Below are 115343 nucleotides of genomic sequence, written 5' to 3' on the forward strand. Positions count from 1 at the left end.
GACCCGCGTGCAGAACGGCCGCCGCAACTATCTCGAGAACGCCGACCTGCTGCGGCGGATCGAGCAGCGCTTCCGCGTGTCCCCCAGCATTATCGTCGCGATCTGGGGCGTCGAGACGAACTTCGGCGGCAACACCGGCGGCTTCAAGGTGGTCGAGGCGCTGGCGACCCTCGCGTGGGAAGGGCGCCGCGCGGCCTATTTCCGCACCGAGTTGTTCGCCGCGCTGAAGATCCTCGAGGACGGCCACATCCGCACCGACCGGATGACGGGCTCCTGGGCCGGCGCGATGGGGCAGCCGCAGTTCATGCCGACCAATTTCGAGCGCCTCGCGGTCGACTTCGACGGCGACGGGCGGCGCGACATCTGGGACAGCAAGGCGGATGCGCTCGCCTCCATCGCCAATTACTTCGCCCGCAACGGCTGGCGGGATGGGGAGCCCTGGGGCCTCGCCGTCACCCCGCCGCCGGGCTTCAGTGCCGCCGGGGCCGACACCTCCATGCGGCCCATGCGCGATTTCGCCCGCATGGGCTTCCGGACCGAGGCCGGCCGTCCGCTGCCCGACGGGCCGGATGCGCAGGTGGTGTTGCCCAACCGGGGCAACGGCCAGGTCTTCCTCGGCCATCACAACCTGCGGGTCATCCGCCGCTACAACTCGCCGGTGAATTACGGCCTCGCGGTCGGGCTGCTGTCGGACCGGGTGGGGTGAGGGCGCTCCTCCTCGCCGGCCTTCTGCTGGCCGGCTGCAGCGGACCCGCCCCGCGCTACGTTGTCGGCGAGCCCTACCGGATGGGCGGGGTATGGTCCTACCCGCGGGAGGATTTCTCCCTGACCGAGACCGGCCTGGCGACCCGCCAGGCAGGGCCTGGGTGGAACGCGACCACGGCGAATGGCGAGGCGTGGAGTGGATCCCGCGCTCTGGCCGCGCACCGGACATTGCAGTTGCCGGCGGTCGTGACCGTGACGAACCTCGAGAACGGGCGGTCGCTGACCCTGCGCGTCAATGACCGCGGACCGGTGAACCCCGGCCGGGTCATCGGGCTGTCCGACCGCGCGGCCGACCTGCTGGGCGTGCCAGCGGGCGCGGCGACCCAGGTCCGCCTGGCAGTGGACGGCGACCGGAGCCGGGCGCTGTCCGATGCGGTGCCGGGGCGCGAGGTGCCCCGCGTGGCGATCGAGACGGCGCCGCGCGCGGCGGTCGCGGCCGAAAGCCTCGAACCCCCGCCCGGTGCCCGGTCGTCGGGATCCGTGGCCCCCGTCGCAACGCGCGTCGCCGCCGAGGAGGCCCCGGCGGCCCGCCCACGCGATGTCGCTCTGCCGGAGACGGTCTCGCAGGGATCGCCCCAGCCGGGCAGGCTCTATGTCGAGCTCGGTACCCTCTCGCGGCCGGACTCGGCGCAGCGACTCGCGGCCCGCGTGCCGGGCGCGCGCATCGAGACCATCGGCACACGGCGCGATCGCCAGTACCGCGTCCGGCTCGGCCCGTATCCAGATGTAACGGGGGCCGACGCGGCGCTTGAGCGGAGCCTGTCCGCAGGCGTATCCGGAGCGCGCATCCTGGTGGACTGACATGGCCGCCGATTCGATGGGGGTTGCGGACATGACCGATCGCCGAACGATCCTGCTGGGCACGCTCGGTGCGACGCTCGCGACGCCGGCGCTCGCGCAGCGCGGCGCACAGCCGCAAGGCCGGCGTCAGGCCGCGGCCGCACGGCCGCCCGGCGCCCCCGCCGACACGCCGCTCGGGCCGCTCGACGTGCAGGCGCGCCAGGCGATCATGGTCGACTTCTCGACAGGGGCGACGCTGCTCGAGAAGAATGCGGACGAGCGCATGGCGCCGTCCTCCATGTCCAAGCTGATGACGATGTATGTCGTCTTCGAGAAGCTGAAGGCCGGGCAGCTGCAGCTCGACCAGATGCTGCCGGTCAGCGAGCGCGCCTGGCGCATGGGCGGGTCCAAGATGTTCGTGGACCTCGGCGCCCAGGTGAGGGTCGACGACCTGATCCGCGGCGTCATCGTTCAATCAGGCAACGATGCGTGCATCGTGCTGGCCGAGGCGATCAGTGGCAGCGAGCAGCAATTCGCCGAACTGCTGAACGAAACGGGCCGCCGCATCGGCCTGCAGAACAGCACCTTCCGCAATGCCACCGGCTGGCCCGATCCGGAACACCGTACGACATGCCGGGATCTCTCGATCCTGGCCCGGCGGATCATCTCCGACTTCCCGGAATACTTCCCGTACTACAACGAAAGGTCCTTCCGGTTTAACAATATTTCCCAGGACAACCGGAACCCGCTCCTGTCGCGGGTCGCAGGAGCGGATGGACTCAAAACCGGGCACACCGAGGAAGCGGGCTACGGCCTGACCGGAACCGTGAAGCGCGGCGACCGCCGCGTGATCATGGTGGTGAACGGCCTGCCCTCGATGCGTGCCCGCGCCGAGGAAAGCGAGCGGCTGATGGAATGGGCTTTCCGCGAGTTCGAGGCAGTTGTCCTGTTCCGGGCCCAGGACACGATCGAGGAAGTACCGGTCTACCTCGGCGAGCGGTCCAAGGTGCCGATGGTGGGCGGACGCGACCTGGTGCTGACCCTGCCGCGGCAGTGGCGGTCCCGCCTGCAGGTGCGCCTGCGCTACGACGCCCCGCTGACGGCGCCGATCGCGCGGGGGCAGCAGATCGGCGAGATGATGGTCGGCGGGCAAGGCGTGCCGGAACTGCGGGTGCCGCTGATGGCCGGGGCGGATGTGGAACGGCTCGGGCTCGTCTCACGCATCCCCGCGGTGGTGAGCCGGATGGTCTTCGGCGCCCGCACCTGAAGGCGGGTTTCCCAGCGGCGCGGAGTGCGGCATTCCTGCGGGCATGATTGCGCGCGGACGGTTCATCACGCTCGAGGGCGGAGAGGGCGCGGGGAAGTCCACCCAATCCCGTCGGCTGGCCTCGGCGCTCGCCGCGGCCGGGCTGCCCGTGTTGCGCACCCGCGAACCCGGCGGCACGCCCGGGGCGGAACGGATCCGCGACCTTCTGCTCAGCCACGGTCCCTGGGAGACGGTCGCCGAGGCCATGCTGCATTTCGCCGCGCGCCGGGAGCACGTCGCGCGCGTCATCCGCCCGTTCGTCGAGGCCGGGGGCTGGGTGGTCTGCGACCGCTTCGCCGATTCGACCCTGGCCTACCAGGGCGCGCAGGGCCTGCCACGCGAGGTCTGGGCGCGGCTTGCGGATGTGGCGCTGGAAGGGTTCGGGCCGGACCTGACGCTGGTGCTGGACCTGCCGGTCGAGGCGGGCATCGCGCGCGCGGCGGCGCGCAGCAGTGCCGACCGCTACGAGCGGATGGGCGCGGCTTTCCACCGGCGGGTGCGGGAGGGGTTCCTCGCGATCGCGGCCGCTGAGCCGCAACGCTGCGCTGTGATCGATGCAGGTGCGGGGGCGGAGGCGGTGTTCGCGGCGGTCGCGGGGACTGTGCGCGAACGGCTTGGGGCAGCGCTGTGACCGGAGGGGCGCCGCCCCTCCGGGCCTCCCCGCCAAAGGCCCGGAGGCCTTTGGAAACCGATACTTACGGGCCCCAAATCACGGTTCCCGAAGGCCCTTCGGCCTTTGGCGGGGTGGGTCCGGGAGGGGCGGCGCCCCTCCCGCTGCGCCCATGACCGATCCGCGCTCCACGCCCGACTTGGCAGGCCACGACGAGGCCGCGCGCGCCCTCGAAGCCGCTGCCCGTTCCGGCCGCCTGCACCATGCCTGGCTGCTGTGCGGCCCGCCCGGCATCGGCAAGGCGACGCTCGCCTGGCGCTTCGCGCGGTGGTTGCTGGCGGGCATGCCCGAGGGGCCGTCGCCGCTCTATGTGGACCCCGCCAGTTCCGTCTTCCGTCGCGTCGCCGCCGACACCCATGCCGACTGCTTCACCCTGGAGCCGAACACCGGCGACCGGGGCACCAAGCGCGTGCTGCGCGTCGAGGACGCCCGCGAGGCTGTCCGCTTCCTGACCCAGACGGCGGCCGAGGGCGGCTGGCGCGTCGTGGTGATGGACGAGGCTGAGCGCGCCGACCAGGCCGCTGTGCAGAACACGCTGCTCAAGACACTCGAGGAGCCGCCGCCGCGGACGGTGCTGCTGCTCGTCTGCTCGGCGCCGCAGCGGCTGCTGCCGACGATCCGCAGCCGCTGCCGTCGGCTCGACCTCAATCCGCTCGCCCCGGGCGAGATGGAGGCCCTGCTCGCCCGCCTGCTGCCGGAGACGGGCAAGGCGGAGCGCGCGCGGCTCGCGGTGCTGGCGCAGGGCTCGCCGGGCCGCGCGCTGGCGCTGGCCGAGGCGGGCGGGCTCGAACTGCAGGCGATGGTGGACAAGACGCTCGGGGCGCTCGCGAAGGGCGACCCGCCGCGGGACCAAGCGCTGGCGGATCGGCTCGCGATGGACCGCACGGGCGGCGCCTTCGGGATCTTCATGGGGCTGCTGCGCGGGACGATCGCCGGTGCGCTGCGCGACGCCGCGCGGGGGCAGGCCGCACCGGCCTGGCTCGCCCGCCATCCGCTTGCCGTCTGGGCGTCGCTGTGGGATAGGCTCGGCACCCTCGCGGACGATACCGAGCGGTTGAACCTCGACCGCAAGCAGGCCGTGCTCACGGGCCTTTCCTGGCTCGCGCGCCCCTGAACGGAGCGGCCGGACCTCTCACCGGACAGCCCATGGCGAAGCCACCGATCTACTACACCACGCCGATCTATTACGTGAACGACAAGCCCCATATCGGGCACGCGTACACCTCGCTCGCGACCGACGTGCTAGCGCGCTTCAAGCGGCTGGACGGGCACGAGGTCTTCTTCCTGACCGGCACCGACGAGCACGGCCAGAAGGTCGAGAAGGCGGCGAAGGACGCCGGCGAGGACCCGCAGGCCTTCACGGATCGCGTCAGCCAGGCCTTCCGCGACCTGACGGTCACGATGGGCTTTTCCAACGACGACTTCATCCGCACCACCGAACCGCGCCACAAGGCGGCCTGCGTCGCGCTGTGGAAGGTGCTGGCGGAGCGCGGCGAGATCTACCTCGGTGACTACGAGGGCTGGTACGCCGTTCGCGATGAAGCATTTTACGGCCCGGACGAGCTGACCGAACGCGACGGCGTGAAGTACGCGCCATCGGGCGCGCCGGTGGAGTGGGTGAGGGAGCCGTCCTACTTCTTCCGCCTGTCGAAGTGGCTCCCGGAACTGCTGCGCCGCTTCGACCTGTCGGACGGCGACCCCGAGCGTATCGACATCCAGCCCGAGAGCCGGCGGAACGAGGTGCGCGCCTTCGTCGCCCAGGGGCTGAAGGACTTCGCCGGCAAGCCGGAGAAGCTTGATCTTTCGGTCTCCCGCACCTCCTTCACCTGGGGCGTGAAGGTGCCGGGGGACGAGGCGCATGTGATGTATGTCTGGGTCGATGCCCTGACGAACTACATCACCGCCGCTGGCTACCCCGACACGACGAATCCGCGCTGGAAGTTCTGGCCGGCCGACGTGCATTTCGTCGGCAAGGACATCGTGCGGTTCCACACCATCTACTGGCCGGCGATGCTGCTCGCCGCCGGGCTGGCGCCACCGAAGCGAGTCTTCGCGCATGGCTGGTGGACCAACGAGGGCCAGAAGATCAGCAAGTCGCTGGGCAACGTGATCGACCCGGTGTCGCTGGTGGAGGAATACGGGCTCGATCCGGTGCGCTACTTCCTGCTGCGGGAAGTGCCCTTCGGCCAGGATGGAGATTTTGCGCGCAAGGCGCTGATCAACCGGCTGAACGGCGAACTGGCGGACGCGCTGGGCAACCTCGCGAACCGGACGCTGTCGCTGATCCAGCGGAACTGCGAGGGAAAGCTGCCGGCGGCCGCCGCACGGACCGAGGAGGACGGGGAGCTGTTCGCCTCGGTCGACGCTCTCGCCGAGACGGTGCGCAAGCAACTGGACCAGCAGCATTTCCACATCGCGCTCGAGACCATCTTCGCGAGCGTGCGCGAGGCCAACGGCTACATCACCAAGATGGCGCCCTGGGCGCTGAAGAAGACCGATGTGGTGCGGATGGCGGCGGTGCTGCGGCACCTGCACACGGCGCTGCGGACCTACGCAACGCTGCTGCAGCCCTTCATGCCGACGACCATGGCCGCGCTGCTCGACCAGCTCGCCGTGCCGGCGGGGGCGCGGGACATCGCCGCCCTCGGCAAGCCGATGGCCGATGGCGTCGCCCTGCCGCCGCCCACGCCGCTGTTCCGCAAGATCGAGCTGCCGGCCTGATGCTCGTCGATAGCCACTGCCACCTCGACTACTATGTCGAGGCCGAGATCGAGCAGGTGATCGCCCGCGCCCGGGAAGCCGGGGTCGGCCGCATGGTCACGATCGGCGTCCGCATGTCCCAGGCCGCCAAGGTCAAGGAACTGGCGGAACGCTTCCCCGATGTCTGGGGCACGGTCGGCATCCACCCCCACAATGCCGGGGAGGGCCCGCTGCCGACCGCCGAGGAGATCGCCGCCGCGGCCGACCATCCGCGCATCGTCGGCATCGGCGAAAGCGGCCTCGACTACTTCTACGACAAGGCCCCGCGCGACGCGCAGGCGGAGAACTTCCGCCGCCACATCCGGGCCGCGCGCCTGGCCGGGCTGCCGCTCGCGATCCATGCCCGCCAGGCGGATGACGACATCCTCGCCATCCTGCGCGAGGAGCGGGAGGCGGGCGGGCCTTTCGACTTCCTGCTGCACTGCTTCAGCAGCGGGCGCGAGCTGGCAGAAAAATCGGTGGAAATGGGTGGGTATGTGTCTTTCTCGGGCATCCTGACCTTCCCCAAGAGCCAGGATATCCGCGACGTCGCCCGCGACCTGCCGGCCGACCGCCTGCTGGTGGAGACCGACGCGCCCTACCTTGCCCCGGTGCCCTTCCGCGGCAAGCGGTGCGAACCGGCGATGGTCGCCCACACGGCCAAGGTGCTGGCGGAGGTGCGGGGGCTCGACATCCGGGCGATCGAGGACCTGACTACGTCGAATTTCCTTCGCCTGTTCAAAAAGGCCGCCTAAGCCCTTGCTGAAGGTCACGATCCTCGGCTGCGGCGGGTCCGGCGGCGTGCCCCAGATCGGGGGCGAGGACGGTGCCGGCTGGTGGGGGGCGTGCGACCCAACCAACCCCCTGAACCAGCGTACGCGGTCATCCATCCTGATCGAGGGCGGTGCGGGCGGTCGGCTGCTGGTGGACACGGGGCCGGACCTGCGGACGCAGCTGCTCGCCTGCCGCGTGCCGTCGGTCGACGCGATCCTCTACACCCATGATCACGCCGACCACATCATGGGCATGGACGAGGTCCGGATCCTGAACCGGCTGGTCGGGCGCCCGCTCGAGGCCTTCGGGATGGAGCGGACGCTCGCCATCCTGAAGCAGCGCTTCGACTACGCCTTCCTGCCGGCGACCGGCCCGGTCTTCTACCGCCCGGCAGTCGATCCGGTGCCGTTACAGGCAGGGGATGTCGTCACCATGGCGGGGCATCGGGTCCAGACCTTCCTGCAGGACCATGCGGTGATGGACACGCTCGGGGTCAGGGTCGGGGACTTCGCCTATTCGACCGACCTGGTGCATCTGCCCGAGGAAAGCCTCGCCCTCCTTCACGGGCTGGATACCTGGGTGGTGGGATGTTTCCAGCGGCGGCCCCACAAGGTGCATGCCAACCTGGACCAGGTGCTGGATTGGGTCGCCCGGCTCCGGCCTCGGCGCACCGTCCTGACCCATATGAGTCCGGACATGGATCATGGCTGGATGCTGGCAAACCTGCCCCCGGGGGTCGAGCCGGCCCATGATGGGATGGTGCTGACATCGGCTTGATCCAGCCGGGACCGGAAGGATCGGCGGGCAGGGCTTTCGCAGGTGCGGGCCATGCCCCACATTCCCGTGTGATGACGGCGGGCTGATTCGGCGCCGCCGCGACGAAAGGATGCGTCATGGCTTGGGATCGCGACCCGGTCGAAGTCTACAACAACACCCTGGTGCCGATGGTCATCGAGCAGACAGCTCGGGGCGAGCGGGCCTTCGACATCTATTCGCGCCTTCTGAAGGAGCGGATCATCTTCCTGACGGGGCCGGTTTTCGACCAGGTTTCTTCGCTGATCTGCGCCCAGCTGCTGTTCCTTGAGAGCGAGAACCCGACCAAGGACATCGCCTTCTACATCAATTCTCCGGGCGGCGTGGTTTCGGCCGGCCTCGCGATGTACGACACCATGCAGTACATCCGCGCGCCGGTCTCCACGGTCTGCATCGGGCAGGCGGCCTCGATGGGCTCGCTGCTGCTCTGCGCGGGGGCCAAGGGCAAGCGCTACGCCTTGCCGAACAGCCGGATCATGGTCCACCAGCCGTCCGGCGGCGCCCAGGGCCAGGCGGCGGACATCGAGATCCAGGCTCGCGAGATCCTCAAGCTGCGCCAGCGGCTGAACGAGATCTACGTGAAGCATACCGATCAGCCGATCGAGGCGATCGAGAAGAAGCTCGACCGCGACAGCTACATGTCGGCCGAGGAGGCCCGCGATTTCGGCCTGGTCGACCACGTGGTCGAGGAGCGGCCGGTGCCCGTTTCGGACCCGGCCAAGGCGTGACGCCGAAGCCGCACCCGGGGCCTCCCGCGGCGGCCCGGGCCGGCTTTCGCTTTTCCCTCGGGCGCCCGGGGGCTACATTCTTGTTGCAGTTCCCCGAACGTCCGGGGAACACGGAGACCGCATGAGCAAGTCCGGCGATTCCAAGAACACCCTTTACTGCTCGTTCTGCGGGAAGTCGCAGCACGAGGTGCGGAAGCTCATCGCCGGGCCGACGGTGTTCATCTGCGACGAATGCGTCGAGCTCTGCATGGACATCATCCGCGAGGAGCACAAGACGCACCTCGTGAAGTCGCGCGACGGCGTGCCGACGCCCAAGGAGATCTGCAAGGTCCTCGACGACTACGTCATCGGGCAGGACCACGCGAAGAAGGTCCTCTCGGTCGCGGTCCACAACCACTACAAGCGCCTCGCCCACGGGGGGAAGAACCCCGACATCGAGATCGCGAAGTCGAACATCATGCTGGTGGGCCCGACGGGCTCGGGCAAGACGCTGCTGGCGCAGACGCTCGCCCGCATCCTCGACGTGCCCTTCACCATGGCGGATGCGACCACGCTGACCGAGGCCGGCTATGTCGGCGAGGATGTCGAGAACATCATCCTCAAGCTGCTGCAGGCCGCGGACTACAACGTGGAGCGCGCGCAGCGCGGCATCGTCTACATTGACGAGGTCGACAAGATCAGCCGCAAGTCGGACAACCCCTCGATCACGCGCGACGTGTCGGGTGAGGGCGTCCAGCAGGCGCTGCTCAAGATCATGGAAGGCACCGTCGCCTCGGTGCCCCCGCAGGGCGGGCGGAAGCATCCCCAGCAGGAATTCCTGCAGGTGGACACGTCCAACATCCTGTTCATCTGCGGCGGTGCCTTCGCGGGGCTCGAGAAGATCATCGGCGCACGCGGCAAGGGCTCGGGCATCGGCTTCGGCGCCGAGGTGCGGGACCCGGATGAGCGCCGCACCGGCCAGATCCTGCGCGAGGTCGAGCCAGAGGACCTGCTGAAGTTCGGCCTCATCCCGGAATTCATCGGCCGCCTGCCGGTCGTCGCCACGCTCGACGACCTGGACGAGAAGGCGCTGATCGAGATCCTGACCAAGCCGAAGAATGCCCTGGTCAAGCAGTATGGCCGGCTGTTCGAGATGGAGGGGGCGAAGCTCACCTTCACCGAGGACGCGCTGAAGGCGGTCGCGACGCGCGCCATCCAGCGCAAGACCGGCGCCCGCGGGCTGCGCTCCATCATGGAAGCCATCCTGCTGAGCACCATGTTCGACCTTCCCGGCCTCGAATCGGTCGAGGAGGTGGTGGTGAACCGGGAGGTCGCGGAAGGCCGCGCCCAGCCCCTGTTCATCTATGGCGAACGTCCGGCCGAGCAGACCTCGGCCTGATTGTACGGGGCGTGCGACGGCGCCCCGTCAAGATCTTGAGCGGGCGTCGCCCGGGTCCCACATCGGGGACATGCCGTGGCGCCCCGCCCGTGCCGCCTTTGGGCGGGCCGGGCGCCGACTGTCCCAGTGAGGTCACATGACGGATACCATCCGCGGCGAATTGCTTCCGGTGCTCCCCCTGAGGGACATCGTGGTGTTCCCGCACATGATTGTCCCCCTCTTCGTCGGGCGCGAGAAATCGGTCCGTGCGCTCGAGGCGGTGATGAAGGACGACAAGCAGATCCTGCTCGTCGCGCAGAAGAATGCCGCCCAGGACGATCCGGGCACCGACGACCTGTACCAGGTCGGCACCGTCTCGACGGTGCTGCAGCTGCTGAAGCTGCCCGACGGCACGGTGAAGGTGCTGGTCGAGGGCGGCCGCCGTGCGAAGATCGCCGCCTTCAAGGAGACCGCGAACTACTTCGAGGCCTTCGCCGAGCCGGTCGAGGAGACCACCGCCGAGCCGCGCGAGGCCGAGGCGCTGGCGCGCACCGTCGTCACGCAGTTCGAGCAGTACATCAAGCTCAACAAGAAGATCGCCCCCGAGGTGCTGGTCTCGATCAACCAGATCGAGGAGCCGGCGAAGCTCGCGGACACGGTCGCCTCGCATCTCGGCCTCAAGATCCCCGAGAAGCAGGAGTTGCTGGAGACGCCGTCCGTGACGGCGCGGCTCGAGCGCGTCTTCGCCCACATGGAGGGCGAGATCGGCGTGCTGCAGGTGGAGAAGCGCATCCGGAACCGCGTGAAGCGGCAGATGGAGAAGACGCAGCGTGAGTACTACCTGAACGAGCAGCTCAAGGCGATCCAGAAGGAGCTGGGCGAGGGCGAGGACGGCAAGGACGAGACCGCCGAGCTCGAGGCCAAGATCAAGGCCACCAAGCTGTCGAAGGAAGCGCGCGAGAAGGCGATGGCGGAGCTGAAGAAGCTGCGCACCATGTCGCCGATGAGCGCCGAAGCGACGGTGGTGCGCAACTACCTCGACTGGATGCTCTCCATCCCCTGGAAGAAGCGCTCCAAGGTCCGCAACGACATCGTCGCAGCCGAGAAGGTGCTCGACGCCGACCACTTCGGCCTGGAGAAGGTGAAGGAGCGGATCATCGAGTATCTGGCGGTGCAGTCGCGCTCGCCCAAGATCCGCGGGCCGATCCTTTGCCTGGTGGGCCCGCCCGGCGTCGGCAAGACCTCGCTCGGCAAGTCCATTGCCAAGGCGACGGGGCGCAACTTCGTGCGCATGTCGCTCGGCGGCGTGCGGGACGAGGCCGAGGTGCGCGGCCATCGCCGGACCTATATCGGTTCCATGCCCGGCAAGGTGATCCAGGGCATGAAGAAGGCGAAGACCTCGAATCCGCTCTTCCTGCTGGACGAGATCGACAAGCTCGGCGCCGATTGGCGCGGGGACCCGTCGAGCGCGCTGCTGGAGGTGCTGGACCCCGAGCAGAACTCGACCTTCGCCGACCACTACCTCGAGGTCGACTACGACCTGTCCGACGTGATGTTCGTGACGACCGCCAACAGCCTGCGCATGCCGCAGCCGCTGCTGGACCGCATGGAGATCATCCGCATCCCCGGCTACACCGAGGATGAGAAGGTCGAGATCGCTAAGCGTCACCTGATGAAGAAGGTGGCCGAGGCGAACGGCCTGAAGGATGGCGAGTGGTCGGTGTCCGACAGCGCGATCCGCGACCTGATCCGCTACTACACGCGCGAGGCGGGCGTCCGCAGCCTCGAGCGCGAGATCGCGGGCCTGGCGCGCAAGGCGGTGAAGGAGATCGTCTCCAAGCAGTCGAAGAAGGTCGCGATCACCCACAAGAACCTCGAGAAGTTCGCCGGCGTGCGGAAGTTCCGCTACGGCGAGGCCGAGGCCGAGGACATGGTCGGCGTCGTGACCGGCCTCGCCTGGACCGAGGTGGGTGGCGAGATCCTGACGATCGAATCCGTCATGGTCCCGGGCAAGGGCGTGGTGAAGACCACGGGCAAGCTCGGCGACGTGATGCAGGAGAGCGTCTCGGCCGCGATGTCCTACGTCCGTTCCCGCTCGACCTCCTTCGGCATCAAGCCGACGGTGTTCGAGAAGCGCGACATCCATGTGCACGTGCCGGAAGGTGCGACGCCCAAGGATGGTCCGTCGGCGGGCATCGCGATGGCGACCTCGATCGTCTCGGTGCTCACCGGCATCCCGGTGCGGCGCGACATCGCCATGACCGGCGAGATCACGCTGCGCGGCCGGGTGCTGCCGATCGGCGGGCTGAAGGAGAAGCTGCTCGCCGCGCTGCGGACGGGCATGAAGACTGTGTTCATCCCGAAGGACAACGAGAAGGACCTGGCCGAGATCCCGGACAATGTGAAGAAGGGGCTCGAGATCGTCCCTGTCTCTCACGTGGACGAGGTGATCGGGCGGGCCCTGGTGAAGAAGCCCGAGGCGATCACCTGGGCGGAACCGGAGGAGACTCCGGCGCCGCGGGCGCCCGAGGCCGGGAAGTCCGAGTCGGCGCTGCCGCACTGACCTTCCGGACCCCGACGGACCACTGAAAAGCCCCGGCGGAGCATGGCTTCGCCGGGGTTTTCTGTGGAAAACCCAGGATAGCGTTGCGCTTTTGCCGCATCGCCTGCCGGAAACGGCGGTTTTCCGCCGCGAATCGGATGCTCTCTCGTTGACGCTGTGGAATCCGCGCTCCTACTCTCCGCCCCGACCCGGTCGGTCGACTCGCCGGCCTGTCATCCGCACCAACGGAGGGGATACCCAGTGAACAAGCAGGACCTCATCACCGCCGTCGCCGAGGCGGCCGATCTCCCGAAGGCGAAGGCTGGCGACGTCGTCGACGCCGTGTTCGAGGCGATCCAGAAGTCGCTGAAGAAGAAGCAGGAAGTTCGCCTGGTCGGCTTCGGCACCTTCTCGACCTCCAAGCGCAAGGCCGGCAAGGGCCGCAACCCGCGCACGGGCGAGGAGATCAAGATCCCGGCGAGCACGACCGTGCGCTTCAAGGCCGGCAAGGGCCTGAAGGACGCCGTGAACTGATTTCGTCCACCAGGACGGAAGACCGGGGGGCTGGCCTGCAAAGGCCGGCCCTTCGTGTTATTGGGGGCGGCACGGGCACTTAGCTCAGCGGTAGAGCGCCTGTCTTACACACAGGATGTCGGCGGTTCGAACCCGTCAGTGCCCATTCCTTTCCGGCCCCGCGGGGGCTGGAAGAGAATCCCTCGGAGGGAGAGCGCAGCGACCCGCGACGCACCGCGTCGCGGCGCGGACCACCGCAAGCGACACCCGGTTCGTGCGTCGTCTCCACGCCACTTTCACCACGATCTCCATCCTGTTGCGGAATCTCTGCTGACCCCCGCTTGACTAACCCCGCGAGCGGCCGTATCCCCCGCCACCTGTCGCGGTGAGCGGGTGTAGCTCAGTTGGTTAGAGCGCCGGCCTGTCACGCCGGAGGTCGCGGGTTCGAGCCCCGTCACTCGCGCCACGCGACGGACTACGAAGCCAAAGCGGCGCTTCAGGAGCCATCCTGGAGCGCCGCTTTCGTTTTCAAGGCGTCACGCCTGATTCAGGTTGAAAACACCCCTTCACGGCCTATGGCGAAGCGCCGCGACCGGGGGTAATGTCCGGCCACGCTGCGCTGCGGCATCACGCCGGGCGCCGCGCTGTCATGCCCGGAACAGGGCAGGGGAGAACCGAGGCGCACATGACCCAGCCCTTGCTGGCCGATTATTTCCCGATCCTCGTCTTCCTGGGCATCGCCGGCGGCATCGCCATCGCCATGGTCGGCGGGGCGTATCTCGCAGCGCGGCAGAAGCCCTATGCGGAGAAGCTGTCCACCTACGAATGCGGCTTCGCGCCCTTCGAGGACACGCGGCATCGCTTCGATGTTCGATTCTACCTGGTCGCCATCCTCTTCATCATCTTCGACCTCGAGGTGGCGTTCCTGTTTCCCTGGGCGATCGCGCTCGGGGACATCGGCTGGCTCGGCTTCGGTTCGATGATGGGCTTCCTCTTCGTGCTGACGGTCGGCTTCGTCTACGAGTGGCGCAAGGGCGCCCTGGACTGGGAGTGACCGCAGCATGAGCGGCGCCAACAACGAGATCGCCTGGAACAGCCAGGCCCTGCCGCCGGGTGCGGCGCAGGACACGGTTATCAACGCCGTGACCGACGAGATCCAGGACAAGGGCTTTGTCGTCGCCAACATCGACAAGGTCGTGAACTGGGCGCGGACCGGTTCGCTGTGGCCGATGACCTTCGGCCTGGCGTGCTGCGCGGTGCCGATGATCCACTCCTACATGGCGCGCTACGACCTCGACCGCTTCGGCGTGATCCCGCGCGGGTCGCCGCGGCAGTCCGACGTGATGATCGTGGCCGGCACGCTGACCAACAAGATGGCTCCCGCGCTGCGCAAGGTCTACGACCAGATGAGCGAGCCGCGCTGGGTGATCTCGATGGGGTCCTGCGCGAACGGCGGCGGCTACTACCACTACTCCTACAGCGTGGTGCGCGGCTGCGACCGCATCGTGCCGGTGGACGTCTACGTGCCGGGCTGCCCGCCGACGGCCGAGGCGCTCGTCTACGGCATCCTGCAGCTGCAGAAGAAGATCCGGCGGACGGGGACCATCCTTCGTGGCTGAGAACGAGATCGCGACGGCCGAGCCGGCCGCGCCCGAGAACCCGCTGCGTGTGCTGGGCACGGCGATCGCCGCCGCCGCCGGCGGCGCGGTGACCGAGGTCCAGCTCGCCCGCGGCGGCGCCGAGCTGGTGCTGCGCGCGCAGCGCGACTCGTTGATTCCGCTGATGCTCCTGCTGCGCGACGACCCGCGCTTCGCCTTCGAGCAGTGCATGGAGCTCTGCGGCGTCGACTGGCCCGAGAGGGCCGAGCGCTTCGAGGTCGTCTACAACCTGCTCAGCCTGTCCCATAACCACCGCGTCCGCGTGATCGTGACGACGGATGGCGTGGCGAGCGTGCCTTCGGTCGTCGGCATCTGGCCGAGCGCGACCTGGTTCGAGCGCGAGACCTGGGACATGTACGGCGTGGTCTTCGAAGGCCAGCCGGACCTGCGCCGCATCCTGACCGACTACGGGTTCGAGGGGCATCCGCTGCGCAAGGATTTCCCGCTGACCGGCTTCGTCGAGCTCCGCTACGACGAGGAGCTGAAGCGCGTGGCCTATGGCCCGGTGAAGCTCACGCAGGAATTCCGCAGCTTCGACTACCTCAGCCCCTGGGAAGCGATGACCACGCTGCCCGGTGACGAGAAGGTCCACCTGAACCGTCTGGAGGGGCCGAAGGAATGAACAGCCAGGCGATCATCCCCGCCGGCGAGGCCGCCGAGACCGTGACGCGCAGCGTCGAGGTCGACAGCCACACCATCAATTTCGGCCCCCAGCATCCGGCCGCGCATGGCGTGCTGCGCCTCGTGCTCGAGATGAAGGGCGAGGTGGTGGAGCGCGCGGATCCGCATGTCGGACTGCTGCACCGCGGCACCGAGAAGCTGATCGAGTACAAGACCTATATCCAGGCGCTGCCGTATTTCGACCGGCTGGATTACGTCGCGCCGATGAGCATGGAGCATTCCTTCGCCATCGCGACGGAACGGCTCCTCGGCATCGAGGTGCCGGAGCGCGGGCAGTACATCCGCGTGCTGTTCGCCGAGCTGTCGCGGCTGCTGAACCACCTGCTCAACATCACCACCTACGCGATGGATTGCGGTGCCATCACGCCGGCGTTGTGGGGCTTCGAGCAGCGCGAGACGCTGCTGGAGTTCTACGAGAACGTCTCGGGCAGCCACTACCATGCGAACTACTTTCGTCCGGGTGGCGTGGCGAAGGACTTGCCGGCCGGACTCGAGCAGAAGATCGCCGACTGGGCCGCGAAATTCCCGGCCTTCATGGACGATCTCGAGCGGCTGCTGAGCGAGAACCGCATCTTCAAGCAGCGCACCGTCGACATCGGCGTGATGAGCGCGGAGCAGGCGATCGAGTGGGGCTTCTCGGGGCCCTGCCTGCGCGCCTCCGGCTGCGCGTGGGATCTGCGCAAGGCGCAGCCCTACGATGTCTACGACCGCATGGAATTCGACGTGCCGGTCGGCACGCGCGGGGACTGCTACGATCGCTATCTCGTGCGCATGCTCGAGATGAAGGAGAGCCTGAAGATCGTGAAGCAGTGCCTGGCGCAGATGAAACCGGGCCCGGTCAAGATCCAGGACAACAAGATCACGCCGCCGAAGCGTGGCGAGATGAAGCGCTCGATGGAAGCGCTCATCCACCACTTCAAGCTCTACACCGAGGGGTATCACGTGCCCGAAGGCGCGACCTACACGGTGACGGAAGCGCCGAAGGGCGAGTTCGGTGTCTACCTGGTGGCGGACGGCACCAACCGGCCGTACCGCTGCAAGATCCGCTCGCCCGGCTATGCGCATCTCCAGGCGATGGAGGTGCTTTCCAAGGGCCACATGCTCGCCGACGCCGTGGCGATCATCGGCTCGCTCGACGTCGTCTTCGGGGAGATCGACCGGTGACCGCCCCCCACCACGAGGAACCCGCTTCCTTCGCCTTCGATGCGGAGAGCGAGGCCAAGATCGCGACCATCATCAGGCGGTATCCGGAGGGCAAGCAGGCCTCCGCCGTGATCCCGCTGCTGTACGTCGTGCAGAAGCAGATGGGCCGGCTGACCGGCAGCGCCTGGGTGCCGCGCGTGGCGATGGATGTCGTGGCCGAACGGCTCGGCATGCCGCCGATCCGCGTCTACGAGGTCGCGACCTTCTACTTCATGTTCAACACCAAGCCGATTGGGAAGTTCCACCTGCAGGTCTGCGGCACGACGCCGTGCTGGCTGCGGGGCTCGGATGAGGTGCTGCGCGCCTGCAAGGATGCCGGCGGGCTGAAGGGCTACGGCGACACCAGCGCCGACGGCAACTTCACGCTGACCGAGATGGAATGCATGGGTGCCTGCGTGAACGCGCCGATGATCGCGGTCGATGACGACTACTACGAGGACCTCGACTACGAGAGCACCGTGAAGCTGATCGAAGCGCTGAAGCGCGGCGAGCGGCCGGCGCCGGGCAGCGTGACCGGCCGGCGTTCCAGCGAGGCGGCCGGCGGTGCCACGGCGCTGACCGGCGCGGAGAGCGAGTGACATGGCCCTTTCGGACAAGGACCGCATCTTCCAGAACCTGTACGGGTTCCAGCCCTGGAACCTGTCGGCGGCGCGCAAGCGCGGCTGCTGGGACGGCACGGCGGCGATCCTCGCCAAGGGTCGCGACGCGATCATCGAGGAGATGAAGAATTCCGGCCTGCGTGGCCGCGGCGGGGCGGGCTTCCCGACCGGCATGAAGTGGTCCTTCATGCCCAAGCAGTCGGATGGCCGTCCGTCCTACCTGGTGGTGAACGCGGACGAGTCCGAGCCCGGCACCTGCAAGGACCGCGACATCATCCGCCACGATCCGCAGACGCTGATCGAGGGTTGCCTGATCGCCGGTTTCGCGATGGGCGCGGTCGCCGGCTACATCTACATCCGGGGCGAGTACTACAACGAGAGCGTGGTTCTCGAGGCCGCGATCCAGGAAGCCTATGACGCGGGGCTGCTGGGGAAGAACGCCTGCGGGTCGGGTTACGATTTCGACCTGTATGTCCATCGCGGGGCAGGGGCCTACATCTGCGGCGAAGAGACGGCGCTGATCGAGAGCCTCGAGGGCAAGAAGGGCATGCCGCGGCTGAAGCCGCCGTTCCCGGCGGCCGTGGGCCTCTATGGCTGCCCGACCACGGTGAACAACGTCGAGACCATCGCGGTCGTGCCGACCATCATGCGGCGTGGGGCGAGCTGGTTCTCCTCCTTCGGGCGCCCCAAGAATTCGGGGACGAAGATCTTCTGCATCCAGGGGCACGTGAACAACCCGTGCAACGTGGAAGCGGAGATGAGCATCCCGATGCGCGAGCTCATCGAGCGCTATGCCGGCGGCGTGCGGGGCGGATGGGACAACCTGCTCTGCGTGATTCCCGGCGGGTCGTCGACGCCGCTGCTGCCGAAGCACATCTGCGACGACGTGCTGATGGATTTCGATGCGCTGCGCGAGCATCGCTCGGGTCTCGGCACCGCGGGCGTGATCGTGATGGACAAGTCGACCGACGTGATCAAGGCGATCGCGCGGCTCGCGGCCTTCTACAAGCATGAGAGCTGCGGCCAGTGCACGCCCTGCCGCGAAGGCATGGGCTGGCAGATGCGCCTGATGAACCGCATGGTCGAAGGCAATGCCGAGATCGAGGAGATCGATCTCCTCGAGAACGTCACGCGCCGGATCGAGGGACATACCATCTGCGCGCTCGCGGATGGCGGCGTCTGGCCGGTGCAGGGGCTGATCCGGCATTTCCGGCCGCTGATGGAAGAACGCATCATGGCCTACAAGGCGCGCCACCAGCGCCTGGCGGCGGAGTAAGGCGGCATGGCGAAGGTCACCGTCGACGGTATCGAGGTCGAGGTCCCGAACGGGTCCTCGGTGCTGCAGGCCTGCGAGGCCGCCGGCAAGGAAATCCCGCGCTTCTGCTACCATGAGCGCCTGAGCGTCGCTGGCAATTGCCGGATGTGCCTGGTGGAGGTCGAGAAGGCGCCGAAGCCGGTCGCCTCCTGCGCCTTCCCGGTCAATGACGGCATGAAGGTGTTCACCGACACGCCCGTCGTGCGCAATGCGCGCCGCGGCGTGATGGAATTCCTGCTGATCAATCACCCGCTCGACTGCCCGATCTGCGATCAGGGCGGCGAATGCGACCTGCAGGACCAGGCCTACGCCTACGGCGCCGATGCTTCCCGCTACGGTGAAGCGAAGCGCGCCGTGAAGGACAAGGACATCGGGCCGCTCATCAAGACGGTCATGACGCGGTGCATCCAGTGCACGCGCTGCGTCCGGTTCGCCGCCGAGGTTGCGGGCACGCCGGAGCTCGGCGGCACGAACCGCGGCGAGAACATGGAGATCGGCACCTATGTCGAGAAGGCGCTGACCTCGGAGCTCAGCGGCAACCTGATCGACATCTGCCCGGTCGGCGCGCTGACCTCCCGGCCATACGCCTATGTCTCGCGGCCGTGGGAACTGAAGAAGACCGAGAGCATCGACGTCCTCGACGCGGTCGGCGCGAACATCCGTGTCGATGCGCGCGGACCCGAGGTGCTGCGCATCATCCCCCGCATCAACGATGCGGTGAACGAGGAATGGATGGCCGATCGTGGCCGCTTTTCCTTCGACGGGCTGAAGCGGCGGCGGCTTGATCGCCCCTGGGTGCGCAAGGACGGCAAGCTGGTCGCGGCGACATGGCCGGAGGCCTTCGCGGCGATCGCGACCAGGTTCGCCTCGCTGCCGGGCGAGCGGATCGGGGCGGTCGCCGGTGCGCTGGCGGATGCCGAGAGCACGCTCGCGCTGAAGGACCTCATGGCGGCCTACGGGTCGGCCAATCTCGATTGCCGCGACGACGGGTCGGCGATCGATGCCTCACGGCCGGAATTCTATCGCTTCAACACGACCATTGCCGGCATCGATGAGGCCGATGCGCTGCTGATCATCGGCAGCGATCCGCGCAAGGAAGCGCCGGTGCTGAACGCGCGCATCCGCAAGCGCTGGACGCAGGGCAAGTTCCCGGTCGGCTATGTCGGGCCGCGCGGGCTCGACCTGACCTATCCGGCGCAGCATCTGGGCGAGACGCTCGCCGCGCTGGAAGGGTCCGCCTTCCTCGAGACGCTGAAGGCCGCGCAGAAGCCGATGCTGATCCTCGGCCGCGGCGCGCTGCAGCGGCCGGACGGGGCGGCGGTGCTGGCGGCGGCGTGGAAGATCGCCGCCGAGACCGGGATGCTGACGGCCGAGTGGAACGGCTTCAACCTGCTGCACCTGTTCGGCGGTCAGGTGGGCGGGTTGGAACTGGGTTTCCTGCCCGGCTCCGGCGGCAAGGATCTCAACGCCATGCTGGCGGGCGGGGTCGACGCCCTGTGGCTGCTCAACGCCGACGGCTTCGATCCGGCGCGCATCCCCGCGAGCACCTTCGTCGTTTACCAGGGGCACCACGGTGACGCGATGGCGGCGCGGGCCGACGTGATCCTGCCCGGCGCAGCCTATACCGAGAAGGATGCGACCTGGGTCAATACCGAGGGTCGTGCGCAGCGCGGGCTGCTCGCCATCTTCCCGCCCGGCGAGGCGAAGGAGGATTGGCGCATCATCCGCGCCTTCAGCGAGGGCGTCGGCAAGACGCTGCCCTACACCGACGCGGCCGCGATCCGCATGCGACTGGCCCAGGCCAGCCCGGTCTTCGCGCGGGTGGGGGAGGTGGTCCGGGCCGGCATCGCCGACACGACGGGCCCTGCCGGCGATGCGGGGGCGGTGAACACCATGCCCTTCGTGCTGCCGATCCCGGTCTATCACCAGGCGGATGTGGTCAGCCGCGCCTCGGATGTGATGGCGCAATGCGCCGCGATCTACGGGCCGGCGCCGGCCCTGGCGGCGGAGTGACGCCATGATGGACTTCCTGTTCAACCACCCGATCGGGATCCTGATCCTGACCGTGGTGAAGGCGCTGGCCCTGCTGGTGCCGCTGCTGGTGGGCGTTGCCTACCTCACCTATGCGGAACGCAAGGTGTTGGCGGCGATGCAACTGCGCAAAGGGCCGAACGTGGTCGGGCCCTTCGGCCTGCTGCAGCCCTTCGCAGACGCCATCAAGATGCTGATGAAGGAAACGATCGTGCCCACGGGCGCGAACCGGGTCCTGTTCCTGCTGGCGCCGATGCTGACCTTCGCACTGGCGATGATCGCCTGGGCGGTCATCCCGGTGAACGACGGCTGGGCGATCGCCGACATCAATGTCGGCATCCTGTATCTGTTCGCGATCAGCTCGCTCGGCGTCTACGGCGTCATCATCGCGGGGTGGGCGTCGAACTCGAAATACGCCTTCCTCGGCGCGATGCGCTCGGCGGCGCAGATGGTCTCCTACGAAGTCTCCATGGGCTTCGTCATCGTGACCGTGCTGCTCTGCGTCGGCTCGCTGAACCTGACGGAGATCGTGCGCGCGCAGCAGACGGTGTGGTTCGCCATCCCGCTGTTCCCGATGTTCGTGATCTTCTTCATCTCGACCCTCGCCGAAACCAACCGCGCGCCCTTCGACCTGCCGGAAGGCGAGTCCGAGCTCGTGGCGGGCTTCTTCGTCGAATACAGCTCGATGTCCTTCGCGCTGTTCTTCCTCGGCGAGTACGCGAACATGATCCTGATGTCGTCGCTGACGACGATCCTGTTCCTGGGCGGCTGGCTGCCGCCGATCGACATCGCGCCCTTCAACTGGATCCCGGGGCCGATCTGGTTCGTGCTGAAGATCTGCCTCTGCCTGTTCACGTTCATCTGGGTCCGCGCGACCTTCCCGCGCTACCGCTACGACCAGCTCATGCGCCTCGGCTGGAAGGTGTTCCTGCCGTTCTCGCTCGTGTGGCTGGTGCTGACGGCGGCGGTGCTGAAGCTGACCGGCTGGCTGCCGGCTTGATGGGGCTCTGAGAATGGCAACCCTCGATCGCGCCGCACGCAGCCTGCTCCTGTCCGAGCTCGTGTCGGGCATGGCGCTGACGCTGAAGTACTTCTTCAAGAAGAAGGCGACCATCAACTACCCCTTCGAGCGCGGGCCCCTCGGTCCCCGCTTCAAGGGCGAACACGCGCTGCGCCGCTATCCCAACGGGGAAGAACGCTGCATCGCCTGCAAGCTGTGCGAAGCCGTCTGCCCCGCCCAGGCCATCACCATCGAGGCCGAACCGCGCGAGGACGGATCCCGCCGGACCACGCGCTACGACATCGACATGACGAAGTGCATCTACTGCGGCCTCTGCGAGGAGGCCTGCCCGGTCGATGCCATCGTCGAGGGGCCCAACATGGAATTCGCCGCCGAGACGCGCGAGGAGCTGATCTACACCAAGGAGAAGCTGCTCGATAACGGCGACCGCTGGGAGCCCATGCTCGCCGAGCGGTTGCGCCTCGACGCGCCCTACCGGTGACCGTGCGATGATCGCAGCGCTTTCCTTCTACGCCTTCGCCGCCATCCTGATCGCCTCCGCGGTCATGGTGGTGACCAGCCGCAACCCGGTCCACTCGGTCCTGTTCCTGATCCTGGCCTTCTTCAACGCGGCCGGGCTGTTCCTGATCGCGGGCGCCGAGTTCCTCGCGATGATCCTGGTCATCGTCTATGTCGGCGCAGTCGCGGTGCTGTTCCTGTTCGTCGTGATGATGCTGGACATCGACTTCGCGCAACTGCGCGAGGGCTTTCAGCGCTACGCGCCGATTGGCGCCGTCATCGGCGCCATCCTGTTGATCGAGCTGTTCATGGTGCTCGCGACTTGGCGCTTCGCGCCTGAGGCCGCGACGCTGCGGCTGAATCCGATGCCGTCGGGGGTGACCAACGCCGAGGCGTTGGGTCGCATCCTCTATACGGACAACGTCTTCCTCTTCCAGGCCTGCGGTCTGGTGCTGCTGGTCGCCATGATCGGCGCCATCGTGCTGACGCTGCGCGAGCGGCCCGGCACGCGCCGGCAGAGCATCGCCGAGCAGGTCGCGCGCGCCGGCACCGTCAGCGTGCGTTCGGTGCCGCTCGGCGCCGGGCTGAAGGAGATCGGCATCGCCCGACCTCCGTCGCCCGAGGAGGAGGAGCCCAAGCAGGTGGAGCACCACCATGGCCATGGGGGGCATCACTGAGATGGCCGTCTCGCTCGCGCACTACCTGACCGTCTCGGCGATCCTGCTCGTCCTCGGCGTCTTCGGCATCTTCCTCAACCGGAAGAACGTCATCGTCATCCTGATGTCGGTCGAGCTGATCCTGCTCGCGGTCAACCTGAACATGGTCGCCTTCTCGTCCGCGCTCGGGGACCTCACCGGTCAGGTCTTCACCATGTTCATCCTGACGGTGGCGGCTGCGGAGGCTGCGATCGGCCTTGCCATCGTCGTCATCTACTTCCGCAACCGCGGAACGATCGAGGTCGAGGATATCTCGACCCTGAAGGGCTGAAGCGATGTTCGTCGGGGCCGTCTTCTTCCCGCTGCTGGGTGCGAGCATCGCCGGCTTCTTCGGTCGCTGGATCGGCGACCGGGCCGCGCAGCTCGCGACCGTCATCTGCATGGTTCTGGCCGCGGCCTGCGGGCTGACCGCCTTCTGGCAGGTGGCACTCGGCCATTCCTCGCAGACGATCGAGATCCTGACCTTCGTCGATGTCGGCGGGCTCGAGGTGTCCTGGGCGCTGCGCTACGACACGCTCTCGGCCGTGATGGTCGGGATGGTCACGCTGATCTCGACGCTGATCCACATCTACAGCGTCGGCTACATGTCGCATGACCCGAGCCGGCCGCGCTTCTTCGCCTACCTCTCGCTCTTCACCTTCATGATGCTGATGCTGGTGACGGCGGACAACCTCGTACAGCTGTTCTTCGGCTGGGAAGGCGTCGGCCTCGCCTCCTACCTGCTGATCGGCTTCTGGTACGAGAAGGAGAGCGCCTGCGCCGCGGCGATGAAGGCCTTCATCGTCAACCGCGTCGGCGACCTGTTCTTCATGCTCGGCCTGGCGTTGACCTTCTGGACCTTCGGGTCGGTCGAGTTCAGCACGATCTTCGGGTCGATCGACCAGCACATGGACGCGACCTTCGCGGGCTTCCGCGCCTATGAGGTGATCGGGGTGCTGCTCTTCCTCGGCGCCTGCGGCAAGTCGGCGCAGCTCGGCCTGCACACCTGGCTGCCGGATGCCATGGAAGGCCCGACGCCGGTCTCCGCGCTGATCCATGCCGCGACGATGGTCACCGCGGGCGTGTTCCTCGTCGCGCGCATGTCGCCGGTGTTCGAGTATGCGCCGACGGCGCTTGCCGTCGTCACCGTCGTGGGCGCCTCGACGGCACTGTTCGCGGCGACGATCGGCTGCGTGCAGAACGACATCAAGCGCATCATCGCGTATTCGACCTGTTCGCAGCTCGGCTACATGTTCTTCGCGGCGGGCGTGGGCGCGTACCAGGGTGCGATCTTCCACCTGTTCACCCACGCCTTCTTCAAGGCGCTGCTGTTCCTGGGCGCGGGGTCCGTCATCCATGCGATGTCGGACGAACAGGACATCCGCAAGATGGGCGGCATCTGGAAGAAGATCCCGGTCACCTACGCGGTGATGTGGATCGGCTCCCTCGCGCTCGCGGGCGTACCCTACTTCGCCGGCTACTACTCCAAGGACTTCGTGCTCGAGGCCGCTTTCGCCGCGCATTCGGGCGTGGGCACCTATGCCTTCTGGTGCGGCATCGCGGCGGCCTTCCTGACGGCCTTCTACTCCTGGCGCCTCATCATCCTGACCTTCCACGGTACGCCGCGTGCCGATCATCACACGATGGAACACGTGCACGAGAGCCCGGCCGTGATGCTGGTCCCCCTGCTGGTGCTCGCCGCCGGCGCGGTGCTGACGGGCGCGGTCTTCGCGCCGGACTTCATCGGTCATCATTGGGAGGAGTTCTGGCGCGGCGCCATCGTCAACGCGCCGCACAACGAGATCATGCACCATGTCCATGAGGTGCCGGAGTGGGTGCCGCTGCTGCCGACCGTGGTCGGCCTGTCGGGCATCGCGCTCGCCTACATCCTCTACATGCTGGCGCCGTCGATCCCGGGCAAGCTCGCCTCGACCTTCGGCGGCGTGTATCGGTTCCTGCTGAACAAGTGGTATTTCGACGAGCTTTATGACGCGATCTTCGTCCGTCCGACGCGCGCCCTGGCGCGGGTGCTCTGGCAGACGGGCGATGCGACCATCATCGACGGCGTGCCGAACGGCGCGGCCGCGCTTGCCGCCGATGTCGCGCGGGGCGCGGTGCGCCTGCAGACCGGGCGCGTCGCTTCCTATGCCTTCACCATGATCGCGGGCCTCGCGGTCTTCGTTACCATGCTCGCCTTCGGAGCCGCCCGATGAACGCCGCCGGCTTCCCGCTGCTCAGCCTGCTTACCTTCCTGCCGCTGGCGGGGGCGATCTTCATCCTCACCCTGAAGGGTGAGGACAAGGTCGTCGCCGACAATGCGCGCTGGGCGGCGCTGTGGACCAGCCTGATCGTCTTCGCGCTGTCGCTGATCCTGTGGTTCCGCTTCGACAAGACGGATCCGGGCTTCCAGTTCGTCGAGCGCCTGGACTGGCTGACGGACTTCGGCATCAGCTACCATATGGGCGTGGACGGCATCTCGGTGCTGTTCGTGCTGCTCTCGACGCTACTGACGCCGATCTGCGTGCTGGCGTCCTGGGACGCGATCCAGACCCGCGTGCGCGAGTACATGGTCGCCTTCCTCGTCCTCGAGACGATGATGGTCGGCATGTTCGCCGCGCTCGACTTCATCGTCTTCTACGTCTTCTTCGAAGGCGTGCTGATCCCGATGTTCCTCATCATCGGGGTGTGGGGCGGCAAGCGGCGCGTCTACGCGTCCTTCAAGTTCTTCCTCTACACGCTGCTCGGCTCGGTGCTGATGCTGCTGGCGATCCTGCTGCTGTGGTATCGCGCGGGCACCACCGACATCCCGGCGCTGTTCCAGCACGCCATCCCGCCAGCGGTGCAGACCTGGATCTTCCTCGCCTTCTTCGCCTCCTTCGCGGTGAAGGTGCCGATGTGGCCCTTCCACACCTGGCTGCCGGATGCGCATGTCGAGGCGCCGACCGCAGGTTCGGTGATCCTGGCAGGCGTGCTGCTGAAGATGGGCGCCTACGGCTTCCTGCGCTTCAGCCTGCCGCTGCTGCCGCATGCCTCGGCCGACTTCGCGCCGGCCATCTACGTCCTGTCCATCGTCGCGGTCGTCTACACCTCGCTCGTGGCGCTGGCGCAGGAGGACATGAAGAAGCTGATCGCCTACTCGTCGGTCGCCCATATGGGCATCGTCACGCTCGGCATCTTCACCTTCAACGTGCAGGGGCTGTCCGGCGCGCTGTTCACCATGCTCTCGCACGGCGTGGTGTCGGGCGCGCTCTTCCTCTGTGTCGGCGTGCTCTATGACCGCGTCCATTCGCGCGAGATCGCGCGCTACGGCGGGGTCGCGAAGATCATGCCGTCCTACGCGGTGATCTTCATGCTGTTCACCATGGCATCGGTCGGGCTGCCCGGTCTTGCCGGCTTCCCCGGCGAACTCCTGGTCATCGTGGCCGCATGGAAGGTGAACCCGACTGTCGCCTTCGGCGCGGCGCTCGGCATGATCCTGGGCGCGGCCTACATGCTCTACCTCTACAAGCGTGTCGCCTTCGGGCGCATCACGAAGGACGACCTTCGCGGACTGCTCGACATGTCGCCGCGCGAGCATCTGGTCTTCGCACCGCTGATCCTCCTCGCGATCTGGATGGGCGTCTCGCCGCAGACCTTCCTCTCCTTCTTCGAAGCCTCGGTCACGGCGCTGGTGGTGCGGCATGAAGCCGCGCTGGGCGCCGCCCGCCTGGCGGGGATGTGAGCCGATGAACTGGATCCTCGCCCTGCCGGAGCTCGTGCTCGCGCTCTCCGGCCTCGCCATCCTCGGCATCGGCGTGCTGCCGAAGCGCAACACGCATTTCGCCTGCGCCATGGCCGCGGTCGGCGCCTTCCTGTTGGCCGCAGCACTTGCGATCGGCGCGCCGGAGGGCTCGGCCTTCGGCGGTCAGATCGTCTCGGACGCCTTCACCCGCTTCGCCAAGGTGCTGATCCTGATCGGTGCCGCGGCGGGCGTGGTGCTCTCGCTGGACTACAACGCGCGGGAAGGGCTCGACCGCTTCGAGTATCCCGTGCTGCTGGTCTTCGCGACGCTCGGCATGCTCGTCATGGTCTCGGCCAACGACCTGATGTCGCTCTATATCGGGCTCGAGCTGCTGTCGCTCAGCCTCTATGTCGTCGCCGCCTTCAACCGCGACGACGAACGTTCGGCCGAAGCCGGTCTGAAGTACTTCGTGCTCGGCGCCCTCGCTTCGGGCCTGCTGCTCTACGGCTCCTCGCTGACCTACGGGTTCACGGGCACGACGAATTTCGACCGCATCGCCGATGCGCTGTCGGACCCGTCGAAGGCGAGCTCCGGGCTCGTGGTCGGCATGGTGTTCGTGATCGTCGGCCTGGCGTTCAAGGTCTCGGCCGTGCCGTTCCACATGTGGACGCCGGACGTCTATGAGGGCGCGCCGACCCCGGTGACCGCCTTCTTCGCGGCCGCGCCGAAGGTCGCCGCGATCGGCCTCTTCGCGCGGGTGCTCGGCGGGCCCTTCGGGGATCTCGCCGGCCAGTGGCAGCAGGTGATCGTGCTGATCTCGCTGCTGTCGATGGTCCTCGGCGCCTTCGCCGCGATCGGGCAGTCGAACATCAAGCGGCTGATGGCCTATTCCTCGATCGGCCATGTCGGCTACGCGCTGGTTGGCCTTGCCGCGGCCTCCGAGGCCGGCATGCGCGGCCTGCTCGTCTACATGGCGATCTACCTGCTGATGAACCTCGGCGCCTTCGCGGTGCTGGTGGCGATGCGCCGGCAGGGCAGGGCGGTCGAGCGGGTGGAGGACCTCGCGGGCCTCGCGCGCACCGACCTCTCCATGGCCGTGTGGATGGCGATCTTCATGTTCTCCATGGCCGGCATCCCGCCGCTCGCCGGCTTCTTCGGCAAGATGTTCGTCTTCAAGGCGGCGATCGATGCAGGGCTCTGGACGCTCGCCATCGTCGGCGTGCTGTCCTCGGTCGTCTCGGCCTTCTACTACCTGCGGATCGTGAAGGTGATGTTCTTCGACGAACCGGCGGGCGCGCTCGACCCGCGTCCGGCCAGCGTCTCCTTCGTCATGGCGGCCTCGGGCGTCTTCACCACGCTGTTCTTCCTCTACCCGGCGCCGCTGGTGGCGGCCGCGCAGGCGGCGGTCGCCGCGCTGCTCGGGTGACGGCGGCGCACCGCTTCTGTCTTCGCGTCCACGAGGCGCTGCCGAGCACCTCGGACCTCGTGGCGCGGCTGGCGGAGGCGGGCGAGCCGGACGGCCTCGCGGTCCTCGCCCGCCGCCAGACGGCGGGGCGGGGCACGCAGGGGCGGTCCTGGGAAGGGCCTTCGGGCAACCTGCACATCACCATGCTGCTGCGGCCGGCGGAGCCGATGCGGCATGCGCCGCAATGGTCGCTGCTGGCCGCCGTCGCGCTTGCCGACGCCGTCGCGCCGATGTTGCCCGACCCGTCCATCCTGGCGCTCAAATGGCCGAACGACCTGCTGCTGGGCGGCGCCAAGGCGGCCGGCATCCTGACCGAGGCCTCCGCCACGCCGGAGGGCGGCATCGCCTGGCTGTCGATCGGCATCGGGGTGAACCTGGCGCATGCGCCGGAGGTGCCGGGGCGCCGGACGGCCTGCCTGGCTGACACGGGCATCGCGCCCCCGGCGCCCGAAGCCTTCGCCGAGGCGCTGCTCGCCGCCATCGACCGGCGGCGAACCGAGCGGGCGCTGGAAGGCTTCGCCCCGGTCCGCGCCGCCTGGCTGGCCCGCGGGCCGGCCCTCGACACGCATCTTGCCATTCGTCGCCAAGGCGCCGAGATAGCCGGCCGTTTCGCGGGCTTGGCCGAAGATGGCAGCCTGCTGCTTGCCAGCGGCGGCCGCGTCCATGCCGTCGCCTCGGGGGAGGTCGCCTGATGCTGCTCGCCGTCGACGCCGGCAACACCAATGTCGTCTTCGCCGTCCATGACGGGAAGGAATGGCGCGGCCGCTGGCGCATCGCGACCCGTGCCGACCGCACCTCGGACGAATACGCCGTGTGGCTGCTGGCGCTGTTTCAGCACAGCGGGATCAACGCGAACGACGTCACCCGCTGCGTGATCGGGACCGTGGTACCGGCGGCGCTCTACAACCTCCGCCGGCTCTGCCGCGATTGGTTCGACACCGAGCCGCTGGTCGCCCGCGCGCCGCTCAACTGGGGCTTCCAGATCCGCGTCGACCAGCCCAACGAGGTCGGTGCCGACCGCCTGCTGAATGCGCTCGCGAGCCACCACCACTACGGCGGCCCGCTGATGGTGATCGACTTCGGCACCGCCACCACCTTCGACGTGGTGGACAGCGACGGCGCCTATCTCGGCGGCGTCATCGCGCCGGGCATCAACCTGTCGATCGAGGCCCTGCACAAGGCCGCCGCCCGCCTGCCCCGCATCGGCATCGGCCGTCCGCAGGCGGTGATCGGGCGTTCGACCGTGCCGGCCATGCAGTCGGGCATCTACTGGGGCTATGTCGGGCTGATCGAGGGCCTGGTCGCGCGTATCACGGCCGAGTACGGCAAGCCGCTGAAGGTCATCGCGACCGGCGGCCTCGCCCCGCTGTTTGCCGAGGGCACCCTTGCCATCGAGCGGACCGACCCCGACATCACGCTGGAAGGCCTCCGCCTCCTCGCCGACCGCAACCCGGTCCCCGTCTTCCACCATTCTGCGCTGCGCGACCCGCTGCGATCGGATTCCGACTGACCAACATGAACGCAGTAACCGGCGACCTCGCTTTCATCCCGCTGGGCGGGACGGGCGAGATCGGCATGAACCTCAACGTCTATCGCTGCGACGATGCGCTGCTCGCGGTCGATTGCGGCCTCGGCTTCGCCGGGGCTGACAATCCCGAAGTGGACGTCATGGTGCCCGATCCCACCTGGCTCGCGGAGCATCGCGACCGGCTGGTCGGCATGGTTATCACCCATGCGCATGAGGATCACCTCGGCGCCGTCGCGCATCTCTGGCGGCAGTTCCGCTGCAAGCTGTTCGCCACGCCCTTCGCCGCGGCCGTGCTGACGCGCAAGCTCACCGAGGCCGGTATCGTCCACGAGGTGCCGCTGGAGGTGATCCAGCCACGAGGCCGCTTCCGCCTCGGGCCCTTCGACTGCGAATTCATGCCCGTGGCGCATTCCGTGCCGGAATCCCAGGCGTTGGTGCTGCGCACGCGCCACGGCATCGTGCTTCACACCGGCGACTGGAAGCTCGACCCCGACCCGCTGGTCGGCCCCCGGACGGATGAGGCTGCCTTCGCCGCTCTCGGCGAGGAAGGCGTGCTCGCCATGGTCTGCGATTCCACCAACGCCATGGTGGAGGGGCATTCAGGCAGCGAGGCGGATGTCCGGCGCAACCTCGCCGCGCTGATTCGCGGCCTCAAGGGGCGCGTGGCGGTGACCGGCTTCGCCTCCAACGTGGCGCGGCTGGAATCCATCGCGCTCGCGGGCCGCGCCGCGGGACGGCAGGTGTCGCTGTTCGGCCGTTCGCTACGGAACATCGAGCAGGCGGCCCGCGACTGCGGCTACCTGAAATCCATCCCGCCCTTCGTGCCGGAGGAGGAAGCGGGCTTCCTTCCCGACGACGAGATCCTGCTGATCTGCACCGGCAGCCAGGGCGAACCGCGCTCGGCCATGGCCAAGATCGCCGAGGACACCCACCCCAACATCGCATTGGGGGAAGGGGACACGGTGATCTTCTCCTCCCGCCGCATCCCGGGGAACGAGCGCGCGATCCAGCGGGTGCAGGACGGCCTCGCCCGCCGTGGCTGCCGGGTGATGACGGATGAGGACCACATGGTCCATGTCTCCGGCCATCCGGCGCGGGACGAGCTGCGCCGCCTCTATGCCCTGGTGAAGCCGCGCTTTTCCGTGCCCGTGCATGGCGAATGGCGACACATGCAGGAACATGCCGCACTCGCCGCCGATTGCGGCGCGAAGCCCTTCCTGATCGAGGATGGCGACGTGCTGCGCCTGTCGGGCAACCGGCCGGAGGTGGTCGAGGGCATCCCGACCGGTCGCCTGGCGGTGGACGGGGACCGGCTGATCCCGATCGACGGGAGCCTGCTCGCGGCGCGGCGGCGGATGATGTTCAACGGCGTGGTGATGGCCTCGCTGGCGGTGGACGGGCAGGGCAGGGTGCTCGGCAGCCCGCAGATCTCAGCGCCTGGCCTGTTCGAGATGGGCGACCCCGATCCCGGCCTGATCGCCGAGGATCTGCGCCGCGCGGTGGGCGACATGCCCGCCGCGCTGAAGCGTGAGGACGACCAGTTGCGTGAGGCTGTGCGCAGCGCCGTCCGCAAGGCAGTCGGACGGCGACTGCGCAAGCGTCCGACGGTGGAGGTCCACCTCCTGCGCGTCTGATGCAGGTGGCGGGCCAGGGAACTGCGCGTGACGAGGCCAAGACCCGCGCACGGTTAGCCATCGCGGAGCAGCACGGCGTGATTGCTGCGGCGCGGTATCGGCTGGCCGGCTGTGGCGCATGCCGCCGGCCGCCGCTGCCAACAGGACGGCGCGCAGTCCTCTCCCCAGTCGATCGCGCCCTGGTTCGGTTCGCGCGATCGACGCTGGCCGCGCACGGGTCCTGAACCGATCCGGCCGCTGGGCGGGACAGCCCGGCGATGCGCGCCGCGGTGACCGCCTTCGCGTGCGAGCAGGGGGCGGCCGACCGGATCGCCCGTGGCCCAGGCGCTGATCGACCGCCTGCGCCAGGACGCCGCGCGACGGTGAGGCCCTTGCCCCCCGCTACCCCGGGGACTAGGCAGCGCAGGCCACGTGCAGGGGTTCGGCGCGCATGACCTGGTTCACCGGTATCGTCGTCTATCTGCTGGTCTGGTGGACGGTGCTGTTCTGCGTCCTGCCGATCGGCACGCGCCCGGATTCCGAGGGCGATCCCGCGGCGGGCGGCTGGCGCGGCGCGCCCGTCGCCGTGAATCTGGGATGGAAGGCCCTCGCGACGACGGCGCTCGCCGCCGTGATCTGGGTCGGGATCTGGTACATGGTGCAGAGCGAATGGCTGTCGTTCCGCACGGGAATCTTCGCGATGCCGTCGAATTGATGACCGATTGGGCACCGCCGCGGCGATTTGGCAAAGAAAGGGGCAGGGAGCGGCTGACCGCCGCTTTTTTGATCCTGCGCAAGGGGATTTTCCGTTGTTCGCCGAGCCCCGGCCGACCATCCTAGGCCTCAGGAAGAGGTTGGTTCTCTTCCTGCCGTGTGACTGGCGTTTCCTCCCTAAACTTGGGCCGCGACCTCTGGGGCGCGGCCCTTCTTTTTGTCTTAACGGCCGCGGCTAGCGGCCTCAAGCATAAAGTGAGTGCTTCTGCCCTTCTCGCGACCGAAAATGTCGCTGCGATGCAGCATCGCGACTTGTTGTTGCCTGACGCGCGACGGCCCGCGGCCCCTTTCAGCGACCCCGCCGCATCGCTAGGGTCGCGACCGATTCCGCAGTCGACCCGCCGCAAAGGAATGAACCTTGCGCCTCTCCCGCGCCTTCCTGCCCACGCTCAAGGAAACCCCGGCCGAGGCGCAGATCGCCTCCCACCGCCTGATGCTGCGCGCCGGGCTGATCCGTCAGACCGCCGCGGGCATCTACGCCTGGCTGCCGGCCGGGCTGCGCGTGCTGCGCAAGGTCGAACAGATCGTCCGCGAGGAACAGGATCGCGCCGGCGCCCAGGAAATCCTGATGCCGACCATTCAGTCAGCCGATCTCTGGCGGGAATCCGGCCGCTACGAAGACTACGGCAAGGAGATGCTGCGCATCCGCGACCGCCACGAGCGCGAGATGCTGTTCGGCCCGACCAACGAGGAAGTGGTCACCGACATCTTCAAGCAGTTCGCCAAGTCCTACCGCGACCTGCCGCGCAACCTCTACCACATCCAGTGGAAGTTCCGTGACGAGGTGCGCCCGCGCTTCGGCGTGATGCGCGGCCGCGAGTTCCTGATGAAGGACGCCTATTCATTCGACCTCGACAAGGCGGGCGCCGAGCATTCCTACCGCCAGATGTTCCTCGCCTACCTCCGCACCTTCCAGCGCATGGGGCTGACCGCGGTGCCGATGCGCGCCGATACCGGCCCGATCGGCGGTGAGCTCTCGCACGAGTTCATCATCCTCGCCGAGACCGGTGAGAGCGGCGTCTTCTACGACGCCGGCTACGAGGAGACGGATTGGGCGGGATCCAACGTCTCCTTCGACGACGTGGAGGGGCTGAAGGCCTTCTTCGACCGCGTCACCGGCACCTATGCCGCGACGGACGAGATGCATGACGAGGCCGCCTGGGCCGCGGTGCCGGAAGCGCGCCGCCGCGAGGGCCGCGGCATCGAGGTCGGACACATCTTCTTCTTCGGCACCAAATACAGCGCGCCGCTCGGCCTGTCCGTCACAGGGTCGGATGGCGTGCCGGTGATCCCGGAGATGGGATCCTACGGCATCGGCGTCTCCCGCCTGGTGGGCGCGCTGATCGAGGCGAACCACGACGAGGCCGGCATCAAGTGGCCCGACGCGGTCGCACCCTGGTCCGCCGCGATCCTCAACCTGCGCCCCGGCGACGCGGCGACGGATGCGATGTGCGAGACACTCTATGCGCGGCTCGGCGACGAGGTGGTCTATGACGACCGCAGCGCCCGCGCCGGCGAGAAGTTCGCCGACGCCGACCTGATGGGCTTCCCCTGGCAGGCGATCGTCGGCCCGCGCGGGGCGGCCGCCGGCAAGGTGGAACTCAAGCGCCGGGCCACCGGGGAACGCGCGGAGGTCTCGCTCGAGGACGCCGTCGCGAAGATCCGCGGCTGATGTTCAACGCCTTCGAGCGTGCCGTCGCCTTCCGCTACCTGCGCGCCCGCAAGGGCGAGCGGTTCGTGTCGGTGATCGCGATCTTCTCGCTGGTCGGCATCGCGCTCGGCGTCGCGACGCTGATCATCGTGATGAGCGTGATGAACGGCTTCCGCGCGGAACTGCTCGGCCGAATCCTCGGGCTGAACGGGCATATCGGCGTCTATGCCGCCGAGGGACCGTTCCGTGACTACGACGCGGTGACCAACCGCATCCGCGCCATCCCGGGCATCGTCTCGGCGACGCCGATCGTCGAGGGGCAGGTGCTGATCACGAGCGAGCGGGGCGGGGCCTCGGGCGGCCTCGCGCGCGGCATCCGGCCGGAAGACCTGCGCGAACGGCGCATCATCGCGGATGGCATCCGCTGGGGCAGCCTGGCGGATTTCCAGGGCGAGGATGCGATCATCCTCGGCACGCGGCTTGCGAACCGGCTGCGGGTGACGGTGGGGGACAGCGTCTCGCTGGTGGCGCCGCAGGGGCGGACGACGGTGTTCGGCACGGTGCCGCGGGTGAAGTCCTATCAGGTCGTCGCATTGTTCGACGTCGGGATGAACGAATACGATTCCTCCTTCGTCTTCCTGCCGCTCGAAGCCGCGCAGCTGTATTTCCAGCAGCGCGGGGCGGCGACGCAGATCGAGGTCTTCGTCCAGGACCCGACGCGGGTGCGCACCATCATGCGCGAGATCCGTGAGCGTGCTGGCAGCCCTGTGACGGTGCTATCCTGGCAGGACGCGAATTCCTCCTTCTTCAACGCGGTGCAGGTCGAGCGGAACGTGATGTTCCTGATCCTCACGCTCATCATCATCGTGGCGGCGTTCAACATCGTCTCCTCGCTGATCATGATGGTGAAGGACAAGGGCAGGGACATCGCGATCCTGCGAACCATGGGGGCGACGCGCGGGGCGGTGATGCGGATCTTCCTGCTCTGCGGTGCGTCGGTCGGCGTGCTGGGGACGCTGATCGGCTTCCTGATCGGCGTCGTCTTCTGCTGGAACATCGAGAGCATCCGCCAGGCATTGCAGTCCCTGTCGGGCACCGAGCTGTTCAGCCCGGAGGTCTATTTCCTCACGCGGCTGCCGGCGATCCTGGACTACAACGAGGTCGCGCAGGTGGTCGGCATGGGGTTGGTGCTGTCGCTGCTCGCGACGCTCTATCCATCCTGGCGGGCGGCCAAGACCGACCCGGTGGAGGCGCTGCGCAATGAGTGAGCCGCTGCTGCGCCTCGCCGCCGTCGAGCGGCGCTACAAGTCGGAGGCCGGCGAATTGCCGGTGCTGCGCGGGGCCGACCTGACGCTGGCCGCCGGCGAGATCGTCGCACTGGTCGCACCCTCGGGGACAGGCAAGTCGACGCTGCTGCACCTCGCGGGGCTGCTCGAGAAGCCGGATGGCGGGGAGGTCTTCGTCGGAGGGAAGGGGGCCGGGACGCTGTCGGACGATGCGCGGACGGGCATCCGCCGCACGACGATCGGCTTCGTCTACCAGTTCCATCACCTGCTGCCGGAATTCACGGCGGAGGAGAACATCGCGCTGCCGCAGATGGCCGCCGGCGTGTCGCGGCGGGACGCGAATGCGCGGGCGCATGAACTGCTCGCGGCCTTCGGACTGACGGGGCGCGAGACGCACCGGCCGGGGAAGCTGTCGGGCGGCGAGCAGCAGCGCGTCGCGATCGCGCGGGCGCTGGCGAACCGCCCGCGCATCCTGTTGGCGGACGAGCCGACCGGGAACCTCGACGTCGGCACCTCTGACCGGGTCTTCGCGGAACTGCTGGAGCAGGTGCGCGGCCACGGCGTCGCGGCGCTGGTGGCGACGCACAACCCGGACCTGGCGCGCCGCATGGACCGCATCGTGACGCTTCAGGACGGCCGCATCATCCCCGCCTGAAGGTATCCAAAGAAGGTTGGGGGGGCTCGGGGGGAAGTTCCCTTCCCCCCGACCTTCTTCTTGTTCAGCCGACGACCATCAGCGCAAGACCTGCCGCCGCGATCCCGGCCCCGCCAATCCGCGCCAGGGTCACGCGATGCGTCGCGACCCGCCCGATCGCGAACCCCGCGGCGTGCAGCAGCGCGGAGGCCGCGAGCATCCCCACCGCGGTCAGCGCGACGGATCCGCCGATCTCCGCCCCATGCACCGCGCCGTGCAGCAGGCCGAAGAGACCCGCGAGCGGCAGCGCGACCGCGCCCGGCAGGCGCACCGAGATCGCCAGGATCAGCCCCAGCGCGAGGACGGAGGCCGCGACCCCGTGCTCGATGCCGGTGGGCAGCGGTGCGAGGAGGCCGAGCCCGATCCCGCCCGCCATGCCGCCGAGGAAGGCCGCGGGCAGCGCCCAGGCGCGCGCCAGCCCCGCCTGCGAGGCCCAGAGGCCGATGGCGAGCATCGCGACGAGGTGATCGACGCCGAGCAGCGGATGCGCGAGGCCGGCGGCGAGGCCCTCGGCATGGCCGCCATGGGCCAGGGCGGGACCCGCGGCGAGCGTCGGAAGAATGAGGGCTGCGGCGCGCAGCAGGCGCATGGTCGTCTCCGTGGCTTTCGGTCCGGCACCGATCCTGACGGCGGCGCCTTGGCCCGGCAAGGCGAGCAAAGGCCATGCCGCCCGAGGCGCCGCGTGGAGCAAGCGCTTGCCGGGCGCCGACGCCGCGGAGCACGGGCTTGCCCAGCGCCGGCGCGTTCCGCCGGCGGGGCCGCTGCGCTACCCTGGTCGCCCCGGCGAGTCCTGCGATGAGCGACCAGACCTCCTTCGTCCACGTGCACGTCCATTCCGCCTATTCCTTGAGCGAAGGCGCGATCAAGGCGGACAAGCTGGCCTCGCTGGCGGCCTCCAACGGCATGCCTGCGGTGGCGCTGACCGACAGTGCCAACATGTTCGGCGCGTTGGAATTCTCCGGCGCCTGCGTGAAGAAGGGCGTGCAGCCGATCATGGGCTGCCGGCTGTTCCTGACGCGGGCGGAAGCGGATCCCGACCGGCCGGAAGTGGCTCGGCAGATGCCCGATCCGCTGGTCGCGCTCGCGATGGACGCGCGCGGCCTCGACAACCTGCAGAAGCTGTCGTCGAGCGGCTATCTGCGGGACGATCCCTCGGGCCGGCCGGCGATCACGCTCGATCTTCTGCGCAGCCATGCCGAGGGACTGTTCCTGCTGACAGGCGGCACGCTCGGACCGATCGCGCGGCTGATCGGGGATGGGCGGCGCGATGCGGCGGCGCGCATCCTCGATGCGCTGCGCGAGGCCTTCCCGGATCGCCTGGCGGTCGAGTTGCACCGCCACGGCCTGGCGCAGGAACCGGGGATCGAAAGCGGGCTGCTGTCGCTGGCGCAATCCGCCCGCCTGCCGATCGTGGCCGCGAACGACGTCTATTTCGCCGCCCCCGAGATGCATGAGGCGCACGACGCGCTGCTCTGCATCGCCGAGGGCCGCACCATGGCGGAGCGCGAGCGCCGCCGCGTCACGCCCGAGCATTGGTTCAAGCCGGCCGCGGCGATGCGGAGCCTCTTCGCCGACCTGCCGGACGCCTGCGACAACACGCTCGCCATCGCGCGCATGTGCGCCGTGATGGCCGAGGAGAAGAAGCCCGAACTGCCGATCTGCCCCAAGGTGAAGGAGGGCATGACCGAGGCCGAGACCGTCCGCGCCATGGCGGTCGAGGGGCTCGAGAAGCGGCTCGACGCCATGATCCCCGCCCCGGACGAGGAGAAGCGGAAGGTCTACCGCGATCGGCTCGACTACGAGCTCGGCGTCATCGAGAAGATGGGCTTCCCCGGCTACTTCCTGATCGTCGCTGACTTCATCCAGTGGGCGAAGGCGCAGACACCGCCGATCCCGGTGGGGCCGGGGCGCGGTTCGGGCGCGGGCTCGGTCGCGGCCTGGGCGCTGCTGATCACGGACCTCGACCCGCTGCGCTTCGGCCTGCTGTTCGAGCGCTTCCTGAACCCCGAGCGCGTGTCGATGCCGGACTTCGACATCGACTTCTGCCAGGACCGGCGCGACGAGGTGATCAAGTACGTGGTGCGCGAATACGGCGCCGACCGCGTCGCGCAGATCATCACCTTCGGCAAGCTGCAGGCGAAGGCGGCCGTGCGCGACGTGGGGCGCGTGCTTGGCATGCCCTATGGGCAGGTGGACAAGATCGCCTCCCTGATCCCGTTCAACCCCGCCAAACCGGTCGGCCTTACCGATGCCATCGCCGGCGAGCCGCGGCTGCAGGAACTGCGCGACGGCGACGAACAGGTAGCCCGGCTGCTCGACATCGCGCAGCAGGTCGAAGGGCTGTACCGCAACGCCTCGACCCATGCGGCGGGCGTGGTGATCGGGCGGAAGCCGCTGATCGAGATCGTGCCGCTGTATCGCGATCCGCGGTCGGAGATGCTCGTCACCCAGTACTCGATGAAGTACGCGGAAGCGGCATCCCTGGTGAAGTTCGACTTCCTCGGCCTCAAGACGCTGACGGTGATCGAGCGGGCGCTCGGCATCCTTGCGGGGCAGGGGACGCATATCGACATCAGCGCCATCCCGCTCGACGACCCGAAGACCTACGCCATGCTCGCCAAGGGCGACGCGGCCGGGGTGTTCCAGTTCGAAGGGCAGGGGATGCGCGACTGCCTGCGGCAGATGCGCGCCAGCCGGTTCGAGGACCTGGTCGCGGCGGTGGCGCTCTATCGCCCCGGCCCGATGGCGAACATCCCGGCCTATTGCGCACGCAAGGCGGGCGAGCCCTGGGAACCGCCGCATCCGGCGATCATGCACATCCTGGCCGAGACCTACGGGATCATGGTCTACCAGGAACAGGTCATGCAGATCGCGCAGGACCTGGCGGGCTACAGCCTGGGCGGCGCCGACCTGTTGCGCCGCGCGATGGGCAAGAAGATCCGCGAGGAGATGGTCAAGCAGCGCGCCATCTTCTGCGAGGGCGCCGAGAAGCGCGGCATCGAGCCGGCCAAGGCGGCCGAGATCTTCGACCTGATGGAGCGCTTCGCCGACTACGGCTTCAACAAGTCGCACGCCGCGGCCTATGCGCTGGTCAGCTACCAGACGGCCTGGCTGAAGGCGAACCATCCGGTCGCCTTCCTCGCGGCGTCGATGACGCTCGACATGTCGAACACGGACAAGCTCGCGGGGCACATGCAGGAGGCCGCGCGGCTCGGCATTCCCGTCCTGCCGCCGGACATCAACCGATCGGGCGCCGAGTTCCGGGTGGAGACGACGCCCGAGGGCAAGGAGGCGATCCGCTTCGCCTTGGCCGCGGTGAAGCGGGTGGGCGAGGCGGCGATGAAGGACCTGGTGAAGGCGCGCGATGCCGCCGGGCCCTTTGCTTCGCTGGCCGACATGGCGGCGCGGGTCGATCCGAAGCTGCTCAACAAGATGCAGATCGAGAACCTGGCCCGGGCCGGCGCCTTCGAGGCGCTGGAGAAGAACCGCGCCAAGGTCATGGCCGGGGCCGAAACGATCCTACGCCGCGCGCAATCCAGCGCCGAGGAACGGGATTCCGGCCAGATCGGCCTGTTCGGGGCGGATTCACAACGAAATGAGCCGCTCCGGCTGCCGGATGTGCCGGACTGGCCGTTGTTCGATCGCCTGGCCCATGAATCCGAGGCGGTCGGCTTCCATCTCTCAGCCCATCCGCTCGACACCTACCGCAAGGCGCTGCAGCGGCTCGGGGTGACGCCGTCGGCGCTGATCGCGGACCGGGCGCGGGCCGGGTCGTCGCGGCTGAAGCTGGCCGGGACCGTGGTGAACTCGAAGGAACGGACGACCAAGACCGGCAGCCGGATGGCCTGGGTTCGGCTGTCCGACGCCCAAGGGTCCTATGAGGTGACCTGCTTCTCCGAGGTCCTGAACCGGTCGCGCGACCTGCTGGTGGAAGGCAGCGCCGTGCTGGTGACCGCCGAGGCCCGGATGGACGGCGAGGCACTGCGGCTGACGGCGAACGAGGTCGAGAGCCTCGAGAAGGCGGCGAGCGGCGCCGGGGGTGGGATCCGGCTGTGGCTGGACGAGATTTCCGCCGTCGATCCGATCCGGGCGATCCTGACGCGGGAGGGCCGCGGGCGCGGGCGCGTCGTGCTGGTGCCGCGCACGGGGCCGGGCCAGGAAGTGGAACTGGCGCTGCCGGGGGGCTTCAACATCGGCCCCAAGGTCATGCAGGCGATGAAGGTGGTGCCGGGGGTTTCCAGCGTGGAGGAGATCTGAGGGCTCGCCAGGTCATCTCAGTTTTTCCATAATATACCTTATGCGGCTTTCAGATGCTGCGATGTGGGCCCGGAGGGCTCTGCCCTCCGGACCTCCCGCCAAAGGCCGAAGGGCCTTTGGAAACCGTGACTTGGGTGGTGCTGCGGTGATGGTGTCCAGAGGCCTTTCGGCCTTTGGCGGGGTGGTTCGGAGGGGCAGCGCCCTCCGCTGCGCGTCACAGCGACGCAAAGCCCGGCGTGAACGGACGCTCCTCGAGAAACGCCCCGGCGGCACGCAGCACCAGCGCATCCGCGCAGCGCGGCCCGGCGATCTGCAACCCGATCGGCAGTCCCTCCCCGGTCCGACCGCACGGGATGGACGCCGCCGCGCCGTGGGACAGGTCGAAGGGATAGGAGAACTCCGCCCAGACCAGCCAGTCCCAGACGTGGTCCGGCCAATGCGCCGGGCGCTGGCGGCCGACCTCGAAGGCAGCGACCGAGGCTGCCGGAGTCACCAGCAGGTCCCAGCCGGAAGCGAACCATTCCCCGATCTCGGCGGCATAGGCGATGCGCCGGGCCTGGGCCTGGATCGCCTGCTGCAGCGTCATGCCGGCATAGTCGTCCAGGCAGGCCGCCAGCCCCGGGTCCTGTTCCGCCCGGCGGGCCGGATCGGTCTCCAGGAAGGGCAGCATGGCGATGCCCCAGATGTCGCGCTCGAGGCCCGGGCCCTTCGGCCCCCAGGGCGGCGTGACCTCCTCGACCCGGGCGCCGAGGCGTTCGAAGACCGGGATGGCAGCGCGGACGGCCTCGGCCACCTCGGGGTCGACCCGCGCGTGGCCGAGGTCGGGACTGTAGGCGATGCGGAGGCCGCGCAGGTCGGGCAGCCCGATGTCGGCCGCTCGAAACCCGCCAGGTAATGTCGTATGATCAGAAGGATGGAAGCCGGCCATCACTTCCAGCATCAAGGCGGCGTCGGGCACGTTCCGGGTGATCGGCCCGGCATGGGAGAGCGACCCGTTGTTCGTGACGGGCGCGTAGGGCACCAGCCCGAAGGTCGGCTTGTGGCCCACCGCGCCGCAGAAATGCGCCGGCAGGCGGATCGACCCTGCCCCATCCGTGCCGATGTGCAGCGCCCCGCACCCTGCCCCGGCCAGCGCCGCGGCGCCCGAGGACGACCCGCCGGCGGTGCGGCCATGCTTCCATGGGTTATGCGTATGCCCCGTCAGCGGACTGGTGCTGACCGCGGTCCATCCGTATTCGGTGGCCGTCGTCTTGCCCGTGATGATCGCCCCGGCCGCCTTCAGCCGCGCGACCATCGGGGAATCATGCCCGACCGGCTCCGGGCTGCTCAGCCGCGTCCCGCGCCGGGTCGGCAGCCCCTTCACGGCCGTGATGTCCTTCACCGAGACCGGGACGCCGTGCAGCGGGCCGAGCTCCCCGTCACCCATGGCCGCGGCCTCGGCGGCGCGGGCGGCGTCCATCGCGCGCTCGGCGTCGAGGACGACCACGGCGTTGATCTTCGGCTGCCAGGCCTCGATGCGCTCGATCACCGCGCGGGTCACCTCGACGGGAGAGGCCTGCCGGGTGCGGATCAGCCGGGCCTGTTCGGTGGCCGGCAGGGTCGCGAGGTCGCTCATGCCGCCTTCTCCCACGCCGCGACGTCGAGGAAGGTCGACTGGTAGCAGGCCCCCTCGCCCATGTCGGTCAGCCGCGTGTCGCACAGCATGTTCACGGTGCCGGACACCGCTTCGCCGTCCGGGCGCTGGCCGGGCACCAGCACCACGCCCGGCTGCACCTCGTCGCTGATCTTCAGCACCAGGCCGACCTCGCCCCTGTCGTTGAACAGTCGCACCGCCTGCCCCTCGGCCAGGTTGCGCCGCGCGGCCTCCTCGGGGTGGACGATCGCGCAGGGCGCCCCTTCCCGCTTCCGCAGGAAGGGCGAGGCGGCATATGCGGTGTGCGCCTGGAAATAGCCCGGTGCGGTCAGCAGCCGCAGCGGCCAGCGGGTGGCGTCGGCCGCCTCGATCGGATCCTCCTCCCAGACCGGCATGGGCGGGACACCCTGCTGCGCGAGGGCCTCGGAGTAGATCTCGAGCTTGCCGGAGGGCGTGCGGAATTCCTGGGCCGCCGGCGGGGCGACCTTCACCGGCCCTTCGAAGACGCGGGCGGGATCGACATCGGCGATGATCCCGGTCGCGCCCTTGAAGAACAGCGGCATGATCTCCTTCGGCGCCATGGAGAAGACGGCATCCGTCAGCCCCATGCGCCGGCCGAGGTCCTGCGCGAGGTGGAAGTTCGACCGCGCCTCGTGCTGCGGCGGCACCGCCGCGGGGCCCCACTGCATCCGGTAGGAACCGTAGGAACGGTAGAAATCCTCGGTCTCGAGATAGGTCGTCGCCGGCAGGACGATGTCGGCGTAGCGCGCCGTGTCGGTCATGAAAGGGTCGTGGACGACGGTGAAGAGCTCCTCCCGCGACAACGCCCGGCGCAGGCGGTTGACGTCCGGGTTGGTCACCGCGGGGTTGTTCGCGGCGATGAACAGGGCGCGGATCGGCGGGTCGCGCATCTCCTCGAGCGCCTCGCCCAGCGCCAGGTGGTTCACCATCCGGGCCGAGGCCGGGCCCGACGGCTTGGCCACGACGCCGAACTGGAAATCCATCGACCCGGCGGCGAGCAGCAGCGCCCCGCCCCCTTCCCGTCCATAGGCGCCGGTCAGCGCCGGCAGGGTCGCCACCGCGCGCAGAGCCTGCCCGCCCTTGGCGAGGCGCGTCATGCCCTCGCCAAGGCGGATCAGGGACCGCTTCGCCGCGCCGTACATGGCGGCCAGCCGCTCCACGTCGTCGACCGACAGGCCGGTGATGCGCGCGACGCGCTCCGGCGCGAAGCCCGGCAGGACCTCGGTCGCCCAGCGGTCGAAGCCGAGCGTGTTCGCCGCGACGTAGTCCCGGTCGATCTTGCCGTCCCGCAGCAGGATATGGGCGATGCCGCAGGCGAGCGCGGCATCCGTGCCGATCCGGATCGGCAGGTGCCAGTCCGCCCGCGCCGCCGTCTGGCTGCGCCGCGGGTCGATCACGACCAGCTTCACCCCGGTCGCGCGCACCTTCTCGAGCAGCGTCCAGAAATGGACGTTGACCGCCATCAGGTCGCAGCCCCAGGCGATGACCAGGTCGGAATGGACGACGCTCTGCGGGTCGGTGCCGCCCACGGGCCCGAGGGTCATGTCCCAGGCCGTCTCGCAACACGTGTCGCAGACCGTCCCGGCCATCAGCCGCGTGGTGCCGAGGGCATGGAACAGCCCCGCCGGCAGCCGCCGGTTCATGTGCCCCTGATGGGCGGAATAGGCGTAGCCGAGGATCCCTAGCGGCCCGTCCTCGGCGATGATGGCCTTCCAGCGGGCGGTGATCTCGTCCAGCGCCGCGTCCCAGGTGATGGGGGCGAACTGGCCGCTGCCCTTAGGGCCGGTGCGCCGCATCGGGGTGCGAAGGCGGTCCGGGGAATGGAGCGTCTCCATGTCCCGGTTCACCTTCGCGCAGGCGAATCCGGCCGTGTAGGCCTCGTCCGGATCGCCCTGGATGCGGACCACCCGGCCATCCTCGACCTCGGCCAGGAGGGAGCACATGTCGGGGCAGTCATGGGCGCAGACGACGCGGACCTTGGGCATGGGGCGGGATGAGTCCTTGGGGTGTGGGGGCAGTCTCCGGCGGCGCCGGCCGCTTCGCAACCCGCCACGGCCCTTGCCAAGCCGGCGCCGTCGCGGGACGAGAATGCCCTGCCCGCTTCCGGACCCGCCATGACCGACCCCAAGGCCGCCATCACCCATCTGATCGACGTCATGGCGCGGCTGCGCGACCCCGAGACCGGCTGCCCCTGGGACCAGGTGCAGGACTTCCCGACCATCGCCCCCTACACGATCGAGGAAGCCTACGAGGTCGAGGACGCGATCGCTCGGGGCACGCCAGCCACCCTGCTGGACGAGCTCGGGGACCTGCTGTTCCAGGTCGTCTACCACGCCCGCATGGCCGAGGAACGGGGTTGGTTCGCCTTCGCCGACGTCGCCAAGGCGATTGCCGACAAGATGGTCCGCCGGCACCCCCACGTCTTCGGCGAGGAGGACGCCCGGACCGCCGAGCAGCAGACCGCCGCATGGGAGGCCCAGAAGGCCGCCGAGCGCGCGACCCGGCAGGAGCACGGGACGCTCGCCGGCCTGCCGCCCGGCCTGCCCGCCCTCACCCGCGCCGCGAAACTGACGCGCCGCGCCGGACGGGTCGGCTTCGACTGGCCGGACGCGGCGGCGGTGCTCGACAAGCTCGAGGAAGAGGCGTCCGAGCTGCGCGCGGAGCTGAAGACGCCGGGCCAGACGCCTGATACTGCAGCTTTGCGCGACGAGGTCGGGGACCTGCTCTTCGTGTTGGCGAACCTCGCCCGGAAGCTCGACCTCGACCCGGAGGACTGCCTGCGTGGGGCCAACCGCAAATTCGAGCGACGCTTCGGCCATATCGAAGAAGCACTTCGTCTTGAAGGAAAAATGCCCGCCGACGTGACGCTCGATCGCATGGAGGAATTGTGGCTCGATGCGAAGCGACGGGAGCGGAACGCAGGCTGAGGCATGAAGATCATTGGCACCTTTGGTCTTTTGATCTTGCTGCTTTTCCCGTGGGGTGAGGCATCCGCCCAGCCGCGGCGGACGCTGCTGGACGCCGGCGCTGGCGGGAAGGTCGAGGCGGTGCCGCAGGGCCGTGGCGAGGCGCTTCGCCTCGTCCGCGGCAACAGGACGCTATGGGAGGCGCGGGATCAGCGTTTCGCCGCCTTCCGGGACGGGGCGACCATCCCGCTCGGCAACGGGGGCCAAGCGGTCGGCATTACGGGATGGACCGGCGGCGCCTATTGCTGCTGGACCTTGCACCTGTTCCGGAGAACGCCGCAGGGGCTGACGCATGTCGCCTCCCTGCCGCTGGGCAAACGCGAACCGGATATGATCCGGCTGGCGGTGCCCGGCGCGGCGACGGTCCAGGTGGCCGACGCCGCCTTCGACTTCTGGGAGGCACCGGTCAGCCAGGCGACCGACCTGCACCCGACGGTGCCCTTCCGATGGACGGGCCAGGCACTGGAACCGGATGTCGCGGCGATGCGCCGGCCGATCGCCGCCGCGCTGGGCACGGCCTGCATCGAGATGGCAACGCCGACGGACATGCCGCCGCCCGAGCGGCGTGTCACGACCTACCCGGATACCGAGGCGGCGATCGCCGAACTCGGCGGCCGAGAGTGGTCGAGGGGCCCTGGGGCGACGGGCCCGCATCCGGGGGTGGAGGCCGCGCGGCTGGCCACCTGCCTGATCTACTCCGGCCAGGCGGCCGAGGCGCGGCGGCTGCTGCGCACGGTCTGGCCCGAGGGCGTACCCGGCCTCGCCGAGACCGAACGCCAGCTCACCGCCCGCCTCGCCTGCAGCCCCTTCGTCGCGGCCGTGCGGGCCGCCAACCCAGCCGGCGCGCCTTACGTCGGCGGCCGCTGCACCCCGAATTCCCCCGCCCAGACGGCCCTCTATGCCCTGAACTGGCGCTGAGGATCGGTTTCCAAAGGCCTTTCGGCCTTTGGCGGGGAGGTTTGGAGGGCCTGTATCCCCCTGTACCGAACTAGATTATCGCCCCCTTAAGGCTGCCTGACGCGCCGTGACAGGTTCAAATCAGGGACACGCAAGCATCTTGATTTGCTTCTGACGGGCTGATCCCGCCTGAGCGGTGCATCATGGGGTCGAATCCCAGTTCGTCCGCGAGTTCCCGGCGCGCCATGCTATCCGGCCGCGCAACCGCCCCGCTCATCCGCTCAATCGTTGGGGCCTGAGGGAAATCCAGCGCGGTCCAACTCCGCCAAGCACGTCCCGCAGGTTGCAGATTAGGGCGAGGCCGCTACCTTTTGGTTCGAGAGTACCGAAAAGAACGCAATGCGCCGGATTCCCACGCGGACACTCCCCGCGACCCTCGTCCTGCTGGTGATCTTCGCGGCGATCCTGCCGTTGATCGCAAGCATTCCTGGCTTCCTAGCGGCATCCAGAACCAATGTGGGCGATCGCGCGGCCGTTAGCCTCACTGCCGCGGCGCGCCAGATCAGCGCCCGGCTCGGGGCCGGCATCGCCGAGCAATGGGCCGAGCTTCGCACCGTGGCCGGCTGGGCCGCGGCGGAGGGCGTCGGGGGAAGCCTGCCGCTACGCCTCGACGCAGCGAAGGAACTGAATGGGCGCCTGGCCTGGATGGGCATCGCCGCGCCCGACGGGCGCGTGCTCATCGCCACCCGCAGGATCCTCGAAGGGCAGGACGTCTCGGCGCGGCCGTGGTTCCGCGCCGGCCTGCAGGGGGATTTCGCCGGGGACCTGCATGACGCGCTCCTCTTGGCACGCCACCTCGCCCCCGCGCCGGGCGGCGAGCCGATCCGGCTGATCGACTTCGCCATGCCGCTGCGTCGCGCCGACGGCTCGCTCATTGGCGTGATCGGCAGCCATGTGGACTGGGGTTGGATGCGCGACCGCGTGCGCCGCGCTCCCCTGCCGCCCGGCGTCGACGCGATGCTCGCCGCGCGGGACGGCACCGTCATCGTCGGGCCGGAAGGCCTCGAGGGCACCCGACTGACGCAGCGCAGCGCGCTGGCCGGCGGGCAGGGCGTCAGCACCGTCACGCAGGAACAATGGCCGGATGGTCGCCGCTACCTCGCCGCCGCCGTGCCGGCCGGGACCGCGGAGGGCGTCCCGGGCTTCGGCTGGACTGTCATCGTGCGCCAGCCGCCTGAAGCGGCCTTCGGCGAAGTGCGCTCGCTGGCCGGTGAGATCGGCGTGCCACTGCTGGCCAGCGGCGTGGTGATCCTGCTGGTCGGCCTGCTCGTCGCGCGCGCCGTCGCGAAGCCCTTTGGCCGCTTGGCGGATGCCGCCACCGCCCTGGCGGAAGGCCGGCTCGACAGCCCCGTCCCCGATACGCGCTCGACGCGGGAGGCCGCCCTGCTCTCGGCGGCCCTGGCGCGGCTCGACCGGCCCCCTGCGCAGGGCACCACTGCCGCGGGAGGCAAGGCATGAACCGCTGGGTCAAGGTCGGTGCGGGGATCCTCCTCCTCGCGGCCGGGCTATACGTCATCGTGGGCGAGCAGATGGCCGGCGTCTCGGCCGATGCCGTGGTGAATGCGCAAGTCGTCACGGTGCGCGCTCCGGTCGACGGGATCATCAGCCTGCAGGTCCGCACCCTCGGCACGCGCGTCACCGCGGAGGAGCCGCTGGGCAACATCACCGACCCGCGCCCAGACGAGCTGCGCTTGACCGATCTCCGCCAGACCCTCGCGCATGCCGAGACCGACCTGCGCCGCATCGAGGACCTGATCAACGCGCTCGTCGCCAGCCGCGCCGCCTATGCGCAGCAGGCGGAGGACTACGGCGTTGGCCGCACCCGACAGGTGGAGGCACGCTTGGCCGAGGCGACGGCGGCCCTCGAGGCTGCGCAGGCCCGGCTGCGCGAGGCGGACGCCACCATGCGCCGCGCGACCGACCTCAGCCGCCAGGGCATCCAGACCGCCGCCGACTTCAATCGCGCGCGCGCGGGGTTCGAGGTCGGCGGGCAGGAGGTGGAGGTGGCGCGCAACCGCCTGCTCTACCTGACCATCGAAGCCGACGCCGCGCGCCGCGGCGTCTTCCTCGGCGATTCCTACAACGACGCCCCGTCGTCCCAGCAGCGCGTGCGCGAGCTCGACCAGCGGATCGGCGAGCTCTCGGCCGAGGTGCGCGAGCGCAACCGCCGCATCGCGCAGCTCGAGGCCGCAGTCGCGGAGGAGCGCGTGCGCCTTGCCCGCTTTCGCGAAGCGCGTCTCATCGCCCCCGCGCCCGGCGTGCTGTGGGAGATCATGACGGGCAATGGCGAATACGTCCGCCGCGCGCAGGACGTGCTGCGCCTGGTCGACTGCACGACCACGCTGGTGACGGCCAGCGTGCGGGAATCCGTCTACAACCGGCTCAAGGTCGGCGACGCCGTGCAGTTCCGCCTGCTCGACGACGGGCGGATCTTCGAAGGCGTCGTCGCGCGCCTGGCCGGGTCGGGAGCTGAGACCATCTATCGCAGCCTCGCGGTCGGGCCGAGCGCGGAGCATCTCAAGCGCTTCGACGTCGCGGTCAGCGTGCCGGCGCTGGCCGCCGACCCCGAGCTCGCCTGCGCGGTGGGGCGGACTGGGCGGACGGTGTTCGCAGGCCGCCCGCTCGATGCGTTGCGACGGCTGATGTCGCAGTTCGGCCTCTTCTGATGCTGTTGCTCGGGGACTATTCGGCGGCGCTTGCCCCAGCGCTGCTCGTCCTCGGCCTTGCGCTCGTGATCCTGCCGCTGTGCCGGCGGGATGATCCCGCAGTGCGCGTCACGCTGTGCGTGATCGCATCGCTGCTCGCCTGGCGCTACATGGCCTGGCGCTTCGCTGAGACGGTGCCTGACCTCGACTGGACCTTCGACGCGCTGGTCGGCTGGGGCTTCGCGGTGCTCGAGGCGACGACGCTGCTCTCCTCGACGGTCGCCTTCCTGATCCTGACGCGTACCCGCAACCGCGCGCAGGAAGCCGACGACCATGCCGGCTGGTGGCGGCCGGCCCCCGCGCCCGTGGTGGACGTGCTGATCGCCACCTACAACGAGGAGGAGCCGATCCTCGAGCGCACCATCGCCGGGGCGTTGGCGCTACGCCATACAGGCACGCGCGTCTGGGTTCTGGATGACGGGCGGCGGGACTGGCTGCGGGCGCTCTGCGCTCGGCTCGGCGCGAACTACCTGACGCGCGCGGACAATTCGCACGCGAAGGCGGGCAACATCAACGCCGCCTTCGCGACGCTGCGCGCGCTCGATCGGCCGCCGGAGTTCGTCGCCGTGCTCGATGCCGACTTCGTGCCGCACAAGGACTTCCTCGACCGCGCGCTGGCGCTGTTCCACGACCCGAAGGTCGGGCTGGTCCAGACGCCGCAGCACTTCTTCAATCAGGACCCGATCCAACAGAACCTCGGCCTTGGCCGCACCTACCCGGACGAGCAGCGCTTCTTCTTCGACCACGTCCAGCCCGCGCGCGACGCCTGGGGCCTCGCCTTTTGCTGCGGCACATCCTCGGTCATGCGGTGGGCGGCGCTCGAGGCGATCGGCGGTTTTCCGGTCGGCTCGGTGACCGAGGACTACCTCATCACCCTGCGCCTGCAGGAGGAAGGCTATGCCACGGTCTACCTGAACGAGCCGCTGACCGAGGGCCTGGCGCCCGAGGGGCTCGGCGAATACATCACCCAGCGCGGGCGCTGGTGCCTGGGGCTGATGCAGATCGTGCGTGGGCCGCTGGGGCCCTTCGCGCGCAACCGTCTTCGGCTGCGCGACCGCATCGGCCTGGTGGACAGCTTCCTCTACTGGGCGACCACCTATCCGTTCCGGCTGGCGTGCCTCATCACGCCGCTCGCCTACTGGTACTTCGGCATCACCGTCGTCAACGCGCCGGTCGCCGGGGTGATCGAGTATTTCCTGCCCTACTTCGTCGCCGTGCTGGTCGCGGTGAACTGGATCTCCGGCGGGCTGATCGTGCCGGTGCTGAACGACGTCAGCCAGCTGCTCGGCGCGAAGGAGATCAGCAAGGCGGTCGCGATCGGCATCGCGCAGCCCAAGGGGCACAAGTTCAAGGTCACGGCGAAGGGTGGCGATCGCACGCGCGTCGTCGTGCAATGGCCTTTACTGCGCCCGCTCCTCATCGTCTTCGTGCTGACCCTCGGCGGTCTGTTCTTCTCGCCCGCAACCGACATCGTCTTTGACCGTGACGCGGGAGATGGGAAGTGGGTGATCCTGGGCTGGACGATCTACAACCTCTTCGTGCTCGCCGCCGCGATGGCGGTCTGCATCGAGCTGCCGCGCGCGAGCACCGCACCGCGGATTTTGCCCGAACGCGTCGTGCTGCATACCATGTTCGGGGACGGCAATGCCTGGCTGATGCGCCTGACGACTGAGGACGCTTGGCTGCGCGGCGGCCCCTTCCTTTCATCGGGCGACACCTGCGAGGTTGTGATCGAGGGGGTGGGGCGCGTGTCTGCCAAGGTCACGCGCGTGGAACCGAGCGGTTCGGCGATCGCACTCATGCCCGACGAGGCGCAGCGAACGGCGCTGCTGGTCCGCCTACACACGCGCGAAGGCGCGACCGGCACGACCGAGGTCGATGTGGGCGGGCTCCTTACCGACCTCGCCCTGCGCGCCAGCCGGGGGTGGATGGGGCGCTGAAAGGGCGCCGGGTCAGGAGGAGGAGGTTCACGATGGAGGAGCCGCAGCGTCTACCGAAGGTCTCATCCGATGCGTCGGGATGAACTGGCGCTGTGTGAAACGGCGCCTGCTCCACGGATCGGAGGGTCGGAACGGGACGTTCGCATCTTTCTGCACCTTGGATGCGAGGTGGATATGCAGGGAGTAAGAAGGCAGTCGAGGATATCGGATAATTCCACGCCCCCACCCCCACGGGTAGCCGCTCGACTTGGCACTCATCATAGTGCTGCCGGCTGGCTGACAGGGCGCAATCGCCTTCGCGCAATCGCGCCGGCCAGAGAACTTCCGTCCCCGGTTCCCACCGCTGCTCCATTATTCTCTCTCACAACCTGTCTCTCCTTCTGGAGCCACCGCGCTGAGGCGCAGCTTTGGCCAAGGGTTGCGGGCGAACCTTGATGGTTCGACAGCGCAACCAGCGCCGAATTTCGGCCGGAGAGAGCGGAGAGTCTCCGAACCTTGAGGGTAGGCCGATTTTACCCTCAAGCTTAAAGCTTTGAATTACGGTATTGTTTTTCGACTTCAGGTGCCGGAAGTCAGCAAATCGGTCGCTCCTCCAATCGCGCTGTTCTGCGAAATGTCGATCGACCACCAAGCTTTTGTGCGGCGTCGAAGTGCCGCTTTACCTCGCCATACTGGACGTCCATGGACGACATCGACCGCGTCTTCGCCCGCTTCAAGGACGACAAGCCAGAGCCGACGAACCGGCACGAAACGCTGAACATCCCTCGTCGCAACGGGGCCGGCAGCAGCAGGACCGTGGAAGTCGTGCACCTGCGATCCGGCACGGGGAGCAAGGATCGCCCACAGCGATTGGACCCACGCGTCCGAGCCGCATCCTGGGAAGGCGGCTTTCGAACACAGCGACCGGTCGCGACGCCCGCGCCCACTGCGCCTGCCGCCGCCGCGACAGCGCCCACGACGCACGTGATGCCGGCTTGGGAACCTGCGGCGACCAAGGAGGCATCCTCGGCTCCCGGATCGATCAACGTGGCTGAAGCGCCCGATGCCGCCGCACGCCGCGGCCGAGGGCGGCCCCGCAAGGAGGTCCGCCCGACGCCGCCCGCGAGGCACGTGGCGGACCCGTTCGACGCCGATGACGATGGCGCCAACTGCATGCGCTGCGGCTACGCTATCGAGCCGGCGCGCGAGAAGCGGGGCCTGACTACGTGCTCGGAGTGCGGGTAGTCCATCCATCACACCACCGGCTCGTCCCTTTCTCGCCGTGAGCCGAGCTGACGGCGCATGGTCGGCCAGCGTCCGTAGCGAGCTTTGGAGTTGTCTGTGCGGACCAGAGTTCGGAAGTCGCTCAGCAGAGGGCGCAGGGTCTCAGCACCTTGAGCGTACAAATCGACGCCGGAAGGCGACTCTCGTCCCCAAGGTCCGCCCCCAATTGTGTTGCGGAACCAAGGACCGTGTGAGACGATTCACTTTATGTTCCGGGGGCGGGGATGGCTGATTCCTCTGACATCGAGTGGACTGATGCAACCTGGAACCCGGTAACGGGCTGCACAAAGATCAGTCCTGGCTGCGACAATTGCTATGCTGCACGGTTCTCGGAGCGCTTCCGAGGTACGCCAGGCCACCCTTTCGAGACCGGCTTCGATCTGACCCTGCGGCCTGAACGCCTCCAGCAGCCGTTGCTCTGGAAGCGGTCGCGCCGGATCTTCGTCAACTCCATGTCGGACCTGTTCCACAAGGGCGTCCCAACACCCTTCATTGAGCAGATCTTCGACACGATGGAGCAGGCCCACTGGCATCAGTTCCAGGTACTGACCAAGCGTAGCAGTCTGATGCGCGATTTCCTGAGGCGCCGCTACACCACTCGGCCTGCTCCGGACCATCTCTGGTTCGGTGTGTCGGTCGAGGATCGCCTCCGACTATCACGCGTTCGTCACCTCCAGGCGGCCCCGGCCTCGGTGCGCTTTCTGTCGATCGAGCCGCTGATCGGCCGCATCGGCGCGCTCGATCTTGCCGGCATCCACTGGGTCATCGTCGGTGGGGAGAGCGGGCCGCGCCACCGACCCATGGACCCAGCCTGGGTGCGCGAGATCCGCGACCAGTGCCTCGCCGCCGGCGTGCCATTCTTCTTCAAGCAGTGGGGCGGGTTCCGTCCGACGCAGCAAGGCCGGACCCTGGACGGCCGTCTCTGGGACGAGTTCCCGCAGCCCCAGCAAACCTGGCCCGCCTTGGCCGCAGCCGAATGAGTGGCGAGGACTCGAGCCCGACGGTCGGCCCGTGGGCGCGCGAGAAGCTGGATGCGCTGGGCGCGTATCTCGACTTCTATACCAAGGTGCTCAAGAACCAGGGCCACTGGGTCAGAAGCACGACCTTCGTGGATGCCTTTGCCGGGGCAGGCCGCGCGAGGCTGCGGCGGCGCTCCGATGAGGCGAGCGCCGATAGCCTTCTTGCGGAGCTCGATCCGCCGCCGATCGACGCTGAGGCGGAGCAGTACATCCACGGCTCGCCGCGCGTCGCGCTAAGCATCGCCAACCCCTTTACCCGCTACGTCTTCATCGAGCGTGACCCTGGCCGCGTCGCTGAGCTCGAGCAGCTGCGCCAGGAGTGCGGCGAGCGCTTCCGCATCGAGGTCCGGCCCGGACAGTGCGACGAGGAGCTGGACTCCTTACTGCAGGGCGATCTCGGCCGCTCGGGCCACCTCGCCGTTGTGTTTCTCGATCCGTTCGGGATGCAACTGTCCTGGGCGGTGATTGAGCGCCTAGCGGCGACGAAGCGCATCGAGGTGATGATCAACTTCACCCTTGGCATGGCGATCCAGCGCGTCCTGCCGCGCTCGGCTGAACTGCGGCCCGGCTGGCGCGAGACGCTAGACCGGTTCTTTGGATCGCTGGATTGGTACGGCCAGGTCTACGAGGAGAAGGCCGACCTGCTCGGGACAAAGACGGAGAAGCGCCGGGATGCAGGCCAGCGCCTGCTGGAGTGGTACCGGGGCCGGCTGAGGGCGGCGTTCGGGCATGTCTCCCCCGCTCGCCTGATCAAGAACACCAAGGGCGGGCATCTTTATTACCTGATCTGGGCCGGCCCCCATCCAAAGGGTCTCGACGGGGCGCGATACATTCTTACCAAGGGCGAAAAGTTGGGCCGGACCAGCGCGAGCTGACGGACCGCGTCACGGCCGACAAGAGACTGACCGGCCTCGTCTCGCTGTGGTTCGATAGCTGCCCTTGCCTCGTGCGGGCCACCAGCGACTGCTACTGCCGACGTGGTCACCGTTCACAAGCATAAATTGATCGTCGGAGGCTGCCTTACATTCAGCGCTGGGCGAGACGCAGATGACTGGCGGCTTGGGGTTCATCCGGCCCCGCGCACCATCTCGAGTAGGCGGTCAAAAAACTCCGGCAGCGCCTCATCGGGATCCAGGGCGTCAGAGACGATCGGCGAAACCCCGCGGCTCTCCAGCACCTCCTCCTGAACGACGTCCGGTCGGACCAAGAAGATGAACGACCGCGGCCGCCGCTTCGCATAAGCCGTGCCGTCCCAGGTACGCTTGAGCTTGTAGAGAAGAAGGCGAAGATTCAGATCCTTGAGGCTGTACCCGACGAACAGGATTGTACGGCCGAGCACGTCCGACCGAAGCTTCAGGTCGAGTGGTGATTCAAATTCTAGCCGATCAAAATAATCAGTTTCGGTCAAGACGAGTGAGTTGTCATCCGAGAAGTCACCATGAAACTTGACGACATGGGTCTGGTCCGGTTTCGCATCCGCTATGTCGACCACCGATGCGATCTTCGAGACATCGTGTCCGCACAGCCGGAATACTCGCTCGAGATTGGCGTCGTAGTTCGTCGTGTAGATGAGGGGAAATCCGAGATCGACGATCTGGCGGTGGACCTTCGAGGCGAGCAGCTTTTCGTCGGTTACGTTCCAGCTCCTGTCCATCCAGCTGCGCAGGTCTCCGATGCTCCCCTTCCGTAGTTTGTAGAACTCTGCCACCTGCAGATAGTCTGCGCCTGGTCCAACCAGAATAGCGGGATCGAAATCCAACTCCCCGGCCATATGGTCGATCAACTCTCCCCACGACGGGAGGCCGAGCGGCTGAGACAAACCGGCCCCTACGAAAAGGATCACTCTTCGATCCCGAATCTCTCGTGCAAGCATATCAAGCATTGGCTTTGCCCCGCAGGTGATCCGCAAGCGCATTTAGGGCAATCCGGCGCATCGATATGAGGTTCTTCTCCTCCCCCATCTCCGCGAAGGTCTGCTCATGTCCGTCCGGGACGAATACGCAGTCCCACTGGAAGGAGCGATCACCACGCGGCGCCGATGCAACGGTGCCGCGAATCTCGCCCTCGAAGTGATGGATCCGCCTGCCGTCGCAGTAGCCTATCCAAGTCTTAGCGGTGAGGCCACGTTTCTCCCCTCTGCCAAACAGTTCGCAGAACCGGTCGGCCTCCAGCGAATCCCAGAACGGTTGGGTTAGGCCACCCGGAAAGCCGTTCAGCGCATCGATATAGAGGCATGTATGCTCGACAAAGATTCTGTGGCCAATTCTTCCGAAGGCTCGCAGTGCCTTGTCCCTTACGATCGCTTTCACGTCCCGGGTCTGGATTTCATCGATCGAGACGCTGATCGGAATCACCTCCGCGCCTAGCGGCTCAAGGATCTTCCTCGCCTCATCGATCTTATGCCTGTTCTTCGAAAGAAATCTGATGCGCATCCCGCCTTCCACTTCACTGCAACGTCCTTATAGCCTCTCCCAATGCTAGTCGACCTTCACGTCCATCTTAGGGGAACGCTCGTTCGGGAAACCGTGCTCTTCCTTGCGGAGCGTAATGCTGTCTCGATCCCCGAGGCCCTCCTCGCCGACGCGCGATATGGCTGGCACGACTTTACGACCTTTCTGAAGGCCTACGATCTCGTCACCTCTGTAGTGAAGTCCGCCGCTGACCTGGAGTTAATCACGACCTCCTACCTTAAACGGTGCGCGGAGTTGGGCGGCGGCTATGTGGAATTTATGCTGTCGCCACCGGACCTCGCTCGCACGGGCGTCCCGTTTCTTGATCAGTTGAAGGCTCTCGGCGCCGCGGCTGACCGGGCTGCCGAGGAGTGGGGCGTGCGTTCGCGTCTCAGCGGGGCAGCGCGGTGCTCTCCGCGCATGCGACCATTCGCTCCGACGCAGCGCGAAGCGAAGCTAGCGATCATCTTGTTGCTATCTGCTTGCTTCACGCAGATCGCGATCGTCCGCCTCCCCGGACCGACGATGGCGTCTGGCCTGCCGGTGGGTGCGCCTTGCTTCGGCCACGAGCGCACCGGCCATCCTAGAAATGATCTCGATCTGCGCGATATTGAGCTGCGACAGAGCGTCGAAGAACTCAACCTGCCGATTTTTGCCGGCGCTCGATACGCGAGCCGTTGGGGCCCCCTCGAAGAACCAACTAATCGGCCGATCGAGAGCTGCAGCGAAGAGCCAAAGCTGACTTATGTGAATCCGATTCTGGCCCAGTTCGAATTTGCTGATCTGCTTTGCGGACACGCCGGTGCGGAGGCTGAGCGTCGCCGCGGTGATGCCGGCCGTGAGCCGCGCTTCCCTTAACCGGCGACACACGAACGCATCGATGACATCGGAAGATGGAGTTGCCAGCATTGCTAATTAATAGAGAATCTAGATTGATCAACAACCCATCTAGATTTTTGTGTCCGCGGGCCTCGCACTAGGCTGAGCTCGGACCCGAGCGATAACGCCGATGCCGAACGATAGGGCCTCATACTCGCATTGCTGGCGCAACGCGTAGTCCGCGGTGCATTGCAGCCCCTAGAGTCATGCTGGCCGCTTAAGATTTAGTACGACTTTGATCTCTCTGTCCGGATTTGGTCTCTCCCTCTCTCCCTCTCTCCCTCTCTCCCTCTCTCCCTCTCTCCCTCTCTCTCTTTCTCTCCACAGTATCGTCTTCCGCACTTGTCCTTCGCACGTAGATTGCGTGCAGTTGCTTCGCTTGGTCCCCGGGTTGGACGGTGCCCCCGTCGTCGGCGCACGAGCGGATTGCCAGAGGGCGTAGTGACAGCGGATTGGGAGATTGCACGCAGGACGGTACTGCGGCGTGACGGACATCAGTGCGTCCAGTGCGGCAGCGACCTCGAGGCCGATGGCGCACACGTGCACCATTTGCTGCCACGCGCATCTGGGGGAACCGACGAGCCGGCGAACCTGATCAGCCTATGCCCAATGTGCCATGCCGCGGTGCATCCGCATCTCGGTGCTGGGCTAGCCCGTCGCCTACTCCAAAGAGCGGCCGTGCGCCTGGCGCATTGGCTCGACACCGAGGGAAGACTGGCACGCGAGACCGGGTACCTCGGCCCCGCCTTGAGCCTGTTCGGGTTGGACGCCTTCCGGCCAGCACAAATCGACGTCGTGGAAGCGGCGCTGCGGGGCCGCTCCCTGCTGCTGGTAAGTCCAACCGGATCCGGCAAGAGCCTCGCCTTCCAGGTACCAGCCGTGCTGACGCCAGGCCTCTGCCTCGTGGTCTCTCCGCTCAAGGCGCTGATGTCGGACCAGGTCTCGGGGCTCCTGCGGCGAAGGATCCCGGCGACGTTCATGAACTCGGACCTCTCTTCCGAGGAGAAGCAGCTGCGCCTCGACCTGCTCACGAAGGGGTCCTTCAAATTCCTCTATCTGGCACCCGAGAGGTTCTTCGGGGCAAATGAGCGCGAGTTGGCGTTGCTGCGCGCGCTGCGGCCTGCCTATCTCGTCGTGGACGAGGCGCACTGCATCGATCGCTGGGGCCGCGATTTTCGGCCTGAGTATGGACGGCTGCGGGAAGTCCGCGAGCAGCTGGGCAATCCGCCAGTCCTGGCCTTCACGGCGACGGCCGGTCGCGAGACGCAGACGCGTATCCTCGCCTCGCTTGGAGCCGGCGAAGGGGATGTGTTCGTGCATGGCGCGAACCGCCCCAACATCACCTTCCTTCGGCGGCGGGTGCGCCAGGACGCACGACCGGCCTTCGTCGCCGAACTCCTGCGCCTCGCCGATGCGATCGGCGTCAAGTCGATGGTGTTCGTGCCAACCCGCAAGATCGGTGACGCCCTCTCCGCGGCCCTGGAAACGCAGGGTGTCGCCACGCCCTTCTTCCATGGCCAGCTCCGCACGCAGGAGAAGGAGGATCTGCTGCAGCGCTTCGGTGGCCGTCTCGAGCCGAAGTTATCGCGCATCATCTGTACCAACGCCTTCGGCATGGGAGTCGACATTCCGGACGTGCGCCTCGTGATCCACTGGCAGCACCCGGCCTCGCCGGAGGACTACCTGCAGGAGTTCGGGCGCGCCGGCCGCAACGGCCAGAGAAGCGTTGCCGTCCTTCTCACCGACCCGAAGCCCGACGGCCCGGCGCTCAGCCTGCTGGACTTCATGGCCGGGCTGACCGTGGAAGAGGCGAAGGTGACGGCGGGTGAGCGCGCTGAGCTTCTGACTCAGAAGCGACGGCTATCGCGCCAGATGCAGACCTTCGCATTCGACCGCAGCTGCTTTCGTGATGCGCTGCTGAGCTATTTCGGCGAGGCTCGCGCTCGGCCACGCCGCCCACTGGCGCTGCGCATCATCGACTGGGCTTTCGCCAAGCATGGCGCGCGCGCCGAGACGGGAGTTTGCTGCGACGTTTGCCATGCTCGACGCTGCTCGCCGGAGGACCACGTCCGGTTTGTATGTGAGGCCATTGGCGCGCCGCGGCCGTCGGCAACGCGTATCGGTTCTCACGCGCGGCAATCTCGGCGTTGGCGATCCTGACGTCAGTAGCCCTTTTGCGTTGTCAATTGTACCATGCCGGCGATGCTGGTGCTCTCGTATTCCGAGGGTGCGCCATCATTCTCCGAACCCGCTGATCCAAGGCTGCTCGATCGCTACCGGAAATCCCGTGTCGCTGGCATCTTCACTCGCGGAACTACTTTCGCCTGGTCGGCACTGTCCTCCCCTATCGCCATCAATTGCCGCAGCAGGTCCGAATTATCCAAGAGGCGCGACGCGGAGGCGCGACGCGATGAGATGGACGTACCACGCCGGCGAGGGTGTTGGTGTCGCAGATGCCGATCCCGGCGAGGCCGAGATCAGCACCCTTCGACACAAGCTCGGCGGGATGTGATGCACCGTCGAGGAGGCTGAAATTGCTCCTGGCGCACAGCTCGGCGAAAGCCGGAGCCGTCATGTTTCATCCCGCGGAGTGAGCCGGCGCAGTCCTCGCCTTGAGCACCACGTAGCCGCTGCGCTGCAGGTGCTCGACCAGGCGTTCGGCGGCAATTGCCGCGATGAGTTCCAAGCCCGCCGCCCGGGCCTTGCCGCGCTCGTCGTACCGAAGGGCGTAGGCCAGGGATTGCGCCACCTCGGCCGGACTTGCCGGCATCAGGGCGGCGCCGGCAGCGGGGAAAGGCGGGATGACGAGGGGGTCGGCGGACATGGGCGCACGATGCCGCACGTCAGAGAACGAATCAAGAACACGATCAGGATGCCTGGGCCTTGGGGATCGCGCTGGTCAGCGGATCGAAGCAGGCGGCAATGCCCGACGCCAAGATTAGTCGCGCTGCCGCATTGGCTGGGACGGGCAGCGCGGCAAACCATCTGGCATCCTGCCCAGATGAGCCTCAACCCAAATTTCCGAATTCCATTCGAACCACTGCCCCGGGCCGGCTTTTGGGCGGCAAGGCTTCCCGCGAATGTCTTGTGCGCGGCACGCACGGTCATTCTGGCTGCCGAGGCTGAGGCGCCGGCCAGTGTGATCCGGCGGGGGATTCCGGGCCTCTGCCAACTGCGGCGGGCCGATCTTTCCATGGAGGAGTTCGCGCGCTTCGGATTCAAGAGTCTGCTACTCAGGATCATCGCCGGGGAAGAGGCGGGCTCTGAGCCTGAGATGGTGCGCGTCCTGTTTGAACTCGATGCCTCAGATGGCCAGCTTTTGGCGCCGCCCGGCTCCTTTGCCGTGCGGCACGAGGATGGGTTGGACGTCTCCATCGCGGTCTCGGTCGCCGGAGAGCCGTTCCCGCGGCTGCGCCTCGAACTCTGGATCACCTGAAGTGCACGAACCTGCCTTCGGCATGCGGTGAGGCAGGTGCGCCAGCAACTCGGCACGGCTACCGCGAAATGATTCGTGGCGGTTTCCGGAACCGCCTCCCCAGAATGGTGAGCGAGACCGGAGCCAGAAACGATGCGCCACGCCTTCCTCCTCCTCTCTCTGGTTGCCTTCGGCGGCCTCAGCCAGGGTGCCGCAGCGCAGGCCGCACCCGACCCCCTCATGGCCGCCTGCGAACGGCGCGGCGGCGAGACCGCAACCCAGGCGATCATGGCCTGCGGCGGCGTCATCCGGGCGCGCGGCACGACCGAGGCGCAGCGCGCCCGGGCGCACGGTCTGCGGGCGCTGGCACGGCTCGACGCCGGCGATCGCTCTGGCCTCGTCGAGGAGGATCTCGACGCCGCGGTCCGGCTCGGCGATCGCTCCGTTCCGGTCTTCCTCGAGCACGCGGCGCGCAAGATGAACTCCTCCCTGACCAGCGACGTCGACGCCGCATTACGCGACTTCGACGCGGTGCTCGGCCTCGAACCGCTCAACTCCGTGGCGCTGATGGGCAGGGCGACGATCCGGACGCGGCGCGGCGAGATGGAGGCCGCGCGGGCGGACCTCAACGCCGCAGTCGACGGTGCTCCGGCTGATCCGGCCCCGCGCTTCACCCGTGGCGTGCTGCTCAGCTCGCTCGGCGAAACCGTCGCGGCGCGGCAGGACCTCGACGAGGCCATCCGCCTCGATCCCCGCTTCTGGCAAGCCTACGGCGCCCGCGCCACCGAATTCCTCGCTATCGGTGACGTGCGGCGAGCGCTGGCCGACTACGACACGGCGCTCCGACTGCATCCGCGCGGCGGCACCGGCCACCTGCTCACCATGCGTTGCGCAGCGCGGCACCGTGCTGGCGACGTGCAAGGCGCCATGCGCAGCTGCCAGGAGGCGCTTGAGGCGACGGGGACACGCTACGCGCCGACACAGCTGGTCTTGGCGGGAGTGGCACTTTCCCGCGGTGACCTCGCTGAGGCGTCGACGCGCAACGACGCCGCGCTGGCACTCGCACCTGGCTATCGGGCCGCGCTCGCGCTGCGCGGACGGCTGCGCGCGCGGCAAGGCAATGCCGCCGGCGCCACCGAAGATCTTGCAAGTGCGGGCGAACCGGGCTTGCGTCAGCTCGTCATGTTCTTCGGCACAGACTTCGCCCCTTGAGCGGCATTGGCCGGCGGCGCCTGCACAGAAGTCCTTGGGGCATACGTTTGCCGCATGGCGCTTGCCATCGCAATGGTTTGGCACTTGCTGGTCTAGATCAGCACCTTACTATTTGAGGGATCGCGCTTTGCGCTCCGCGCCACTATGGCCGTTCGGCAAGGGACGTTGCAGATCCTTTGCGTCGCTCCACGGCGCCGTCATCCAAGCCTCGGTCTCCTCCGGCCTCGTCAGGATACCCACCGCAATGATCAACGCAGATTCCGCCGCCCGAGCCTAGCGCGCGTGATGAGTCCGGTGAATGAACCAAATGCGCGTAAATTAACTATCTTTTTATCCAAATAGGTTTATTGAGGACAAATGTCGTGGGATATCCACCTGCCCCGCCTGAACCCCAGAACACGACCCGAAGCTGGCGGGCCGCGCCCGATCATCAGCGTCAGGCAATCGGGGGTTGACGCTCATATTGCGAAGAATGTTCAGGAACTGCGGCGCACGACCGGGATGACGCAAGCGGAACTCGGAGTCCTAACAGGCCTCGGGACACAAGGAATTCAAAAATTAGAATCCGGTAATAATCGAATTCTATCGTCCACACTGTTTCTCATCGCTAATGTATTTAGAGTTGAAGTGGATCAACTAATACCTGTAATTAAAATTGATTTCGAACGATTCGATAATAGGTCTAAGGTCGAAGAATTCATGAAAATCGTATTTTGTATAGATAATCCTGATTTAGTCACCAGTCTTAACCAAATGGCCAGATCAATTGCGAGGGGGCCGGAATGTTCGAGAGGCAACACCCGTCCGATCTGCATCTGACAAGTGTCCACGCGTAACTTTCAATATCATGGAGATACGGATACGGTGAAATTCACAAGGTTCAAATCAATTCGCATTAGTTGACGGCCAAAAGGGGCTGCAGCGGCCGATTTTACCATCACAAAGGCAGTATCAATTGCAATGAAATTCGATAAGCATATCCATCACTATGACGCCGAGCCGCTCTCTAGGAGCGTAATATCGTCTCCCGTGCATGTGACTAGGGATGGTAGCATAGCGACCTTCTGCGTCGACGAAACGAGGGTCACGGTTTACGGACTTCCAGAGGCGGCTTTAAGGGCCTTCCAAGATGGCGGCATCGTCTACCGCCTCGAGCCGCAACACGTTGAAGTTGCGTTAGCCGACGCGTTGCAGCGGACGGCTATACCTGCCGCCCAGCGGGGTGATTTGCCGCGCGGGATCGGATCTAGTCATATTCTTGGTGCGTCAGTAATTGTGGATGCTCTCCGGGCTGCGGGCATTGACTGTTGAAGGAGCTGCGCCTTGGGGGCGGCCTAAGCCGACACCAGAAGCTGACGCGAACGCCCAGGGCGTCTGATCGATACCTCCGATCACGTCCTGGTCGTGTGAGGAGCTGCTAGGATACGCAGCAGTTTCCACGTCGGCGTCGTACTCCCATCGCCACGGTCTGAGGCTCCAGCGCACGCAAAGCCAAAAATGGGATGCGACCTGTATCGGCCGACGAACCAGCTGGGACTGCACAGAATACCCCAATCGGAGTGACCCTGCGAACATCGCCGCTTCCGATTTAACGAATAGTAAGGCCGGCTCCCTTGAGCCCGGCTGACGCCAGGCGCCCGCGTGCTTCTAGCTTCGCAAACTATCATTCTAATCCGTCACTCCCCGGCGGTGAACCTTGCTTCCAGGCCGACCGCGGTTCGAACTCAGCGTGGCGGTTGGTCCAAGCCCTCGGCCTGAATAGTCGCGCGGACCAGCGTCATCGGGAGGATCGTCATTGTTCGACGTGGGATTGATGCACCCGGATCGACGCGTGGGGGAATAGCCGGGTCGAGGCTGCTCAGGTGGAGTACTGTGTCGGCGATCCCGACTAGGCGTCCCGCCACGTCGACAACAGGCGCGCCAGCAAAGCCTCCTGCTGCCGGGAGTTCCGCGAGAACTAACTCGTCGACGTTGCGCGGACCCGCGACGGGACGCGAGGCGTGTACAACTGGTCCAACGCCCGCGAAGGGTCCAGCAGCGCTCGCCGCCGAAATCGCAAGCCGTTCTGCTTCGCGCGGCGTCTCTGCCGCCGCCGGAAGGGCGATGTTCGGTTCCTGGATGTGCAGGATCGCGAAGTTCTGCCGGACTGCCAAACGCATGTCCTGGACTGGGACAACCGTCGACCCGTGGCGGGCACGAATCTTGTGCCCAATCCAAACCTCCATCGCACTTGCGCTCGCTAACAGCCGCCCCGGCCCAAACGCAGTTGCGGAGCTGATTAGGCCGCCATCCTCGCTCTCAATCGTCCAAAGAAGGTCTTGTGCGTGTTGCGCCGCAGAAGCCTCAATAGGAGATTGAGGGCCGTAAGTCATCTCTGAACATGCTGGCAGAGCAAGTACCGAGAGAACAACTACAGAGCTTCTGAACATCTTCCGATATCCCTTCACCGAACGCGCTGTGCGGTGGTTTGGTATATCGCCGACCTTGTAAATTTCGAGTGAAGGCGAAAGCCATTGCTTCGTGGGGTCTCTCACATTCGCCGGCTGTCGCCCTTCCGCTGCGGGACGCGTCACATCTGCCTGGTGGGGATGGGAAAAGGCACAGTGGCTCGAAGAAGGCTCGCAGTCCTAATCAGCACTTTTGCAGCCTTGTCATGACCAGCCTCGTGAGCTTCCGCGCCGCGCCGCTCCAGCTCGTGGATGGCAAGGATAGTGTGATAGTTCGCCTCGAGGGACGATGCATCGGTCGCTTGATCGTCCATTTTTTTGGCTTTCGTCAGATAAAAGATCTGATCCATGGCTCCGGCTCCGATTTATGGGCGAAGTAGAGTTTCGAATATGACATCTCCGGTGGAACGTCTAGCCGAATCTAAACCACAGATTGATAAACGGAAAATGGACGAAACGACTCAACGCATTGATTCGATTGAAAATACGGTCCATTCGTCCGCATGGAATTCAACTTTGACGCGTATTTCACGATCGGAGAGTGCGCGTATGGCGAAAATTTGGACACTCAATAACGATCTCTCGCCATTGTGAGCGTTGGGCCGTCTTGGTATCCGTAGCGTATGGGGTCGCGACCGAAAGGGTAGGCCCTGGGAGGCGAGCTTCTTCATATGGCTTCGGATGGAATGAACGCCGAAACTCGACGCTCGATCCTCAAAGCAACACAAGCCGCACTTAGAGAAAGCGTTATCACCGAGGTCGATCCGCTCGAGGCGCTCCGCCAAGCGAGCCACGAAATACTTCTGCATGTACGTCACACGCTAATCAGTGCACTTCCCCCGGAGATTGCCCCAACGATTCCTCTGGATGAAATTTTCTCAGAGGCGATAACCTTTGTTTGGATTGAGTTGGGCGGAAGAGTCGAAGATATACCAGTCGAATTCTTTCATGTTTCCAGCGCAAAACAATGAATGGTAAGATACTATCTATATTCGTCAACTAAAATGAGACAAGGATCTTGAAAATCGAAATTGACCCTTAGGGATAAAATAATCTTCGCGCTCCAATTATCGCTGATCGTGCTGGAGCGTTCATGATGAAGGATAATGCAGTATTCGCCGCCGCGATGGCGGCGACGTCATTGGTTGCGCTGGCCTCACCTGCGACCGCAAACGAACCTGATCTGCGCCCGCTGAACGGCTTCTACGCGGGAGTGTTTGCAGGGGCGATCGCCCTCGATTCAACGGTCTCCTTTGCCGCCACAGATACGAGGCCAGCTGAGAGGTACGTCGATCAAGGTGGCGACGGCTTTGTCGTCGGGCTCCGAGGCGGGTGGGGGCAACTGATCAGCGTCCACAAGTACCTAGGCATTGAAATCGAAGGGCTGGTCCCTTGGAATGTTACCAGCCGCCTTAACGCGAACGGAGCCGAGTATCGCGCGAGGTTACGATCTGAGCTTGGCATATACGGCCGAGCCGGTTGGTCCCGCGATGGGCAGGATCTTCTATTCATTCGGGCCGGATTCACAATCCCAAAGCAGACGTACGAGTCCGTCGAGAACCACGGGACCGGAACTGCGGATTGGACACCAGTTCCAACGATCGGGGCCGGTGCTGAGATAGCAATTTCCCGGCGTTGGGCTGGGCGAGTCGACATCAGCTATTCGTTTCCTCACGGGGACAACGTGCTTGAGTCGTACCGGCTGACGTTCGGGGTATCGTATCGATTCTAATGGAGTGGCGCACGGTCGAACTTCCAAAGACTACGAGTTGGCGCTTTATCATCAAGGATTGTTCAATGCAGAGACTACTGCGTGAGGCTCTTCAGAAGCTCCGAGAGCCAGAGACAGCCGCATTGATGGTCATCGCCCTTGGCATGGCCCTTGGGTGCGCCATTTCGATGCGCGTACTTGAATCTCCGATCATGGCTTTGATGCTCGAGGGACCGTCCCACGATCGCTGGCGGTAGATCTTCCGGCGCTGGTGCCCGGCAAGTCGACCCTGCAAAGTCGATCCTTCTAGCGGCGTGTCCGAAGGAGCAGTCCGTCACGTCCTCGCTGGTGGTGCTGATCGCCTTCTTCGGCCCGACGGGGCTGTTGACCTACCTCGCCGGTCGCTCTTGGCAGCGGCTCGAGGCCTGGCCCTGGCGCCGCTCTATCGAGATGGGCCTGGCGCCAGTCTCGATCGGGCTGCTTCTGGCCGGCTGCTTCAGTATGGCCAAGGGAGCGATCTTCGACCTCGATACGGCGGCGATCGCGGTGGCCGTGCTGCTGATCCTGCAACGCTACAAGGTCAACCCGGCGCTGCTGGTGCTCGGCAGCGCCGTCATAGGCGTGCTGGGCTTCGTGTGAGCCGACAGATTTCGATGACATGCATCAGGGGAGATCGCTGGGCATGAGCGAGGGCTACGCGGCGGGCCATGGACGGCTCGGCAAGGCGAAGGAGTTCGTGGTGGATGAACTCCGCCGCTTCATGGTCTCCTTTCTCTACATTTAGGTGCTGCTCGGCTTGTTCACCATGCATGAGGAGATCGCCCTGCGGACGCATGGCGACATCGCTCTATGGCCCCATGGCTTCGCCTTGGTGAACGCGCTGGTGCTGGGCAAGGTGGCGCTGGTGGTCGAGGATCTGCAGCTTGGCCACCGCATCAAGCCGACGCCGCTGATCTGGCCGATCATGCTCGAGTCCCTGATCCTCGCGATCCTGTTCATCGCCATACACGTGCTGGAGCAGGTGATCGGCGGCTGGATCCACGGCGAATCGCTGGCGGCGAGCGTGCCGGCGATCGGCGGCGGCGGGGCGCTGGGCCTGCTCTTCTCCGCGACCAGCTTCTTCGTCGCGATGCTGCCCTTCCGCGCCTTCCGCATCATCGCGAACGCGATCGGAATGGGGCGGGTCTGGAGGCTCCTGTTCGGCGCGCCATCTGCGCATCCGTGAACTTCGACATTTTCATCGTCAGCCCTCCGTCTCCCAGCCCAACCCTAAACTGGCATTTCCTAGCTCAGGGCGATCCAGAAAGCGGGAGACAGGTCAGAGGTGGCGATGGATCAGCGCCACCAGACTATCCATCGAAGCCATCTTCGAATCGATTTCGGCGCCCTTGTCGATCAACCTATCCAGGATCGCGATCATCTCGCATGTGTGGCCCTGGCATCCGTCGAGCTTGGACAGGCACCTCTGGACCAGTGCCAAGATCTCCTCGTTGACCGCTGCCGCATCCCGATCGGACATCGCCATCGTGCTCCATGAAAGACGCGGTTTCGTGCCGTTATGTACCTCGTAGCGGCGTCGGGCGTCACTTTCGAAAGGTGTGCTTCACCGCCCCCGCGAGCGGTCCGACAGGCGACGCGGTGAAGCTTGGTTTTTGTTTCCAGCCGAGTGCGGATTGTGTATCGCCGACAGGAACAACTCAGCCCGCATCTGCTAGCGACGCAACATGAACTCCAGGAGTGCCAGCTGGCGCTGCATCAAGGCCGTTTGATCGGCTTCCGGAAGAAGCTGGCGCAGCTCTGGGATGTTCCACCAGTCCATGGGCATTTGTCCGCACAACGCGATTGATGCACGATGCGATGTTTATTAGACGAAGTAAATATGCTTCATCAACGCGGAATTAGCGAATAAATAGTTTTCTGTATTGAAGTAAATGATTTGATAGCCAAATAAAAATTGCTGACGCCATCTCTGGCGATCAGTGGGCCGGCTTCAGCTTGGCCTAAACCCTCCCATCCCAACAATCAGGACAACGTCATGACCGAAGGGAAACCCTCCCCTCGCCAGCGCACGCTTGCCGAGTTGCTCGACGCTGCGCGCGGGCTTCACGAGATCGAGGCTGCGATCGCCCAACTGCGCGGCGTGGCCGAGATGAGCGCGTATGACCTGACAGGATTCCGCAGCGTCGGCGTCGTCGACCCTGCGGCTGTTCTGTCGTCCCTGGAGCGCCTCAATGAGGGGCTCCAGGCGACGCTGCAGGAGCTGGCTGAGGCGCATGCGCGCCTGCATGGCTTCGGGCGCCTCGTACTGCGTGACCTCGGATCGATGGGCGCGGCCCTGTTCCGGGCCGTGCCGCCAGCCTCGGAGGCGAAGAACTGACATCGGGCCCCGCCGGAGATATCCGGCGGGGCCTTTGTCGTGGGCGGTGTCGTTCGCGGGCGATGGACGTTTTCGATCTGGCCTGCAACGCCAGCATTTTCCTGGCCTTGGGCGTTGCCGACGTCGCGCGCGACGATTTTCGGCGGCAGGATCCGCGTGCTCATTCGGCCGGGCCATGCGAGGCGAATCCCACGGCGCGAAAGGGCTTGAGGCTCTGCAGCGCCGGACCCTGCCCGCATGGTCGGCGAGAGACGGCAGCGTGCGGAGCAGCCCCGGTCCTGTGGGGATGGCGGCATACACCGGAAGGGCACCGCGCAGGCTTGATGCCCATGGCCGCCCGGGGACGCAGGCAGTCCCCGTGAAGAAGCAAGCCTTCCGGGCAGCTGCCTCCTGAGCTGCCGGGGCCCACAGGCGACGGGCCGGCTCCGCCGGAACACGAACGCTGAGGGCAGCGGGATCACTCTGCGAGGCACGCAGGGATGGTCCCGCTTTGCCCTGGCTCAGAGCCTCACCACCAGACCATCGATCAATACACCGCCGGACATGGGGTACGACGGCGAGGGTGGTGTGATGCGAATCGGATGAGGTCGAACATGACGAGTGACGTCGATGTCGGTCGCAAGCGGAACAGCTCTCGATCGAGCCACGAAAAGACTGAACCGCCCGTCACTGACTACGCGGGCATCGCGCTGAAGCATCTCGGCACGTCGGCCGCCGAGGCGAACCTTCGTGGTCTGGCGCGTCGCGTGGCGCTGATGGCGGCCGGCGAGAGCCTGGGTGGCAGGGGATCCGCCGCCAGGAAGATTCTCGAGAGGGGTTCGACAGCGTCAGAGCAAGCCGCCGAGGCGCTGCGCAAGGTCCAGGTGATGACTCTCCTCGACGCGCTGGGCCGCCCCGCGCCAGGCGAAGCCGTCGACGAGGCACAAGCCGCCATCGCCGGCGAGCACCGCATGCATCGGCTGCAGTGGCTTCAAGCCATCGTCAGTGGGCTCGACCGGCTGGCTCCGGCCCTTTGGGATTCCGCACAAGCCACTCCAAGCCTCCCGCGCGGCCGCCCGAAGCGGTCAGCCGCACTCCCGTTCGCCCTCGAGGCGTTGGAGCGGCTCTGGTGGCGATACCATTCGGAGGTACCGACGCAGTCGACGTCAAAGGGCGGGTTCCTGGCGTTCGCCCAGGACGTGTTGACAAGCGAGCCCTGCTCTTTCGCGAAGGGCTCCGTCAGCAAGGCTGTCGGCGCGTTCCTCAAGACCGAGAACCGTCCGGCCCGCAAGACGGTCCGCGCGGCCTTGCCGAGGCCGGCCCCGTTCCGGTCCGTGCTCGTCATCGGCGCCGACGATCCCGTGCTGCGGGAAATCGTCCGCCTGCACGCCGAAGACGGCGCCCGCGTCGTCGCCACTGCGCCGCCGGACAGGGTCGCCGCGGTGGCGAAGGATCTCGACGCCCGCGTCACGGTCGTCCCGCTGTCGCTCACCGAGATCCCGACGGCGGAGGATCTCGCTCCCCTCCGCAAGGCACGGTACGACCGCATCGTGATCGGTGGACTGACCGGCGAGCGGGGAGCGATCGGCCCCGACACGCCCGCCGGGTTCGATCAGGCGGGCCTGGCGGACGCGATGGGTGCCGCGCTCCGCGTACCGCCAGTCCTTAACGCGATCCTGCAGGGTCTGTGGGAGCGGCTGCGGAACGGCGGAAAGGTCGTCGTGGTCGCCTCGCACCTGGGCAGCGTGAGCCACGGTGCGCGCTCCCGCTCATACACGACGGCGCCTGCCTTTGCCGCGGTCACCGCGTTGGTCCGGCTGTGGGCCCACGACCTGGCCGGCGCCGGCATCACCGTGACAACGATGCATACCGGCAAAGGCCGGCGCGAGGACGGGACGCCCGACCGCCATACCCTGCCCGCCAACGCCGCGCGCGTGATGCGAGAGACCGTGGACCGGCTCGGGGAACGCGAACGGGGCTCCCTCGTGGATATCAACGGCAGCCTCGAGCCTTTCTGAGATTCTCCGCCGGGAGGTTTCTGCCTCGCCGCAACGCCAAGCCTGACGTGGCTTTGCGCGATTCCGGCGTCGCCGGCGCATATTTTCGGCGGCGCTACTCTCGTGCATCGCGACTTCGAGGTGCCTAGTCCCTGCGGTCGCCATGAGCGACCCGCGCCCCCGCCGCCGAGCCTCGGAACCCGTCACCGCTGCAGGACGGGCTGACGCCACTGCCGATGCGAAGCTCCAGGCGCTGGCCGAAGCGCTCGGCCGGGCCGCGGCTCGACGCCTCCTTGCTCAGGCCATGGCTGCCAAGGTGGAGCCGCGCAGGACCAACGATCCCTCTGCCACGTCGGCGACGGGCGCATGAGCAAGCCCGGCGACGACGACGCGTTGGCCGGCCTGCTCAAGGCCCGAGAGGTCGCTGCGACCTTCGGCATCGATCCACGGACCCTGTGGAACTGGGAACGCGACGAGATCCTCGTCCCGGCGACGCGCGTCCGTGGCCACCGCTACTACCGCCGCGAGGATGTCGCGCGCCTGATCAGTCAGGGGCGACGGAAATCGCCATGAATACAGTAGTCATGCCGATAAACTTAGAAACGGCCCACAATACAGTTCGCGGTTATCACAATAACCGTCTTGAAGAATTTCCGGGTATTTCCTACCCTCAACAACGGAGGCTCTCCATGAACATGATGACCCCCGGGCGCATGGTGCCCGCTACCGCTGTCGCCTCGACGGGTCCGAATGGCCTGACCGCCCTCGCGGTCGCCGGCCTTAGGGCGGTCCGCCGCAAGGGTGCCGAACGGCCCGCCATCCCCGGCATCATCGACGGGTGGACCGACCTCGGGCCGGCCCGGCGTCGCGACCTAAAGACTGCCGTCGGGCTGCTCGCCCGCGCCAGCAGCAAGGATCTCGCCCAAATCCCGTTCACCGCCCGCTCGGTGCGCGAGATCCTGGCTCGCACGACGCCCGCCGCCGTCCGGCTCGGGGATTCGAGCTTCACGGCCTATCGTGGGCACCTCCGCTACGTCCTGCGGCGCCTCGACCTGCTGGCCGAGCGCCGCCGGGCGGGCGGCGAACTGCTGCCGGCCTGGGCGCCGCTGGTCGCCGCGCTGACCGACAAGATCGCCTGGCTGCGCCTCAAGGCCTTCGTCGGGTTCTGCTCCGACCGGGGGCTCGACCCCATGGCTGTGGATGATGCGGTCTTCGCCGACTACCTCGCGCACCTGCAGTCGGCCGATGTGCGCGGGTCGGCGCGCGAGGCGGTCCGCCGCGTCGCCAAGGGCTGGAACCACGCCGCGGAGACGGTGCCCGGGTGGCCGGCGACCCGTCTGACAGCCCCGGCCGCGGAGCCGCGCCAGTACTCGCTCGCGTTCGAGGCGTATCCCGCATCGCTCCAGGCCGACATCGCCGCATTCGAGGCGCGCCTGACCCGCAATAGTGGCGAGGCCCCGTTCGAGGAGGATCGGGACGGGCCGGACGAGCCCTTGCGGCCGGCGAGCGTCCGCACCCGCATGGACTCCCTGCGCCTGGCCCTTGCGGCCCTCGTCCACAGCGGCACGCCGCCCGAGGGCATCCTGGACCTTGCCATGGTGGTCGAGGTCGGGAACCTGAAGCGCATCCTGAACTGGCACTTCCTGCGCGCCGGCAAGCGCAAGGGGGCCCAACTCGGGATCATCTCCGACACCCTGCGCGTCGTGGCGAAGCACCACGCGAGGCTGGAAGGTCATGCGCTCCGGAAGGCACTGAACCTCCTCCGCCAGGCCAAACCCAAGCGCCAGGCCCGCATGACCGAGCGCAACATGCGGTTGCTCGCGGAACTGGAGGACCCGACGCGCCGCGCCGCGATCCTGCACCTGCCGCGTCACCTCATGATGATCGCGGAGCGTCAGCGCACCGGTTGGATCGACGAGCGGGGCCGTGAGCACACGCCGCATTTGCTCGAGGCGGCGCGCACGGCCGCGCTGGCCGTCGCCATCGAGATCGAGTTGCACTGCCCGATCCGGATCGAGAACCTCTCCCACCTCCGGCTCGGGCATGACCTCGTGAAGCTCGACAGCCGGAGCCGCGGCTACACCCACGTCCGCATCGCCGCCGAGGCGGTCAAGAACGATGTCCCGATCGAATGGGCGCTCGATGCCGACACGTCCGCGGTGCTCGAGGCGTTCATCCGCCACTACCGCCCCCTGCTGCCGAATGCAGGGAGCGACTGGCTGTTCCCCTCCAAGGCGCATCTCGACCAGCCGCGCCACAAGGGGGGCCTCGGCAATGCGATCAGCCTGGCCATACATCGCAGCGTCGGCGTCAGGATGTCGACGCACCAGTTCCGGGCGCTCGCCGGCGCGTTCATCCTCGGCGCCAATCCGCATGCGATCGAGGATCTGCGCCTCGTCCTCGGCCACACGACCTTCGATACCTCGATGCGATTCTACGCCTCCTGGGCGCCGAAGGGGGCGATCGCCCGTCTCACCGAGGTCCTCACGACGGAGCGCCGGCGCACACGGCTCATCGCCGATGCGGCATTCGCCAAGCGCAACCGCGGCGTGATGCCGCCACTGGTGCCGCTGCCGCCGGGTGTGGCCGGCCGCAAGCGGGGGCGCCGCCAGTGACGCGGGCGCGGGTCTGGTCCCTCGGGCTGGCGGACTGGCCCGCGGAGGACCGCGCGGCATGGGAAGGCGCGTTCTCTGCCGCTGACAGCCCGTTCGACGAGAATGGCGCCTCTCTCGAACTCGGTGACTTCGCCCGGCGCAAGATCCGCGAGGCCTATGGCGTGTGGCTCCACTACCTCCGGCGCCGCGGCGAGCTCGATCCGCTGGCCTCGCCGGCTGCCCGTGCGAGCCGGCCCCGGCTCGACGGCTGGATCGCCGACCAGCGGGGGCGCGGCAATCGCGGCACCACCGTCCACGGCCGCCTGCGCGACCTACAGCGCTGCCTCGCCCTGATCGATCCCGCTGCCGATGTCGGGTTCATCCTCCAACCCGGCGGGCGCTCCCTGCGCCGCCTGCTGAAGCCCAAGCCGCGCTGGTGCGAGGTACGCGACTCTCGCGAACTCCTGGCCCGCGCCCTCGATCTGTTCCGGGCAGGCTGCGAGGGACAGGGCTACGCCAAGGGTCGGGTTGCAGTGCGCGATGCCGCGCTGCTCGGGCTGCTCGCCGCCCACGGCCCTCGCATCCGCTCCGTCGGCGCCATGGAGATCGGCGAGAACATCGTCCGGACCGAGGCTGGATACCGTCTGCACTTCGGCGAGAAGGACACCAAGACCAAGGTGTTCATGAGCTACGACATGCATCCCGAGCTGGTTCCCGTGTTCGACCGCTATCTTTCGAACGTCCGTCCCAGCCTCCCGGGCAGCGCGTTCAGCGCCGCCGTTTGGATCGGCACCAGGGGCAGCGCGTTGTCGGCGCTTGATCTCGGCAAGGTCGTCCGCCGGCGGACCAAGGCCTGGTTCGGGCGCGAGGAGGGGCCGCACTGGTTTCGCAAGTGCCTGCGCACCACGGCCTCCATGATCTCCCCGGAACTGGCGCTCGACGCCGGGGCTGCCCTCGGGCACGACCCGCAGGTCTCCATCGACCACTACCTGAAGTCCCGCGGCACCGAGGCGCTGCGCCGCCATGGCGTCCGCATCGCTGGCCTGCGTAAGGAGACCTGGTCGCTTGCCGCCTCGCACTATGGTTGGCGGGGCCGCGCGAAGGGCGCGACCCGGCAATCCCGCCGGAAGGCGCCATGACCATGCGCTGCCTGATCTACGCGCGGTTCTCGAGCGACCTGCAGAGCGCCGCCTCCATCGAGGACCAGTTCCGGATCTGCCACGAGCGTGCCGCACGCGAGGGCTGGTCCATCGTCGGCCAGTTCTCCGATGCCGCGATCTCCGGGGCCACTCTCCTGCGGCCGGGCTACCAGGGCCTGCTGGAGGCCATCCGCACCGGCAAGGTCGACATCGTCCTCGCCGAAAGCCTCGACCGGTTCTCCCGCGACCTCGAGCATGTCGCCGCGTTCCACAAGCAGGCAACGTTCTGCCAGGTGCGCATCGTCACCCTCGCCGAGGGCGAGATCTCCGAGCTCCATGTCGGTCTCAAGGGCACCATGGGCGCCCTCTACCTCAAGGACCTCGCCGCCAAGACCCATCGCGGGCAGGTGGGCAGGGTCCGCAAGGGTTTCGCGTTCGGCGCCCCGCCCTACGGCTATCGCAAGGTCCGCCGGTTCGACGAGCAGGGCGAGCCGGTGCGAGGCCTCCGGGAGATCGACCCGGCCGAGGCTGCCGTGGTCCGCCGCATCTTTGGCGACTACGTCGCCGGCCACAGCCCCCGCACCATCGCGGCGGCGCTGAATGCCGAGGGCATCCCCGGCCCGGCGGGAACGCCCTGGTACGACACCGGCATCCGCGGCCGCGCCCAGCGGGGCGACGGCATCCTGCGCAACCCGATCTATGCCGGCCGGCTGCGCTGGAACCGCAGCCACCAGCCGCGCGATCCGCTGACCGGGCGCCATGTCCGCCGCAAGCGTCCTCCCGAGGAGGTGGTCGAGGCGGAGGTGCCCGAGCTGCGCATCGTCGACGACACGCTCTGGGAGCGTGCCCAAGCGCGTCTCTCCCAGGAGGTCGCCCCGGAAAATGGCCGGGCCGTTCCCGCGTTCTGGGAACGCCGGCGCCCGAAGCACCTGGTGACCGGCAAGGTGGTGTGCGGCACCTGCGGGGGCACGTTCGCCGCCCTGGGGAGGGACTACCTCGGCTGCCAGCGCGCCCGGCGCGGCAAGGGCTGCTCGAACACCCGCCGGGTCCGGCGACCAAAGCTCGAGGCGATGATCATGGAGGCGCTGGGCTCCCGGCTGATGCGCCCCGACCTCGTCGCCGCGTTCTGCCGGGCGTTCGTCGAGGCGTGGAACGGGGCACAGGCGGAGGCCGCGGCCGCGACCGCGGCGCACAGGCTCGAATTGCAAGGGATCCAGAGGAAGCTGGACAACCTCGTCGAGGCCATCGCCGAGGGCGTGCGGGCGCCCGGCGTGCAGCGGAAGCTGGAGGAACTGGAGTCCCGTCGCGGGCAGTTGCTGGCGGCGGTGAAGGACCAGCCGGCCCCGGCACCCGCGTTGCTTCCCAATCTCGCCGAGGTCTACGCCGATCGGGTCGCCGTGCTGCGGACCGCGATCGAAGGACGAGAGGACCCAGAGGTGTTGGAGGCCGCCCGCGCCCTCATCGACAAGGTCATCGTCAGCCCCGGACAAGGGCCGGACGACCCACCCGAGATCGAACTGGTGGGTCAGCTCGTCGAGCTGCTCCGCGCCGGCGGCGTTAATCTGACCCAGGAGGACACCACCGTCGGCGGCGTCCTCAACACTCTGTCCGCAGGTTCGGAAAAGGAGGACTCAGGGGGCGGCGCCCCTCCATGATCAAGCCGGCCGCGCTTCCGCCCGCACCGTCACCCGCCCTTCCGGAAGCGGGATGAACTCCTTCTCGTCCCCCGGCACCTTGGCGAAGCGCCCGGCCTTCCAGTCTTCCTTGGCCTGCTCGAGCCGTTCGCGTGAGGAGGCGACGAAGTTCCAGAAGAGGTAGCGCGGCCCGTCCATGGTCGCGCCGCCGAGCATCAGCAGCCGCGCCCCATCCGGTCCCGCGGTCAGGGCGAGCGCGTCACCTGGCCGGAAGACGAGCATCCGCCCGGCCTCGAAGCGCGTTCCGGCGACCTCGACGCTGCCCTGGACGACATAGGCCCCGCGTTCCTCATGCTGGTCGGGGAGCGGCAACCGGGCGCCGGGCGCCAGGACGGCGTCGGCATAGAAGAGCGGCGAGGAGACGGCGACCGGAGACCGCAACCCCCATCCCTCTCCGGCGATCAGGCGCATGCGCACGCCCTCGTCGTCGACCAGCGGCAGGTCCCCTGCCCCATGATGGACGAAGCCGGGCGTGGTGCCCTCCGCGTTCTTGGGCAGGGCCACCCAGGACTGGATGCCGAACATGCGTCGCGTGCGGTCACGCTGGGCGGGATCGGTGCGCTCGGAATGGACGATACCGCTGCCGGCGGTCATCCAGTTCAGCTCTCCGGGGCGGATCGGCTGCGCGCTGCCCAGGCTGTCGCGGTGGAAGATCTCGCCCTCGAACAGGTAGGTGACGGTCGACAGGCCGATATGCGGATGCGGACGCACGTCGAGGCCCTTGCCGGTGAGGAACTCGCCCGGGCCCATCTGGTCGAAGAAGATGAAGGGGCCGACCATCTGGCGTTCCTTCGCCGGCAGGGCGCGGCGCACCTCGAAGCCGCCGACGTCGTGGGCGCGGGGAATGATGACGTGCTCGAGGCCCGGCGGGGGCGCGGGGCAGGTCGGGTCGGCTTCGTCGAGGGTGCTCATCGGGGATCTCCTGCGTCGGGCAGGAGTATCGTGATCGCCGCCGCGTCACGCCATCGCCGCGTGGCGATGGCCTTCATCATCCGGACGGATCGTGATCAGGCGAGCAGGATCTTGCGCGCCACGAAGCCTTCCGCGTAGCGCTCCGGCGCGCGGCATTCCATGCCCCGCAGGCGGGCGAGGCCCTGGAAGGTCTCGGGGTCGAACCAGTCCTTGCCGTGCTGGGTCGCGAAATGCAGTTCCAGCAGCTCAAGCTTCTTCGCCAGCGTCGCCGCGGCAAGCGGGACATAGACGTTCGGCCGCCCGAGGTCCCCGTCCCATTTCGGGATCTCGTATTCCAGCACGACATGGTCGCGGAAGGCATTCCAGGTGAGCTCCGAGACCAGGCGGTGGTCCTGGTGGGCGTCGTCGGATTTGTGGGTCAGGACCACGTCGGGCGTGAAGCGGCGCGCGAGGTCCTGCATCCACTCCTTGATCGGCGCGCGCTCGACCGGGAAGTAGCCGTCGCGAAACTGCTGGAGCTCGATCCGCGCGCTGGCCGCGCCCTGGAGGAAGGAACGCGCAGAAGTCTCGGCTTCCTCGCCCCGCTGGCCGGGCGCGCTGAGGACGCACCAGGTCGCTTCGACCTTCACCCCGCGCGCGATCCATTCGAGCAGGGCGCCGCCGGCGCCGATCTCGATGTCGTCGGAATGGGCGCCAAGGCAGAGGACGTTCAGCCTCTCCCCCGGTGTCGCAAGGCTCAGCCCTTTCATTCCGCCGCGACGAGGCGCGGGCGGCGCTTGCCGGCATGGTCGCCGGGCAGCCACGGCATCTCCCCACGCTCGACCATATCCTCGAGGACCTGGCGGTCGCGCAGCGTGTCCATGGACCGCCAGAAGCCCTCATGCTTCCAGGCCATCAGCTTGCCGTCCCGGATCAGGCGGTCGAAGGGCTCCAGGACGAGCTCGTCCCCCTCGCGCATGTAGTCGAAGATCTGCGGGCGGAAGATGAAGTAGCCGCCGTTGATCCAGATGTCCGACCGGTCGGAACTGCGGAAGGCCTGCACCTTCCCGTCGGGGGCGATGTCCGCGAGGTGGTAGGTCAGCGGCGGACGCACGGCGACGAAGCAGCCGACCTTGTCGCTGGCCTTGAACTGGCGAATCACCTCGGTCAGGTCGAGGTCGGTCAGCCCGTCGCTGTAGTTGGCGAGGAACATCTCCTCGTCCTTGACCTGGTCGCGCACGGCCCAGAGCCGTTCGCCGATGTTCCGCCAGATGCCGGTGTCGATCATCGTGACGCGCCAGTCCTGGCGCTTCTCGCCGAGCATCTCGACCTGGGTGCCGCCGGCGGTGACGACGCAGTCGCCGAAGGCCTCATGGCGGTGGCTGACGAAGAAGTCCTTCACCACGTTCGCCTTGTAGCCCAGGCAGAGCACGAAATCCTTGTGGCCGTGATGGCTGTAGTACTGCATCACGTGCCACATGATCGGCTGCTGGCCGATCGGGATCATCGGCTTGGGGATGTTCTCGGAGTACTCGCGGATACGCGTGCCGAGGCCACCGCAGAAGAGAACGACCTTCATGTCGGCATCTCCTTCGGGTCAATGATGGTCGCTTCGGGAATGGGAACGATGAACTTGCCGCCCCAGTCGCCGATGTGGCGCATCTGCTGGACGATCTCGTCCTTCAGGTTCCAGGGCAGGATCAGGACATAGTCGGGCTTCGCCTCGTCGATCGCCTCGACGGGGTGGATCGGGATGTGCATCCCGGGGGTGAAGAGCCCGTGCTTGTAGGGATTGCGGTCGACGGTGAAGTCCAGGAAGTCGGTGCCGATACCGCAGTAGTTGAGCAGCGTGTTGCCCTTGCCCGGCGCGCCGTAGCCGCAGATCTTCAGGCCTTCGTCCTTCGCCCCGATGAGGACGGAGAGCAGGCGCCGCTTGGTGCGCTTCACCTTCGCGGCGAAGGCGTCATACGTGCGCATGTCGCGCACGCCGGCGGCTTCCTCGCGCGCCTGCAGGGCGGGAACGGACGGGGCGATCGGCCGCGTGGATTCGATCCGCGCCAGATGGACGCGCAGTGAGCCGCCATGCGTCCGCAGCTCCTCCACGTCGATCACCTTGAGCCGGTGCTTCTCCGCCATGCGCAGGATGGTGTGGAAGGAGAAGTAGGAGAAGTGCTCGTGGTAGATCGTGTCGAACTGGTTCTCCGCGATCAGCCGCTCGAGATGCGGGAACTCGAGCGTGCAAACGCCCTCGGGCTTCAGCAGGATGCGGATGCCGCCGACGAAGTCGTTCAGGTCGGGCACCTGCGCCAGCACGTTGTTGCCGGCGATGAGGTCGGCGGCCTGCCCCTCGGCGACCATGCGCTCGGCGAGCGCGACGCCGAAGAATTCGACCAGGGTCGGGATCCCCTTCCCCTTCGCCACTGCCGCGACATTGGCCGCGGGCTCGACGCCGAGCACGGGGATGCCCATCGGCAGGAAATGCTGCAGCAGGTAGCCGTCATTGCTCGCGAGCTCGACGACCAGGCTGTTCGCGTCGAGGCCAAGGCGCTGCGCGATGCCGTGGCAATACGCCTTGGCGTGGGCCACCCAGCTCGTCGAGTAGGAGGAGAAGTAGGCGTATTCGGTGAAGATGTGGTCCGGCGTCACGTATTCCTTGAGCTGCACCAGCAGGCAGTGCTCGCAGACCAGGGCATGGAGCGGGAAGAACGGCTCCATGCCGTCTCGCTCCTCCGGCCGCCGGAAGCTCTCGCAGAGCGGCGACATGCCGAGGTCGACCATGGTGCGCCGGATCGGCATGTTGCACAGGCGGCAGCTGCCCGTGGTGCGGCTGCCATCGTCGATGGTGAAGCGGCGGGCTTCGATGTTCATGCGGGGGCCTCGGTGACTCGGCCGGCGCGTCCGGCGTCACGATGATCTGATCGGAAAACGACCGAGCATGCCCGCTCGTACGGCCAAAACTTCTCCGTCTTTTCCGGCATCCGGATCACGACACGGCGGCTTCCGCAACGAGCGCCGGGCGATACCGCAGCACGTCGCCGCGGCCCGCCGTGTCGTCGTCGTGCAGAAGGATCACATCCTCCGGCACCGGGCTGAGATCCGAGGCGCGGAGGTAGTCACGCATCGTCGTCCCCGTGCAGCGGGAATCGACGTTGGGGGCGCCCCGGTTCATCGCGGCGTCCCCGATGTCGATGGTGCGGAAGTCGATGCTGTAGCGCGCGACACCGGTGGCGTTGGGGACGGTCTCGTGCAGTTGGGCGCCCGCGAAGAGGATGATCCCGCCGGGGGGCGGCAGGTAGCAAAGGCGCGGGCCTTCGAGTGCCTGTTGCGGCTTCGGCTGCTCCCGCGTGTCCGACTTCACATGCAGCGCGGCGGATGCGCGGTTGCGGGTGTTCCAGTCGTAGTAGTTGTAGATCTCGGAATTGTTCGCAACCGGCCTGTCGAAGTACTGCGGATAGAAGGCCATCGCGTTGCCGGCTTCGATCGGGAAGACCGGCATCCACCAGTTCAGCTGGCACATCGGCGCGGAGTACCAGGTGTCGCGATGCGGGTGGAACGCATAGGCAATGCCGGACGACAGGAAGTCCGACGGGTAGGCCGAGCGCAGACGCGGGACATCGAAATAGAGGCTGTCGAGATCGACGCCATGCTCGGCCATGATCGCCGGGATCAGGCGCTTGCAGTCCGGATGGTGGATGAAGCGCGGCTTCACCTTCGCAAGGACCGCGGCGACGTCCTCGGCCGAAAGGTGGCGGTGTATGGTGCGCGGATCATGCGGGGCGAAGACCTCGGCGAGCATCTGCTGCGCGAGGCGGGTCATCTCGGCGCTCGCCGGCGTGGGCGAGAGGATGATGATGTCGCCGGCGTAGAGTGCTTCCCGCCGCTCGGCATCCGTCATCGCGGGATCGACGTGGACGCTGGCCATGATGCCCTTCCCCCCGCCCGCGGGATGCGGGCCCGAAACAGATTGTCCCGTTGCGCTCCCGTGACGCTGCGGGCCCCGTCGAAAACTTTTCTGTCGTCCGCGGTGAACGTGCCCGCAACCGCCCTAGTCTCCGCACCCACACCTGGAGGCCTTGGGCATGCGCTTCACTCCGGCCGGCATCGCGGGAGTCTTCGTGATCGAGCCGGAGCCGATCAGCGACGACCGCGGCTTCTTCGCGCGGACGTTCTGCACCCGCGAATTCGCGTCGCATGACCTGGAGACGCAGTTCGTCCAGCACAGCCTGTCCTACAACCGGGCATCCGGCACGCTGCGGGGCATGCACTTCCAGCGGGAACCCCATGGCGAGGTGAAGGTCGTCACCTGCCGCAAGGGCGCGATCCATGACGTGCTGCTCGATCTGCGTGCCGACTCACCGACCCGCGGCCGATGGCAGGCCTTCGACCTGACGGCCGATAACCGCCGGTCGCTCTATGTCCCGAAAGGCGTCGCCCACGGGTTTCAGACGCTAGAGGCCGACACCGAGGTCTTCTACCTCATCTCGGCCTTTCACGAACCGCAGGTGTCCGCGGGCGTCCGTCACGACGACCCGGCCTTCGGCATCGTCTGGCCGCGGCCGGTGTCAGTGATCTCGGAGAAGGACCGGGCCTGGCCCGCCTTCAGCGCGTGAGCGCCGGCGCCCCATCCCGCAGCAGCAGACGGCGCCAGGCGGCCGCGAAGGCGTCCCTCGACAGACGAGCCGCGTGATCCCGGGCCAGGGCGACGCGCCGGACGCGTTCGGCCTCCGGCAGCGTCGCGAGGCGACGCAGGGCATCCGTGATGGCCTCGACCGACAGCGGATCCACGTGCAGGGCGCCCTCGCCCACCGCCTCGCGCTGGGCCCCACCGTCCCCGACGAGGGAGACCAGGCCGCGCTGCGCGGCCTCCAGCGCGGGAATGCCGAAGCCTTCCAGCAGGCTGACGAGAACGAAGCCGCCCGCGTTGCGGTACAGCCACTGCAATTCCGCATCGCTGACATAGCCGAGCTGGACCACGCCTGCGGTACGACGCGCCCGCGCCGTGATCTCGTCCGCCGCATTGCCCCGTGGGCCGCAGAAGACGTACTTCCACCCCTGTTCGGCCAGGCCGCTGCGCTCGAAGGCTTCCAGCGTGCGAAGGTAGTTCTTGCGCCGTTCCAGGGCCCCGACCGTGAGCAGGAACGGCCCGGACACCCCGGCGGGAGGTACGCCCTCATCAGCCGACGTCATGGCGCGGACGAAGAGCGGGATCACCTCGAGGAAGCGGAAGTCGCTGCCATGGATCCCGACGAAGGCATCCCGCGAGGCTTCGCTGACGAAGACCATCCCGGGCCGTCCCCGATGGATCAGGTCGTAGGCCTCGCGATAGGTCGCCTCCGTGTCCGGGCCGAACAGGTCGGGGTGCGTTACCGGACCCATGTCGTGGCACAGGACGATGTCGTCCCGGCGCGGCATCACCCCCATGACGTAGAGGGGGTCCATGAAGAGGAAGCGTTCGCCCGCCCGTCGCCGTTCCGGCAACAGCGAACGCAGCGCCGGGTGAGCGATTTCCGCGAGCATGAGCCGCGCGAGGATCCGGCGGATGTTCCGGCCGTCCGGCAGGGCGCCCCTCAGCCGCCAGTGGATCGTCCCGGACAGCAGGTCGCCGCAGGTCTCGGTGATCTCGCGGCAGACATGGTACGCACCGGTCCGGTTGAGCAGCGCCAGCGACATGTCGGCCACGAGGCCGCCCCCGTGGCTTACGGGCGCGAGATGACGATGCGAGATCTGATTCACGATCCAACCCTCAGGCGCGGAGAGGCCCAGCGCCACGCCAGAAGGGCGATGTGGCGCAGTTCCGGGGAAAGCCTGTGCCCCGAAGCGACGATGGCGGCGGCCCAGCCGATCGCCGCGGTCACGGTCACGGCGCAGGCGGTCCCGATCGGCAGATCGAAGCGGAACCCATGGGCCGCGAGGATTGCCAAGGGGCCGATGGCGCTTCCCGCCGTCACGAGAACGCTGGGCGACAAGGCACCGAGGACCTCGGTCGCCCGCACGCCGAGCTCCCGCCGGATCATGAGGTATCCGACCAGCGTGTTGACCGGGATCAGCACAAGATACGCGCAGGCCGTCGCAAAGCCGCCATACGAAGCGAGGACGAAGATCACCGGCGTATAGACGCAGGCCGGGATGGCGGCGGAGAGCAGGAGCCGTCCGGTCTGTCGCGCGGCCAGCAGCAACGGGTAGACCATGAGTTCGAGCGGCGCGAACAGGCGCGCAATGGCGAGGACCTGCACCAGCGGCACCACGTCGAGCCAGCGAGGACCGAGCAGCAGCAGGATCAGCGGATGCGCCAGGCAGGCGACGAGCAGAAAGGCGGGCCACTGCAGGGCGCTGATCACTGCGAGGGAGTCGAGGACGGCCCCCTTGAGTTCCCGACCATCCCGGCGTTGCGCGGCGAGTGCGGGGAGCGCGACCTGGCTCACCACGACGAACAGCAGCTTGCCGGGCAGTTCGACGATGGTTTGGGCCCGGCTGTAGGTACCCGCCGCTGCCGGTTGGCTCAGCGCCCCGAAGGCGATCTGCGGAAGGGAATCCGTGTAGCGCCAGATCAGGCCCCAGAGCCCGGAACTGCCCCCGATCAGCAGCACCTTCCGCCATTCGCTGATCGCGATTCCGAGAAGGCGCCGGTAGGGGCTCAGGGCCCATGCCACGGCCACGGCCGCGAGATTGCCGGCGAGCAGTGCCCAGGCGAAGGAGACCTCCTCGAACCCTGCCAGCGCCAAGCCGACGACGACGATCGCGTTGCAGCCGCCGCTGGCGATGTTCACCAGCGCCACCTTGTCGAAGGCCAGGTCACGTCGCATCAGGGCGACGAGCGGCCGCTCGAAGGGCCCGAGCAAGAGGGCCACGGCGATGATCCGGAAGAACGGATACATGTCGTCGTTGCCGATGACATGCGCCAGGCCGGGTGCCGCCAGGAACAACATCAGGGCAGCCAGGACGGAGATGCTCGCCATCACCGTGAAGGCGGACCGCACCGCGGGTGCGCTGGTCTCCGGCTGTTGGACGAGATAGGCCGTCGGCACGTCCCTGATGACCTCGATCAGCGCGTACGCCGTCAGGCCGAGGACGGCCATGCCGACCTCCGCCGGGCCCAGGATGCGCCCGGTCGCCGCGAAGACGGCGAGCGAGATCATCATCGCCGCATAGCGATCGACCGCGGACAATGCGAGGGCTCGCCTGACAGCCACGGCTAGGCCCCGATCCGGTCGTGAACGATCCGCATCAGGAAATCGCATCCCGCGTCATGGGGCGACCGTTGGCCGTTGCCGGGCGGCCTTGCCGCCATTGGCCCAACAGCCTGTCGATGCGCCCGCCCCGGCGGAATGCCCGCCCCAGCGGAGGGCGCCAGAAGACCGAGGGATCGACCGACGCCGCGAAGGAGAGCAGGTCGAGACATTCCCGTCGACATCCGCCGATGGCCGCCGCGCCCGCCCACAGCAGGGCCGTGGCGGCGAAGTTGCGGTCGGACAGGACCCGCAGTTCCGCCGCATCCGGTCGCCGTCGTGCGTCGATCGCGAGGAAGCTGCGGAACGCTTCGAGCCGATGCTCGAGATCCTCCCGGCGCGAGCCATTGTAGAGATTCGACATGTTGCAGCCGTGGATGCGGCGGATGCCCAGCACGGCATCGGTCCAGACGACATCGCCGAGATTGGCGAGCCGCAGCATCATCTCATGGTCGTCGTAGTAGCGGAGCGTCTCCCGATAGTGGCCTGCGCGCTTCTGGATCGCAGTGCGCACCAGGACCATGCCCGTGCTGTGGTTGGCCATCGGATCGAGGCAGCGGCGCCGGAGATAGGCGGTTCCGTCGACGCTGTTCCAGCCGAGATGGTCCTGCGCCGGAAGTCGCGGCGGTTCCGCGTCCTGCGCATGCCATTCGACCTCGCCGCCATAGGCGAAGGCAGCGCCGGGATTGCGATCGAGCATATCGGCGGCCCGCCGGAGCGCGCCCGGCGCGAGAAGGTCGTCGGCGCACAGGATCATCATGTAGGGCCCGGTTGCCCAGTCCACGCCGGTGTTGAAGGAGGCGTGCGGTCCGAGATTGGCCGGGCGGGCCAGGATCGAGACGCGGGCGTCACGCGCGGCGATCTGCCGAGCCACCGCGACGCTGTCGTCGGTGGAGGCGTTGTCGATGACATGGACCCGGATGTCGTCGACACCCTGCGACAGCACGCTCTCGATGCAGGCCGGGAGGTAGCGCGCGTAGTTGAACGAGGGGATGGCGACGTCGATTCGGCTCATTGGTGGGCCTCCTGGTTCAGGATCGCGCCCGTTCCCGGCGCTCCCTGCCCCGTTGCGTCCAGCAGGCGGGCGAGTTCGTGCCCCTGGCGGGCAAGCGCCGCGCGATATGCGGCCAGGCGGACCCCGAGACCTGCGGAGATCCGGTCGCGCCGGCCGGAAAGTGCGTTGACGCGCTCGTTCAGCCAGACGGGATCGAAGGTCTCGACATGGGCCGTGAAGGCCCCGAGCCCCATATCGGCGAGCAGCACATCGTTCTTGCTCCCATAGCTGAGCGAAATGACGGGCGTGGCCACCATCAGGGCCGCAACGACATTGTGGAAGCGCGTGGCAACCGCCAGGTCGGCGCTCGCCATCTGCTGCATCACGGCAACGATGTCCCGCACGGGCTCGTAGAGCAGACGGCCCGCCAAGGCGTCGCCCGAACGCGCCGCAACGGCCGCCCGCAGCAGCATGACGGCTTCCTCGTCCGCCGTTTCCCCGATCACCAGGCGAATGCTCCGGCCGGAGGCGAGGAACTCGGTCGCGAACTGTGCCAGCCTGTCGATGTAGATCTGGTAGATGCCGCCGCTCGCATTGCTCCAGCCGCGGTATCGCATCACGCCCAGTGCAAGGTCGACGCGACGGCCCGTCGCCGCCGGGGGGACCGGCAGGGCGAATGCCAGGTCCGGATAGATCTCGCTTCGCGCATCGATCCGCGCATGCCGCACGACGAAGTCGCGCGACGGCGCGTCGCGGAACGACAGGTAATGGCAGAGGCGTGCGGCCGACATCATGAAGGCCCGGCTGAGCCGCCCGTGGATCGGGCCCGCGCCGATGCTCGCCATCGCCACGCGGCAGCCGACAAGACGAGCCGCGAGCGTCCATTGCATGACGGTGTAGGGAACGCCGCCGGCCCGTTCGCCGAAGTCGTCGAGCATGCCCGTGCCGGGGACCAGGAGCATATCGAAGTCGCGCAGGACGCGCGCCGCGCGATACAGGCTGACGGCCTTGTGCGGTGCCCGCAGGAATGCGGCATTGAGACGGCGGGCCGCGCCTTGCGCGGGTGCTGGCCAACGCCAGGCGATCGCCGGCAGGCCGAAGCGCTCGGTCACGATGTCGGGCCGGCTGCAGACGACCGCCAACTCGGCATTCGGTGCGACGTGACGAAGGGTCAGGACCATCGCTTCGAGCGATGCATCATTGCCGATGTTGCCCATGCCGAACTGGCCGAACAGGGCGACGCGCGGGCGTCGGCGCGGAAGGGCTTCAGCTGCCACGGACGCGCACCTCCAGCACCCAATCCGCGAAGCCGTTCGCGTTGGCCCCGGGTGAAGTCAGCCGCCAGCGGCGGCCACGGGCCGGTTCGACTTCCGGCGCGATCAGAACCGCGCCGCCGGCCGGGTCGATCCAGCGGACTGCGACCTCGCCGGCGCGCAGCGGGGCGAGGTCGACCGTGACCGAGTGTCCTCCGGCGACATAGGCGATTGCGCAGGATCCATCGCCGGCGACCGCCGCGACACTGCGCTCATGCCCCTCCCCCCGCGGCCCGATGAGGAACCGTTCCTCCGTGTCGGGCTGCAGGGTGGCCCAGGGCAGATCCTCCATGATGCGCCGAAGCAGCGTCATGCTCTGCGCGCCGTGGCTGCCGAGTGCAGCCTGCCAGCGCATCGGGCGCGGATGGATCGGCGAGGTGCCGTAGTGCCAGATCGGGCTGTTGCCGAAGACGTGGCCGCAGGCGCCGTTCAGCAGGGCCTGATAGGCCTGTGATCGGATCCGCCGCTCCGAGGCGCCATGCTCGTTCTCATAGGCGGACTCGATCATGATGAAGGGCATGCGTCCCGACCGCTGGGCCTGGCGGCGCGCCATCGGGTCGACCGGTCGATAGGTATAGACGTTGTTGACGTTCAGCCACGCCGCCCCGGCGAAGAGGTCGGCGGGCGCCGTCTCCGGGGCGCAATGCGCCGTGTGCAGCACGCCGGGGTTCGCGGCGGCGATCTCCTCGGCCACGGCAGTCACCACGCTGCGGTCCGGTGGGTCGTAGTCCCCCGCATGCACCCAGAGGATGTTGTCGAAGCCGCTGTAGCGGCGGCCGACATAGGCGCCATAGCGACGCAGCGCTGCGTTCCCGGCGGCGCGCATCGGCTGGTACCAACCGTCCTCGCCGCCGCCGCCCCCGATATAGGCGGGCGCCAATAGAACGAGGAAGCCGAGGTCGCGCGCGCGTCGGAGGATCTGGTCCGCATAGGCGAAGTAGCGCTCATTCGGGGCGGTGAAATCGTCGGCCCGCAGGAAGGGGGCATCGCCCCGGATATTGGCCGGCGCCCGCGACGCGTAGCGGTGCTCGATCAGATTGACCAACAAGGCGTTGAACCCGCGCGAGCGCCGGTCACGGAGATACAGTTCCGCGTCCTCGGGATTGAGCTGCGCGATCAGCGACCAGGCGGTGTCGCCATGCAGCAGGAAGGGCCGACCTGCACTGTCCTCGAAGTGTCGGCCGCCCTGCGCCATGCGGATCGGAAAAACCGGAGGCTCATGGGCCGTCTGCGCGCGGCCGACCGTGCCGAAGGCTGCCGCGGCCGCCGCACCGATCGCCGTCCGACGCCCGACCGCTGAGCCGCTCATGCAGTGTACGCCGCGGTGTCCGGGACATTGAAACGCCGGTACACGACCTGGGACGGCCGCCCGACCAGGTAGCGACCGACGCCGTCCTGCAGGGCGCGCGCATAGGTCACGAGAGCGCCGTCCAGGGCATCCACGGTACGCGCGATGTCCTCGTCCTGATGCGCGTAGCTGACGACGAGCGAAGGCATCAGCACGCCGCGCCGAATGGTTTCCTGCAGCAGCAGCGACCGGAAGGCCTGAGAGGGTCTCCCCTCCGCATCGAGCGCCGCATAGGCGAGGCAGCAGCTCCGCCCGACGATCCGCACATGGTCCTGCAGCTGGTGCCGGCGAATAGCCTGTTCGGCCTGCGCGCGAAGCGACGCGCCCTGGCGATGGAGGTGCTCGATCACCGGTTCGCGCCGATAGACCTGCATGTTCGCGATCGCCGCCGCCATGGCGTGCGTCTCGGCGCCATGCGTCGTCGAGAGCAGGAAGACCCGCGGGCGATCGGGTTGCTCCAGGCCGCCGAGGCTCATGATCTCCCGCTTGCCGGCCAGGGCAGACAGCGAGAATCCGTTGGCGAGCGCCTTGCCGAAGGTGCTGAGATCCGGTTCCACACCGTACAGCCGCTGCGCGCCATTCAGATGCCAGCGGAAGCCGGTGATCATCTCGTCGAGTACCAGCAGCGTGCCGTTCTCGGTGCAGAGGCGACGCAGGTCGTGCAGGAATCCGTCCGCCGGATCGTCCCCGCGTGAAGGCTCGAGGATCAGCGCGGCGATCTGCCGCGGGTGCTCCGCGAACAGACGACGCACACTGTCGATATCGTTGTAGCGGAAGGCGAGCGTCAGCCGCTTCACGGCTTCGGGGATCCCGGCGTCGAGCGGCGTCGTGCCGATGAACCAGTCATCCGTGGAGAAGAAGGGATGATCGCTGCAGATCGCGACCAGGTCCCTCCCCGTCCAGGCCCGGGCGAGGCGTATCGCGCCGGAGGTCGCATCGGATCCGTCCTTGCAGAACTTCACCATCTCCGCGCCGTCGATCAGGTCCAGGAACTGCTCGGCGCACTCCACCTCGATCGCCGCGGGCCGGGTGAAGTTGGTGCCGTGCGTCATGCATTCGCGGGCCGCCGCGACCACCTCCGGCCAGGCATGCCCGAGTCCGACGGCCCGGTTGCCCATGCCGAACTCGATGTACTCGTTGCCGTCCACGTCCCAGACGTGGCATCCGGACCCTCGGGCGATGAAGCCGGGCGACAGAACGGGGTACTGGTCGTCGCCCTTGGCATAGGTGTGGCAACCGCCCGGGATGAGGCGATGCGCCGCGCTGCGAAGGCGTTCGGACGTTGCGAAGCCACGATGCTTCATCAGCATCACTGCCTCCTCTCGGCCGACCAGCCGGATGTGCGATCCATCATGCCGAAGCGCCGGCGCACGAGACGGGAGGGGATCACCTGCCCCGCCTTGGTGTCGACCGGCAGCACCTCGGCGACGAGAGCCTCGAAGGTCTCCATCCCGAGACGAATGCGGCGCTGACCTTGCTCACTCAACGACAGCATCCGCCGATCCCGATGCAGCCACGCGCGTTCCTCGGCGCGTCGCAGGAGGTTGCGGATGGTGACGCACGTCACGTGCAGACGATCGGCTTCCCGACGGATCAGGTCGGTCGTCGCGAGGGGGCTGTGCAGGTGCAGATCCAGCATCGCCAGCATGAAGCTCAGACTGCCGACACCGCGGTCGCCCAGGTCGAGCCCACCCAGGAAACGCAGCACCGCATCGATGAACAGCGCCTGTTGGGCCCGCCGCTCGCGGCCGTTCGCGGCCAGCCGCACCGGGCCGCGCTGCAGCAGCGCAGGGGCATCGGCATGGAAGTCGTCGACCAGACGTTCAAAGAGTGCGGTCGCCTTCTCGCTCGGTTCAAAGATGTACTGCCGCGCATCCCGCGGATCCCGCTGGCGCCGGAAGTCGCCGGTTGCGTGGGCCATCTCGAGCAACTGCGACAGGCGGGCGAGCGACAACTGGGTCCGCATCGCCACCAGGGCGAACGGGAAGCGCCCGGGCATGCCGCGCATCCAGGCGGATTCACGGATCAGATAGAGGAACAGATAGAAGCGCCGGAGATCGGAAAGCCAGAAGCGCTCCATCGCGGACTGGCGAAGGAAGTTCGCGACGAAGGCACCTTCGCGAAAACTGCGGAAGCGCGCATCGCGTTCATCCGGGCACGGTGCTGCCGCAGCCGAATGTGGATGGCGCTGCACGCCCGTGAGGGCCTGGCCGCGCATCGTGGCGCTGCCCGTGGTCCCTGCGACTGTCTGCCGGAGTTGCGTAATCATGGCGCGAAACATCTGCGCCAATCGGCATCGCAGCACTGACGTCCGTCATTGCCCGATAGTTGAATAGCGGCTCGTCGCTGCATCCATAGCCTGCGTCCACCGGTGGCATGGCGCAGGACAGGCGTAATTCGTAACCGGGATCCGGGAATTGGCCACCGAGTTCAACCATGAGGTGCGAATTCTTCTGCCGGAAGCCGCACCGCGCGCAGTTCACACACTGTGATCCATGTAGAACTTTGTCGTCACACTTCGTTCTCCGCGTACCGTCGCGGGCGGCACTCTGCGGCATCTCGAGCCTTGGAGTATCGTCATGAAGGTCCTGCTCACCGGTCATCTCGGGTACATCGGCACCGTGATGGCGCCGATGCTGGCGGCGGCCGGACATGACGTCACGGGGCTCGACAGCGAGCTCTATGCGCGCTGCACCTTCGCCGAAGGCGGCCGCATCGCGGACCTTCCCTGCATCAGGAAGGATGTCCGCGACATCGAGGCGGATGCGCTCAGCGGCTTCGATGCGATCATTCACCTCGCCGCATTGTCGAACGATCCGCTCGGGAACCTGGACGAGGACTGCACCTACGCGATCAACCATCGTGCCAGCGTGCGTCTCGCCGAGCTCGCGAAGCATGCTGGCGTCAAGCGCTTCCTGCTTGCCTCGTCCTGCTCGAACTACGGCAAGGCCGGCGAGGGCATGCTCGATGAGACCGGCGCGCTGAATCCGGTCACGGCCTATGGACGTTCCAAGGTGCTCGCGGAACAGGGCATTGCGGCGCTCGCCGGCGATGGCTTCTGCCCCACCTATCTGCGCCCGGCGACCGCCTACGGTCTTTCGCCGCGCATCCGCTTCGACATCGTTCTCAACAACCTCGTTGCCTGGGCGGTGACCACTGGTCGAATCATGCTGAAGTCCGATGGCTCGCCCTGGCGGCCGATCGTGCACATCGAGGACATTTCCCGAGCCTTCATCGCCGCGCTGGAAGCGCCGGAGGAGGCGGTGTTCAACGAAGCCTTCAACGTGGGCCAGACGGCACACAACTACCGGATACGGGATATCGCGCAGGTCGTCGCCGATGTCGTGCCGGGCTGCGAGCTTGAGATCGCGGCCGATGCCGGCCCCGATCTGCGATCCTACCGCGTCGACTTCTCCAAGATCGCGCAGCGTCTGCCCGCCTTTCGACCGCAGTGGGACGTGCGGCGGGGCGCGGAGCAGCTCTACGCCGCCTATCGCGCCTCGGATCTCGATCTCGAATCCTTCGAAGGGCCCCGCTACCAGCGCATCGGGCATATCCGCATGCTGATGGCCGAAGGCGTCCTCGCGCCGGATCTGCGCCGGCGCGCCGCGGCGCCCGCCGCGAAGGCCGCCTAGGCGCACCCATGGGCGCCGCCATTCGGGAGGAGCCGCGGCCGGCGGACGACATCGGCGCGGCTCTGCACGCGCTGGTCGCGGAACTCTACCCGATCTGCCGCAGCATCACGGGTGACGGCATCCGGCGGAGCCTTGCGATCCTTGGCCGTCACCTGCCTCTGGTGCTGCACGAAGTGCCGACCGGCACCAAGGTGTTCGACTGGACCGTGCCGCGGGAATGGCGCATCCGGGATGCCTTCATCGAGGCCGCGGACGGTACCCGCGTCGTCGACTTTCGCGCGCACAACCTGCACGTCGTCAACTACAGCGTCGGCGTCGACGCGGTCCTCCCGCTGAGGGAGCTGCGGCGCCACATCCACACCCTGCCCGCGCAGCCCGATCTCATCCCGTATCGGACCGCCTACTATGACGAACGGTGGGGCTTCTGCATGGCGCACCGGGCGCTCGAGGCGCTCCCGGACAGCACCTATCGTGTGCGCATCGACGCCGAGCATGTGGACGGCAGCCTGACCTATGGCGAATGCGTGCTGCGTGGCGAGACCGAGGACGAGGTGCTCCTCTCCGCCCATGCCTGCCATCCCTCGCTTGCCAATGACAACTGCTCGGGGATGGCGGTGCTGGCGATGCTGGGCGCCCGCATGGCCCATCGTCGCAGACGCTTCACCTACCGCTTCGTCTTCGCCCCGGGCACCATCGGCGCCATCACCTGGCTCGCCCGCAACCAGGCGCAGGTCCGGCGCATCCGGCATGGCCTGATTGTGGCGGGCGTAGGCGACGCCGGGGCGCCAACCTACAAGCGCAGCCAGCGCGGCACGGCGCCGATCGATCGCATCATGGCCCATGTGCTGCGGCATCAGGCGCCCGAGGCGTCGCTGCGCGACTTCTCGCCATATGGCTACGATGAACGGCAGTATTGCTCGCCCGGCTTCGATCTGCCGGTGGGCCTGCTGCAGCGCAGCCCCTTCGGCGAGTTCCCCGAGTACCATACCTCGGCCGACAACCTGGACTTCGTGCAGCCGCAGCAACTCGCCGGCGCACTGGGGCTGATCGAGACCGCGATCGAGGTGATCGAACAGGATCGCCAGCTGCGCAACACGGCGCCCTTCTGCGAACCGCAACTCGGGCGCCGCGGCCTCTATGGCGCGCTGGGCGGTGACGCGGATGCCGCGAAGCGCAACCTGGCGATGCTCTGGCTGCTCAACCAGTCGGACGGCACGCGGAGCCTGCTCGACATCGCCGAGCGCGCCGACATGCCCTTTGCGACCATGGCCGCGACCGCCTCGGTGCTGGAGCGCGAGGGCCTCCTGGTCCCCGCCTGACGGTCAGCAGGCCCCGTGCGCCCGCAGCACGGCCCAAGGCGTCCTCGCGAGGATCCTCAGGTCCAGCAACAGCGAGCCCTCCCGCACATACGTCGTGTCGAGCCGCACGCGCTCGCGATAGGTCACGCCGCTCCGCCCGCTGACCTGCCAAAGCCCCGTCACGCCGGGGCGCACGCGGCAGTACAGGATGCCGGCCTCACCGACATAGTGCTCGTCCAGCTCCGCGCGAACTACGGGCCGCGGCCCGACGAGGCTCATCTCCCCGCGCAGAACGTTGATGAGTTGGGGCAACTCATCGAGGGAGGTTCGCCGCATGATGTTGCCGATCACCGTCACGCGCGGATCCCGGCTCAGCTTCCGGCGCGCCTGCCACTCCGCTCGCGCCACCGGATCGCGCGCCAGGTGATCCTGCAGAACGCCTTCCGCGTCGTGGACCATGGTCCGGAACTTCAGGCATTCGAAGGCCACGCCGCCCCGCCCGATGCGCATGTGGCGCACCAGGATCTGGCGGCCGCTGCAGAGGCGGATCAGCAACGCGACGACCGCCATCACCGGCGCCAGCGGCACCAGGATCAGGATGGTCAGCGTGATGTCCATGGCCCGCTTCGCGATCTCGGATCGCTGCGCTGGTGCGATGCCGGGAAAGGTATCGACGAGACCGGGTGTCGCGATGGCGATACGCGCCCGCTCGAGGTCCGCCGAAGAGGCGGTGGTGTGCATGCCGTCCATGAAGCCGATGCTGCGGCGGCAGGTGCCCGGGATTCAAAGCGGCTCGGCAAAAACTCTTCACTGCACCAGGGCGACCGGCTTGCGATCGCCCTCGTGCAGCGGTTGTCCACGCCCGTTCAGAAGAAGCGTTCGAACACGGTGACGACGTCGCCCGGCTGCAACTGGGACGCCCGGTCCGCACGGAACTCGCGACTGCGTCCTTCCGTATCGACACGCGTGACCGACACGCGATCCTGCACGGCGCGATAGTTGAACCCGCCGGCCAGGGCCACGGCGGAGAGGACCGTCATGCCGGGCTGGTACGGGAACTGCCCGCCGCGCTCGACCATGCCGAGAACGAAGATCGGCCGATATGCGATGACCTGCACCGCGACGCCAGGATCCTGGAGCAGTTGCCGACGCTGGAACTCCCGCCGGATTCGGGCCTCGGCTTCGGACACCGTGAGGCCGCCGACCTGCACCGGGCCGAGCAGCGGAATCGCGACGGCTCCGGAATCCGCCACGCGGACCTCGCCCGACAGCCGATTGTCCTCGAAGACGGTGATGCGGAGCTGATCCTCCGCGGCCAGACGATACGGTCCGGGTGCTGTCTCGGGCAGCGGCGGAAGATTGGTGCCCGGCCCGGCGCAGGCACTCAGTGCCACGGCAGCGACAAGAACAATGACGTTAAGGAACCTGAAGGTCACGATCTGATGCCTCCCCTGTTCGGCGGACCGCGCCGTCGTGGAGGCCGAAGCATAGAGCCTTCCTCCGGACGCCCGCCACGACGCGATCCGCAACGATGTGCGATATCATCGTCAACCGCCGGATGATGTTCCAGGACAACTTCGCCTGCATCGAGGGAAGAGTTTTCAGGCGCCCGGTTTGAATGACGCCGGTACTCGTCGCCATCAATGCGCATGCTCGCTGCGCAGGCTCCGACGATGGTCATCGCAATCAATCGGGCGCTGCCATGAGTGCCTGGCGGACGTCCTTGAAGCCCATGCTCGCCCAGGCGTATTCGCGGACCTGCGCGGCTGCGCTGGACCTCGCGATTGCGCGCCGGTCGTCGCCGCGCTCCTTCGGGCGGATCGCCGTCGTCGCCGCGCTCGGGCGTCGCAACGGCATCGCGAGCGGTGCCCTTCTGCAGTTCAGGCTGCTCGAGCGGCTCGGCTTCGAGGTCGAGCTGATCGATGCCGGCCAGGCGCTGCGCAATCCGCTGTTCCGCGTGCGCCACACGCCGGCGAGCACCTACATCCTGCATTGCGGAGCGCCGCAGACGCCGCAGCTGCTCGCCGCCGTCATGCCTGCCGCCGCAAGCGCATGGCGCATCGGCTACTGGGCCTGGGAACTACCGGACCCGCCGCAGGACTGGTACGGCTACGATCGCCTGGTCAACGAGGTGTGGACGCCGAGCCGCTTCGCGCAGGCGAGCCTGCGGCGGCTGACGGATCGACCGGTCCGCGTCGTCCCGCACGTAGTCCCGGGCAGCGAGCGGCGCCTGAGGGAGGCCGGTCGCCCATTCACCGTCCTCTGCTTCGGCGACAGTCGATCGAGCTTCGCGCGGAAGAATCCGGCGGGCGCCTTGGCGGCGTTCCGGCATGCCTTCGGCGACAGCGACGCGGCTCGCCTGATCATCAAGCTGAATGGCGCGCCGGACCCGGATTGCGACGTCGAGCGCCTCGCCGCCGGATCGCCGAACGTGACCATCCTGAGGGACTTCCTCGACGACGCAGCGCTGGACACGCTCTATCGGTCAGTCGATGTCCTGCTCTCGCTGCATCGGGCGGAAGGGTTCGGGCTCCCGATGCTCGAGGCGATGGCACGCGGTGTTCCGGTCGTCGCCACGGCGTGGTCGGGCAATGTCGACTTCATGGATGCCGGCAGCGCGGTGATGGTGCCTGCCCGCCTGGTGCCGGTCGACGATCCGGCAGGGATCTACCGGGACAGCGTCTGGGCGGAACCCGACCTTCAGACCGCCGCAAGCGCCCTGCGTGGGCTCGCCGACGATCCGGCCCGCTGGGACCGACTGTCGCAAGCGGCGCATGCGGCGGCGCAGGGCTTCGCGCTCCATGTCCCCGCCGTCCTTGCCCAGCAGCCGGAACGGCGTGGTCAGCTCCGCGCCGCGGTCGCTGCGCGGATTGCCGGCACCACCGCGCCGCGGGGGCGAACCGCCCGCGGTGCTTCGAGCGCCCGCGGCGTCGCTCAGGGAGAGCGCGGATGAGAATCGCGATCGGGATACCGACCTATGGCCGGCAGGCGATCGTCCTCGAGACGGTTGCCGAGCTTGGCCGCCTGTCCCGTCCGGCCGATCGCATCATCGTCTGCTACGCGCGGGACGAGGATCTGCCGCCGCCGGACCGGCGACCTCCTTCGGTCGAATGGCTCAGATCCGAGGCAGGACTCTGTCGGCAGCGCAATCGCATCCTCTCCGAAGTCGGCGATTGCGATGTGATCCTCTTTCTTGACGACGATTTCCTGCCGAAGCCGGACTACCTCGCGGTCATCGAGCGCCTGTTCCTGTCGCGGCCGGAAGTCGTGGTGGCGACCGGCACGGTCCTGGCGGATGGCGTCACGGGCGTCGGCCTGTCCTTCGCCGAAGGCCGCCGCATTCTCGCCGGCGATCCCGGCAGCACAGAGCCTCTCCGCGTGCGCCCGGTGGCGAACGGCTATGGCTGCAACATGGCCATGCGCCTGCCCGTGCTGCGCAAGACCGGCCTGCGGTTCGACGAGAAGCTGCCGCTCTACGCCTGGCAGGAGGATGTGGAACTGTCCTGCCGGCTGGCGGCGCACGGTTCGATCCTGCGCGTCGATGGCGCGCGCGGCGTGCATCTCGGCGTGAAGGCCGGGCGTTCGCCGGGGCTTCAGCTCGGCTATTCGCAGGTGATCAACCCGCTCTACATCGCGACGCGGGTGCCGACCTACACGATGCGCCGCGCCGTCCGGCAGATCGGACGGAACCTCGCAGCCAACATGCTCTATGCGATGCGGCCGGAACCATGGGTCGATCGGCGCGGGCGGCTGCACGGCAACCTGATCGGCCTCATGGACGCGGTTCGCGGGCGGCTGTCGCCGGAGCGGATCCTTGCCCTCGGGGCGGCCGCCCGACGGGTGGCGACGCCGTCGCAGGGCCTTGCGCCAGCCCGGGCGGACCGCGGCGCGGGCCATCGTGCGGTGGTGTCGGCCTCGGGCGCTCGCACGCGGTTCGCGCCCGCCAGCCAGGCGCATGAGAGTCGGCCGATGACCTATCAGAGAGTACCCCCGTCATGACCGTGCCAGCGCTTCACCTGCCGCCCCTCCGGCACGGGCCGGAGACATTGCGCGAGGAGGAGCCGATCGGCGTCCCCGTCCGGCGGCTCTTCGCGGTGCTGCGGCGACGCGGTTGGCTTGTCGTGCTCATCGTGCTCCTCGGCGTCGGCGGCATGCTGGCCTGGCTCAACCGCGCGACGCCCGAGTATCGCGCCGAAGCCGCCGTCCTGATCGAGCCGCGCAACACCCAGGTCAGCGACCTTCAGGCGATCTCGCCGGATGCCGGCAATGCCAACCTCATCAGGACGCAGATCGACATCCTGCGCTCCCCGGCGATCGCCCGGCGCGTGGTGGACCGGCTGGAACTGGCCGGCGCCCCCGGATTCAGCGGCGGGCCGGGCCTGCTCACGCGCCTGACCATCATGCTGCATGACACCTTCGGACTGTTCCCGGAAGCGGCCCGGTGGCCGAGCTCGGGCGATCCGCGGGAAACCGCCGCAGCGATCCTGAGTTCGCGCATCGGTGTCCAGAACGAGCCGCGATCCCACGTTCTGATCATCTGGATCGAGACCCCCTCCGCGGAGCTGAGTGCGCGGATCGTCAACGCGCTTGCCGCCGAACTGCTGGAGTTCCGGCGCCGCCAGAAGGGCGCCGCCATGGAACGGGCGCATGCCTGGTTCAGCGCGCGGCTCGACGAACTGGCCGATCGCATGCGCGCATCCGAGCGCACCATCGAGGATTATCGCATCGAGCACGGGCTGACCGAGCTCATCGGCACCCGCAACGGCGTGACGCCGTCCCTCACCATCAACCGTCAGCAGCTGGACGACATTGCCCGCCAGCTGGTCGCGGCCGAAACCGAGCGTCTGCGCAAGGAAGGCCAGCTGGCCGAAGCGGAAGCCGCGCTGCGCAATGGCGGCCGCGTCGATGCGCTACCGGAGGTGATGAACTCCCCCATCATCCGGACCCTGCGCGACCAGGAGGCGCAGGCCGGCGCGCGTGAGGCGCAGCTGTCGGCGACGCTCGGCGCGCGGGCGCCGGATCTCCAGGCGGCGCGGTCCCAGCGGGCGGGCTTCCAGCGCCGCCTGCGGGAAGAAATGGCGAATGCGCTGAACGGCCTGCGGAGCGAAGTGGCGGCCGCCCGTGCGCAGGAGGCATCGCTGCGGGAGCGGCTGGCCGCCTTGCGACGGGTGGTCGCGCAGGACAATGTCGCCGAGGTGCGCCTGCAGAGTCTCCAGGCCGAGGCGCAGGCCAATCGCGCGATCTATGAGAGCTTTCTCACCCGCGCGACGCAGCTCGCGAACGCTTCCGGCATCCAGGAAGCCGATGCGGAACTGGTGTCGGAGGCCGTGCCGGCCGAATCGCCGAGCAGCCCGAAGCGCGGTCGTCTGCTGCTCATCGCCTTCGGTGCCTCTCTCGTCTCCGGCATCGCCTTCGTCTTCGGGCTCGAGCGCCTGCGGGAAGGCTTCTCCACGCCGGATACCTTGGAATCGACCCTCGGCATCGCCTCGATCGGCGTGCTGCCGCAGACCAGCGAACGCGCGCGCAAGGGCGGCAGCAGCGTCGCCGCGGCGCAGTACTCCGCCTCGATCGCCCGGTTGCGCGGCGTGCTGCAGGTGATGGGCACCGAACGCCGGACGCGAACCGTGGTCGTCACCTCCGCCCTGCCGCGCGAAGGCAAATCCGCCCTTGCGCTGGGGCTTGCGCGCAGCGCGGCGCGCAGCGGATCGCGCGTGCTGCTGATCTGTGCCGATCTGCGCAGCCCGCCGGAACTGCCGGAGCTCGGTCCGAGCGGCGCGCCGGGGCTGGCCGAGATCCTGGCCGGCAATCTCGTCGGCGACGGCCGCGACGTGCTGCGGGAGGTCGAGAAGGGCCTGCACGTCCTGCCAAGCGGTTCCATCGCGGGCGATGCGCAGGAACTCCTCGGATCCCCCCGCCTCGGCAAGCTCCTGGACTGGGCGTCGAAGAACTTCGACCTGGTGCTGATCGACACGCCACCCGTGCTGCCCGCGGCCGATGCGCTGCTGGTCGCGCGGCAGGCCGATGCGACGGTCTTCGCCGTGCGCTGGGAACGTACACCTCGGGCCGCGGCGCGCGACGCCCTGCGCCTGCTGAACTCCAGCGGCGCGCACGTGGTCGGCGCGGTGATGACGCAGGTGAAGCTGCGGCACTTCGCACGACAGGCCAGCGACGGGCTCGCCTACCTCTACCGCGATCATCGTGGCTACTACGGCCATCCGGGGGATGGCCGGGGGTGAGCGCGACCGCCATCGGTCTCGTCGTCCTCGCGCTCTGCCTCTGGTACGCGGGGTCCGCGACGCGGCTTGTGCAGCTGGTGTTCATCGCCGGCGTCTTCGATGCCGCGGCAGGCCTCATCGTCGGCGGCTTCGGCATGCCCCCGGCGCTGCTGCCGGCGCTCATGCTGGTCGGGCTGGTCTCGACCCAGTACCTCGCGGGCCGACGGAGCATCGCCGAGGGGCCCGCGCTGCACCTCATGGCACCGTTGCTGATCTGCTTTGCCTACGCCGCCGTGACCGCCGTCCTGCTGCCCGAGACCTTCGCCGGGCGCATCATCGTCTGGCCGCAGAAATTCGCGGACATCGAACCGCAGCCCGTGCCGATCGCGCCGGGCCAGGGGAATCTGAACCAGGTCGCCTACCTTGCGGCCAACGTGGCGCTCGCCCTGGCCACGGCCCTCGCCGCCGGCCGTGCCGGCACGGCATGGCGCAGCATCGTGAAGGCCTACCTGTTCTCCGGCTACCTCGTGATGGTCCTGGTGGCCTGGGATCTCGCCAGCCGGACGATCGGCCTCCCCTTCCCCACCAGCATCATCTACTCCAACCCCGGCTGGAGCATCGTCGAGCAGAATATCGGGGGCCTGCCCCGTCTGCAGGGACCCTTTCCGGAACCCTCCGCCCTGGCCTTCTATCTCGCGGGGCTCGCCGTCGCCTGCATGGGCCTCTGCCTCAGGGGACACCGGGTGATGCGGCCGGACCTGCTGCTGGTGATGGCGTGCCTGGCGACCTTCCTGTCGACCTCGACCACCGGCATCGCGGCGCTCGTCGTGGGCCTGCCGGCGCAGTTGATCCTGGCCGCTCTCGCCGGGCGCGGTGCCGCCGTGCGTCGGATGATCGGCGTGTTGGCGGTGCCAGGCACGCTGGCGCTCGTCCTGCTCGCCGGGCTGCTGATCCTGCGCCCCGAACTCCTCGACGTGATTGCCGAAGTGGTCGGCATGACCTTGGACAAGACGGACTCCGACTCCTTCACCGAACGCAGCCTGATGAACACCGTGGCGTGGAATGCGTTCCTTTCCAGCGGCGGCCTTGGCGTCGGCTGGGGCAGCACGCGCGCTTCCAGCATCCTGCCCGGGCTGCTGGCGGGCGGCGGGATCGTCGGATTGTTCACGGCGATATGGTTCACGCTGCGACTGATGCGGCTGATCCGCCGCGCGCGGACCGTCGCGGAACCGGGCAACCCCGCTGCCATTGCGGTCGATTGCTTCGGCGCGGCGCTGGCAGGTCAGCTGCTCGCCGCGGCCTTTTCGGCACCCGTGATCACGACGCCGATCTTCTTCGTGCAGTTGGGGGTCGTGGGCGCCGCGGCGATCCGCATCCTGATCGACGCCGCTTCACGCCAACGTCAGCGGCAGCCGCTGGGCCGCCAGGCGGCACCGGCGGTGGCGAACGAACCACCGCCGATGCTGCAGATCACCGGCCGATGAATTCCAGCGGCGCGCGGTGCAGGATCTGAACGGTCTGCGAATCAGGCAGGCTGATCAGGCCGTCGGAACTCATCTGCGTGAAGTTGCGGCAAACGGTTTCCGGTGACAGGCAGAGGTAGTCGGCGATGTCGTAGCGCGACATCGGCAGGCGGAAGCTGGCCTCGCCGGGCGCGATCCGTTCCGACATCTCGAGCAGGAACGCGGCCAGCTTCTCCCGGGCGTTCTTGTGGCCGAGCATGAAGAGCCGCGCCTGCATGGCACCGATGCGGGCCTGAGCGAGTTCGCTCTCGCCTTCCGCTTCAGCGGTATCGGCCGTGAGGAGAGCGACACGCGCAGGCGTCACTGCCTCGATGCTGCCATTGTGGCGGCGCACCTCATCGATCCCGATGCCATCGTCGGGCATCAGGAAGTCGGTGATCTGCCGGCGGCCGTCATGCAACGGGTGGCAGACGCGCAAGCAACCCTCGACGACACGCAAGGCCACGAGGTCGCCGCGGTCGGACGACCGGAAGACCTCGCCTCGGCGCATGCGGCGCTCGGGCAATCGGGTGTAACCACGCAGTTCCAGTGGAACTGCGCCTGACTCATGCCTGATTAACATGGCATTCTCCGCGCTGGGGGGTGGCGTGGATCGCCTCGAACACCGGGACGCTACGAGCGGGTTTTGTGCACCGCCATACGGAAAACCCCTAACCAGGAAGCAACGTGATCGCCCTCACATTTATCGTGATCAGGCGTGCTGGACCGGAGCGCGCGCGTCGACCATGCCGGCCTCGATCGCGATGCGCACCAGCTCCGTGACGCAGCTCGCACCTGACTTCCTGAAGATGCGTGCGCGATGAACCTCGACCGTGCGGGGGCTCATGTGCAGCGCATTCGCGACGGCCTTGTTCGACCCCCGCGCGACGAATGCGGCGAGGACCTCGCGTTCCCGTGGGGTCAGCGCGTGCAGACGCGCGCGCGCGGGAGATTCCTCCACCGCCGGCCGCAGCGTCTGACAGGCCGCGGCCACCGTCTCGAGCAGCAGATCCGGGTCGACGGGCTTCTCGAGGAAATGGACAGCGCCCTCGCGCATCGCCTCGACCGCCAGGGGGATCGTCGCGTGGCCGGAGAGAAGGATCACCGCGAGGGGCGCTCCGCAGGCCGACGCACGTTCGCGCAGGGTCCGCAGCATGCTCACGCCATTGCTACCCGGCATGCGGACGTCGCTCACGACCAGCAGGGGCGTGCCCGGGGCCGACTGGCTCGCCGGATCGGCCAGGAACATGTCCGCCGAGGCGTAGCTGCGTACCTCATACCCGTTCTGCGCGAGCAGACAGGCCATCGACTCGCAGATCGCGGAGTCGTCGTCGACAACATGTATTGGAGTGGTTGTATTCATGATGAACACCTCACTCAGAAGAATAGAAACCGGACGCGAGCGAAGAACTTGGCCGCTAGGCGTTCCGAGGTATATTCGATAATGGTTCTAGATCAAATCAATAAGGACGAAGACTTGTCATTAGCAAGTCCGATGTGCCATTTTTTGAGCGGGGGCGAGGGGAGTTGCCTTCATGATTGAGAAATCCCCATCGCTATCAACCAAGACGCAATAAGCGGACATCCTCCGTGCTGACCGGAGCGATGCCGAACATCAGGGTGCCCGACTGCCATCGCGGGACCGCGCGCCGATGCGTGCGCTGATCCGCGCCTCTCGGACCCGTTGGCATGGTCGGTCCTGGCCCTGGCACCTGACCGGCATGGTCTGCGCCCTTGTCGCGGCCGCCGTCGTGCCGGCGCTGGTCCACTTCAACACCGGCGACGTGCGCCTGGCCTCGCGCACGGCCGCCGTCCATCAGGCGGAACAGGCGGTCGTCCGTACCGTGGCCTCGGTCTCCATGACGATCGATCATGCACGGGCCGCCCTCCGGACCGCTGTCGCACGCCGGGACGGTGCCGCTCATGCGGCAACACCGTCCGACGCCGAAGTCGTCCTTCGTCGCGTCGCGCCCGAAGCGGCACCGGTGAATCCGCGCCTCGCCGCGGAGCGTGGCCGGTCGGGTCTGCGCCTCGTCCTCGAGGAGCGGGTTGCGGATGCCCCCCTCCCCGGCACCGGTCCGATCCTCGGGACGGTCCGGCTGCCGCTCCAGGCGCCAGGGGGGTTGCCGCACTCGGCGGTCGGGCTGGCGGACGCCGGCGGCACGCGTCTCTATCCGATGGCCGGAACCGAACCTGACCTGCGAAGGGCGGCACGAACCCTCGCGGCCCAGGCGAAAGGTGTCGGTGCGGGGCATTACGTCGTCGAGGCCGACCAGGGCGCGGCGGCGACGGCGGTCGCCTGGACGCCGGTCCCCGGCACGCAGCTGGTCGCCTTCGCCGCCGTTCCGGTCGGGCCCACCGGACCGGGTGCCTGGCCGTGGCTCCTCGGAGCGCTCTCGGCGGTCCTCGCGGCGCTGGTGGTGGCGCTCGTGCATGGCGCCCGGGAACGCCGCCGGCTCTCCGAAGCGCTCGCCCAGGCGCAGCGGGATCACGAGGCCGCCATTCATGCGCTCGCCGAGCGACAGAGCCTCGAGACGCTGGGGCGACTGACCGCAGGCGTGGCTCATGACATGGGCAACGTGCTGCAGGCTGTCGAACTCTATCTGCGCTCGATCCCGGGCTCGCTCGACGACCGGGCCGCTACGCTCCGCCTCGTCGAGCGTGCCCGGGCAGCCGCGCGTCGCGGGGCCGTGGGCGCCCGGGATCTCCTGGCGCTCGCGCGGGGAAGCGAGCAGCCGGCCGAACCGACCGATGTCCGGCCGGTGCTCGGCGAACTGGCCGAAGTCATGCAGGAACTGCTCGGCGAGGCCTACGCGGTGCGTGTCGACGTGCCGGCGCAGCTCCCTCGGGTCCTCGCGGAACCGGGCGACCTCGAGGCGATGCTGATCAACCTCGCGACCAACTCCCGGGACGCGATGGCCGAGGCCGGCCGGGGGGTGCTGTCCATCTCCGCGGCGGTGATCGGCAGCCCGGACGACTCGACCGCCTCGACGGACCTGCCGGGCGGCGAATGGGTCCGCATCGTGATCGCCGACACTGGCGTCGGGATGGCGCCGGAGGTTCTCGAGCGGGCCCTGGAGCCCTTCTTCACCACGAAGCCGCGCGGCCGCGGCACGGGCCTCGGCCTGGCCCTGGCGCGCGAGTTCGCCGAGCGGTCGGGTGGCCTGCTGCGGATCGAGAGCGTGCCCGGAAGCGGCACTCGCGCGAGTCTTTTTCTGCACCCCGCATCGGATGCTGGTTCTGCGGCTGCTACCGATGCCAGTGTTGCGCAAACAGATGCGACGACCCTGCCCAACCGGGCGGGCCCAGCGGGAAACATCCATGCCTCAGGGTAAGACGACCACGCCGCCGCCCAGCCCGCTGAAATGCGCCGTCGGAGGGATCGGCGTGTCCCTCGCCTTGCTGCCCTTCTTCGCCCGGAGTGCGGCCGCGCAGGAAGACATCCGGGTCGCCCCCGATCGTGGTCAGACGGTGATGGAGCGGTCGCGCCCGGAGGTCGATCCCGTCGGCGTCCGGCTCGGCAGCTTTCGGCTCGACGCCTCGGCAGCGGTGGGGGTCGGGTACGACGACAACCTGCTCGGCACCTCCACGGACCGCCTCGGCGACGGCTTTGTCGAGGAAAGCGCCCGCGCCAGTCTCGTGAGCGACTGGACGGTCCACCAGCTCGGCGTGCGCGCCGGCATCGTGAACCGCACCTATTTCAACGAAGGCAATTTCGACTGGACCGACTGGGACGCTTCCGCCTTCGGCCGCTACGACTTCGGGGGCGATACGTCGGTGAACGCGGCCTACACGCATTCGCGGCTGCACCTCGCGCCGCAGAGCGTGGACGTCCAGCAGGCGGGCCTCGCGGAGCCGGTGCCCTACAACGTCGACCAGTTCGACGTCGGTGGCACGACGCGCTTCAACCGGGTGACGCTCGGCCTGTCGGCGACCTATGCGATGTACCGCTACGACAATGTCCCCGGCCCGGGTGGGGATGTCTCGATCTACGACTACAACTCGCTGATCCTGCGCCTCGATACCGGCTACGAGTTCGTCCAGGGCCGCAGCGTCACGCTCGGCATCCGCTACCAGGACGTGAAGTACCAGGACTCGATCTCGCGCGATCGCGACAGCCAGACCTGGGCCGCTCTCGCGGGCTTCCGGTACGACTTCGACGGGGTCTGGGCTGCGCGCATTGCGGTCGGCTACGCGTGGCGCGACTACGAGGGTCCGCAGTTCAAGTCGCTGGGGACGCCGGCGGTCGAAGCCAACGTCACCTGGAACGCAACGGCCCTCACCACGCTGAACCTCACGGCCAGCCGGTCGATCCAGGAATCCATCCGCAGCACCACCGCAAGCTACGTCAGCAACTACGCGCAGCTCCGCGTGGATCATGAATTGCTGCGGAACGTGATCCTCTCGGGCTGGGCCGGCGTCGGCGGGCAGGAGTACCAGCAGCCGACACAGCGGGCGACGGACCTGATCTTCGGCGCGCAGGCCACCTGGCTGATGAACCGTCACCTCGCCCTGTCGCTCGAGTATCGCTACGTGGACCGGGTCTCCGCGACGGGTGGCCTGCAGGAGTATGACGAGAACCTGGTTTTTCTCCGCCTGCGCGCGGCACTCTGACCCGCACCGCCCTCCACGCGAGTGCGCTCGCGTGACCTGCAATCCGATGCGCCGACATGTTTTCCCCGGGCGCGGACGGGCGGCCGGCACGATCCCCCTAAGATGGCGGCATCTCGCAGGCCGAGGATGCAGCCCACGTGCTGACGGACCGGAAGGCGGGCGCAGCGGTTCCGCTGCAGCGTCTGACCACGCTCGACGCGCTGCGCGGCTTCGCGAGCCTGCTCGTGCTCTTCTACCACCTCGACGACGTCCTCGTCGCACGGGGAGCCGAGGCGCCCTTTGGCGGCCTGGGCCACGGCGGGGCGCGCGGCGTGGATCTGCTCTTCGTGCTCAGCGGCTATGTCATGGCGAGGCTGTATCTGCGCAACGGCCCGCCCAGGAGCACGCCGACGGGCTTCCTCCGGCAGCGCGCACGCCGCTTGCTGCCGGTCTTCTGGATCGTCTCTTTGGCGGCGCTGTCGCTGTACCTGATGGGCTATGGCGGGGCCGAGAAGGCCGCGAAGCTTGAGCCCTGGCGCCTGGCGGCGAGTTTCCTGCTGCTGCCGCAGGACATGCAGCCGCTGGTCAACGTCAGCTGGTTCCTCGTCTACGAGGTCCTCTTCTACGGCTTGGTGGCGCTTGCGCTGTTCAACCGGCGGCTTGGTCTCGGGGCCCTCCTGGCCTGGCAGGGGCTCGTGCTGCTGCTGTGGGTCGGGGGACATCCGGCCGGCCCCTCGGAGATGCCCGGCTATCTGCACCCCCGCTGCCTCGGCCTGGGGATCGGCGTCGCTTTCGCCCTGCTCGGCGAACGGCTCGAACGGAACGGGGCGGTGATCGGGCTGCGGCTGGCCCTGGTGATCGCCACCGCCCTCTTCGTCGGGGATGTGATCTGGGAAGGAACTGGGGAACGGGACACGCACGGCGTGCCGATCGGGCTGCTCGACCTCGCGGTCGGCACGATGCTGGTGTCGGCGACGGCCCTCGAGAACCGCGGCGGCCTGCGCGCGCCGCGGCTGCTGGTCGGCGTCGGCAGCATGTCCTACTCGGTCTACCTGACGCATTTCGCGACGATGACCCTCATCGCCGCCCTGCTCGCCCATGCCGACGTCTCGCTGGGCGCGCCGGGCGCGCTGCTGTGCCTGGTGGGTGCGCTCTGCGTCGGCGCGGCCGTCCACTTCGGCCTCGATGGCCCGCTGCAGGCGTGGCTGCGGCTGCGTGGCACGAAGGGAGACGGGGGGTCTTCGGCACGACGGCGGGATGGGCGCCGCGCGGCGGCACTCGCGCCACCCTCGAACGAGCGCCACCTCCCCGCCTAGGGGTGACATCGCGCGGCAGGACGACATTCAGGCGACCCGCGCGGGCCAGCTACCGCGGGTAGACGATTCCGACGATCTCGACGTCTTCCGTCCCGGCCGGCGTCCGCACCTTTCGCACGTCACCGATGCGCGCCCCCAGCAGCGCCCGGGCCACCGGCGCCACCCAGGAGATGTCGCCCTTCTCCGCATCCGCTTCGTCCACGCCGACGATGCGGATCGTCACCTCGGCATCGTCGGACAGCCGCGCATAGGTCACCGTCGCGCCAAAGAAGACCTGGTCGCGCCGTGCCTGCGCCGCCGGATCGACCACCTGCACGCGCTCCAGCCGCTTGCGCAGGAAGCGCACCCGGCCGTCGATCTGCCGCAGCCGGCGCTTGCCGTACTGGTAGTCCGCGTTCTCCGAGCGATCGCCGAGGGAGGCCGCCCAGGAGACGATCTCGACCACCTTCGGCCGCTCATCCTCCCACAGCGCCCGCAGTTCCTCGCGCAACGCCGCGGCGCCGGCCGGCGTCATGTAGAACGGCGTGCCTGGCGGAAGGCCCGGCGGGCCTTCCTCGCCATCCTCGTCATCGTCGCTCACGGGGCGAGCAGAGCCTCGTGGGCGGCTTCCCAGGATGCGCGGTCGGGCGCGCAGATCAGCCCGCCGTCGCGATGCGTCGGCAGGTAGGGGCTGCCGTCGAAGCGGGCGGAATAGCCCCCGGCCTCGCGGTGGATGAGCCAGCCCGGCAGGTGGTCCCACGGCATCAGCCGGTTGTACAACTGCAGATGCGCGTGCCCGCCCGCCGTCAGGCGGTATTCGTGCGCCGCGCAGCGGAACCCGACGATGCCCGCGAAGCGCGCCAGGCGCGACGCGACGCGGGACCGCAGCGGCTCCTTCAGATAGGACCAGGAAACGGCGCCCACCATGCGATCGACCGAGACTGGCGCGGCGACGCGCAGATCGGTCATGTGCCGGCCCTCCGCATCGGCGATCCACGCCCCCTCCCCCCGCAGCGCCATCGCGGTGTCGTCGCCGAGCGGATCGTGGATCCAACCCGCCACGACCTCCCCGCGATGCACCGCCGCCGCCATCGATCCGAAGAGCGGCGTGCCCGAGGCGAAGTTGGCCGTCCCGTCGACCGGGTCGATCACGAAGGCGAGTTCCGCCCCGGCCAGGCGGTCGAGCACGCTCTCATCGGCCGCCGCCGCCTCCTCGCCGACGATGACCGCACCGGGGAACATCCGCGTCAGACCGGCGGCGATCACCTTCTCCGCCGCCTCGTCCGCGTCCGTCACCAGATCGAGCGGGCCCGACTTCGCTCGCACCTGACCCTGCGCCAGGCGCCGGAAGCGCGGCACGATCTCCGCCCGCGCCGCGCTCCGCAGCAGGGCGGCGACCTCGTTCGCCTGAGATGCGGTAATCATGTCCGGTCCGCGAAGCGCGCCCGATCGGCGGGGGACAGGCGCACGGTCAGCCGGATCTGCTCCTCCCCGTCGGTACGGGCGAGCACCTCTCCATGTTGGTACAGCCAGGCCAGACCGGCGCCATCGCTGGTCGGCACCTTCACCTCGATCGTCTCCATGCCGGCGGAGATGCGGGCATCGATCGCCCGGCGCAGGTCCTCGAGCCCCTCTCCGGTCAGCGCCGAGACCGGCACCGCATCGGGCACGCGCCGCTGCACCGCCTCGATGCCGCCGAGCAGGTCGGCCTTGTTCAGCACCTCAAGCACGCGGCCTTCCCAGCCTTCCTCGAGGCTCGCATGCGGCCCGTCGGCCATTTCCTGCATCACGCCGAGCACGTCCGCACGCTGCGCCGCGCTGTCGGGATGCGCGATGTCGCGGACATGCAGGATGATGTCGGCGGCGGCCACTTCCTCGAGCGTCGCGCGGAAGGCCTCGACCAGCTGCGTCGGCAGGTCGGAGATGAAGCCGACGGTGTCGGACAGGATGACCGTCCGCCCCGATGGCAGGCGGATCGCGCGCATGGTCGGATCGAGCGTCGCGAAGAGCTGGTCCTGCGCGTAGACGCCCGCGCCGGTCAGCGCGTTGAACAGCGTCGACTTGCCGGCATTGGTGTAGCCGACCAGCGCCACCACCGGGAACGGCACGCGCTCGCGCGCCTTGCGGTGCAGCCCGCGGGTGCGGCGCACCTGCTCCAGCTCCCGCTTCAGCTTGACGATGCGGTCGCCGATCAGGCGGCGATCGATCTCGATCTGGGATTCGCCAGGACCGCCGAGGAAGCCGAAGCCGCCGCGCTGGCGCTCGAGGTGCGTCCAGGACCGCACGAGCCGCGTGCGCTGGTATTCCAGATGCGCGAGCTCGACCTGCAGCGCGCCTTCCTTGGTGCGCGCGCGCTCGCCGAAGATCTCGAGGATCAGGCCCGTGCGGTCGATGACCTTGCAGCCCCACGCCTTCTCGAGGTTGCGCTGCTGCACCGGCGTCAGGGAGGCGTCGACGACGACGAGCCCCGCATCCTGGTCCTTCAGCGCCCGGCCGATGATCTCGACCTGGCCCTCGCCGAGCAGCGTCGCCGGACGGCGCTCCCGCAAGGGATGCACGGCCTCGTGGACGATCGTGACGCCGATCGACGCCGCGAGTCCCACCGCTTCCGCCAGCCGCGCCTCGGCCGCGCGCTGCCCGCCCGCGTCGCCGATGGCGACGCGGTTGCTTCGTTCATAGGGCAGGACGACAGCGGCGCGGGTCGGGCCGCCGTCGCGAACCTCAGCTTCCGCCGCCAGGGGGCACCTCACGCGTCAGCGTCATGCGGGTCTCGGACACCGGGGCACCCGCGGGCGCCGCTCCGACCGGCTGCGCACCGGCCTGGGCGGTCGCGTCGAACAGCATGATCGGCGCGCCGGGCATGACGGTGCTGATCGCGTGCTTGTAGACGAGCTGGGTGTGACCGTCCCGGCGCAGCAGCACCGAGAAGTTGTCGAACCACGTGATGATCCCCTGCAGCTTCACGCCATTCACCAGGAAGATCGTGACGGGGGTCTTGGATTTGCGAACGTGGTTCAGGAACACGTCCTGCACGTTCTGGGACTTCTCGGCGGCCATTGGACCGGTCCTTCTTCTTGCCGGTCACCGACCGGTCAGCGGTCCGGCGAAAACCATTTCCGGCCGCCGGCGGGCGGAGTGTTGTCCGAGCGTCAGGGAATGGCAAGCGAAAGGAGGTGCGCCTGCAGCGCATGGCCGTCTGCGAACACCGCATCCGGCCGGGCGGCCGCGATCCCGCCATCATGCGACGCGTCGCCGAGGAGCACGGCGCGACATCCGGCGGCCCGCGCCGCCTGCATGTCGAGCGCCGTGTCGCCGACGTACCAGACCTCCGGCGAGGCGGGCACGCCGAGGGTCTCCAGCGCCATCAGGATCGGCGCCGCATCGGGCTTGTCGCGCACCGCATCGCCCGCGCCGACCAGCGCCGCGAAATGCGGCGCCCAGCCGAGATGCACCGCCTCGGCCCGCAACAGCGGGCCCTGCTTGTTGGACACGACGCCCTGCGGCGACACTCGCCCCGCGGCGAGGATCGCCGCCGCCGCGCCGGGCATGGGCGCCACGACCTCGAGATGCCGGGCCTTCACTTCTCCGTAGAAGATGTCCCGCGCGCGTTCCCAATCCGGGCCGAACAGCGGGGGGAACGATTCGCGCAGCGACTTGCGCACATTCGCCAGCACCTGCGCCCGGTCCCATTCGGGCAGGCCGAAGGCGCGGAAGGCGGCGTTGAGTCCCGCTTCGATCGCCGCCCACCCGTCGACGAGCGTGTTGTCCCAGTCCCACAGGATCGCGGCCGGACGGCTCATCCCTGCAACTGCCCCATCAGCCCGAGCATGTCCCCCATCACCCACAGGTGCCGGATCCGGCCTTCCTCCAGCGTGAAGAAGCCGACGCCCTCCCAGGCGAGCTGCCGGCCACTCGGCGGATGACCGAGGAAGGGTCCGGCGTCATGCGTTCCCGAGAAGCCGACCCGCGCGGCGACCTTCCCGCCATCGACGAGCAGGTCCCGGACGTCGCAGCGATAGACGGAAAACGCCTCCCGGACGCTGCGGACATAGGCCTCGAAGGTGTCGAGGCCGCGCATCACCTGCCCGAAAGTCCCCTGGAAGGCGACGTCCTCATGCATCAGCACGGGCAATTGCCCGAGGTCGCCCCTCTCCCAGAGGTCAGCGTAGAAGGCGCGGACGATCGCGGCGGGCGTGCTCACGCGGCGTTCTTCAGCCCGCCCTTCACGTGCCGGGCAAAGATGTCGAAAAGCTGGCGCACCACCGGACCGACCTGACCATCGCCGACCGGGCGGCCGTCGATCTTCACGATCGGCTTCACGAAGGAGGTCGCGGAGGTCAGGAAGGCTTCCCGCGCCCGGCGCATCTCCTCGAGCGAGAAGGCCCGCGTCTCGAACGGAATGCCGGCCTGCCGCAGTTCGGCGATCAGCGCCGCGCGGGTGCAGCCGGGCAGGATCGCGTGGTCGAGGTGCCGCACGCGGATCGTGCCGTGCTCGTCCACGATCCAGAAGGACGTCGCCGCCCCTTCGGTGACCATCTCGGTCGCGGGATCGTAGAGCACCGCCTCGATCGCCCCCTGCTCCTTCGCCGCCTGGCGGGCGAGGCAGTTGGGCAGCAGGTTCACGGTCTTGATGTCGCAGCGCGCCCAGCGCAGGTCGGGCTGCGTGATCGCCGCGGCCCCCCATCGATCGACCGCGGCCGGATAGGGCGGAATGCGCTTGATCGTGACCACCAGCGCGGGCGGGACGGGCTTCGCCGGGAAGGCGTGTTCCCGCCGCGCGACGCCGCGCGTCACCTGCATGTAGAGCAGCCCTTCCGTCACGCGGTTCCGTCGCGCCACTTCCCGCAGCACCTGCCGCAGCGCGGCCCGGGCCATGGGCATCGGCAGCGCGATCTCGCGCAGCGAGCGCTCCAGGCGGTCGAGATGCAGGTCCTCGTCGACGAACCGGCCATCGTAGAGGTGCACCACCTCGTAGATGCCGTCACCGAACTGGTAGCCGCGATCCTCGATGTTCACCGCCGCCTCGGGCTGCGGCAGGTAGCGGCCGTTCACATAGGCGATGCGGGACATGCGTGGTCCTTCAGGCGTTGCCGACGGAACCCGGCGGGTTCGCCCGGTCCTCGGCCTGGACGCCGAGGAACTTGAGCTTGCGGTGCAGCGCGCTGCGCTCCATCCCCACGAAGTTCGCGGTGCGACTGATGTTGCCGCCGAAACGCAGCAGCTGCGCCTCGAGATACTGCCGTTCGAACAGTTCCCGCGCCTCGCGCAGCGGCAGCGTCATGATCTCGCTCGACCTGTCGAGCTTCAGCACCGCCGGCGCCGCCGCGCCCACCTGCGGCGGGAGCATGTCGGGACGGATCGCTTCCTTGGCTTCGCCCGGCGCCATGATGAGCAGCCAGTCGATCAGGTTGCGCAGCTCGCGCACATTGCCCGGCCAGTCATAGGCCTGCATGGCCGCGAGCGCGTCCTCCGACAGTTCGCGCGACGGCATGCCCGTCGTCTCGGCCGAGCGTCTCATGAAGTGGCGCGCGAGCACCGGCACGTCCTCGCGCCGTTCGCGCAGCGCCGGCACGCGCAACGGCACGACGGCGAGCCGATAGAACAGATCCTCGCGGAACCGCCCGGCCGCGATCTCGCTCTGCAGGTCCCGGTTCGTGGTCGACAGCACGCGCACATCGACCTTCACCCGGGTGCCGCCGCCGATGCGCTCGAAACCCTGCTCCTGGAGCGCGCGCACGATCTTGCCCTGGGTCTCCAGGGGCATGTCCGCGATCTCGTCGAGCAGCAGCGTCCCGCCATGCGCGCGTTCCAGCACGCCCGCGCGTCGCGGCTGGGCGAGCGGATCGGGGCCGGCCTCGACGCCGAACAGCTCCTCCTCGAAGCGGGCCGGATTGAGCGTCGCGCAGTTGAGGACGAGGAACGGCCCATCGGCTCGGCGCGAGCGGGCATGGATCATGCGCGCGGCGACTTCCTTGCCGGCGCCGGCAGGTCCCGTGATCAGCACGCGCGACCCGGTCGGCGCGACCTTCTCGATCGCGCCGCGCAGTTGCCCGAGCGGCGAGGAGGCCCCGACCAGTTCGGTCTCGGGGCCCGCGCGCAGGCGCAGCTCGCTGTTCTCGCGCTTCAGCCGCGCCGCTTCCAGCGCGCGCGCGACGATCAGCAGCAGCCGGTCGGACTTGAACGGCTTCTCGATGAAGTCGTAGGCGCCTTCCTGGATCGCCTGGACCGCGGTCTCGATCGTGCCGTGGCCCGAGATCATCACCACCGGCACCTGCGGTTCCTCGACATGCAGCGCCTGGAGGATACCGAGGCCGTCGAGGCGGGAGTTCTGCAGCCAGATGTCGAGGATGACGAGCGACGGCCGCCGCTGCCGGAACGCCGCGATGGCGGTATCCGAGTTGTGCGCCTGGCGCGTCTCATAGCCCTCGTCCGAGAGGATGCCCTCGATCAGCGCCCGGATGTCCGGCTCGTCGTCGACGATCAGGATCTCATGCGCCATGCGCAACCTTCGCTCCCTCGGCGGTCCCGGTCGATTCCGACGCGCCCTCGCCGGCCTCCCGAACCGGCAGGATCAGGGTGACACGCGCGCCGGGGCCGTCTTCACGGTCCTCCAGCACCAGCCGCCCCCCATGGTCCTCCATGATCTTCTTCACGATGGCAAGGCCAAGCCCCGTGCCCTTTGGCTTATGAGTGACATAGGGCTCGGTCAGCCGGTCCCGGTCCTCCTCCGTCGGCAGCCCGACTCCGTCATCGGTGACGGTGATGGTGACATGATCCGGGGTGGCGTCGATGGCCGCCTCGATCCGCCCGGCCCCCTCGCCCGCCCGCATCGCGACCGCGTCGGCGGCGTTCTGGAGCAGGTTGGTCAGCGCCTGGCCGATCAGCCGGCGGTCGCAGGGCACCCGCGGCGCCGGGTCGGCGAAGCGGGTCACGTACGCGATCTCCGGATGCGCATCGCGCTGCAGGACCAGCGCCTCACGCAGCAGCTGGTTCACATCCTCCGGGCGGATCACCGGCTGCGGCATGCGGGCGAAGGCCGAGAACTCGTCCACCATCCGGCCGATGTCGCCGACCTGGCGGACGATGGTGTCGGTGCATTGACGGAAGGTGTCGGGATCGTCCTGGATCTGCTTGAGGTACCGGCGCTTCAGCCGCTCCGCGCTCAGCTGGATCGGCGTGAGCGGATTCTTGATCTCGTGCGCGATGCGCCGCGCCACATCGGCCCAGGCCGCCTTGCGCTGGGCGGACAACAATTCCGTGATGTCGTCGAAGGTCAGCACGTAGCCCTCGACGCGGCCGCCCTGCATCTCGGCGCCGAGCCGCGCGATGAGGGTACGGCGCGCGGAGGGCGGGCCGGTGCGGATTTCATTGGTCTGCGGGCGATCGGGCTGGGCGCGCGCCGCCTCGATCAGGGGCGCGAACTCCGGCGCGACGCCGGCCAGCGGCAGCCCGATCGCGGCGTCGAGATCGACCCCGAGCAGACCCGAAGCCGAGCGGTTCGGCAGGTTGACCCGCCCTTCCGCATCGAGGCCGATCACCCCCGCGGTGACGCCCGACAGCACGGTCTCCGTGAAGCGCCGGCGCTCGTCGATCTGGCGGTACGCTTCCATGAGCTCCGAACGCTGGGCCGAGAGCTGGCTCGTCATGCGGTTGAAGGCGCGCGACAGGCTCGCGACCTCGTCGTCCGCCTTGCCCTCGTGCACGCGGGTCGAGAGGTCGCCGGTCCGCACGCGCTCGGCCGCCGTGATCAGCCGGGAGATCGGCCGTGCGATCCGGTTGGCGATCAGCAGCCCGAGCAACACCGCACCGAGCAGCACGAGCAGCGTCGCGATGGCGAAGATCACGACGAAGGTGATCTGCAGATCGCCGCGATTGCGGTCGAGCCTGTCGTATTCCTGGAAGGCGAGCTCGGTCTTGCGCATGTGCTCGAGCACGCCGGGGTCGACCGGGCGGCTGATCACCAGCAGCAGGCCGGGCGGGATGTTCAGCTGCACCATCGCCCGGACGCGGCCTTCGCCGCCTTCGCCGGGCATGACGACGACCTCGCCGGCGCGCGCCTGCTCAAGGGCCCAGGAGGGCGGGGCATCCACGACCGATCCGGTGGTCAGTCCCGCCGACGCCACGACCTGGCCCAGCGTCGGTTCCACCACCAGGGATTCGGTCAGCCCGCGGATGGCCGTATGGGTCGCGAGCAGCCGCGCGAAGGCCAGCCCGTTGTCGGGCAGCAGCACCGGCGCCGCGCGGTTGAGGTCGTTCGCGATGGCCAGGATGTCGGCCCGGATGGTGTTGCGGTGCTCCTCGAGATAGGCGCGGGAGGCGACCAGCGAGGCCTCCAGCGTGTCCCGCACCCGGTCGCTGAACCAGGCCTGGATGCCGAGGTTGAAGAACACCGCGGCGAAGCCGGCCACCAGGATCGAGGGTCCGACCGCGACGACGCCGAACAGCAGCACCAGCCGCACATGCAGGCGGGACCCTGCGGACCCTTCCCGCCGTTCCGCCCACATCCGCACGAAGCGTGCGATGACCGAGGCCGCGAGCAGCAGCAGCACCACCAGGTTCGCCAGCACGATGCCGACGACCTGCCCCGGGCTGGTCGGCCCGAGCGGGGTACCGCCCGACAGCAGCGCAAAGGTCGCGATACCCAGGCCGAGGGCGACCAGCGCCAGCGCGATCGTCGCCGCGCCCCCCAGAAGCGCATCGGTGATGCGACGCGTCAGCTTGCGGGGAGCCGGCGCCTGGCCGGACACCTCGGCCGGCGGGGAAGCCACGCGGCGGGGGCCGCCGCTCCGGCGGAACAGGCCCGCCATGTCAGGGCCTGCGCATCGGTCAGGTCAGGCCGCGCACGACCGGCAGCTCGAGCTCACGGATCTTCTTGCGCAGCGTGTTGCGGTTCAGCCCGAGCATGGCGGCGGCCTTGATCTGGTTGCCCCTTGTAGCACCGAGTGCGAGTCGGAGCAGAGGGCGCTCCACTTCCGCCAGGACGCGTTCATAGAGGTCGCGGACCGGCAGCCCGTCCTTGTGGGCCGCCATGAAGGTCTGCAGGTGCCGTTCGACCGCCTGTTCGAGGGTGGCAGGCTGGGCGCTGCCGTCCGGGCCGGCGGGCTGGACCGCCTCGGCGAGCTCGGCCGCGACCGCGTCGGCGCCGATGACCTCCTGCGGATAGAGCGCGGCGAGCCGCCGCATCAGGTTCTCGAGCTCGCGGGCATTGCCGGGCCAGGAATGGGCCTTCAGGGCGTCGAGCGCCTCGCTGCTCAACTGCTTCCCCGGCAGCCCGGCCGCCTTGGCGCGATCGAGGAAGTGGCGCGCCAGCAGCGGGATGTCCTCCATCCGCTCGCGCAGCGGCGGCAGGCGGATGGGCACGACGTTCAGCCGGTAGAACAGGTCCTCGCGGAACAGCCCCTGGCGGATCAATTGCCGCAGGTCGCGATGCGTCGCGGCGACGATGCGGACATTCGCCTTGATGGGCTGGCGGCCGCCCACGGTGGTGAACTCGCCTTCCTGCAGCACGCGCAGCAGGCGGGTCTGGGCCTCCGGCGGCATGTCGCCGATCTCGTCGAGGAACAGCGTGCCGCCGGCCGCCTGTTCGAAGCGGCCGATGCCGCGGTTGAGCGCGCCGGTGAAGGCGCCGCGCTCGTGGCCGAACAGCTCGGCCTCGATCAATTCGCGCGGGATCGCGGCCATGTTGATGGCGACGAAGGGTCCCGAGCGGCGCTTGCCGTAGTCGTGCAGCGCGCGGGAGATCAGTTCCTTGCCGGTACCGCTCTCACCCGTGATCATCACTGTGAGGTCGGTGGTCGTGAGCCGCGCGACCGTCCGGTAGATCTCCTGCATCGCCTGTGACCGGCCGACGAGCGGGAGCTTCTCGGTCTCGGGCTCGCCGGTCGTGACGGCCGCGGTCGCCGGCGCGGCGAGTGCGCGCTCCACGACCGCGAGCAGTTCCTTCAGGTCGAAGGGCTTGGGCAGGTATTCGAAGGCGCCGCGCTGGGTCGCCTTCACCGCCGTGGCGAAGGTCGACTGCGCGCTCATCACCACCACGCGCAGGTCCGGGCGCACGCGCTTGATGCGCGGGACCAGGTCGAGACCGTTCTCGTCCGGCATCACCACGTCGGTGATGACGAGGTCCCCTTCCCCATCCTCGACCCAGCGCCACAGCGTGGAGGCCGAGGAGGTCGCGCGCACCTGGTAGCCGGACCGGGCGAGCGCCTGGCTCAGCACCGTCCGGATGGCGCGGTCGTCATCGGCGACGAGGATGGTTCGGGCATCGGTCATTGCGCAGTCCCAGAGATTCCCGGCGGAGGCGTCGGCATGGACAGCCGGAAGACGGTCCGCCCGGGACGGCTGTCGCATTCGATCAGCCCGCCCTGGTCCGCGACCAGCTTCGCGACGAGAGCGAGGCCGAGCCCCTGACCCCCCCGCTTCGTGCTGACGAAGGGTTCAAAAAGCGTGCCGCGAACTTCCTCCGCGATTCCAGGGCCGTTGTCCCGCACGCTGATCTGCAGCGGGAGGTGCACACGGTCCGAAGATCCAGGCACGGCGATGCGCACGCCGTGGTGGTAGGCCGTGGTCAGGACGATTTCCCCGCCCACGGGATCGACAGCCTCTGCCGCATTCTTCACCAGATTGAGCAAAATCTGCACAAGCAGGTCCCGATTGCCCCAGACCGGCGGCAGGGACGGGTCGTATTCCTCGATCACCCGCAGATGCGCGGCGAAGCCGCTCTCGGCGATCCGCTTCACGTGGTCGAGGACGCGATGGATGTTCACCGGGCCGAGTTCGACCGGCCGTTCGGAGAACATGTCGAAGCGGTCCACGAGGCCCCGGATGCGGTCGACCTCGTCCTGGATCAGCTGGCAGAGCTCGCGGTCGCCCTCCGAGGCGGCACTCTGTTCGATCAGCTGCGCCGCGCCGCGAATGCCGGACAGCGGGTTCTTCACCTCATGCGCCAGCATCGCCGCCAT

The 115343-nt window shown here is 68.0% G+C and carries 102 protein-coding genes, 2 tRNA genes and 2 pseudogenes (2 of these 106 only partly in view); 70 read left to right on the forward strand and 36 right to left on the reverse strand.

What is annotated here, in order from left to right; all coding sequences use genetic code 11:
* The 35 genes from GWK16_RS14235 to GWK16_RS14405 all read left to right on the forward strand — a co-directional run.
* On the forward strand, positions 1-706 hold the 3' portion of the coding sequence (locus tag GWK16_RS14235; RefSeq protein WP_248291378.1) for a lytic murein transglycosylase. 317 nt of this gene lie to the left of the window's left edge; the window shows 706 of its 1023 coding nt (coding positions 318-1023); its start codon lies off the left edge, out of view; its stop codon occupies positions 704-706.
* Positions 703-1566, forward strand: a complete 864-nt coding sequence (locus GWK16_RS14240) for a septal ring lytic transglycosylase RlpA family protein (protein WP_338144478.1) — start codon at positions 703-705, stop codon at positions 1564-1566. Before GWK16_RS14235 ends, GWK16_RS14240 begins: the two co-directional genes overlap by 4 nt.
* Before the next feature lie 31 nt (positions 1567-1597).
* On the forward strand, positions 1598-2812 hold the full coding sequence (locus tag GWK16_RS14245) for a D-alanyl-D-alanine carboxypeptidase family protein (RefSeq protein WP_170054632.1): 1215 nt from the start codon (positions 1598-1600) through the stop codon (positions 2810-2812).
* Positions 2813-2855: 43 nt separating this feature from the next.
* Positions 2856-3482, forward strand: a complete 627-nt coding sequence (tmk, locus tag GWK16_RS14250; RefSeq protein ID WP_170054633.1) for a dTMP kinase — start codon at positions 2856-2858, stop codon at positions 3480-3482.
* A gap of 151 nt (positions 3483-3633) precedes the next feature.
* Complete coding sequence (locus tag GWK16_RS14255) at positions 3634-4635, forward strand: DNA polymerase III subunit delta' (protein ID WP_170054634.1); 1002 nt, start codon at positions 3634-3636, stop codon at positions 4633-4635.
* Between the two features lie 32 nt (positions 4636-4667).
* On the forward strand, positions 4668-6242 hold the full coding sequence (gene metG / locus GWK16_RS14260; RefSeq protein ID WP_170054635.1) for a methionine--tRNA ligase: 1575 nt from the start codon (positions 4668-4670) through the stop codon (positions 6240-6242).
* The gene (locus GWK16_RS14265; RefSeq protein ID WP_170054636.1) at positions 6242-7015 is read left to right on the forward strand and encodes a TatD family hydrolase; all 774 of its coding nucleotides are present in this window, start codon (positions 6242-6244) and stop codon (positions 7013-7015) included. Before metG ends, GWK16_RS14265 begins: the two co-directional genes overlap by 1 nt.
* A gap of 7 nt (positions 7016-7022) precedes the next feature.
* A complete protein-coding gene (locus GWK16_RS14270; protein WP_170054762.1) occupies positions 7023-7811 on the forward strand; it encodes an MBL fold metallo-hydrolase in 789 nt (262 codons plus the stop codon).
* Positions 7812-7927: 116 nt separating this feature from the next.
* A complete protein-coding gene (gene clpP / locus GWK16_RS14275) occupies positions 7928-8575 on the forward strand; it encodes an ATP-dependent Clp endopeptidase proteolytic subunit ClpP (protein ID WP_170054637.1) in 648 nt (215 codons plus the stop codon).
* Between the two features lie 121 nt (positions 8576-8696).
* Complete coding sequence (gene clpX, locus GWK16_RS14280) at positions 8697-9953, forward strand: ATP-dependent Clp protease ATP-binding subunit ClpX (RefSeq protein WP_168038563.1); 1257 nt, start codon at positions 8697-8699, stop codon at positions 9951-9953.
* A 136-nt stretch (positions 9954-10089) separates the two neighbouring features.
* The gene (gene lon / locus GWK16_RS14285) at positions 10090-12495 is read left to right on the forward strand and encodes an endopeptidase La (RefSeq protein WP_170054638.1); all 2406 of its coding nucleotides are present in this window, start codon (positions 10090-10092) and stop codon (positions 12493-12495) included.
* Positions 12496-12651: 156 nt separating this feature from the next.
* The gene (locus tag GWK16_RS14290) at positions 12652-13008 is read left to right on the forward strand and encodes an HU family DNA-binding protein (RefSeq protein WP_170054639.1); all 357 of its coding nucleotides are present in this window, start codon (positions 12652-12654) and stop codon (positions 13006-13008) included.
* Positions 13009-13081: 73 nt separating this feature from the next.
* Positions 13082-13153: transfer RNA gene (locus GWK16_RS14295), tRNA-Val, on the forward strand.
* Between the two features lie 223 nt (positions 13154-13376).
* Positions 13377-13453 (forward strand) — tRNA-Asp (locus tag GWK16_RS14300).
* 219 nt (positions 13454-13672) lie between these two features.
* On the forward strand, positions 13673-14041 hold the full coding sequence (locus tag GWK16_RS14305) for an NADH-quinone oxidoreductase subunit A (RefSeq protein ID WP_168038557.1): 369 nt from the start codon (positions 13673-13675) through the stop codon (positions 14039-14041).
* Positions 14042-14048: 7 nt separating this feature from the next.
* A complete protein-coding gene (locus tag GWK16_RS14310; RefSeq protein ID WP_170054640.1) occupies positions 14049-14606 on the forward strand; it encodes a NuoB/complex I 20 kDa subunit family protein in 558 nt (185 codons plus the stop codon).
* Entirely contained in the window at positions 14599-15267 is a 669-nt protein-coding gene (locus GWK16_RS14315; protein WP_408903920.1) for an NADH-quinone oxidoreductase subunit C, read from the forward strand. Before GWK16_RS14310 ends, GWK16_RS14315 begins: the two co-directional genes overlap by 8 nt.
* On the forward strand, positions 15264-16490 hold the full coding sequence (locus GWK16_RS14320; protein ID WP_170054641.1) for an NADH-quinone oxidoreductase subunit D: 1227 nt from the start codon (positions 15264-15266) through the stop codon (positions 16488-16490). Before GWK16_RS14315 ends, GWK16_RS14320 begins: the two co-directional genes overlap by 4 nt.
* On the forward strand, positions 16487-17107 hold the full coding sequence (locus GWK16_RS14325) for an NADH-quinone oxidoreductase subunit NuoE (protein ID WP_170054642.1): 621 nt from the start codon (positions 16487-16489) through the stop codon (positions 17105-17107). Before GWK16_RS14320 ends, GWK16_RS14325 begins: the two co-directional genes overlap by 4 nt.
* 1 nt (position 17108) lies before the next feature.
* The gene (gene nuoF / locus GWK16_RS14330; protein WP_170054643.1) at positions 17109-18404 is read left to right on the forward strand and encodes an NADH-quinone oxidoreductase subunit NuoF; all 1296 of its coding nucleotides are present in this window, start codon (positions 17109-17111) and stop codon (positions 18402-18404) included.
* Positions 18405-18410: 6 nt separating this feature from the next.
* Positions 18411-20456: an NADH-quinone oxidoreductase subunit NuoG gene (nuoG, locus tag GWK16_RS14335; RefSeq protein ID WP_170054644.1), complete on the forward strand. Its 2046-nt coding sequence runs from the start codon at positions 18411-18413 to the stop codon at positions 20454-20456.
* A 4-nt stretch (positions 20457-20460) separates the two neighbouring features.
* The gene (nuoH, locus tag GWK16_RS14340; RefSeq protein WP_170054645.1) at positions 20461-21474 is read left to right on the forward strand and encodes an NADH-quinone oxidoreductase subunit NuoH; all 1014 of its coding nucleotides are present in this window, start codon (positions 20461-20463) and stop codon (positions 21472-21474) included.
* A 13-nt stretch (positions 21475-21487) separates the two neighbouring features.
* Complete coding sequence (gene nuoI / locus GWK16_RS14345; protein WP_168038543.1) at positions 21488-21976, forward strand: NADH-quinone oxidoreductase subunit NuoI; 489 nt, start codon at positions 21488-21490, stop codon at positions 21974-21976.
* Between the two features lie 7 nt (positions 21977-21983).
* Positions 21984-22670, forward strand: coding sequence for an NADH-quinone oxidoreductase subunit J (locus GWK16_RS14350; RefSeq protein ID WP_170054646.1), 687 nt, complete (start codon positions 21984-21986; stop codon positions 22668-22670).
* On the forward strand, positions 22654-22980 hold the full coding sequence (gene nuoK / locus GWK16_RS14355; protein WP_456306759.1) for an NADH-quinone oxidoreductase subunit NuoK: 327 nt from the start codon (positions 22654-22656) through the stop codon (positions 22978-22980). Before GWK16_RS14350 ends, nuoK begins: the two co-directional genes overlap by 17 nt.
* A 4-nt stretch (positions 22981-22984) precedes the next feature.
* Complete coding sequence (gene nuoL / locus GWK16_RS14360; RefSeq protein ID WP_170054647.1) at positions 22985-24901, forward strand: NADH-quinone oxidoreductase subunit L; 1917 nt, start codon at positions 22985-22987, stop codon at positions 24899-24901.
* A complete protein-coding gene (locus GWK16_RS14365) occupies positions 24898-26409 on the forward strand; it encodes an NADH-quinone oxidoreductase subunit M (RefSeq protein ID WP_170054648.1) in 1512 nt (503 codons plus the stop codon). Before nuoL ends, GWK16_RS14365 begins: the two co-directional genes overlap by 4 nt.
* 4 nt (positions 26410-26413) lie before the next feature.
* Entirely contained in the window at positions 26414-27835 is a 1422-nt protein-coding gene (gene nuoN, locus GWK16_RS14370) for an NADH-quinone oxidoreductase subunit NuoN (protein ID WP_170054649.1), read from the forward strand.
* Positions 27832-28566, forward strand: coding sequence for a biotin--[acetyl-CoA-carboxylase] ligase (locus GWK16_RS14375; RefSeq protein ID WP_170054650.1), 735 nt, complete (start codon positions 27832-27834; stop codon positions 28564-28566). The genes nuoN and GWK16_RS14375 overlap by 4 nt, the downstream gene beginning before the upstream one ends.
* Positions 28566-29384: a type III pantothenate kinase gene (locus GWK16_RS14380; protein ID WP_170054651.1), complete on the forward strand. Its 819-nt coding sequence runs from the start codon at positions 28566-28568 to the stop codon at positions 29382-29384. The genes GWK16_RS14375 and GWK16_RS14380 overlap by 1 nt, the downstream gene beginning before the upstream one ends.
* 5 nt (positions 29385-29389) lie before the next feature.
* Complete coding sequence (locus GWK16_RS14385) at positions 29390-31036, forward strand: ribonuclease J (protein WP_170054652.1); 1647 nt, start codon at positions 29390-29392, stop codon at positions 31034-31036.
* A 430-nt stretch (positions 31037-31466) separates the two neighbouring features.
* Entirely contained in the window at positions 31467-31730 is a 264-nt protein-coding gene (locus GWK16_RS14390) for a DUF1467 family protein (RefSeq protein WP_170054653.1), read from the forward strand.
* 417 nt (positions 31731-32147) lie between these two features.
* Complete coding sequence (proS, locus tag GWK16_RS14395; protein ID WP_170054654.1) at positions 32148-33461, forward strand: proline--tRNA ligase; 1314 nt, start codon at positions 32148-32150, stop codon at positions 33459-33461.
* Entirely contained in the window at positions 33461-34708 is a 1248-nt protein-coding gene (locus GWK16_RS14400; protein ID WP_170054655.1) for a lipoprotein-releasing ABC transporter permease subunit, read from the forward strand. Before proS ends, GWK16_RS14400 begins: the two co-directional genes overlap by 1 nt.
* Positions 34701-35381, forward strand: coding sequence for an ABC transporter ATP-binding protein (locus GWK16_RS14405; protein ID WP_170054656.1), 681 nt, complete (start codon positions 34701-34703; stop codon positions 35379-35381). The genes GWK16_RS14400 and GWK16_RS14405 overlap by 8 nt, the downstream gene beginning before the upstream one ends.
* Before the next feature lie 64 nt (positions 35382-35445).
* Here GWK16_RS14405 and GWK16_RS14410 read toward each other — a convergent pair whose 3' ends face one another.
* Positions 35446-36009 carry a HupE/UreJ family protein gene (locus GWK16_RS14410; protein ID WP_170054657.1) on the reverse strand — a complete coding sequence of 188 codons (564 nt, stop codon included), beginning with the start codon at positions 36007-36009 and terminating at the stop codon, positions 35446-35448.
* A 206-nt stretch (positions 36010-36215) separates the two neighbouring features.
* Here GWK16_RS14410 and dnaE point away from each other — a divergent pair, with 206 nt between their 5' ends.
* Entirely contained in the window at positions 36216-39677 is a 3462-nt protein-coding gene (dnaE, locus tag GWK16_RS14415) for a DNA polymerase III subunit alpha (RefSeq protein ID WP_170054658.1), read from the forward strand.
* A 214-nt stretch (positions 39678-39891) separates the two neighbouring features.
* Here dnaE and GWK16_RS14420 read toward each other — a convergent pair whose 3' ends face one another.
* Together GWK16_RS14420 and GWK16_RS14425 are read right to left on the reverse strand one after the other, a co-directional pair.
* Entirely contained in the window at positions 39892-41292 is a 1401-nt protein-coding gene (locus GWK16_RS14420; protein WP_170054659.1) for an amidase family protein, read from the reverse strand.
* Positions 41289-43316 carry a molybdopterin-containing oxidoreductase family protein gene (locus GWK16_RS14425; protein ID WP_170054660.1) on the reverse strand — a complete coding sequence of 676 codons (2028 nt, stop codon included), beginning with the start codon at positions 43314-43316 and terminating at the stop codon, positions 41289-41291. The genes GWK16_RS14420 and GWK16_RS14425 overlap by 4 nt, the downstream gene beginning before the upstream one ends.
* Positions 43317-43445: 129 nt before the next feature.
* Between GWK16_RS14425 and mazG the strand changes: the two genes are divergently transcribed.
* The 8 genes from mazG to tcmP all read left to right on the forward strand — a co-directional run bounded on the left by mazG (position 43446) and on the right by tcmP (position 53056).
* The gene (gene mazG / locus GWK16_RS14430; protein ID WP_170054661.1) at positions 43446-44258 is read left to right on the forward strand and encodes a nucleoside triphosphate pyrophosphohydrolase; all 813 of its coding nucleotides are present in this window, start codon (positions 43446-43448) and stop codon (positions 44256-44258) included.
* Between the two features lie 36 nt (positions 44259-44294).
* Positions 44295-45215 (forward strand): hypothetical protein, encoded by a 921-nt coding sequence (locus tag GWK16_RS14435; RefSeq protein WP_170054662.1) that lies wholly within the window; start codon positions 44295-44297, stop codon positions 45213-45215.
* A 378-nt stretch (positions 45216-45593) separates the two neighbouring features.
* Entirely contained in the window at positions 45594-46712 is a 1119-nt protein-coding gene (locus GWK16_RS14440) for a cache domain-containing protein (protein ID WP_170054663.1), read from the forward strand.
* Positions 46709-47920 carry an HlyD family secretion protein gene (locus GWK16_RS14445; RefSeq protein WP_170054664.1) on the forward strand — a complete coding sequence of 404 codons (1212 nt, stop codon included), beginning with the start codon at positions 46709-46711 and terminating at the stop codon, positions 47918-47920. The genes GWK16_RS14440 and GWK16_RS14445 overlap by 4 nt, the downstream gene beginning before the upstream one ends.
* The gene (locus GWK16_RS14450) at positions 47920-49899 is read left to right on the forward strand and encodes a glycosyltransferase (protein ID WP_248291379.1); all 1980 of its coding nucleotides are present in this window, start codon (positions 47920-47922) and stop codon (positions 49897-49899) included. Before GWK16_RS14445 ends, GWK16_RS14450 begins: the two co-directional genes overlap by 1 nt.
* A 681-nt stretch (positions 49900-50580) precedes the next feature.
* Complete coding sequence (locus GWK16_RS14455) at positions 50581-51123, forward strand: hypothetical protein (protein WP_170054665.1); 543 nt, start codon at positions 50581-50583, stop codon at positions 51121-51123.
* Positions 51124-51386: 263 nt separating this feature from the next.
* Entirely contained in the window at positions 51387-52142 is a 756-nt protein-coding gene (locus GWK16_RS14460; RefSeq protein ID WP_170054666.1) for a DUF5131 family protein, read from the forward strand.
* Entirely contained in the window at positions 52139-53056 is a 918-nt protein-coding gene (tcmP, locus tag GWK16_RS14465) for a three-Cys-motif partner protein TcmP (RefSeq protein ID WP_170054667.1), read from the forward strand. The genes GWK16_RS14460 and tcmP overlap by 4 nt, the downstream gene beginning before the upstream one ends.
* A 191-nt stretch (positions 53057-53247) precedes the next feature.
* Here tcmP and GWK16_RS14470 read toward each other — a convergent pair whose 3' ends face one another.
* Both GWK16_RS14470 and GWK16_RS14475 read right to left on the reverse strand, forming a co-directional pair.
* A complete protein-coding gene (locus GWK16_RS14470) occupies positions 53248-54024 on the reverse strand; it encodes an SIR2 family protein (protein WP_211187407.1) in 777 nt (258 codons plus the stop codon).
* Positions 54025-54055: 31 nt separating this feature from the next.
* Positions 54056-54613 (reverse strand): non-canonical purine NTP pyrophosphatase, encoded by a 558-nt coding sequence (locus GWK16_RS14475; protein ID WP_170054668.1) that lies wholly within the window; start codon positions 54611-54613, stop codon positions 54056-54058.
* Positions 54614-54655: 42 nt separating this feature from the next.
* Here GWK16_RS14475 and GWK16_RS25875 point away from each other — a divergent pair.
* Positions 54656-55018 (forward strand): annotated as a pseudogene (locus GWK16_RS25875) (hypothetical protein); the annotation flags it as partial.
* Between the two features lie 87 nt (positions 55019-55105).
* Here GWK16_RS25875 and GWK16_RS25880 read toward each other — a convergent pair.
* Positions 55106-55540 carry a helix-turn-helix domain-containing protein gene (locus tag GWK16_RS25880; protein WP_170054767.1) on the reverse strand — a complete coding sequence of 145 codons (435 nt, stop codon included), beginning with the start codon at positions 55538-55540 and terminating at the stop codon, positions 55106-55108.
* A gap of 411 nt (positions 55541-55951) precedes the next feature.
* Here GWK16_RS25880 and GWK16_RS25885 point away from each other — a divergent pair.
* A pseudogene (locus tag GWK16_RS25885) lies at positions 55952-56128 on the forward strand (HNH endonuclease); the annotation flags it as partial.
* Between the two features lie 60 nt (positions 56129-56188).
* On the forward strand, positions 56189-57670 hold the full coding sequence (locus tag GWK16_RS14490; RefSeq protein ID WP_338144479.1) for a RecQ family ATP-dependent DNA helicase: 1482 nt from the start codon (positions 56189-56191) through the stop codon (positions 57668-57670).
* Positions 57671-58088: 418 nt separating this feature from the next.
* Here GWK16_RS14490 and GWK16_RS14495 read toward each other — a convergent pair whose 3' ends face one another.
* On the reverse strand, positions 58089-58334 hold the full coding sequence (locus tag GWK16_RS14495; RefSeq protein ID WP_170054670.1) for a hypothetical protein: 246 nt from the start codon (positions 58332-58334) through the stop codon (positions 58089-58091).
* A 177-nt stretch (positions 58335-58511) separates the two neighbouring features.
* Between GWK16_RS14495 and GWK16_RS14500 the strand changes: the two genes are divergently transcribed.
* The 3 genes from GWK16_RS14500 (at position 58512) to GWK16_RS25890 (ending at position 60956) form a co-directional block, all read left to right on the forward strand.
* On the forward strand, positions 58512-58946 hold the full coding sequence (locus tag GWK16_RS14500; protein ID WP_170054671.1) for a hypothetical protein: 435 nt from the start codon (positions 58512-58514) through the stop codon (positions 58944-58946).
* A gap of 132 nt (positions 58947-59078) precedes the next feature.
* Positions 59079-60137 (forward strand): tetratricopeptide repeat protein, encoded by a 1059-nt coding sequence (locus tag GWK16_RS14505; RefSeq protein WP_170054672.1) that lies wholly within the window; start codon positions 59079-59081, stop codon positions 60135-60137.
* Positions 60138-60494: 357 nt separating this feature from the next.
* Positions 60495-60956, forward strand: coding sequence for a helix-turn-helix domain-containing protein (locus GWK16_RS25890; RefSeq protein WP_170054673.1), 462 nt, complete (start codon positions 60495-60497; stop codon positions 60954-60956).
* 1750 nt (positions 60957-62706) lie between these two features.
* Here GWK16_RS25890 and GWK16_RS14515 read toward each other — a convergent pair.
* The gene (locus GWK16_RS14515; protein WP_170054674.1) at positions 62707-62934 is read right to left on the reverse strand and encodes a hypothetical protein; all 228 of its coding nucleotides are present in this window, start codon (positions 62932-62934) and stop codon (positions 62707-62709) included.
* 336 nt (positions 62935-63270) lie between these two features.
* Between GWK16_RS14515 and GWK16_RS14520 the strand changes: the two genes are divergently transcribed.
* From GWK16_RS14520 to GWK16_RS14535, 4 genes are all read left to right on the forward strand, one after another.
* Complete coding sequence (locus GWK16_RS14520; protein ID WP_170054675.1) at positions 63271-63555, forward strand: hypothetical protein; 285 nt, start codon at positions 63271-63273, stop codon at positions 63553-63555.
* 122 nt (positions 63556-63677) lie between these two features.
* Entirely contained in the window at positions 63678-64316 is a 639-nt protein-coding gene (locus tag GWK16_RS14525) for an outer membrane beta-barrel protein (protein ID WP_170054676.1), read from the forward strand.
* 324 nt (positions 64317-64640) lie between these two features.
* Entirely contained in the window at positions 64641-64934 is a 294-nt protein-coding gene (locus GWK16_RS14530) for a chromate transporter (RefSeq protein WP_277613627.1), read from the forward strand.
* Positions 64935-65079: 145 nt separating this feature from the next.
* Positions 65080-65520 carry a hypothetical protein gene (locus GWK16_RS14535; protein WP_170054678.1) on the forward strand — a complete coding sequence of 147 codons (441 nt, stop codon included), beginning with the start codon at positions 65080-65082 and terminating at the stop codon, positions 65518-65520.
* Between the two features lie 93 nt (positions 65521-65613).
* Here GWK16_RS14535 and GWK16_RS14540 read toward each other — a convergent pair whose 3' ends face one another.
* Positions 65614-65820, reverse strand: a complete 207-nt coding sequence (locus GWK16_RS14540; protein WP_170054679.1) for a hypothetical protein — start codon at positions 65818-65820, stop codon at positions 65614-65616.
* A 510-nt stretch (positions 65821-66330) separates the two neighbouring features.
* On the opposite strand from GWK16_RS14540, the gene GWK16_RS14545 reads away from it, so the two are divergent.
* From GWK16_RS14545 to GWK16_RS14570, 6 genes are all read left to right on the forward strand, one after another.
* Positions 66331-66672, forward strand: a complete 342-nt coding sequence (locus tag GWK16_RS14545) for a hypothetical protein (protein WP_170054680.1) — start codon at positions 66331-66333, stop codon at positions 66670-66672.
* Positions 66673-67265: 593 nt separating this feature from the next.
* On the forward strand, positions 67266-68669 hold the full coding sequence (locus GWK16_RS14550; RefSeq protein ID WP_170054681.1) for an SDR family NAD(P)-dependent oxidoreductase: 1404 nt from the start codon (positions 67266-67268) through the stop codon (positions 68667-68669).
* A gap of 345 nt (positions 68670-69014) precedes the next feature.
* Positions 69015-69221, forward strand: a complete 207-nt coding sequence (locus tag GWK16_RS14555; protein WP_170054682.1) for a MerR family transcriptional regulator — start codon at positions 69015-69017, stop codon at positions 69219-69221.
* Complete coding sequence (locus GWK16_RS14560; protein ID WP_170054683.1) at positions 69218-71263, forward strand: hypothetical protein; 2046 nt, start codon at positions 69218-69220, stop codon at positions 71261-71263. Before GWK16_RS14555 ends, GWK16_RS14560 begins: the two co-directional genes overlap by 4 nt.
* Complete coding sequence (locus GWK16_RS14565; RefSeq protein WP_170054684.1) at positions 71260-72381, forward strand: hypothetical protein; 1122 nt, start codon at positions 71260-71262, stop codon at positions 72379-72381. The genes GWK16_RS14560 and GWK16_RS14565 overlap by 4 nt, the downstream gene beginning before the upstream one ends.
* Positions 72378-74036 (forward strand): recombinase family protein, encoded by a 1659-nt coding sequence (locus GWK16_RS14570; protein ID WP_170054685.1) that lies wholly within the window; start codon positions 72378-72380, stop codon positions 74034-74036. The genes GWK16_RS14565 and GWK16_RS14570 overlap by 4 nt, the downstream gene beginning before the upstream one ends.
* Here the strand turns inward: GWK16_RS14570 and GWK16_RS14575 are convergent, their stop codons facing one another.
* The 5 genes from GWK16_RS14575 to GWK16_RS14595 form a co-directional block, all read right to left on the reverse strand.
* Entirely contained in the window at positions 74037-74987 is a 951-nt protein-coding gene (locus GWK16_RS14575) for a pirin family protein (RefSeq protein WP_170054686.1), read from the reverse strand.
* A 95-nt stretch (positions 74988-75082) separates the two neighbouring features.
* Positions 75083-75736 (reverse strand): PIG-L deacetylase family protein, encoded by a 654-nt coding sequence (locus GWK16_RS14580; RefSeq protein ID WP_170054687.1) that lies wholly within the window; start codon positions 75734-75736, stop codon positions 75083-75085.
* Positions 75733-76545: a sugar phosphate nucleotidyltransferase gene (locus GWK16_RS14585; RefSeq protein ID WP_170054688.1), complete on the reverse strand. Its 813-nt coding sequence runs from the start codon at positions 76543-76545 to the stop codon at positions 75733-75735. Before GWK16_RS14585 ends, GWK16_RS14580 begins: the two co-directional genes overlap by 4 nt.
* Complete coding sequence (locus GWK16_RS14590) at positions 76542-77834, reverse strand: class I SAM-dependent methyltransferase (protein ID WP_170054689.1); 1293 nt, start codon at positions 77832-77834, stop codon at positions 76542-76544. The genes GWK16_RS14585 and GWK16_RS14590 overlap by 4 nt, the downstream gene beginning before the upstream one ends.
* Before the next feature lie 115 nt (positions 77835-77949).
* On the reverse strand, positions 77950-78888 hold the full coding sequence (locus GWK16_RS14595) for a hypothetical protein (RefSeq protein WP_170054690.1): 939 nt from the start codon (positions 78886-78888) through the stop codon (positions 77950-77952).
* A gap of 157 nt (positions 78889-79045) precedes the next feature.
* Here GWK16_RS14595 and GWK16_RS14600 point away from each other — a divergent pair, with 157 nt between their 5' ends.
* Complete coding sequence (locus GWK16_RS14600) at positions 79046-79576, forward strand: dTDP-4-dehydrorhamnose 3,5-epimerase family protein (RefSeq protein ID WP_170054691.1); 531 nt, start codon at positions 79046-79048, stop codon at positions 79574-79576.
* On the opposite strand, the gene GWK16_RS25745 is transcribed toward GWK16_RS14600, so the two are convergent.
* The 7 genes from GWK16_RS25745 to GWK16_RS14635 are packed head-to-tail and all read right to left on the reverse strand — an operon-like array spanning position 79566 to position 88116.
* Positions 79566-80699, reverse strand: a complete 1134-nt coding sequence (locus tag GWK16_RS25745; RefSeq protein ID WP_170054692.1) for a glycosyltransferase — start codon at positions 80697-80699, stop codon at positions 79566-79568. The two genes, GWK16_RS14600 and GWK16_RS25745, sit on opposite strands and share 11 nt — an antisense overlap.
* Positions 80696-82156 (reverse strand): oligosaccharide flippase family protein, encoded by a 1461-nt coding sequence (locus GWK16_RS14610; RefSeq protein WP_170054693.1) that lies wholly within the window; start codon positions 82154-82156, stop codon positions 80696-80698. The genes GWK16_RS25745 and GWK16_RS14610 overlap by 4 nt, the downstream gene beginning before the upstream one ends.
* A 34-nt stretch (positions 82157-82190) precedes the next feature.
* A complete protein-coding gene (locus GWK16_RS14615) occupies positions 82191-83207 on the reverse strand; it encodes a glycosyltransferase family 2 protein (RefSeq protein ID WP_170054694.1) in 1017 nt (338 codons plus the stop codon).
* The gene (locus GWK16_RS14620) at positions 83204-84403 is read right to left on the reverse strand and encodes a polysaccharide pyruvyl transferase family protein (RefSeq protein WP_170054695.1); all 1200 of its coding nucleotides are present in this window, start codon (positions 84401-84403) and stop codon (positions 83204-83206) included. The genes GWK16_RS14615 and GWK16_RS14620 overlap by 4 nt, the downstream gene beginning before the upstream one ends.
* 49 nt (positions 84404-84452) lie before the next feature.
* The gene (locus GWK16_RS14625; RefSeq protein WP_170054696.1) at positions 84453-85808 is read right to left on the reverse strand and encodes an apiosidase-like domain-containing protein; all 1356 of its coding nucleotides are present in this window, start codon (positions 85806-85808) and stop codon (positions 84453-84455) included.
* Entirely contained in the window at positions 85805-87157 is a 1353-nt protein-coding gene (locus GWK16_RS14630; protein ID WP_170054697.1) for a glutamate-1-semialdehyde 2,1-aminomutase, read from the reverse strand. Before GWK16_RS14630 ends, GWK16_RS14625 begins: the two co-directional genes overlap by 4 nt.
* On the reverse strand, positions 87157-88116 hold the full coding sequence (locus GWK16_RS14635) for a hypothetical protein (protein ID WP_170054698.1): 960 nt from the start codon (positions 88114-88116) through the stop codon (positions 87157-87159). The genes GWK16_RS14630 and GWK16_RS14635 overlap by 1 nt, the downstream gene beginning before the upstream one ends.
* Before the next feature lie 310 nt (positions 88117-88426).
* Here GWK16_RS14635 and GWK16_RS14640 point away from each other — a divergent pair, with 310 nt between their 5' ends.
* Both GWK16_RS14640 and GWK16_RS14645 read left to right on the forward strand, forming a co-directional pair.
* The gene (locus tag GWK16_RS14640; RefSeq protein ID WP_170054699.1) at positions 88427-89482 is read left to right on the forward strand and encodes an NAD-dependent epimerase/dehydratase family protein; all 1056 of its coding nucleotides are present in this window, start codon (positions 88427-88429) and stop codon (positions 89480-89482) included.
* Positions 89483-89490: 8 nt separating this feature from the next.
* The gene (locus GWK16_RS14645; protein ID WP_170054700.1) at positions 89491-90801 is read left to right on the forward strand and encodes a DUF4910 domain-containing protein; all 1311 of its coding nucleotides are present in this window, start codon (positions 89491-89493) and stop codon (positions 90799-90801) included.
* A 3-nt stretch (positions 90802-90804) separates the two neighbouring features.
* Here GWK16_RS14645 and GWK16_RS14650 read toward each other — a convergent pair whose 3' ends face one another.
* Together GWK16_RS14650 and GWK16_RS14655 are read right to left on the reverse strand one after the other, a co-directional pair.
* Positions 90805-91398, reverse strand: coding sequence for a sugar transferase (locus GWK16_RS14650; protein ID WP_248291380.1), 594 nt, complete (start codon positions 91396-91398; stop codon positions 90805-90807).
* 248 nt (positions 91399-91646) lie between these two features.
* Complete coding sequence (locus GWK16_RS14655; RefSeq protein ID WP_338144480.1) at positions 91647-92216, reverse strand: polysaccharide biosynthesis/export family protein; 570 nt, start codon at positions 92214-92216, stop codon at positions 91647-91649.
* A gap of 296 nt (positions 92217-92512) precedes the next feature.
* On the opposite strand from GWK16_RS14655, the gene GWK16_RS14660 reads away from it, so the two are divergent.
* Genes GWK16_RS14660 through GWK16_RS14675 form a run of 4 tightly spaced genes read left to right on the forward strand, consistent with a single transcriptional unit; the run spans position 92513 to position 98479 of the window.
* The gene (locus GWK16_RS14660; protein ID WP_248291403.1) at positions 92513-93733 is read left to right on the forward strand and encodes a glycosyltransferase family 4 protein; all 1221 of its coding nucleotides are present in this window, start codon (positions 92513-92515) and stop codon (positions 93731-93733) included.
* Entirely contained in the window at positions 93730-94779 is a 1050-nt protein-coding gene (locus GWK16_RS14665; RefSeq protein ID WP_170054702.1) for a glycosyltransferase family 2 protein, read from the forward strand. Before GWK16_RS14660 ends, GWK16_RS14665 begins: the two co-directional genes overlap by 4 nt.
* Positions 94776-97016: a GumC family protein gene (locus GWK16_RS14670; protein ID WP_170054703.1), complete on the forward strand. Its 2241-nt coding sequence runs from the start codon at positions 94776-94778 to the stop codon at positions 97014-97016. The genes GWK16_RS14665 and GWK16_RS14670 overlap by 4 nt, the downstream gene beginning before the upstream one ends.
* Complete coding sequence (locus GWK16_RS14675) at positions 97013-98479, forward strand: hypothetical protein (RefSeq protein WP_170054704.1); 1467 nt, start codon at positions 97013-97015, stop codon at positions 98477-98479. Before GWK16_RS14670 ends, GWK16_RS14675 begins: the two co-directional genes overlap by 4 nt.
* On the opposite strand, the gene GWK16_RS14680 is transcribed toward GWK16_RS14675, so the two are convergent.
* Together GWK16_RS14680 and GWK16_RS14685 are read right to left on the reverse strand one after the other, a co-directional pair.
* On the reverse strand, positions 98466-99080 hold the full coding sequence (locus GWK16_RS14680; RefSeq protein ID WP_170054705.1) for a helix-turn-helix domain-containing protein: 615 nt from the start codon (positions 99078-99080) through the stop codon (positions 98466-98468). The two genes, GWK16_RS14675 and GWK16_RS14680, sit on opposite strands and share 14 nt — an antisense overlap.
* Before the next feature lie 129 nt (positions 99081-99209).
* Complete coding sequence (locus GWK16_RS14685) at positions 99210-99860, reverse strand: response regulator transcription factor (protein ID WP_277613628.1); 651 nt, start codon at positions 99858-99860, stop codon at positions 99210-99212.
* Between the two features lie 289 nt (positions 99861-100149).
* Between GWK16_RS14685 and GWK16_RS14690 the strand changes: the two genes are divergently transcribed.
* From GWK16_RS14690 to GWK16_RS14700, 3 genes are all read left to right on the forward strand, one after another.
* Complete coding sequence (locus tag GWK16_RS14690) at positions 100150-101832, forward strand: sensor histidine kinase (RefSeq protein WP_170054707.1); 1683 nt, start codon at positions 100150-100152, stop codon at positions 101830-101832.
* Positions 101819-103111, forward strand: coding sequence for an outer membrane beta-barrel protein (locus GWK16_RS14695; RefSeq protein ID WP_170054708.1), 1293 nt, complete (start codon positions 101819-101821; stop codon positions 103109-103111). Before GWK16_RS14690 ends, GWK16_RS14695 begins: the two co-directional genes overlap by 14 nt.
* Positions 103112-103248: 137 nt before the next feature.
* Positions 103249-104406, forward strand: coding sequence for an acyltransferase family protein (locus tag GWK16_RS14700; protein WP_170054709.1), 1158 nt, complete (start codon positions 103249-103251; stop codon positions 104404-104406).
* Positions 104407-104455: 49 nt separating this feature from the next.
* On the opposite strand, the gene greB is transcribed toward GWK16_RS14700, so the two are convergent.
* From greB to GWK16_RS14755, 11 genes are all read right to left on the reverse strand, one after another.
* Complete coding sequence (gene greB, locus GWK16_RS14705) at positions 104456-104986, reverse strand: transcription elongation factor GreB (protein ID WP_170054710.1); 531 nt, start codon at positions 104984-104986, stop codon at positions 104456-104458.
* A complete protein-coding gene (locus GWK16_RS14710; protein WP_170054711.1) occupies positions 104983-105810 on the reverse strand; it encodes an inositol monophosphatase family protein in 828 nt (275 codons plus the stop codon). The genes greB and GWK16_RS14710 overlap by 4 nt, the downstream gene beginning before the upstream one ends.
* Positions 105807-107135, reverse strand: coding sequence for a GTPase HflX (gene hflX / locus GWK16_RS14715; protein ID WP_338144481.1), 1329 nt, complete (start codon positions 107133-107135; stop codon positions 105807-105809). The genes GWK16_RS14710 and hflX overlap by 4 nt, the downstream gene beginning before the upstream one ends.
* On the reverse strand, positions 107107-107442 hold the full coding sequence (gene hfq, locus GWK16_RS14720) for an RNA chaperone Hfq (RefSeq protein WP_170054712.1): 336 nt from the start codon (positions 107440-107442) through the stop codon (positions 107107-107109). The genes hflX and hfq overlap by 29 nt, the downstream gene beginning before the upstream one ends.
* Positions 107443-107534: 92 nt before the next feature.
* Positions 107535-108185 (reverse strand): HAD family hydrolase, encoded by a 651-nt coding sequence (locus tag GWK16_RS14725; protein WP_170054713.1) that lies wholly within the window; start codon positions 108183-108185, stop codon positions 107535-107537.
* Positions 108182-108586 (reverse strand): ester cyclase, encoded by a 405-nt coding sequence (locus GWK16_RS14730; protein WP_170054714.1) that lies wholly within the window; start codon positions 108584-108586, stop codon positions 108182-108184. Before GWK16_RS14730 ends, GWK16_RS14725 begins: the two co-directional genes overlap by 4 nt.
* Positions 108583-109455 (reverse strand): D-amino-acid transaminase, encoded by an 873-nt coding sequence (locus tag GWK16_RS14735; protein WP_170054715.1) that lies wholly within the window; start codon positions 109453-109455, stop codon positions 108583-108585. The genes GWK16_RS14730 and GWK16_RS14735 overlap by 4 nt, the downstream gene beginning before the upstream one ends.
* 10 nt (positions 109456-109465) lie before the next feature.
* The gene (ntrX, locus tag GWK16_RS14740) at positions 109466-110884 is read right to left on the reverse strand and encodes a nitrogen assimilation response regulator NtrX (RefSeq protein WP_170054716.1); all 1419 of its coding nucleotides are present in this window, start codon (positions 110882-110884) and stop codon (positions 109466-109468) included.
* Positions 110874-113192, reverse strand: a complete 2319-nt coding sequence (locus GWK16_RS14745) for a sensor histidine kinase NtrY-like (protein ID WP_170054717.1) — start codon at positions 113190-113192, stop codon at positions 110874-110876. Before GWK16_RS14745 ends, ntrX begins: the two co-directional genes overlap by 11 nt.
* 19 nt (positions 113193-113211) lie before the next feature.
* Positions 113212-114654 (reverse strand): nitrogen regulation protein NR(I), encoded by a 1443-nt coding sequence (gene ntrC / locus GWK16_RS14750; RefSeq protein WP_170054718.1) that lies wholly within the window; start codon positions 114652-114654, stop codon positions 113212-113214.
* Positions 114651-115343: the 3' portion of a two-component system sensor histidine kinase NtrB gene (locus GWK16_RS14755; protein ID WP_170054719.1), read on the reverse strand. 447 nt of this gene lie beyond the right edge of the window; 693 of the gene's 1140 nt are visible here — the last part of the coding sequence; the start codon falls outside the window, past its right edge — the gene reads right to left on this strand; the stop codon is at positions 114651-114653. The genes ntrC and GWK16_RS14755 overlap by 4 nt, the downstream gene beginning before the upstream one ends.

Origin of the sequence: Neoroseomonas marina (assembly GCF_012927745.1) — a bacterium.
GTDB lineage: Bacteria > Pseudomonadota > Alphaproteobacteria > Acetobacterales > Acetobacteraceae > Neoroseomonas > Neoroseomonas marina.

Excerpts from the sequence above, each read along its gene's own strand:
- GWK16_RS14685 (WP_277613628.1), bottom strand. The coding sequence starts at position 99,860 with ATGAATACAACCACTCCAATACATGTTGTCGACGACGACTCCGCGATC.
- GWK16_RS14265 (WP_170054636.1), top strand. The coding sequence starts at position 6,242 with ATGCTCGTCGATAGCCACTGCCACCTCGACTACTATGTCGAGGCCGAG.
- nuoI (WP_168038543.1), top strand. The coding sequence starts at position 21,488 with ATGGCAACCCTCGATCGCGCCGCACGCAGCCTGCTCCTGTCCGAGCTC.
- GWK16_RS14555 (WP_170054682.1), top strand. The coding sequence starts at position 69,015 with ATGAGCAAGCCCGGCGACGACGACGCGTTGGCCGGCCTGCTCAAGGCC.
- dnaE (WP_170054658.1), top strand. The coding sequence starts at position 36,216 with ATGAGCGACCAGACCTCCTTCGTCCACGTGCACGTCCATTCCGCCTAT.
- nuoF (WP_170054643.1), top strand. The coding sequence starts at position 17,109 with ATGGCCCTTTCGGACAAGGACCGCATCTTCCAGAACCTGTACGGGTTC.
- GWK16_RS14405 (WP_170054656.1), top strand. The coding sequence starts at position 34,701 with ATGAGTGAGCCGCTGCTGCGCCTCGCCGCCGTCGAGCGGCGCTACAAG.
- GWK16_RS14515 (WP_170054674.1), bottom strand. The coding sequence starts at position 62,934 with ATGGATCAGATCTTTTATCTGACGAAAGCCAAAAAAATGGACGATCAA.
- GWK16_RS14590 (WP_170054689.1), bottom strand. The coding sequence starts at position 77,834 with ATGAACATCGAAGCCCGCCGCTTCACCATCGACGATGGCAGCCGCACC.
- GWK16_RS14380 (WP_170054651.1), top strand. The coding sequence starts at position 28,566 with ATGCTGCTCGCCGTCGACGCCGGCAACACCAATGTCGTCTTCGCCGTC.
- tcmP (WP_170054667.1), top strand. The coding sequence starts at position 52,139 with ATGAGTGGCGAGGACTCGAGCCCGACGGTCGGCCCGTGGGCGCGCGAG.
- GWK16_RS14595 (WP_170054690.1), bottom strand. The coding sequence starts at position 78,888 with ATGGCCAGCGTCCACGTCGATCCCGCGATGACGGATGCCGAGCGGCGG.
- GWK16_RS14460 (WP_170054666.1), top strand. The coding sequence starts at position 51,387 with ATGGCTGATTCCTCTGACATCGAGTGGACTGATGCAACCTGGAACCCG.
- GWK16_RS14320 (WP_170054641.1), top strand. The coding sequence starts at position 15,264 with ATGAACAGCCAGGCGATCATCCCCGCCGGCGAGGCCGCCGAGACCGTG.
- GWK16_RS14450 (WP_248291379.1), top strand. The coding sequence starts at position 47,920 with ATGCTGTTGCTCGGGGACTATTCGGCGGCGCTTGCCCCAGCGCTGCTC.
- GWK16_RS14710 (WP_170054711.1), bottom strand. The coding sequence starts at position 105,810 with ATGATTACCGCATCTCAGGCGAACGAGGTCGCCGCCCTGCTGCGGAGC.
- nuoK (WP_456306759.1), top strand. The coding sequence starts at position 22,654 with ATGGGGGGCATCACTGAGATGGCCGTCTCGCTCGCGCACTACCTGACC.
- GWK16_RS14670 (WP_170054703.1), top strand. The coding sequence starts at position 94,776 with ATGACCGTGCCAGCGCTTCACCTGCCGCCCCTCCGGCACGGGCCGGAG.
- GWK16_RS14745 (WP_170054717.1), bottom strand. The coding sequence starts at position 113,192 with ATGGCGGGCCTGTTCCGCCGGAGCGGCGGCCCCCGCCGCGTGGCTTCC.
- GWK16_RS14600 (WP_170054691.1), top strand. The coding sequence starts at position 79,046 with ATGCGCTTCACTCCGGCCGGCATCGCGGGAGTCTTCGTGATCGAGCCG.
- GWK16_RS14660 (WP_248291403.1), top strand. The coding sequence starts at position 92,513 with ATGCTCGCCCAGGCGTATTCGCGGACCTGCGCGGCTGCGCTGGACCTC.
- GWK16_RS14690 (WP_170054707.1), top strand. The coding sequence starts at position 100,150 with ATGCGTGCGCTGATCCGCGCCTCTCGGACCCGTTGGCATGGTCGGTCC.
- GWK16_RS14505 (WP_170054672.1), top strand. The coding sequence starts at position 59,079 with ATGCGCCACGCCTTCCTCCTCCTCTCTCTGGTTGCCTTCGGCGGCCTC.
- GWK16_RS14615 (WP_170054694.1), bottom strand. The coding sequence starts at position 83,207 with ATGAGCCGAATCGACGTCGCCATCCCCTCGTTCAACTACGCGCGCTAC.
- GWK16_RS14560 (WP_170054683.1), top strand. The coding sequence starts at position 69,218 with ATGAATACAGTAGTCATGCCGATAAACTTAGAAACGGCCCACAATACA.
- GWK16_RS14650 (WP_248291380.1), bottom strand. The coding sequence starts at position 91,398 with ATGGACATCACGCTGACCATCCTGATCCTGGTGCCGCTGGCGCCGGTG.
- clpX (WP_168038563.1), top strand. The coding sequence starts at position 8,697 with ATGAGCAAGTCCGGCGATTCCAAGAACACCCTTTACTGCTCGTTCTGC.
- clpP (WP_170054637.1), top strand. The coding sequence starts at position 7,928 with ATGGCTTGGGATCGCGACCCGGTCGAAGTCTACAACAACACCCTGGTG.
- GWK16_RS14245 (WP_170054632.1), top strand. The coding sequence starts at position 1,598 with ATGACCGATCGCCGAACGATCCTGCTGGGCACGCTCGGTGCGACGCTC.
- mazG (WP_170054661.1), top strand. The coding sequence starts at position 43,446 with ATGACCGACCCCAAGGCCGCCATCACCCATCTGATCGACGTCATGGCG.
- GWK16_RS14365 (WP_170054648.1), top strand. The coding sequence starts at position 24,898 with ATGAACGCCGCCGGCTTCCCGCTGCTCAGCCTGCTTACCTTCCTGCCG.
- GWK16_RS14580 (WP_170054687.1), bottom strand. The coding sequence starts at position 75,736 with ATGAAAGGGCTGAGCCTTGCGACACCGGGGGAGAGGCTGAACGTCCTC.
- GWK16_RS14575 (WP_170054686.1), bottom strand. The coding sequence starts at position 74,987 with ATGAGCACCCTCGACGAAGCCGACCCGACCTGCCCCGCGCCCCCGCCG.
- GWK16_RS14735 (WP_170054715.1), bottom strand. The coding sequence starts at position 109,455 with ATGTCCCGCATCGCCTATGTGAACGGCCGCTACCTGCCGCAGCCCGAG.
- metG (WP_170054635.1), top strand. The coding sequence starts at position 4,668 with ATGGCGAAGCCACCGATCTACTACACCACGCCGATCTATTACGTGAAC.
- GWK16_RS14425 (WP_170054660.1), bottom strand. The coding sequence starts at position 43,316 with ATGCCCAAGGTCCGCGTCGTCTGCGCCCATGACTGCCCCGACATGTGC.
- nuoL (WP_170054647.1), top strand. The coding sequence starts at position 22,985 with ATGTTCGTCGGGGCCGTCTTCTTCCCGCTGCTGGGTGCGAGCATCGCC.
- GWK16_RS14665 (WP_170054702.1), top strand. The coding sequence starts at position 93,730 with ATGAGAATCGCGATCGGGATACCGACCTATGGCCGGCAGGCGATCGTC.
- GWK16_RS14310 (WP_170054640.1), top strand. The coding sequence starts at position 14,049 with ATGAGCGGCGCCAACAACGAGATCGCCTGGAACAGCCAGGCCCTGCCG.
- GWK16_RS14640 (WP_170054699.1), top strand. The coding sequence starts at position 88,427 with ATGAAGGTCCTGCTCACCGGTCATCTCGGGTACATCGGCACCGTGATG.
- GWK16_RS14625 (WP_170054696.1), bottom strand. The coding sequence starts at position 85,808 with ATGAGCGGCTCAGCGGTCGGGCGTCGGACGGCGATCGGTGCGGCGGCC.
- GWK16_RS14635 (WP_170054698.1), bottom strand. The coding sequence starts at position 88,116 with ATGATTACGCAACTCCGGCAGACAGTCGCAGGGACCACGGGCAGCGCC.
- GWK16_RS14680 (WP_170054705.1), bottom strand. The coding sequence starts at position 99,080 with ATGTTAATCAGGCATGAGTCAGGCGCAGTTCCACTGGAACTGCGTGGT.
- GWK16_RS14500 (WP_170054671.1), top strand. The coding sequence starts at position 58,512 with ATGAGCCTCAACCCAAATTTCCGAATTCCATTCGAACCACTGCCCCGG.
- GWK16_RS25890 (WP_170054673.1), top strand. The coding sequence starts at position 60,495 with ATGTCGTGGGATATCCACCTGCCCCGCCTGAACCCCAGAACACGACCC.
- GWK16_RS14255 (WP_170054634.1), top strand. The coding sequence starts at position 3,634 with ATGACCGATCCGCGCTCCACGCCCGACTTGGCAGGCCACGACGAGGCC.
- GWK16_RS14305 (WP_168038557.1), top strand. The coding sequence starts at position 13,673 with ATGACCCAGCCCTTGCTGGCCGATTATTTCCCGATCCTCGTCTTCCTG.
- GWK16_RS14440 (WP_170054663.1), top strand. The coding sequence starts at position 45,594 with ATGCGCCGGATTCCCACGCGGACACTCCCCGCGACCCTCGTCCTGCTG.
- GWK16_RS14475 (WP_170054668.1), bottom strand. The coding sequence starts at position 54,613 with ATGCGCATCAGATTTCTTTCGAAGAACAGGCATAAGATCGATGAGGCG.
- GWK16_RS14645 (WP_170054700.1), top strand. The coding sequence starts at position 89,491 with ATGGGCGCCGCCATTCGGGAGGAGCCGCGGCCGGCGGACGACATCGGC.
- GWK16_RS14455 (WP_170054665.1), top strand. The coding sequence starts at position 50,581 with ATGGACGACATCGACCGCGTCTTCGCCCGCTTCAAGGACGACAAGCCA.
- GWK16_RS14385 (WP_170054652.1), top strand. The coding sequence starts at position 29,390 with ATGAACGCAGTAACCGGCGACCTCGCTTTCATCCCGCTGGGCGGGACG.
- GWK16_RS14620 (WP_170054695.1), bottom strand. The coding sequence starts at position 84,403 with ATGGGCAACATCGGCAATGATGCATCGCTCGAAGCGATGGTCCTGACC.
- GWK16_RS14695 (WP_170054708.1), top strand. The coding sequence starts at position 101,819 with ATGCCTCAGGGTAAGACGACCACGCCGCCGCCCAGCCCGCTGAAATGC.
- hfq (WP_170054712.1), bottom strand. The coding sequence starts at position 107,442 with ATGGCCGCCGAGAAGTCCCAGAACGTGCAGGACGTGTTCCTGAACCAC.
- GWK16_RS14520 (WP_170054675.1), top strand. The coding sequence starts at position 63,271 with ATGAACGCCGAAACTCGACGCTCGATCCTCAAAGCAACACAAGCCGCA.
- GWK16_RS14725 (WP_170054713.1), bottom strand. The coding sequence starts at position 108,185 with ATGAGCCGTCCGGCCGCGATCCTGTGGGACTGGGACAACACGCTCGTC.
- tmk (WP_170054633.1), top strand. The coding sequence starts at position 2,856 with ATGATTGCGCGCGGACGGTTCATCACGCTCGAGGGCGGAGAGGGCGCG.
- ntrC (WP_170054718.1), bottom strand. The coding sequence starts at position 114,654 with ATGACCGATGCCCGAACCATCCTCGTCGCCGATGACGACCGCGCCATC.
- ntrX (WP_170054716.1), bottom strand. The coding sequence starts at position 110,884 with ATGGCGCATGAGATCCTGATCGTCGACGACGAGCCGGACATCCGGGCG.
- GWK16_RS14410 (WP_170054657.1), bottom strand. The coding sequence starts at position 36,009 with ATGCGCCTGCTGCGCGCCGCAGCCCTCATTCTTCCGACGCTCGCCGCG.
- GWK16_RS14420 (WP_170054659.1), bottom strand. The coding sequence starts at position 41,292 with ATGAGCGACCTCGCGACCCTGCCGGCCACCGAACAGGCCCGGCTGATC.
- GWK16_RS14525 (WP_170054676.1), top strand. The coding sequence starts at position 63,678 with ATGATGAAGGATAATGCAGTATTCGCCGCCGCGATGGCGGCGACGTCA.
- nuoH (WP_170054645.1), top strand. The coding sequence starts at position 20,461 with ATGATGGACTTCCTGTTCAACCACCCGATCGGGATCCTGATCCTGACC.
- GWK16_RS14445 (WP_170054664.1), top strand. The coding sequence starts at position 46,709 with ATGAACCGCTGGGTCAAGGTCGGTGCGGGGATCCTCCTCCTCGCGGCC.
- GWK16_RS14585 (WP_170054688.1), bottom strand. The coding sequence starts at position 76,545 with ATGAAGGTCGTTCTCTTCTGCGGTGGCCTCGGCACGCGTATCCGCGAG.
- GWK16_RS14570 (WP_170054685.1), top strand. The coding sequence starts at position 72,378 with ATGACCATGCGCTGCCTGATCTACGCGCGGTTCTCGAGCGACCTGCAG.
- GWK16_RS14400 (WP_170054655.1), top strand. The coding sequence starts at position 33,461 with ATGTTCAACGCCTTCGAGCGTGCCGTCGCCTTCCGCTACCTGCGCGCC.
- nuoG (WP_170054644.1), top strand. The coding sequence starts at position 18,411 with ATGGCGAAGGTCACCGTCGACGGTATCGAGGTCGAGGTCCCGAACGGG.
- GWK16_RS14390 (WP_170054653.1), top strand. The coding sequence starts at position 31,467 with ATGACCTGGTTCACCGGTATCGTCGTCTATCTGCTGGTCTGGTGGACG.
- GWK16_RS14350 (WP_170054646.1), top strand. The coding sequence starts at position 21,984 with ATGATCGCAGCGCTTTCCTTCTACGCCTTCGCCGCCATCCTGATCGCC.
- GWK16_RS14540 (WP_170054679.1), bottom strand. The coding sequence starts at position 65,820 with ATGGCGATGTCCGATCGGGATGCGGCAGCGGTCAACGAGGAGATCTTG.
- GWK16_RS14495 (WP_170054670.1), bottom strand. The coding sequence starts at position 58,334 with ATGTCCGCCGACCCCCTCGTCATCCCGCCTTTCCCCGCTGCCGGCGCC.
- GWK16_RS14550 (WP_170054681.1), top strand. The coding sequence starts at position 67,266 with ATGACGAGTGACGTCGATGTCGGTCGCAAGCGGAACAGCTCTCGATCG.
- GWK16_RS14630 (WP_170054697.1), bottom strand. The coding sequence starts at position 87,157 with ATGCTGATGAAGCATCGTGGCTTCGCAACGTCCGAACGCCTTCGCAGC.
- nuoN (WP_170054649.1), top strand. The coding sequence starts at position 26,414 with ATGAACTGGATCCTCGCCCTGCCGGAGCTCGTGCTCGCGCTCTCCGGC.
- lon (WP_170054638.1), top strand. The coding sequence starts at position 10,090 with ATGACGGATACCATCCGCGGCGAATTGCTTCCGGTGCTCCCCCTGAGG.
- GWK16_RS25880 (WP_170054767.1), bottom strand. The coding sequence starts at position 55,540 with ATGCTGGCAACTCCATCTTCCGATGTCATCGATGCGTTCGTGTGTCGC.
- GWK16_RS14545 (WP_170054680.1), top strand. The coding sequence starts at position 66,331 with ATGACCGAAGGGAAACCCTCCCCTCGCCAGCGCACGCTTGCCGAGTTG.